At 39.2% G+C, this 115,343-nt stretch carries 117 protein-coding genes and 3 pseudogenes (1 of these 120 running past the window's edge); 22 read left to right on the top strand and 98 right to left on the bottom strand.

Annotated elements, in window-relative coordinates; genetic code table 11:
* Window positions 1–120 precede the first annotated feature (120 nt).
* Window positions 121–2,346 (bottom strand): penicillin-binding protein PBP2A, encoded by a 2,226-nt coding sequence (pbp2a, locus tag O3633_RS05930; RefSeq protein WP_371620727.1) that lies wholly within the window; start codon window positions 2,344–2,346, stop codon window positions 121–123.
* Between the two features lie 88 nt (window positions 2,347–2,434).
* Between pbp2a and O3633_RS05935 the strand changes: the two genes are divergently transcribed.
* Window positions 2,435–3,310, top strand: coding sequence for an RluA family pseudouridine synthase (locus tag O3633_RS05935; protein ID WP_371620728.1), 876 nt, complete (start codon window positions 2,435–2,437; stop codon window positions 3,308–3,310).
* 68 nt (window positions 3,311–3,378) lie between these two features.
* Here the strand turns inward: O3633_RS05935 and gap are convergent, their stop codons facing one another.
* The 57 genes from gap to O3633_RS06220 form a co-directional block, all read right to left on the bottom strand.
* Window positions 3,379–4,389, bottom strand: coding sequence for a type I glyceraldehyde-3-phosphate dehydrogenase (gene gap / locus O3633_RS05940; RefSeq protein WP_000260673.1), 1,011 nt, complete (start codon window positions 4,387–4,389; stop codon window positions 3,379–3,381).
* 164 nt (window positions 4,390–4,553) lie between these two features.
* Window positions 4,554–5,855, bottom strand: a complete 1,302-nt coding sequence (locus O3633_RS05945; RefSeq protein WP_371620729.1) for an ABC transporter permease — start codon at window positions 5,853–5,855, stop codon at window positions 4,554–4,556.
* Complete coding sequence (locus O3633_RS05950) at window positions 5,824–6,507, bottom strand: ABC transporter ATP-binding protein (protein WP_371620730.1); 684 nt, start codon at window positions 6,505–6,507, stop codon at window positions 5,824–5,826. Before O3633_RS05950 ends, O3633_RS05945 begins: the two co-directional genes overlap by 32 nt.
* 161 nt (window positions 6,508–6,668) lie before the next feature.
* Window positions 6,669–7,589 carry a helix-turn-helix domain-containing protein gene (locus O3633_RS05955; protein ID WP_371620731.1) on the bottom strand — a complete coding sequence of 307 codons (921 nt, stop codon included), beginning with the start codon at window positions 7,587–7,589 and terminating at the stop codon, window positions 6,669–6,671.
* A 124-nt stretch (window positions 7,590–7,713) separates the two neighbouring features.
* Window positions 7,714–10,365 (bottom strand): bifunctional acetaldehyde-CoA/alcohol dehydrogenase, encoded by a 2,652-nt coding sequence (gene adhE, locus O3633_RS05960; protein ID WP_371620732.1) that lies wholly within the window; start codon window positions 10,363–10,365, stop codon window positions 7,714–7,716.
* A 289-nt stretch (window positions 10,366–10,654) separates the two neighbouring features.
* Entirely contained in the window at window positions 10,655–11,068 is a 414-nt protein-coding gene (locus tag O3633_RS05965; protein ID WP_049530281.1) for an MORN repeat-containing protein, read from the bottom strand.
* The gene (locus tag O3633_RS05970) at window positions 11,061–11,498 is read right to left on the bottom strand and encodes a low molecular weight protein-tyrosine-phosphatase (RefSeq protein ID WP_049530283.1); all 438 of its coding nucleotides are present in this window, start codon (window positions 11,496–11,498) and stop codon (window positions 11,061–11,063) included. Before O3633_RS05970 ends, O3633_RS05965 begins: the two co-directional genes overlap by 8 nt.
* 48 nt (window positions 11,499–11,546) lie before the next feature.
* Window positions 11,547–11,867, bottom strand: a complete 321-nt coding sequence (gene yajC / locus O3633_RS05975; protein WP_049530284.1) for a preprotein translocase subunit YajC — start codon at window positions 11,865–11,867, stop codon at window positions 11,547–11,549.
* A gap of 116 nt (window positions 11,868–11,983) precedes the next feature.
* A complete protein-coding gene (gene tkt, locus O3633_RS05980; RefSeq protein WP_049530286.1) occupies window positions 11,984–13,960 on the bottom strand; it encodes a transketolase in 1,977 nt (658 codons plus the stop codon).
* A 118-nt stretch (window positions 13,961–14,078) separates the two neighbouring features.
* Window positions 14,079–14,702: a hypothetical protein gene (locus O3633_RS05985; RefSeq protein WP_049530287.1), complete on the bottom strand. Its 624-nt coding sequence runs from the start codon at window positions 14,700–14,702 to the stop codon at window positions 14,079–14,081.
* A gap of 53 nt (window positions 14,703–14,755) precedes the next feature.
* Window positions 14,756–15,712: an RNA-binding cell elongation regulator Jag/EloR gene (gene jag / locus O3633_RS05990; RefSeq protein ID WP_049504883.1), complete on the bottom strand. Its 957-nt coding sequence runs from the start codon at window positions 15,710–15,712 to the stop codon at window positions 14,756–14,758.
* 14 nt (window positions 15,713–15,726) lie between these two features.
* Window positions 15,727–16,554 carry a membrane protein insertase YidC gene (locus tag O3633_RS05995; RefSeq protein ID WP_162837480.1) on the bottom strand — a complete coding sequence of 276 codons (828 nt, stop codon included), beginning with the start codon at window positions 16,552–16,554 and terminating at the stop codon, window positions 15,727–15,729.
* Window positions 16,529–16,900 carry a ribonuclease P protein component gene (gene rnpA, locus O3633_RS06000; protein ID WP_000745628.1) on the bottom strand — a complete coding sequence of 124 codons (372 nt, stop codon included), beginning with the start codon at window positions 16,898–16,900 and terminating at the stop codon, window positions 16,529–16,531. The genes O3633_RS05995 and rnpA overlap by 26 nt, the downstream gene beginning before the upstream one ends.
* Window positions 16,901–17,220: 320 nt before the next feature.
* The gene (locus O3633_RS06005) at window positions 17,221–18,558 is read right to left on the bottom strand and encodes a PFL family protein (RefSeq protein WP_049530288.1); all 1,338 of its coding nucleotides are present in this window, start codon (window positions 18,556–18,558) and stop codon (window positions 17,221–17,223) included.
* A gap of 9 nt (window positions 18,559–18,567) precedes the next feature.
* Window positions 18,568–18,834, bottom strand: coding sequence for an ACT domain-containing protein (locus tag O3633_RS06010; protein ID WP_000644115.1), 267 nt, complete (start codon window positions 18,832–18,834; stop codon window positions 18,568–18,570).
* Window positions 18,835–19,295: 461 nt separating this feature from the next.
* Window positions 19,296–19,682 carry a 50S ribosomal protein L17 gene (rplQ, locus tag O3633_RS06015; RefSeq protein WP_000331493.1) on the bottom strand — a complete coding sequence of 129 codons (387 nt, stop codon included), beginning with the start codon at window positions 19,680–19,682 and terminating at the stop codon, window positions 19,296–19,298.
* Between the two features lie 11 nt (window positions 19,683–19,693).
* Window positions 19,694–20,629, bottom strand: coding sequence for a DNA-directed RNA polymerase subunit alpha (locus O3633_RS06020; protein WP_000568996.1), 936 nt, complete (start codon window positions 20,627–20,629; stop codon window positions 19,694–19,696).
* Window positions 20,630–20,671: 42 nt separating this feature from the next.
* Window positions 20,672–21,055 (bottom strand): 30S ribosomal protein S11, encoded by a 384-nt coding sequence (rpsK, locus tag O3633_RS06025; RefSeq protein ID WP_001118385.1) that lies wholly within the window; start codon window positions 21,053–21,055, stop codon window positions 20,672–20,674.
* Between the two features lie 17 nt (window positions 21,056–21,072).
* A complete protein-coding gene (rpsM, locus tag O3633_RS06030) occupies window positions 21,073–21,438 on the bottom strand; it encodes a 30S ribosomal protein S13 (RefSeq protein ID WP_000090783.1) in 366 nt (121 codons plus the stop codon).
* Between the two features lie 17 nt (window positions 21,439–21,455).
* Window positions 21,456–21,572: a 50S ribosomal protein L36 gene (rpmJ, locus tag O3633_RS06035; RefSeq protein WP_001808836.1), complete on the bottom strand. Its 117-nt coding sequence runs from the start codon at window positions 21,570–21,572 to the stop codon at window positions 21,456–21,458.
* Window positions 21,573–21,596: 24 nt separating this feature from the next.
* Window positions 21,597–21,815, bottom strand: a complete 219-nt coding sequence (gene infA, locus O3633_RS06040; protein ID WP_001029883.1) for a translation initiation factor IF-1 — start codon at window positions 21,813–21,815, stop codon at window positions 21,597–21,599.
* Window positions 21,816–21,932: 117 nt separating this feature from the next.
* A complete protein-coding gene (locus O3633_RS06045) occupies window positions 21,933–22,571 on the bottom strand; it encodes an adenylate kinase (protein ID WP_371620733.1) in 639 nt (212 codons plus the stop codon).
* A 155-nt stretch (window positions 22,572–22,726) separates the two neighbouring features.
* Window positions 22,727–24,037 (bottom strand): preprotein translocase subunit SecY, encoded by a 1,311-nt coding sequence (secY, locus tag O3633_RS06050; RefSeq protein ID WP_000465405.1) that lies wholly within the window; start codon window positions 24,035–24,037, stop codon window positions 22,727–22,729.
* A gap of 12 nt (window positions 24,038–24,049) precedes the next feature.
* Window positions 24,050–24,490, bottom strand: coding sequence for a 50S ribosomal protein L15 (rplO, locus tag O3633_RS06055; RefSeq protein WP_000766078.1), 441 nt, complete (start codon window positions 24,488–24,490; stop codon window positions 24,050–24,052).
* A gap of 146 nt (window positions 24,491–24,636) precedes the next feature.
* Window positions 24,637–24,819 (bottom strand): 50S ribosomal protein L30, encoded by a 183-nt coding sequence (gene rpmD, locus O3633_RS06060; protein WP_000057243.1) that lies wholly within the window; start codon window positions 24,817–24,819, stop codon window positions 24,637–24,639.
* A 13-nt stretch (window positions 24,820–24,832) separates the two neighbouring features.
* Entirely contained in the window at window positions 24,833–25,327 is a 495-nt protein-coding gene (rpsE, locus tag O3633_RS06065) for a 30S ribosomal protein S5 (protein ID WP_000874203.1), read from the bottom strand.
* A gap of 17 nt (window positions 25,328–25,344) precedes the next feature.
* Window positions 25,345–25,701, bottom strand: coding sequence for a 50S ribosomal protein L18 (gene rplR / locus O3633_RS06070; protein WP_000624044.1), 357 nt, complete (start codon window positions 25,699–25,701; stop codon window positions 25,345–25,347).
* An 83-nt stretch (window positions 25,702–25,784) separates the two neighbouring features.
* Complete coding sequence (gene rplF, locus O3633_RS06075) at window positions 25,785–26,321, bottom strand: 50S ribosomal protein L6 (RefSeq protein ID WP_000086627.1); 537 nt, start codon at window positions 26,319–26,321, stop codon at window positions 25,785–25,787.
* A gap of 320 nt (window positions 26,322–26,641) precedes the next feature.
* On the bottom strand, window positions 26,642–27,040 hold the full coding sequence (gene rpsH / locus O3633_RS06080; RefSeq protein WP_000245504.1) for a 30S ribosomal protein S8: 399 nt from the start codon (window positions 27,038–27,040) through the stop codon (window positions 26,642–26,644).
* A gap of 211 nt (window positions 27,041–27,251) precedes the next feature.
* Complete coding sequence (locus O3633_RS06085) at window positions 27,252–27,437, bottom strand: type Z 30S ribosomal protein S14 (protein ID WP_001085699.1); 186 nt, start codon at window positions 27,435–27,437, stop codon at window positions 27,252–27,254.
* A gap of 17 nt (window positions 27,438–27,454) precedes the next feature.
* A complete protein-coding gene (gene rplE, locus O3633_RS06090) occupies window positions 27,455–27,997 on the bottom strand; it encodes a 50S ribosomal protein L5 (RefSeq protein WP_000013542.1) in 543 nt (180 codons plus the stop codon).
* Window positions 27,998–28,020: 23 nt separating this feature from the next.
* Window positions 28,021–28,326, bottom strand: coding sequence for a 50S ribosomal protein L24 (rplX, locus tag O3633_RS06095; RefSeq protein ID WP_000497691.1), 306 nt, complete (start codon window positions 28,324–28,326; stop codon window positions 28,021–28,023).
* Window positions 28,327–28,503: 177 nt separating this feature from the next.
* Window positions 28,504–28,872, bottom strand: coding sequence for a 50S ribosomal protein L14 (rplN, locus tag O3633_RS06100; protein WP_000616548.1), 369 nt, complete (start codon window positions 28,870–28,872; stop codon window positions 28,504–28,506).
* Window positions 28,873–28,897: 25 nt separating this feature from the next.
* Window positions 28,898–29,158 carry a 30S ribosomal protein S17 gene (gene rpsQ / locus O3633_RS06105; RefSeq protein ID WP_000440801.1) on the bottom strand — a complete coding sequence of 87 codons (261 nt, stop codon included), beginning with the start codon at window positions 29,156–29,158 and terminating at the stop codon, window positions 28,898–28,900.
* Window positions 29,159–29,182: 24 nt separating this feature from the next.
* Complete coding sequence (rpmC, locus tag O3633_RS06110; RefSeq protein ID WP_000772918.1) at window positions 29,183–29,389, bottom strand: 50S ribosomal protein L29; 207 nt, start codon at window positions 29,387–29,389, stop codon at window positions 29,183–29,185.
* Window positions 29,390–29,398: 9 nt separating this feature from the next.
* The gene (rplP, locus tag O3633_RS06115) at window positions 29,399–29,812 is read right to left on the bottom strand and encodes a 50S ribosomal protein L16 (protein WP_000960948.1); all 414 of its coding nucleotides are present in this window, start codon (window positions 29,810–29,812) and stop codon (window positions 29,399–29,401) included.
* Between the two features lie 3 nt (window positions 29,813–29,815).
* Window positions 29,816–30,469, bottom strand: a complete 654-nt coding sequence (gene rpsC / locus O3633_RS06120; protein WP_000529936.1) for a 30S ribosomal protein S3 — start codon at window positions 30,467–30,469, stop codon at window positions 29,816–29,818.
* A gap of 12 nt (window positions 30,470–30,481) precedes the next feature.
* Entirely contained in the window at window positions 30,482–30,826 is a 345-nt protein-coding gene (gene rplV / locus O3633_RS06125) for a 50S ribosomal protein L22 (protein ID WP_000818137.1), read from the bottom strand.
* 11 nt (window positions 30,827–30,837) lie between these two features.
* On the bottom strand, window positions 30,838–31,119 hold the full coding sequence (rpsS, locus tag O3633_RS06130; RefSeq protein ID WP_000533766.1) for a 30S ribosomal protein S19: 282 nt from the start codon (window positions 31,117–31,119) through the stop codon (window positions 30,838–30,840).
* Window positions 31,120–31,222: 103 nt separating this feature from the next.
* Window positions 31,223–32,056 (bottom strand): 50S ribosomal protein L2, encoded by an 834-nt coding sequence (gene rplB / locus O3633_RS06135; RefSeq protein WP_000512914.1) that lies wholly within the window; start codon window positions 32,054–32,056, stop codon window positions 31,223–31,225.
* Between the two features lie 17 nt (window positions 32,057–32,073).
* Complete coding sequence (locus O3633_RS06140) at window positions 32,074–32,370, bottom strand: 50S ribosomal protein L23 (RefSeq protein WP_001055347.1); 297 nt, start codon at window positions 32,368–32,370, stop codon at window positions 32,074–32,076.
* On the bottom strand, window positions 32,370–32,993 hold the full coding sequence (gene rplD, locus O3633_RS06145; RefSeq protein WP_000024549.1) for a 50S ribosomal protein L4: 624 nt from the start codon (window positions 32,991–32,993) through the stop codon (window positions 32,370–32,372). Before rplD ends, O3633_RS06140 begins: the two co-directional genes overlap by 1 nt.
* A 24-nt stretch (window positions 32,994–33,017) precedes the next feature.
* On the bottom strand, window positions 33,018–33,644 hold the full coding sequence (rplC, locus tag O3633_RS06150; protein WP_000160197.1) for a 50S ribosomal protein L3: 627 nt from the start codon (window positions 33,642–33,644) through the stop codon (window positions 33,018–33,020).
* An 82-nt stretch (window positions 33,645–33,726) separates the two neighbouring features.
* On the bottom strand, window positions 33,727–34,035 hold the full coding sequence (gene rpsJ, locus O3633_RS06155) for a 30S ribosomal protein S10 (protein ID WP_001284513.1): 309 nt from the start codon (window positions 34,033–34,035) through the stop codon (window positions 33,727–33,729).
* 264 nt (window positions 34,036–34,299) lie between these two features.
* Window positions 34,300–34,929 (bottom strand): uridine kinase family protein, encoded by a 630-nt coding sequence (locus tag O3633_RS06160; RefSeq protein ID WP_371620734.1) that lies wholly within the window; start codon window positions 34,927–34,929, stop codon window positions 34,300–34,302.
* Window positions 34,926–35,522 (bottom strand): anaerobic ribonucleoside-triphosphate reductase activating protein, encoded by a 597-nt coding sequence (gene nrdG / locus O3633_RS06165; RefSeq protein ID WP_371620735.1) that lies wholly within the window; start codon window positions 35,520–35,522, stop codon window positions 34,926–34,928. The genes O3633_RS06160 and nrdG overlap by 4 nt, the downstream gene beginning before the upstream one ends.
* Before the next feature lie 4 nt (window positions 35,523–35,526).
* Window positions 35,527–36,027, bottom strand: a complete 501-nt coding sequence (locus O3633_RS06170; protein ID WP_371620736.1) for a GNAT family N-acetyltransferase — start codon at window positions 36,025–36,027, stop codon at window positions 35,527–35,529.
* Window positions 36,028–36,064: 37 nt separating this feature from the next.
* Window positions 36,065–36,205 carry a hypothetical protein gene (locus O3633_RS06175; RefSeq protein WP_000521611.1) on the bottom strand — a complete coding sequence of 47 codons (141 nt, stop codon included), beginning with the start codon at window positions 36,203–36,205 and terminating at the stop codon, window positions 36,065–36,067.
* Between the two features lie 11 nt (window positions 36,206–36,216).
* Entirely contained in the window at window positions 36,217–38,424 is a 2,208-nt protein-coding gene (gene nrdD, locus O3633_RS06180) for an anaerobic ribonucleoside-triphosphate reductase (RefSeq protein ID WP_371620737.1), read from the bottom strand.
* Between the two features lie 118 nt (window positions 38,425–38,542).
* Window positions 38,543–40,096, bottom strand: a complete 1,554-nt coding sequence (locus tag O3633_RS06185) for a damage-inducible protein CinA (RefSeq protein WP_371620738.1) — start codon at window positions 40,094–40,096, stop codon at window positions 38,543–38,545.
* Window positions 40,097–40,140: 44 nt separating this feature from the next.
* Window positions 40,141–40,275, bottom strand: coding sequence for a hypothetical protein (locus O3633_RS06190; RefSeq protein WP_257721053.1), 135 nt, complete (start codon window positions 40,273–40,275; stop codon window positions 40,141–40,143).
* A gap of 89 nt (window positions 40,276–40,364) precedes the next feature.
* Window positions 40,365–42,281 carry a tRNA uridine-5-carboxymethylaminomethyl(34) synthesis enzyme MnmG gene (gene mnmG / locus O3633_RS06195; protein ID WP_371620739.1) on the bottom strand — a complete coding sequence of 639 codons (1,917 nt, stop codon included), beginning with the start codon at window positions 42,279–42,281 and terminating at the stop codon, window positions 40,365–40,367.
* A complete protein-coding gene (locus O3633_RS06200; RefSeq protein WP_371620740.1) occupies window positions 42,271–42,702 on the bottom strand; it encodes an NUDIX hydrolase in 432 nt (143 codons plus the stop codon). Before O3633_RS06200 ends, mnmG begins: the two co-directional genes overlap by 11 nt.
* An 8-nt stretch (window positions 42,703–42,710) precedes the next feature.
* The gene (locus O3633_RS06205; protein ID WP_049530299.1) at window positions 42,711–43,166 is read right to left on the bottom strand and encodes an NUDIX hydrolase; all 456 of its coding nucleotides are present in this window, start codon (window positions 43,164–43,166) and stop codon (window positions 42,711–42,713) included.
* 148 nt (window positions 43,167–43,314) lie between these two features.
* Window positions 43,315–43,746 (bottom strand): SseB family protein, encoded by a 432-nt coding sequence (locus O3633_RS06210; protein WP_049530300.1) that lies wholly within the window; start codon window positions 43,744–43,746, stop codon window positions 43,315–43,317.
* A 21-nt stretch (window positions 43,747–43,767) separates the two neighbouring features.
* A complete protein-coding gene (mnmA, locus tag O3633_RS06215) occupies window positions 43,768–44,889 on the bottom strand; it encodes a tRNA 2-thiouridine(34) synthase MnmA (RefSeq protein ID WP_049530301.1) in 1,122 nt (373 codons plus the stop codon).
* A gap of 164 nt (window positions 44,890–45,053) precedes the next feature.
* Entirely contained in the window at window positions 45,054–45,260 is a 207-nt protein-coding gene (locus tag O3633_RS06220; RefSeq protein ID WP_080982627.1) for a hypothetical protein, read from the bottom strand.
* An 846-nt stretch (window positions 45,261–46,106) separates the two neighbouring features.
* On the opposite strand from O3633_RS06220, the gene O3633_RS06225 reads away from it, so the two are divergent.
* Complete coding sequence (locus O3633_RS06225; protein WP_371620741.1) at window positions 46,107–46,970, top strand: helix-turn-helix domain-containing protein; 864 nt, start codon at window positions 46,107–46,109, stop codon at window positions 46,968–46,970.
* Between the two features lie 51 nt (window positions 46,971–47,021).
* Here O3633_RS06225 and apf read toward each other — a convergent pair whose 3' ends face one another.
* Complete coding sequence (gene apf / locus O3633_RS06230) at window positions 47,022–47,648, bottom strand: aggregation-promoting factor (protein ID WP_371620742.1); 627 nt, start codon at window positions 47,646–47,648, stop codon at window positions 47,022–47,024.
* A 241-nt stretch (window positions 47,649–47,889) separates the two neighbouring features.
* On the opposite strand from apf, the gene sdaAB reads away from it, so the two are divergent.
* Genes sdaAB through O3633_RS06245 form a run of 3 tightly spaced genes read left to right on the top strand, consistent with a single transcriptional unit; the run spans window position 47,890 to window position 50,107 of the window.
* Window positions 47,890–48,561 (top strand): L-serine ammonia-lyase, iron-sulfur-dependent subunit beta, encoded by a 672-nt coding sequence (gene sdaAB / locus O3633_RS06235; protein ID WP_001191178.1) that lies wholly within the window; start codon window positions 47,890–47,892, stop codon window positions 48,559–48,561.
* Window positions 48,562–48,569: 8 nt separating this feature from the next.
* Window positions 48,570–49,442, top strand: a complete 873-nt coding sequence (gene sdaAA, locus O3633_RS06240; protein ID WP_371620743.1) for an L-serine ammonia-lyase, iron-sulfur-dependent, subunit alpha — start codon at window positions 48,570–48,572, stop codon at window positions 49,440–49,442.
* A gap of 23 nt (window positions 49,443–49,465) precedes the next feature.
* Entirely contained in the window at window positions 49,466–50,107 is a 642-nt protein-coding gene (locus O3633_RS06245) for an HAD hydrolase-like protein (protein ID WP_371620744.1), read from the top strand.
* 86 nt (window positions 50,108–50,193) lie between these two features.
* On the opposite strand, the pseudogene O3633_RS06250 reads toward O3633_RS06245, so the two are convergent.
* The 4 genes and pseudogenes from O3633_RS06250 to O3633_RS06265 all read right to left on the bottom strand — a co-directional run bounded on the left by O3633_RS06250 (window position 50,194) and on the right by O3633_RS06265 (window position 54,167).
* Window positions 50,194–50,609, bottom strand: a pseudogene (locus O3633_RS06250) (DUF805 domain-containing protein).
* Between the two features lie 151 nt (window positions 50,610–50,760).
* Window positions 50,761–51,186 carry a DUF805 domain-containing protein gene (locus tag O3633_RS06255; protein ID WP_049530308.1) on the bottom strand — a complete coding sequence of 142 codons (426 nt, stop codon included), beginning with the start codon at window positions 51,184–51,186 and terminating at the stop codon, window positions 50,761–50,763.
* Window positions 51,187–51,446: 260 nt separating this feature from the next.
* The gene (locus tag O3633_RS06260; protein ID WP_049530309.1) at window positions 51,447–53,297 is read right to left on the bottom strand and encodes a nucleoside-diphosphate sugar epimerase/dehydratase; all 1,851 of its coding nucleotides are present in this window, start codon (window positions 53,295–53,297) and stop codon (window positions 51,447–51,449) included.
* A gap of 69 nt (window positions 53,298–53,366) precedes the next feature.
* Window positions 53,367–54,167, bottom strand: coding sequence for a glycosyltransferase (locus tag O3633_RS06265; protein ID WP_371620745.1), 801 nt, complete (start codon window positions 54,165–54,167; stop codon window positions 53,367–53,369).
* Between the two features lie 249 nt (window positions 54,168–54,416).
* On the opposite strand from O3633_RS06265, the gene O3633_RS06270 reads away from it, so the two are divergent.
* From O3633_RS06270 to O3633_RS06300, 7 genes are all read left to right on the top strand, one after another.
* Window positions 54,417–55,583 carry a CynX/NimT family MFS transporter gene (locus tag O3633_RS06270; protein ID WP_049530311.1) on the top strand — a complete coding sequence of 389 codons (1,167 nt, stop codon included), beginning with the start codon at window positions 54,417–54,419 and terminating at the stop codon, window positions 55,581–55,583.
* Window positions 55,584–55,933: 350 nt separating this feature from the next.
* A complete protein-coding gene (locus O3633_RS06275) occupies window positions 55,934–57,430 on the top strand; it encodes a gliding motility protein (protein ID WP_371620746.1) in 1,497 nt (498 codons plus the stop codon).
* A gap of 41 nt (window positions 57,431–57,471) precedes the next feature.
* The gene (locus O3633_RS06280; RefSeq protein WP_371620747.1) at window positions 57,472–57,897 is read left to right on the top strand and encodes a hypothetical protein; all 426 of its coding nucleotides are present in this window, start codon (window positions 57,472–57,474) and stop codon (window positions 57,895–57,897) included.
* 172 nt (window positions 57,898–58,069) lie between these two features.
* On the top strand, window positions 58,070–58,396 hold the full coding sequence (locus tag O3633_RS06285; protein WP_006149048.1) for a PadR family transcriptional regulator: 327 nt from the start codon (window positions 58,070–58,072) through the stop codon (window positions 58,394–58,396).
* Window positions 58,383–58,976, top strand: coding sequence for a DUF1700 domain-containing protein (locus tag O3633_RS06290; protein ID WP_371620748.1), 594 nt, complete (start codon window positions 58,383–58,385; stop codon window positions 58,974–58,976). The genes O3633_RS06285 and O3633_RS06290 overlap by 14 nt, the downstream gene beginning before the upstream one ends.
* Window positions 58,969–59,877 (top strand): DUF4097 family beta strand repeat-containing protein, encoded by a 909-nt coding sequence (locus O3633_RS06295; RefSeq protein WP_371620749.1) that lies wholly within the window; start codon window positions 58,969–58,971, stop codon window positions 59,875–59,877. Before O3633_RS06290 ends, O3633_RS06295 begins: the two co-directional genes overlap by 8 nt.
* Window positions 59,878–59,965: 88 nt before the next feature.
* Window positions 59,966–60,937, top strand: a complete 972-nt coding sequence (locus O3633_RS06300) for a DUF6574 domain-containing protein (RefSeq protein ID WP_371620750.1) — start codon at window positions 59,966–59,968, stop codon at window positions 60,935–60,937.
* Window positions 60,938–61,093: 156 nt separating this feature from the next.
* Here O3633_RS06300 and O3633_RS06305 read toward each other — a convergent pair whose 3' ends face one another.
* From O3633_RS06305 to O3633_RS06350, 10 genes are all read right to left on the bottom strand, one after another.
* Window positions 61,094–61,951 (bottom strand): DUF4299 family protein, encoded by an 858-nt coding sequence (locus O3633_RS06305; protein WP_371620751.1) that lies wholly within the window; start codon window positions 61,949–61,951, stop codon window positions 61,094–61,096.
* A gap of 124 nt (window positions 61,952–62,075) precedes the next feature.
* Window positions 62,076–63,062, bottom strand: a complete 987-nt coding sequence (trhO, locus tag O3633_RS06310) for an oxygen-dependent tRNA uridine(34) hydroxylase TrhO (protein ID WP_371620752.1) — start codon at window positions 63,060–63,062, stop codon at window positions 62,076–62,078.
* Window positions 63,063–63,195: 133 nt separating this feature from the next.
* Window positions 63,196–63,885, bottom strand: a complete 690-nt coding sequence (locus O3633_RS06315) for a CPBP family intramembrane glutamic endopeptidase (protein WP_371620753.1) — start codon at window positions 63,883–63,885, stop codon at window positions 63,196–63,198.
* Window positions 63,886–64,047: 162 nt separating this feature from the next.
* Entirely contained in the window at window positions 64,048–65,526 is a 1,479-nt protein-coding gene (locus tag O3633_RS06320) for an ABC transporter substrate-binding protein (RefSeq protein WP_371620754.1), read from the bottom strand.
* Between the two features lie 109 nt (window positions 65,527–65,635).
* The gene (locus tag O3633_RS06325; RefSeq protein WP_371620755.1) at window positions 65,636–66,556 is read right to left on the bottom strand and encodes a carbohydrate ABC transporter permease; all 921 of its coding nucleotides are present in this window, start codon (window positions 66,554–66,556) and stop codon (window positions 65,636–65,638) included.
* Between the two features lie 13 nt (window positions 66,557–66,569).
* On the bottom strand, window positions 66,570–67,499 hold the full coding sequence (locus tag O3633_RS06330; RefSeq protein ID WP_001032155.1) for an ABC transporter permease: 930 nt from the start codon (window positions 67,497–67,499) through the stop codon (window positions 66,570–66,572).
* Between the two features lie 203 nt (window positions 67,500–67,702).
* On the bottom strand, window positions 67,703–69,583 hold the full coding sequence (locus tag O3633_RS06335; RefSeq protein WP_371620756.1) for a beta-N-acetylhexosaminidase: 1,881 nt from the start codon (window positions 69,581–69,583) through the stop codon (window positions 67,703–67,705).
* Complete coding sequence (locus tag O3633_RS06340) at window positions 69,577–70,446, bottom strand: ROK family protein (protein WP_371620757.1); 870 nt, start codon at window positions 70,444–70,446, stop codon at window positions 69,577–69,579. The genes O3633_RS06335 and O3633_RS06340 overlap by 7 nt, the downstream gene beginning before the upstream one ends.
* Before the next feature lie 85 nt (window positions 70,447–70,531).
* Window positions 70,532–73,177, bottom strand: coding sequence for an alpha-mannosidase (locus O3633_RS06345; protein ID WP_371620758.1), 2,646 nt, complete (start codon window positions 73,175–73,177; stop codon window positions 70,532–70,534).
* Window positions 73,178–73,253: 76 nt separating this feature from the next.
* Complete coding sequence (locus O3633_RS06350; protein WP_371620759.1) at window positions 73,254–74,534, bottom strand: glycoside hydrolase family 125 protein; 1,281 nt, start codon at window positions 74,532–74,534, stop codon at window positions 73,254–73,256.
* Between the two features lie 172 nt (window positions 74,535–74,706).
* Here O3633_RS06350 and O3633_RS06355 point away from each other — a divergent pair, with 172 nt between their 5' ends.
* The 3 genes and pseudogenes from O3633_RS06355 to O3633_RS06365 all read left to right on the top strand — a co-directional run bounded on the left by O3633_RS06355 (window position 74,707) and on the right by O3633_RS06365 (window position 79,767).
* Entirely contained in the window at window positions 74,707–76,791 is a 2,085-nt protein-coding gene (locus O3633_RS06355; RefSeq protein ID WP_049530352.1) for a GH92 family glycosyl hydrolase, read from the top strand.
* A 465-nt stretch (window positions 76,792–77,256) separates the two neighbouring features.
* Window positions 77,257–78,312, top strand: a pseudogene (locus O3633_RS06360) (amino acid permease); the annotation flags it as partial.
* Between the two features lie 148 nt (window positions 78,313–78,460).
* A pseudogene (locus O3633_RS06365) lies at window positions 78,461–79,767 on the top strand (transposase).
* Window positions 79,768–79,893: 126 nt separating this feature from the next.
* On the opposite strand, the gene polA reads toward O3633_RS06365, so the two are convergent.
* From polA to O3633_RS06410, 9 genes are all read right to left on the bottom strand, one after another.
* A complete protein-coding gene (polA, locus tag O3633_RS06370) occupies window positions 79,894–82,527 on the bottom strand; it encodes a DNA polymerase I (protein WP_371620760.1) in 2,634 nt (877 codons plus the stop codon).
* Between the two features lie 64 nt (window positions 82,528–82,591).
* Entirely contained in the window at window positions 82,592–83,725 is a 1,134-nt protein-coding gene (locus O3633_RS06375) for an N-acetylmuramoyl-L-alanine amidase family protein (protein ID WP_371620761.1), read from the bottom strand.
* Window positions 83,726–83,825: 100 nt separating this feature from the next.
* On the bottom strand, window positions 83,826–84,092 hold the full coding sequence (locus tag O3633_RS06380) for a Veg family protein (RefSeq protein WP_371620762.1): 267 nt from the start codon (window positions 84,090–84,092) through the stop codon (window positions 83,826–83,828).
* Window positions 84,089–85,447 carry a replicative DNA helicase gene (dnaB, locus tag O3633_RS06385; protein WP_000852500.1) on the bottom strand — a complete coding sequence of 453 codons (1,359 nt, stop codon included), beginning with the start codon at window positions 85,445–85,447 and terminating at the stop codon, window positions 84,089–84,091. The genes O3633_RS06380 and dnaB overlap by 4 nt, the downstream gene beginning before the upstream one ends.
* 42 nt (window positions 85,448–85,489) lie before the next feature.
* Window positions 85,490–85,942, bottom strand: coding sequence for a 50S ribosomal protein L9 (rplI, locus tag O3633_RS06390; protein WP_000864204.1), 453 nt, complete (start codon window positions 85,940–85,942; stop codon window positions 85,490–85,492).
* Window positions 85,939–87,912, bottom strand: coding sequence for a GGDEF domain-containing protein (locus O3633_RS06395; RefSeq protein ID WP_371620763.1), 1,974 nt, complete (start codon window positions 87,910–87,912; stop codon window positions 85,939–85,941). Before O3633_RS06395 ends, rplI begins: the two co-directional genes overlap by 4 nt.
* 148 nt (window positions 87,913–88,060) lie before the next feature.
* Window positions 88,061–88,603, bottom strand: a complete 543-nt coding sequence (gene hpf, locus O3633_RS06400) for a ribosome hibernation-promoting factor, HPF/YfiA family (RefSeq protein ID WP_371620764.1) — start codon at window positions 88,601–88,603, stop codon at window positions 88,061–88,063.
* Between the two features lie 79 nt (window positions 88,604–88,682).
* Window positions 88,683–89,345, bottom strand: coding sequence for a ComF family protein (locus O3633_RS06405; RefSeq protein WP_371620765.1), 663 nt, complete (start codon window positions 89,343–89,345; stop codon window positions 88,683–88,685).
* Entirely contained in the window at window positions 89,342–90,640 is a 1,299-nt protein-coding gene (locus tag O3633_RS06410) for an ATP-dependent helicase ComFA (protein ID WP_371620766.1), read from the bottom strand. The genes O3633_RS06405 and O3633_RS06410 overlap by 4 nt, the downstream gene beginning before the upstream one ends.
* A gap of 55 nt (window positions 90,641–90,695) precedes the next feature.
* On the opposite strand from O3633_RS06410, the gene O3633_RS06415 reads away from it, so the two are divergent.
* The 3 genes from O3633_RS06415 to cysK all read left to right on the top strand — a co-directional run bounded on the left by O3633_RS06415 (window position 90,696) and on the right by cysK (window position 92,814).
* Window positions 90,696–91,331 carry a YigZ family protein gene (locus tag O3633_RS06415; protein WP_371620767.1) on the top strand — a complete coding sequence of 212 codons (636 nt, stop codon included), beginning with the start codon at window positions 90,696–90,698 and terminating at the stop codon, window positions 91,329–91,331.
* 16 nt (window positions 91,332–91,347) lie between these two features.
* Window positions 91,348–91,791, top strand: coding sequence for a PH domain-containing protein (locus tag O3633_RS06420; protein WP_371620768.1), 444 nt, complete (start codon window positions 91,348–91,350; stop codon window positions 91,789–91,791).
* Between the two features lie 96 nt (window positions 91,792–91,887).
* Entirely contained in the window at window positions 91,888–92,814 is a 927-nt protein-coding gene (gene cysK / locus O3633_RS06425) for a cysteine synthase A (RefSeq protein WP_371620769.1), read from the top strand.
* 101 nt (window positions 92,815–92,915) lie between these two features.
* On the opposite strand, the gene tsf is transcribed toward cysK, so the two are convergent.
* From tsf to yfmF, 13 genes are all read right to left on the bottom strand, one after another.
* Window positions 92,916–93,956: a translation elongation factor Ts gene (gene tsf, locus O3633_RS06430; protein WP_371620770.1), complete on the bottom strand. Its 1,041-nt coding sequence runs from the start codon at window positions 93,954–93,956 to the stop codon at window positions 92,916–92,918.
* Window positions 93,957–94,034: 78 nt separating this feature from the next.
* Window positions 94,035–94,817, bottom strand: a complete 783-nt coding sequence (gene rpsB / locus O3633_RS06435; protein ID WP_000268462.1) for a 30S ribosomal protein S2 — start codon at window positions 94,815–94,817, stop codon at window positions 94,035–94,037.
* A gap of 433 nt (window positions 94,818–95,250) precedes the next feature.
* Window positions 95,251–96,465: an aminoacyltransferase gene (locus O3633_RS06440; RefSeq protein WP_371620794.1), complete on the bottom strand. Its 1,215-nt coding sequence runs from the start codon at window positions 96,463–96,465 to the stop codon at window positions 95,251–95,253.
* 206 nt (window positions 96,466–96,671) lie between these two features.
* Entirely contained in the window at window positions 96,672–97,889 is a 1,218-nt protein-coding gene (pcsB, locus tag O3633_RS06445; protein WP_049530367.1) for a peptidoglycan hydrolase PcsB, read from the bottom strand.
* A gap of 91 nt (window positions 97,890–97,980) precedes the next feature.
* Complete coding sequence (mreD, locus tag O3633_RS06450; protein WP_371620771.1) at window positions 97,981–98,475, bottom strand: rod shape-determining protein MreD; 495 nt, start codon at window positions 98,473–98,475, stop codon at window positions 97,981–97,983.
* Window positions 98,472–99,293 (bottom strand): rod shape-determining protein MreC, encoded by an 822-nt coding sequence (gene mreC, locus O3633_RS06455; RefSeq protein WP_371620772.1) that lies wholly within the window; start codon window positions 99,291–99,293, stop codon window positions 98,472–98,474. Before mreC ends, mreD begins: the two co-directional genes overlap by 4 nt.
* A gap of 21 nt (window positions 99,294–99,314) precedes the next feature.
* Entirely contained in the window at window positions 99,315–100,109 is a 795-nt protein-coding gene (locus tag O3633_RS06460) for an energy-coupling factor transporter transmembrane component T family protein (RefSeq protein ID WP_371620773.1), read from the bottom strand.
* A complete protein-coding gene (locus O3633_RS06465; RefSeq protein ID WP_371620774.1) occupies window positions 100,102–100,941 on the bottom strand; it encodes an energy-coupling factor transporter ATPase in 840 nt (279 codons plus the stop codon). The genes O3633_RS06460 and O3633_RS06465 overlap by 8 nt, the downstream gene beginning before the upstream one ends.
* Complete coding sequence (locus O3633_RS06470) at window positions 100,926–101,753, bottom strand: energy-coupling factor ABC transporter ATP-binding protein (RefSeq protein ID WP_371620775.1); 828 nt, start codon at window positions 101,751–101,753, stop codon at window positions 100,926–100,928. Before O3633_RS06470 ends, O3633_RS06465 begins: the two co-directional genes overlap by 16 nt.
* Before the next feature lie 2 nt (window positions 101,754–101,755).
* A complete protein-coding gene (pgsA, locus tag O3633_RS06475; protein ID WP_371620776.1) occupies window positions 101,756–102,295 on the bottom strand; it encodes a CDP-diacylglycerol--glycerol-3-phosphate 3-phosphatidyltransferase in 540 nt (179 codons plus the stop codon).
* Between the two features lie 12 nt (window positions 102,296–102,307).
* A complete protein-coding gene (gene rodZ, locus O3633_RS06480; protein ID WP_371620777.1) occupies window positions 102,308–103,132 on the bottom strand; it encodes a cytoskeleton protein RodZ in 825 nt (274 codons plus the stop codon).
* A 37-nt stretch (window positions 103,133–103,169) separates the two neighbouring features.
* Entirely contained in the window at window positions 103,170–104,453 is a 1,284-nt protein-coding gene (gene yfmH, locus O3633_RS06485) for an EF-P 5-aminopentanol modification-associated protein YfmH (protein ID WP_371620778.1), read from the bottom strand.
* Window positions 104,450–105,700: an EF-P 5-aminopentanol modification-associated protein YfmF gene (gene yfmF, locus O3633_RS06490; protein WP_371620779.1), complete on the bottom strand. Its 1,251-nt coding sequence runs from the start codon at window positions 105,698–105,700 to the stop codon at window positions 104,450–104,452. Before yfmF ends, yfmH begins: the two co-directional genes overlap by 4 nt.
* A gap of 161 nt (window positions 105,701–105,861) precedes the next feature.
* On the opposite strand from yfmF, the gene yaaA reads away from it, so the two are divergent.
* Window positions 105,862–106,230 carry a S4 domain-containing protein YaaA gene (gene yaaA / locus O3633_RS06495; RefSeq protein ID WP_371620780.1) on the top strand — a complete coding sequence of 123 codons (369 nt, stop codon included), beginning with the start codon at window positions 105,862–105,864 and terminating at the stop codon, window positions 106,228–106,230.
* A 2-nt stretch (window positions 106,231–106,232) separates the two neighbouring features.
* On the top strand, window positions 106,233–107,336 hold the full coding sequence (gene recF, locus O3633_RS06500) for a DNA replication/repair protein RecF (protein WP_371620781.1): 1,104 nt from the start codon (window positions 106,233–106,235) through the stop codon (window positions 107,334–107,336).
* A gap of 42 nt (window positions 107,337–107,378) precedes the next feature.
* On the opposite strand, the gene guaB is transcribed toward recF, so the two are convergent.
* A complete protein-coding gene (guaB, locus tag O3633_RS06505) occupies window positions 107,379–108,857 on the bottom strand; it encodes an IMP dehydrogenase (protein WP_045762410.1) in 1,479 nt (492 codons plus the stop codon).
* Between the two features lie 162 nt (window positions 108,858–109,019).
* Complete coding sequence (gene trpS / locus O3633_RS06510) at window positions 109,020–110,045, bottom strand: tryptophan--tRNA ligase (protein WP_371620782.1); 1,026 nt, start codon at window positions 110,043–110,045, stop codon at window positions 109,020–109,022.
* Window positions 110,046–110,251: 206 nt separating this feature from the next.
* Between trpS and O3633_RS06515 the strand changes: the two genes are divergently transcribed.
* A complete protein-coding gene (locus tag O3633_RS06515) occupies window positions 110,252–111,874 on the top strand; it encodes an ATP-binding cassette domain-containing protein (RefSeq protein WP_045762408.1) in 1,623 nt (540 codons plus the stop codon).
* Between the two features lie 61 nt (window positions 111,875–111,935).
* Window positions 111,936–114,485 (top strand): YfhO family protein, encoded by a 2,550-nt coding sequence (locus tag O3633_RS06520; protein WP_371620783.1) that lies wholly within the window; start codon window positions 111,936–111,938, stop codon window positions 114,483–114,485.
* Between the two features lie 31 nt (window positions 114,486–114,516).
* Here O3633_RS06520 and O3633_RS06525 read toward each other — a convergent pair whose 3' ends face one another.
* A protein-coding gene (locus O3633_RS06525; protein ID WP_371620784.1) for a YhgE/Pip family protein crosses the window boundary here: on the bottom strand, window positions 114,517–115,343 show its 3' end. Its footprint extends 1,837 nt past the window's final position; the window shows 827 of its 2,664 coding nt (coding positions 1,838–2,664); the start codon falls outside the window, past its right edge; it ends in the stop codon at window positions 114,517–114,519.

Below are 115,343 nucleotides of genomic sequence, written 5' to 3' on the forward strand. Positions count from 1 at the left end.
GGGGTTTGGTTTCTGTCTTGTGCTGTTTTTACTCTCTAATGTTATGGCAGTTGTGAATACTGACAAGTGAGGGTAAAAAAGACAAAGATTTGAATCCTTGCCTTTTACCTTTTAAACAATTTAGCGAAACAGATCTACAATGGTATCCCAAACTGTCTGAGCTTTTTCTTTAATCTTAGCATCTGAAATAGCTTTTCCTGCTTCATCGACCAGATTTTGTGCTCGTCCACGAATATCTGCTAATATATCATCCGACTGCGTACTAGTATCACTTGTAGTTTGTTTAGGTGTATTTTCTGGTGCAATACCATTCATTTTATAAGCATTTTCAACTGTAAAGGTGCTACCTGGCGTATATGGTAGGATTGTTTCCGCCATACTTCTAAAAATGTGAGCAGCACCATTCGAAGTCGAACCTGCTAAATAGTGATTTTCATCAGTAGTCGGGAAACCAAGCCAGTGGCTAATCACTAAATCAGGGGTATACCCAATCACCCATTGATCACTGGTATATTCTGGGTTAAAGGCTGCCTCTGTTGTTCCTGTTTTTCCTGCCATTACATAATCATCTGGAGACGAACTGACTCCTGTACCATTTGTAAAAGTACCTAACATCATACTGGTCATTTTATCAGCTACCGATTTGTCAACCACTCGTTTTTGAGTATTTTTATGAGTAGCAATCACTTGACCACTAGCATTTTCAATACGGGTGATAAAGTGAGCATCCGGCATGAGTCCTTCATTTGCAAACACTGCGTAGGCTTGGGCCATCTGAAGAGGGTTCGTTTCTACGCCACCACCTAAAGCTACTCCAAGCACATGATCTACATCGCTCATGTTGAGACCAAACTTTTCACCCGCTTCAAAGGCTTTATCAATTCCAAGTTCTTTAACAGTAGCTACTGCAGGTAAATTTAGAGATTTTGCCAAAGCTTGATACATGGGTACTTCTCGTGATGTCTTGATTCCTGCGTAGTTGTCTACTTTATAATCACCATATTGCATGGTATGATTATCCAACTCCTTATTAAGAGACCAACCCGCTTCAACCGCTGGTGTGTACACTATCAAGGGTTTAATAGTCGACCCTGGACTTCTTTTTGATTGGGTTGCATAGTTAAAATTCCTGAAACCTGTCTTATCATCCCCTGCCACTCGACCAACAACTCCTCGAACTCCACCCGTTTTTGGCTCCAAAGCGACACTACCAGACTCTGCATGTGTCCCATCTTCAGCTGTCGGAAAGAGCGAAGTGTTTTGATAGATAACCTGCATATTTGCTTGGTAATTTTGATCTAGCTCCGTATAAATTCGATAACCGTTATTAACGATTTCTTCCTCTGTTAGATTATACTTTTCAATAGCTTCATTAACAACTGCATCAAAATAAGAAGGATAACGGTAGTCTGATATTTTCCCTTCATAACTATCTTTCAATTGAGAAGCCATATCAACACTTGCTGCTTCTGCTTCCTTATTTTTATCAAGGTAGCCGGCAGCCACCATATTTTGTAAGACAGTATCTCTTCGATTAGTTGAATGCTCAATGGAATTCAGAGGATTGTACAATTCTGGGCCTTTAAGCATACCTGCTAAAGTGGCGGCTTCATCAAGAGTTAATTCCGATGCCGAAACTCCAAAGTACTTTTTACTAGCATCCTCAACACCCCAAACTCCATTACCGAAGTAGGCATTGTTCAAATACATGGTTAGAATTTCTTTTTTACTGTATTTTTTGGTTAATTCTAAAGCAAGAAAGAATTCTTTAGCCTTTCTCTGAACAGTTTGGTCTTGTGAAAGATAAGCATTTTTCGCTAACTGTTGGGTAATTGTAGAACCACCACCCGAGCGACCAGCTGTTAGGATAGCTAGGAAAAAGCGACTATAGTTAATTCCGCTATTTTTATAGAAGCTTCTATCTTCTGTCGCAATAACAGCATTCTGCAAATCTTCACTAATTTCCGAAAGTTCAACATAGGTCCCTTTTTGGCCTGACAAGGCACCAGCCTCATTCTCTTCTCTGTCAAAAATCACCGTTCGTGTTTTCAAAGCATTCTGCAAGTCTGTAACATTTGTCGATTTAGCCAAGGCAAATAGATAGACCCCAACAAACAAGCTTGCACTTAGTCCAAGAATTAGAAAGATTTTGGTCAAATGATAGCGACGCCAAAATTTTCGAATAGGTCCGACTTGCCCAACTTTCTTTCGCCCACCTCTTGACCGTCTTAAATTAGTCGAGGTATTTTCTTCATTATTAGCTTCGTCGATTTCTATTTCTTCCATTTCAGCTTCTTCTTTTTTAAATAAAGAAAGAAACTTTTCAAATAATGTATCTAATTTCATGCGTTTATTTTATCATCTTCCCCATAGGAAGACAAGAATTTAGCTAGTTTCTCTATCCAAATAATCTATTTTTTGTTACAATATCTGTATGAAATTTACCTTTGTTATCCCTGACTCTCTTCCTGAAATGACTGTCAAAGTCTTCTTGGAAGATCAACTACTCATTCCAAGAAAAATACGGCATTTCTTGAGAATTAAAAAGCACATTCTCATCAATCAAGAAGAAGTCCATTGGCATCAAACTGTCAAAGCCGGAGATGAATGTCAACTGATTTTCGATGAGGAAGATTATCCTACAAAAGAAATTGTTTGGGGGAATCCTAATCTTGTCCAAGAAGTTTATCAGGACCAACATTTAATCATCGTCAACAAACCCGAGGGTATGAAAACACATGGAAATCAGCCTGATGAGATTGCTCTTCTCAATCATGTCAGCGCCTATGTAGGTCAAACTTGCTATGTCGTTCATAGACTAGACAAAGAAACAAGTGGACTCGTACTATTTGCTAAAAATCCATTTATACTGCCCATCCTAAATCGATTATTGGAGAAAAAAGAAATCTCCCGCGAATACTGGGCTCTGGTTGAGGGGAACATAGGAACTAAAGAGCTTGTCTTTCGAGACAAAATCGGTCGTGATCGTCACGATCGTAGAAAACGGGTGGTGGATTTCAAAAATGGTCAATATGCTGAAACTCATGTAACTCGATTGAAGCAATTTCAACACAAAACCAGTCTTCTTCGTTGTCGATTAAAAACAGGACGTACTCATCAGATTCGAGTTCATCTATCTCACCACGGTCATCCAATTCTTGGAGACCCTCTCTACAATCCACATTCCAAAACTAGCAGACTGATGCTTCACGCATTTAATCTATCCTTTATCCACCCTCTAACTTTAAAAAAATTAAGCTTTACTGCGCTATCAGATACATTTGAAAGAGAATTAAAACAAAATGGATGATTTCATCATCCATTTTTATTATAAGCAAAAAGCAAGGCCAGTCGGCCTTGCTTTGATTGACTCAGGAATTATTTAGCGATTTTAGCGAAGTATTCAAGAGTACGAACAAGTTGTGAAGTGTAAGACATTTCGTTGTCATACCATGAAACAACTTTAACCAATTGTTTACCGTCAACATCAAGAACTTTAGTTTGAGTTGCATCAAACAATGAACCGAATGACATACCTACGATATCAGAAGATACGATTGGATCTTCAGTGTATCCGTATGATTCGTTAGAAGCTGCTTTCATAGCTGCGTTTACTTCATCAACAGTAACGTTCTTGTCAAGAACTGCTACCAATTCAGTTACTGAACCAGTTGGTACAGGAACACGTTGAGCAGCTCCGTCCAATTTACCATTCAATTCAGGGATAACCAAACCGATTGCTTTAGCAGCACCAGTTGAGTTAGGAACAATGTTAGCTGCAGCAGCACGAGCACGGCGAAGGTCACCTTTACGGTGTGGTCCGTCAAGAACCATTTGGTCACCAGTGTAACCGTGGATAGTAGTCATCAAACCTTCAACGATACCGAAGTTGTCATGAAGAGCTTTAGCCATTGGAGCCAAACAGTTTGTAGTACATGAAGCACCTGAGATAACTGTTTCAGTACCATCAAGAATATCGTGGTTAGTGTTAAATACGACTGTTTTAACATCTGATCCACCAGGAGCAGTGATAACAACTTTCTTAGCACCACCAGCATGCAAGTGTTTTTCAGCAGCTGCTTTAGTAGCAAAGAAACCAGTTGCTTCAAGAACGATTTCTACACCGTCGTTAGCCCAGTCGATTTGTTCTGGATCGCGTTCAGCAGAAACTTTAACGAATTTACCGTTAACTTCGAATCCACCTTCTTTAACTTCCACAGTACCATCGAAACGACCTTGAGTTGTATCGTATTTCAACAAGTGTGCAAGCATAACTGGGTCTGTAAGGTCGTTGATGCGAGTAACTTCAACACCTTCTACGTTTTGGATACGACGGAAAGCAAGACGACCGATACGTCCGAAACCGTTAATACCAACTTTAACTACCATTAGTGATTTCCTCCTTATGAAAATCATGAAAATTTTATTGTGAAAAGAGTAACTTGAATCACTACAAATCACCTTTCAACGTTCTTATTATATAACTATTTAAGCTAAATTGCAAGTGCTGGCCTTGATTTTCAAACTACTTTCTTTTTAATACCGTGCTCCCCCTATTCATAGCGTAAAGATTCCACTGGATCCATTTTGCTAATCTTACGTGCTGGGAAGAAGGCTGAACCATAGCCAAGAAACAAAGCAAAAACAAGAGTTCCTGAAACGGAGAGAAGATTTAATTCAAAAACTTTAGAGATAGACGGATAGAAATGGTGGACAATAATATTCGCTAGACTTCCCAGCCCTTGTGCAATGATAAAGGCTATTAGTAAGGCGATCCCTACAATCCAAAGAGCTTCGTAGATAAAGATTCCTTTCACATCTCTATTTTGATAGCCAACGGCCTTCATGACACCGATTTCCTTAGAACGTTGCATGATATTGATATAAATGATGATGCCTATCATAACTGCTGCCACCACAATCGCTTGTGAAGAAAGCACAATCAGTAATCCCTGGATGACACGAATAAAGGTAATCACAATATCAAGAACAGCCTGTTGAGAAAGAACTGTATACTTCTTATTTTTCTGCAATTCTTCTGTTACTGTTTTCGTACGAGATGGGTCTTTAAGTTCTAAAATAAAATAAGATACGGCCTTTGTGAATTCAGCTTCTTTTAAAATCGTTTCCATCTGCTTGGAAGCCATAAAACTATTACTATCTTCTGCATCATCTTCGTCATTGATGACACGCACAATATGAGTTTGAAAACCTGCCAACTTGCTACCTTCAGCAGCATTTTCTACAATGGTTGCCGATACTGGTTTGTCAATAACATCACTAGCTGTCAGATTGTTCCCTGTTTGTTCATTCCAATTTTTGAGCAAACTCATCGGAATCGTTAATCCCTGTTCGTTAACATCCGTATAAAGAGAGCCTGCTAGCACTTTTTCTTTTTCATTGCTAGTAACAGAAATACTTGTATCTTCATACAAACTCACGACCTGAGCATAAGAAGGCAGGGCTTGGCTAAAATCCACTTCGTGTCCGTCTATGCTCATCTTTGACATGGTCATACCAAAAGGACTCTCTAGATATTTAATATTTTCTTTCCCAATTGTATCTGTGATATAGTTCTTATCTTCTTGGTTTAGAAAACCTCTTCCAGCAACGCTTGAATTCAGTGCAATCTGAACTTGGGAAGGGAGCTTACCTCCGTTGGTATTTTCATCAATCATCGAAATCAAGGCATTCCCTAGACCAAAAGAAATCAACACGCCTACAAAACCGATCGAGGTTGCTACTGCAATCAACAAGTTTCGCCACTTTCTTTCCATAAAGTTACTCAAAGAAAGTTTGAATTTATTTTTAAAAGATAATCCTTTATTTTTTGACTTCTTCAACGACTTCACCATCCTTCATTTTGATAATTACATCTGCATATTCAGCTACTTCTGGGTTATGAGTAACAATCAGTACTGTTTTCCCAGATTTGGCCAAACTTTTAAATACTTCTAATACCATTTCTTGAGATTGAGAATCCAGCGATCCTGTTGGTTCATCAGCTACAATCATATCCGGTCGATTGACCAGAGCACGCGCAATGGCTACACGTTGCTTTTGACCTCCAGAAAGTTGCTTGACATTTTTAGCCATAAAAGGTTCCATTCCTAAACTGACTAGTTGCTCTTGAGCTATCCTTGTCATTTCTTTATCGGATAAATCTTTGACATAGAGAGGCAACTTAACATTGTCCAAAACAGACTGGTGAGGAATGAGATTGAAGTTTTGAAATACAAATCCAATATTATCTTTACGGAATTGAGTTAATTCAATCTCTGATAAATCCCTGAGAGGTTCTCCTTTAAAAGCTAAAATTCCCTCATACTCTCTATCTAGGCCACTGATGATATTCAGTAGACTAGTTTTTCCACAGCCTGACGGACCATAAATCGCAGTAATTTTCCCTTCTTCAATCTGCAGGTTTATATTCTTTAAAGCCTGTTCTTGATTATTACCATCCAAGGCGTAAAATTTTGAAATATTTTTAATGGATAAAATCGACATGGCATCTCCTTTAATCACTTGTGATATCGTATAACGATACAAACTATATTTATCAATCAGATTCAAAAGGAATCAAAAAATTCCTTTCTCTTTTTTACGAATTCATTGTAACAAAAAAATGACATTTCCCCAATGACAGAAATGTCACTCCTATAAACCATTTAACGATATCTTTCTAGGTCCTCGGTCCATTCATTATCTAAACTAATTAGTAACTGTTCATTACCAAATATCCTTGCCATCATTTTTGCTTCTTCATACTTTTGTTTGGCTGTATCATAATCCGTCTGAATATAATATTTCCACTCCACCATCAAGACAATCGGTTGTTTTTGAAAATCTCGTGTTTTTTGCCCTATTTTATTTAACGTTTCAACTGCCCTCTTAAAATAATGAAACAGTCCCATAATTTCTATACAAGCTAAAGAAGCTAACAAGGAATCTCTAAGCAAGTCCAAACAATCGAACTCTATCTTATCAACCTGAGAACTTAGTTTGTCATGAAAACAAAGAATGGTTTCATGCTCAGATTCTTTTATCTCACCCACATTTAAACCATCCATTAACTGACAGTTGAAATACAGTCTCAATTTCAAAAGGTCCTCAACTTTATATACATCTCTGGATAGTAAGTCTTGAAGACCGCCCTCAATCACACTGCTTCCGTATAAGGAATTACTAGTCGCTCTCACTTCATCTATAGCTTGAAGACAATCCACTAGTACTTTCTCATCACGTGGCAAATCATCATAAAAACATTCAAAAATCTCATCAAAATATTCTTCCTTCTGTTCCTGTAACTCTTTGTCTCCATAGTCAGGATGATGAAGAAGAAAGTATTTTAATTCTTGGTAACGCTTGGGTAATTCCTTATAGTCTGGCATCAAGACATAAGATGGAATGCCTAGCCTATCCGCAATGTATTCTAGTGTTTTTATCGTAGGACGAAATTCTCCTTTTTCGATGCGGACCAACTGACGAACTGACAGTTCTGACTCATCTCCACAAAAAACTGGACGACTAAGTCCTTTCTCTTCTCTAAGTAGCCGTACCTTATCTCCTAATTCATTCACTGCTCGCACTTACCCTCGCATCATTATAAAAACTTTGAAATTCAAATCAACTTACATGCTCATTCTAACATTTTTCAATTAATTTTACAAAAAATAGAGACAGGATTTCTCCTGTCTCTAGGCTGATAAACGATTATTTACGACGTCCTGGACGTTCTGCATAACCATAGTAAGCATCTGCCATGATTTCTTCCATGTCAGCTACCATTGGTAAGCGTGGGTTTGCAGGTGAACATTGGTCTTCATATGCAAGCAAAGCAATTTCATGCAAGCTATCTTTCCAAGCTTTTTCATCAATTCCTTGATCCTTGAAGTTCATCTTGATACCTACTGCAACACCAAGATCGTAAACCGCTTTGGCATAAGCTTCAACTGCTTCTTCTGGAGTTGAGTGAGGCAAGCCAAGCATTCTAGCAATATCTTGGAATTTTTCGTCAGCTTTCCAGTAGTTGTATTTAGGCCATGTAGTAGTTTTTGATGGGCGAGTACCGTTGTAACGGATAACGTATGGAAGCAAAATTGCGTTTGTACGTCCGTGAACAGTATGGTGAACACCACCAATCTTGTGGGCCATTGAGTGGCTCATACCAAGGAAGGCGTTGGCGAAGGCCATACCAGCCATTGTAGATGCATTATGCATTTTTTCACGTGCTTCTGGGTCAGCTGTCTTAACAGATTTTTCCAACCATTCAAAGACAAGTTTGATTGTTTGAAGGGCGATACCGTCTGTGTAGTCGTTAGCAAAGTTTGAAGTGTAGGCTTCAGTAGCGTGAGTCAAGACGTCCATACCTGTATCAGCAGCGATGAAGTCTGGAACTGACTCAACCAAAGCAGGGTCAACAATGGCAATAGTTGGTGTCAATGAGTAGTCAGCTAATGGGTATTTGCGGTTGTTTTTCTTATCAGAGATAACGGCAAATGGTGTTACTTCTGAACCTGTACCTGAAGTTGTTGGAATACCGATGTACTTCGCTTTCTTACCAAGTGATGGGAAGCGGAAGGCACGTTTACGGATGTCCATGAATTTTTGAACCAAGTCACGGAAGTCGATTTCTGGTTGTTCGTAGAAGAGCCACATTACTTTAGCAGCATCCATTGGAGAACCACCACCAAGAGCGATAATTGTATCTGGTTCAAATGCTTTCATCACTTCAGCACCACGTTCTACAGTTGTGATGTCTGGATCTGGTTCAACATCTGAGAAGACTTGGATAGTTACACGGTTGCTACGTTTGTTCAATTGATCAATAACACGTTGAACAAAGCCTAGTTTTTCGATAGATTTGTCTGTAACAATCATAACGCGTTCAATATCTTCACATGTTTGAAGGTATTGGATAGAATTGCGTTCGAAGTAAATTTTTGAAGGAACTTTAAACCATTGCATATTATTTCTACGTTTCCCTACTTTCTTGATGTTTAGAAGGTTGATCGCACTCACGTTATCACCAACTGAGTTGTGTCCATATGAGCCACATCCAAGTGTCAATGATGGAATGAAGGCATTGTATACGTCACCGATACCACCGAAAGTAGATGGAGAGTTCCAGATAATACGCATTGCTTTGATTTCTGTACCAAAGCGTTTAGCAAGAGCTTCGTCTTTTGTATGGATAGCTGCTGAGTGACCAAGTCCGTTAAACTCAACCATTTGACGAGCTTTTTTAAGACCGTCTTCTGTATCTTCAGCTTTTAGGACAGCGATGACTGGTGACAATTTTTCACGAGTCAATGGTTCTTTCGGTCCTACTTCTGCACATTCTGCAGCCAAGATGTTTGTTCCTTCTGGAACGCTAAATCCTGCTTGTTCAGCAATCCATGCTGCTGGTTTACCAACGATGTTTGCGTTTAGTTTAGCACCTGCACAGTTTTTGCTGTTTGCTTTCACGCCGAAACAGAATTCTTCAAGAAGCGCTTTTTCTTTCTTGTTTACAAAGTAAGTATGGTATGATTTGAATTCTTCTACAAATTCGTCATACACTTCTTTATCAATGATAACCGCTTGTTCTGATGCACAGACCATCCCATTATCAAATGATTTAGACATAACGATGTCATGAGCAGCTTGACGAAGGTCAGCTGATTTTTCAACATAGGCAGGAACGTTTCCGGCACCTACCCCAAGAGCTGGTTTACCACATGAGTATGCAGCTTTAACCATGGCATTCCCACCAGTTGCGAGGATAGTCGCAACACCTTCGTGGTTCATAAGCGCTCCAGTTGCTTCCATAGATGGCTCTGTAATCCATTGAACACAGTTTTCAGGTGCGCCAGCTGCGATGGCTGCATCACGAACGATTTGTGCAGCATGAGCAGAAGATTCTTGAGCTGATGGGTGGAAGGCGAAAACGATTGGGTTGCGTGTCTTCAAAGCAATCAAGGATTTGAAAATTGCTGTTGAAGTTGGGTTTGTTGTTGGAGTGATACCACAAATAACTCCAACTGGCTCCGCAATCTTCGTCAAACCTGTAATTGGATCATCTTCGATAACTCCAGCTGTTTTAACTCCACGCATATTGTTCACTACGTGTTCGCAGGCAAATAGATTTTTTGTCGCCTTATCTTCAAATACTCCACGACCAGTTTCTTCAACTGCATGTTGTGCAAGGATACCGTGCGCGTCAAGTGCGGCAACAGACGCTTTTGCCACGATATAGTCAACTTGCTCTTGATTCAATTTGCGCATTTCTTCAAGCGCAACCAAAGCTTTTTGTACTAATCCATCTACATGCTTTTCTGCAGCAAGTTTCTTTTCTTCAGGTGTCACATTTTTTTTATCAGCCATATTTTCCTCCATAGCCTTTAAGGATATTATCCTTTGTTAAATTTTTCACAAGTTTATTATAACTCTTTTTTTATACTTTGTAAACAGTTTCATAGATATTTCACAAAGAATTTTCAATTTATTGTGAAATTTTTTATCAAACTATTGTTTTTATGCACTCTTTTATCAATCTTTGTGAAAATAATATTGAAATTATTTTATTTCACAAACTTTTTTTATGATATTTTTAACGCAAAACCCAAGGAAGCGCTTTCTTATCATTTTGATAAAAGACCTCCTTGTTAGGAGGTTATTGTGCTTGTTGGAAGAGCCCTTGTTTAAAGTCGCCTTCATAGACAACTTCTTGCTCAGTAGTTAGTTTTCCTTTTCCTTCAGCTTGGCCGTTAACAAAATCACCTTCATAAACCCAGCCATCCTTTGCTTGGTAGGTACCTTTGCCATTGAATGTCCCATTTTTAAATTGTCCAGTGTAGGTGTCGCCATTTGAGAAGGTCATTGTTCCTTGACCGTTCATCTTTCCACGAACGATGCTCCCATCGTAGACAATTGAGTCACCATCCAGTTTTAAAACCCCTTGCTTTGGCATATTCCCTACAAATACAAAAATTGCACAAAGGACTATGACTACTACCGTCGCAATTTCTAAACGAGGGCGTGTTATATAAACACTGTATTTATCATAGAATTTCTTTAAATTATCCATTTTTTGCCTCATTTTCTAAACGTGTTAGCCATGCTTGGCAACCAGCTAAAACTCGATCATAAGTTTCGTCAAAGTCACCTGTATACCATGGATCTGGAACACTTTCAGAAGCGAACGCCTCTATCTTATGCTGTTGTTCTTGAGGACACATACGAGTCAAGTCAAGAAGATTGGACTCATCCATTCCGATAATATAGTCAAAATATTCAAAATCATCCTTAGAGATTTGTTGCGACGTTTTTGATGAATCATAAGGAATACCGTGAGTTTTAAAGATTTTCTGAGTCCCTTTGTGAATTGGATTGCCGTGTTCCCAAGATGAAGTTGCTCGACTTTCAATCTCACAATTATCGGTTAAAGATTTCATAACAAATTCTGCCATAGGACTTCGGCAAATATTACCAAGGCAAACAAAAACAACCTTTTTCATCATTACTCCTCATTATCATAGAAAAACGGGAATGAAATCCACCCCGTTTTATTCTTCAATCGCGCTTTCACCATCAACAACCGCACCTTCAGGTGTGACAGCTTCTTTAACTGGCAAAACTGTTCTAATTGCACCTAATTCGAAAGTCAAGTATACTCCGTCTACATCAAGTACAATCGTTTTGTTTTCAGTATCAACTTCGTCGACTGTACCGTAGAGACCACCGATAGTGATTACTTCGTAGCCTTTTTGAAGTTTGTTGAGGCTCTCCATACGTTTTTCAGCTTGTTTCTTTTGAGAACGTTGCATGAAGAACATCAAGCCAAACATCAAAACAAGCATAATCAAGAATGTTAAATTCCCACCCATTATTTTTTCTCCTTTGTAATTCAGATAAAACTACTATATCAAATTTCACTTGTTTTTACAAGATTGCACCTTGATTTTAGGTCAATAAAAAACCAAAGCAAACGCCCTGATTTTTCTTATTTCAAATTGTTTACAAGTTCTACTAAGTTTTCAACTGTAAAGCCATATTCTGCCAATACTTTTGGTGCTGGGGCAGATGCTCCAAAGGTATCAATACCGAGAACTGCTCCATCAAGCCCAACATATTTATACCAGTTTTGGCTAGCACCCATCTCAATTGCTACGCGACGACGAACTGCATTTGGTAGGATTTCTTCTTTATAAGCTGCATCTTGAACATCAAAAACATCCGTTGAAGGCATACTTACCACGCGCACCTTACCACCTTGACTTGCCAATTCTTTAGCAGCTGAAACAGCTAGGTTCACTTCTGAACCTGTTGCAATCAAAATCGTGTCAAAGTCTGCTGCATTTTCATAGACAACATAAGCACCTTTCGCAACCTTATTAAAGTCAGTTCCTTCCTCAACAGTCAAGTTTTGACGAGTCAAGACAAGAGCAGTTGGTGTTTTCTCACTCTTCACTGCAAGGTACCAAGCTGCTTGAGTTTCACGCGCATCTGCTGGACGGAAAACGTTGAGATTTGGAATCGCACGAAGTCCTGCCAAGTGCTCAATTGGTTCATGAGTTGGTCCATCTTCACCAACTGCGATTGAATCGTGAGTAAAGACATAGGTCACAGGAAGACCTTGTAGAGCTGACAAACGAACTGCTGCTTTAAGGTAGTCTGAGAATACGAAGAAAGTTCCACCGTAAACTCGAAGTCCACCGTGAAGAGTCATCCCGTTCAAAACAGTTCCCATTGCAAATTCACGAACACCAAATTGGATATTACGGTTCAAACGATTTGCATCGTCCTGAAGTCCGTCAGTTTTGATGTAAGTCATATTTGAATGAGCAAGGTCAGCTGATCCACCAAGGAAGGTTGGCAATTTAGCAGCCACTACATTTAAAGCATCTTGGCTTGAGTTACGAGTTGCTTGAGAGAAGCCATTTTCTAAAGCTGGGAAGTCTTCTGGAGTCAATTCAACTGGATCGCGTCCGTCGATGATTGCTTCCACTTCTGCAGCAAGCTCTGGGTAAGCTCCTTTATAATCTGCAACTAGTTTTGTCCATGCTTCATATGCTGATGCACCTCGGTCCGCAACATTTTCTTTGAAATCAGCATAAACTTCTGCTGGGATTTCAAATGGTTCGTAGTCCCAACCAAGGGCTTGACGAGTTGCAGCAGTTTCGTCTGCACCAAGAGGAGCACCGTGTACGGCATTAGTTCCTTGTTTGTTTGGCGAACCATAACCAATAACAGTTTTCACTTCAATCAAAGATGGTTTTCCTGAAGCCTTAGCTTCTTCAATAGCTGCTTGAATAGCTTCTAAGTCTGTCCCATCTTCTACCAAGGCTGTATGCCAACCGTAGGCATTATAACGATCGCGAACACTCTCTGTGAATGAATCTTTTGTCTCACCGTCCAAGTTGATATCATTTGAATCATAGAGAACAACCAATTTGTCAAGTTTCTGCAAACCTGCATAAGAAGCAGCTTCACTTGATACACCTTCCATCAAGTCACCATCTCCACAGATAACATATGTGTAGTGATCAAAGATGTTATAACCTTCGCGGTTATACTTGGCTGCAAGGAAACGTTCTGCTTGTGCAAAACCTGTCGCAGTCGCAATCCCTTGTCCTAGAGGACCTGTTGTTGCATCAACCCCTGCTGTATGACCAAATTCTGGGTGACCTGGAGTTTTAGAACCCCATTGACGGAAGCTCTTTACTTCATCCATGCTCACATCTTCAAATCCAGAAAGGTGAAGAAGGGCATAGAGAAGCATTGACCCGTGACCCGCTGAAAGAATAAAACGGTCGCGGTTAATCCAGTTTGGTTGAGCTGGATTGATACGAAGTTCTTTAGTGAATAGGCTGTATGCCATCGGTGCAGCTCCCATAACCACCCCTGGGTGACCTGAGTTCGCTTTATTGATAGCGTCAATACCCAAGAAACGAATAGCATTAACAGATAGATTTGACATAGAATTTCCTTTCTATTTAAGGTGATAAGTTTATCACATATCCTATTCTACTATTATATGAAAAAACAGATAGAATAGCAATAAAACAATTTACTATAAAATGACTCAGCCGATTATACTAATCTCTAGTCACTTGATAGTAAGGTGATAGTTTTTCAAAACCTCTATCAAGTTTTTCTAGAACTTTATCTATAGTATCTTCATCAGCTACTGGAATATCAACTTTTACTAAAACCTTACGAATCTCCTGATTGGATAATTGTTGTCTTAAAAGTTGTCTATTCTCCTCAGTAGCTTGTACTCTATAGCTTTCATCGTTTTTCTGAACCCAATAATAGATTCCATCAACCACCGGGATATCCAATATTTTAGCTTGTTTTGACAAGGTAGTCTCATCTTTCTTTCTCTCTACAAAGCTGACTTCTATAGAGATTCCCCAATTATTCTGATTTCCATACAAACGAAGAGCCATCATTGGCTCTGTCACTTTCCCCTCACGCTGTAGATAAACCCAAAAATGTGGTCGCAAGCGCTGCGCTTGGTTCATCCACTGGCTAGTCTGTTGGAGTTGCCATTCTGGATGGCTTGCTTGAAAAGCTTTAGCCAGTTCTGTAAAAGCCTTTCTAGCTTCCTGTCCCTTACTCCTCAAATATAGCATTTTCTCAGCATCTTGTCCTGCCTTCTCTGGTTTTTGATACTGTAAGCCAGAGTATGCAAGGTAGTCTCTCATTGTATTCAACATAGGATTAACCTCCCTTAGCTAGCAAAAAATCAGGGAAGCCCTGATTTTCTATTTTATTCTGTATCAACAACAACGTAACGATTTGGCTCATCACCTTCTGAATAACTAGTGACACCTTCCATACGTGAGATGATACGATGGATAATTTTACGTTCGCTACTAGACATTGGATCAGTCACCTGGCTTCGCCCCTCTTCTAGGACACGTGTAGCTAACTTCTGTGCATAGCTTTGCAAGACTTCTGCACGGTGCTCTACATAGTCATTAACATTGATGGTAATATAGAAGGTTCTTGAATAGCGGTTATAAAGATAATTTTGCGCTAAGAGCTGAAGAGATTTCAAGACCTTACCATGGTAACCGATAATACGACCCGGTTCATTGGTATCAATTTGCATATTGATAGAACGGCGATTTGAGGTACTTGAAATTGCTCCCTCAACATCCATATCATCAATAATACCTTGAACATAATTGGTTACTTCTTCGACCACCTGGTCAATATCATAGGTCGGTTCAATCTTCAAACCTAGATTTTCTAAATCATCATTCTGCTCGACTTCTTCCTGCTCTTTAGATTCTTCTGGCAGTAAATCTTTTAGAATGGCAATATGACCAGTCTCCTCTAAAATTGTACTAGCTTCTTTCTCATTTTTAAGAATTTCGGCCTTAACTTCTTCAGAGATCCCTTGTCCTTCTTCCTCGATTTTCTTAATTGCTTCAACAACATGGCCTAAGTCTACTGTTGCTTCACTAACAGTCTTAACGGGTTCGTTCTTAGCATTAACTTCCTTTGGAACTCCCTTCACTGCTTGCTGATTTGCCTTCACAACAGTTGTCTCACTAATTGCTTCGATATCAACTTGCGCTGGTTTCTTCCCAAAAAGGCCAAAGAAACCTTTTTTCTCCCTTGAGACAACCTTGATATGCGCCTTCATTCTAGGAATCCCCAATTCCTTCAATCCCGTTTGGATCGCTTCCTCAACAGTTGAACCTGTAAATAATACCATTACAAGATTCCTCCTTACTTTTTCTTTTTCTGTGCTTTCTTGAGAGCTTTTCTCTTCTTGATTTCTAAATCCTTCTTAGCCTGTACTCCTGCCTCACGCTCTGCAATAATCTTAAATGGATTGTTGAGCAGATAGGTTTGGAGCACCTGATAAGCATTGGATACCGCCCAGTATAAGGCAACCCCACTTGGTGAATACATGGCAAAGAAGAAAATCATGACTGGCATTGCATACATCATTCCTGTCATAGCACCATTTTTCTCAACCATGGCCTTATTGGATAACCAGGTGCTAAGGAAAGTAAAGATAGCTGCCAGAATAGGCAAAACAAAAGTCGTATCAACACCACCAAGGTTAATCCATAAGAAATGACCCGTTTTTAGAAATTCTACCCTACTCAAAGCTTGGAACAAGGCCAACAAGACTGGCATTTGGATTAAGATTGGCCAAAGAGAAGCTGACTGCTTCACACCATGTTGCTTGAACAACTGACGCATTTCTTGATCCAGCTTGGTACGGCTCTCCATATCCCGTCCCGGATAACGTTCTCGCAACTCCTTAACAAGTGGTTGTACTTCTTGCATCTTTCTAGATGCCACCATTTGTATCTGAAAGACTGGTAAAAGAATGGTTCTGATTAAAAGGGTAAATAAAATAATCCCCAGACCAATACTTGTATCAAATGATAAAAAGCGAATAGTTTCAGCAAAAAAATAAACAAATTTACTCCAAAAATCTGTTGATTCAGCTGTAATCTCACTCGTCGTACCACTAGCCGTGCAGGCGCTCATCACAAATAAAGCAAGCACCATTAAGCTAGTCAACTGTAATTTCTTTTTCACTCCCATTTCCTTCCTGGTAAATCTTTGATAACTTTAATACGTGAAGTAGATTTTTTTCCATTTCCGCGTAGTCCAAGATTTCAACACCTTTTCGAGCAATCACAACAAAATCTACGTTTTCAACCAGCTGATTTTTATGTTCAATCAGAATATGTCGAATTCTTCTTTTGATCTGATTTCTCATGACAGCGTTTCCCAATTTTTTGCTGACAGACAGACCAACTCGAAAATGCTGTTCATTATTTTCTAATCGATAAATAACAAATTTACGATTAGCAAAACTCTCCCCTTTTTTAAATATTGCACTAAAATCTTTCTCTTTTTTTACACGAAAGCGTTTTTTCAAAATTCAACTCCATCTATTAAAACTACTACTATTATACCATAATTTTTCAAAAAGCCAATCATAGCAAGGTTTTAGCCCATTTTACAGAATGAAAAAACTAGTTTTATCCTTTAAATCATCTTATTTTTGAACAAATTTACAAATTTGAACATGCTACTTTCTCTTGAGATAAAACAAAAGTCACCCTTTGGAGTGACTTTTGTAGGAGATTATTATGAAAAAGTTAGGATTTTAATTAAATAAAGTTAGGAGGTCTTTATTTAATAATAGTAGTATACAGGTCTATCCTTAAATTCAACTTAAACAGATTCCACTTCTTTTTAATTTTTAAAACTATGGATTGGAGCCGGGATTTGTCCTCCACGTGCAATAAAATCAACAGATGATGCACCGTTGACCTTCATGACTGGAGCTGTTCCTAAAAGGCCACCAAATTCAATCATATCGCCTTCTTTTCCTTTTGGAATAATACGTACAGCAGTTGTTTTCATATTGATGACTCCGATAGCAGCTTCATCCGCAATCATTGCCGCAATCGTTTCTGCAGGTGTATCCTCAGGAATGGCAATCATATCCAAACCAACTGAACAGATAGCTGTCATAGCTTCTAATTTTTCCAAATTAAGGGAGCCGTTTTGCACTGCAGCAATCATCCCCTCGTCCTCAGAAACTGGGATAAAAGCACCTGACAAACCACCAACTTGGTTGCAAGCCATAACTCCGCCCTTTTTAACTTGATCGTTCAAGAGAGCCAATGCAGCAGTCGTTCCATGAGTCCCAACTGTCTCTAGCCCCATTTCTTCAAGAACACGAGCTACAGAATCACCCACTGCTGGAGTTGGAGCTAAACTCAAATCGACAATCCCAAAATCAACTCCGAGGCGCTCACTAGCCATTTGACCAACCAATTGACCAATACGGGTAATCTTGAAAGCTGTTTTTTTAACAGTTTCAGCAACAACATCAAAGCTCTGACCTCGAACTTTTTCCAAGGCACGTTTGACAACACCCGGTCCTGAAACACCTACATTGATGATGACATCTGCTTCACCTACACCATGAAAAGCGCCTGCCATAAAAGGATTGTCCTCTACCGCGTTGGCAAATACAACCAATTTAGCCGCCCCCATATCAGATAAAGAAGCTGTTTCCTTAATAATGCGCCCCATATCCGCTACTGCAGTCATATTGATGCCCGATTTGGTAGAACCGATATTTACTGATGAACAAACCTTATCCGTTTCTGCCAATGCACGAGGAATGGAGTTGATAAGGATTTCATCACCTTTTTGATAACCCTTTTGTACCAAGGCTGAAAAACCACCAATGAAGTCAACACCAATTTCTTTCGCAGCTTCATCCAGTGCTTTAGCTAAGACTACATAATCCGTCGCATCGGTAGCAGCACCAATCAAGGAAATTGGAGTAACTGATACCCGTTTATTTACGATGGGAATTCCCAGCTCAGCCGCAATTTCATCCCCAACAGCCACTAAATTAGCTGCTTTTGTAGTAATCTTTTCATATATTTTATCCGCAGCACGATTGATATCTGGATCGATACAGTCCAAAAGGGAAATCCCCATGGTAATGGTTCTAATGTCAAAGTTTTGCTCCTCAATCATAGCGATTGTTTCGGTAACTTGTCTAATATCCATAAATACCTCCTAGATATTGTACATAGCATCAAAAATAGCCGCACTTTGAATATTGATTTTGACATTCAAAGTCTGACCAAAAACCTCAAATTCGTTTCTAAGATGAGTAAAATCTTGTTTTTCATCACTAGATACCACAGCCATCATTGTAAAGAATTCATCCAAGACTGTTTGTGAGATATCATCAATATTTAAGCCTAATTCAGCAATTTTTGTCGCAACACCTGCAACAATTCCAGATTTATCTTTACCAACAACAGTAATAATAGCTTTCATGATTAAACTCCGTTTCTAACACAGAACAATATCCATTTCGGACAAAAATAAAATGAAAAAGGGAGATAGAGTAACTAAATCACTTAATAGTGAACAATTATCCAAGTTGAAATCCTAAAAAATCTCTTAGTTGATCTTGTACCAGACTAGTATTTTTTTACCAAGTCGCTAGTTTAGAACTTGAAACTGATAGTCTATTGGCTCATAACCTCTTTATAGAATATTTTTGAAAAAATGAACATTGTTGATCTTTTTCCATAGTATAGCATATTTCTTAATAAAATACTCAAAAACGCCTGCTTACGAAATTGTTCTTTAGTAAAAAACAATTTCGTAAACAAGCGTCTACCTTATCATCTTATGATGAGTGTTCCCGCTAGGACATAAGTCCTAGCGGTAGACCAGAGCTAGACTAAGAGCACAAGACCCCATCATCATAACACTCAACAAAATTGATGATTTTATACTAATTCGATGATCGCCATTGGCGCTGCATCACCACGACGTGGTTCAGTTTTAAGGATACGAGTGTATCCACCGTTACGCTCAGCATAACGAGGTGCGATTTCTGAGAACAATTTTTGAAGTGCTGTAGTAGAAGTGTACTTATCAGTTGCTTCATCATAGTTTTCAGATGCGATTTCATTACGTACGAAAGCAGCTGCTTGACGACGTGCATGCAAATCACCACGTTTACCTAGAGTAATCATTTTTTCAACAGTTTTACGGATTTCTTTAGCACGAGCTTCAGTTGTCACGATTGATTCGTTGATCAAAAGGTCAGTTGTCAAATCGCGAAGCATTGCTTTACGTTGTGAGCTAGTGCGTCCTAGTTTACGGTAAGCCATTTATTCCTCCTTTATTTATCTTTTAATCCAAGACCCAAATCAATGAGTTTGACTTTCACTTCTTCCAAACTCTTGCGTCCAAGATTTCTTACTTTCATCATCTCTGCTTCAGATTTTTCTGTCAAATCATGCACAGTGTTGATACCGGCACGTTTCAAACAGTTGTATGAACGCACAGACAAGTCAAGTTCCTCAATCGTACGTTCCAAGATACGGTCGTCCGATTCAGTATCAGCTTCTTTCATCACTTCTGCTGACTTAGCAATCTCTGTAAGATTTGTAAACAAATCAAGGTGCTCAGTCAAGATACGCGCTGAAAGCCCTAAAGCATCTTCTGGAATAATTGTTCCATTAGTCAAGATTTCAAGGGTTAATTTGTCGAAACCATCATTGCTACCTACACGAGCAGGTTCAACTTGATAGTTGACTTTTGTAACTGGTGTATAAATAGAATCTACAGCAAGTGTTCCAACTGGTGCATTATCTTTTTTATTTTCATCAGCAGGTACATATCCACGACCACTGTTAACAGTCATTGTCGCTTTTAGAGAAGAACCTTCACCGATTGTAAAGAGATAATGATCTGGATTTACAATTTCAATGTCGCTATCTGTCAAGATATCTCCAGCTGTAATTTCAGCAGGACCTTGCACATCTAGTTCAATGATCTTTTCGTCTTTAACGTAAGATTTTACTGCAATACCTTTGATGTTCAGAATGATTTGCATCACGTCTTCGCGAACACCCGGAACTGTATCAAATTCATGCAATACACCTTCGATATTGATAGATGTTACAGCAGCCCCTGGAAGAGAAGCTAGAAGTACACGACGAAGAGAGTTACCAAGTGTTGTACCGTAACCACGTTCAAGCGGTTCGATTACAAACTTGCCATAATCTTTATTTTCATCAATTTTTGTTATATTTGGTTTTTCAAACTCGATCATTTAGTTACTCCCTCTTAAACGAAAAGCAGTGTAAGGTTATGATTATACACGGCGACGTTTTGGAGGACGAGCACCATTGTGTGGCACTGGAGTCACATCACGAATTGCTGTTACTTCAAGACCAGCGGCAGCAAGAGCACGAATAGCTGACTCACGACCAGAACCTGGACCCTTAACAGTAACTTCAACTGACTTAAGACCGTGTTCTTGTGCAGATTTAGCAGCAGCTTCAGAAGCCATTTGAGCAGCAAATGGTGTAGATTTACGAGAACCTTTAAAACCAAGAGCACCAGCTGATGACCAAGCAATTGCATTACCATGCACATCAGTAATCATAACAATAGTGTTATTAAATGTAGCGTGAATATGAGCAATACCAGATTCGATATTCTTTTTCACACGACGTTTACGTGTTGGTTTAGCCAAGACTTTTACCTCCTATATTATTTTTTCTTACCAGCAATCGCAACAGCTTTACCTTTACGAGTGCGAGCGTTGTTTTTAGTGTTTTGTCCACGGACAGGAAGTCCACGACGGTGACGGATACCACGGTATGAACCGATTTCCATCAAACGTTTGATGTTCAAGTTTACTTCACGACGAAGGTCACCTTCAACTTTGATTGCATCCACTTCACGACGGATAGCATCTTCTTGATCTGGTGTAAGATCGCGAACACGTACATCTTCTGAAATTCCAGCAGCTGCCAAGATTTTCTTAGATGTTGGAAGTCCGATACCGTATACATAAGTCAATGAAATTACTACGCGTTTGTCATTTGGAATGTCAACTCCAGCAATACGAGCCATGTTTTCTCCTTTCTATCTTATCCTTGACGTTGTTTGTGTTTTGGATTTGCTGGGCAAATTACCATAACACGACCATTACGACGAATAACTTTACAGTATTCGCAAATTGGTTTGACCGATGGTCTTACTTTCATTTCTTATCCCTCCAAGTTTTTCGATTATTTAAAGCGGTAAGTGATACGTCCACGTGTCAAGTCATATGGACTCATTTCGACAGTAACACGATCTCCCGCTAAAATACGAATATAGTTTTTACGAATTTTACCAGAAACTGTTGCTAAAATCTGATGTCCATTTTCAAGTTCAACCGTAAACATTGCATTCGGCATAGTATCAACTACTTTACCTTCAACTTCAATCACATCGTCTTTTGCCACGCAAAAGTACCTCCATAAATTTCGATTTGATGCCTCTAGGCACAGAGACAACAATTATAAGTCAGACTAATTCAGTATAACATTTGTAGAAACATTTTGCAAGCATGAAAAACGCTTTTATTTCAAATTTGTCAATACTTTTTCGATATCTGCAAATACATCATTGATATCTTGATTACCTTCGATATCATGTACCAAACCTTTAGCGCGATAGTGGGCAATAATCGGTTCACCTTGGGCAATATTGACATCCAAACGACGTTTTACTGTTTCAGGTTTGTCATCTTCACGTTGGTAATAGTCTTCTTCTTTGTAGTCAACTGGTGGGTTGAAAACTTTGTGGAAAGTTTCGCCAGTTTCACGATGAATGATACGACCACTCAAACGTTCGAGTAGACATGATGGATCTACTTCAATATTGATTACACCCTCAAGTTCAAGACCAAGCTCTACCAAAATTTGATCCAAAGCGTGTGCTTGTTCAATGGTACGAGGGAAACCGTCTAAGAGGAATCCTTTATCCTTAATGTCATCTTGAGCCAAACGTTCTTTAACGATACCGTTTGTAACTTCATCTGGAACCAACTCGCCTTGGTCGATATAAGACTTAGCTAAGACACCCATTTCAGTTTGGTTAGCCATTGCCGCACGGAACATATCACCTGTTGAGATATGAGCAACATGGAATTGTTCAACAATTTTTGCTGCTTGTGTACCCTTACCTGCACCAGGTAAGCCCATAATCAAAAGATTCATGATTCAAACTCCTTTTTTATTTTTAAATAGAAGCAAAAATTCATTTCAACTCCTATTTAAAAACAAAATAGAAGAGAGGAGATAAAAATCTGACAAGGTCTTTGATTTTTAAACTCCACTCTCTGAGCAATAGTGAATTTTCTTTTCTATTACAATTATTCTGTTGTATTCATGAAACCAACATACTTACGTTTCAATAAATAACCTTCCAATTGTTTAATTCCTTCAATACCTGTTGAGATAATGATCAAAAGACTTGTTCCCCCAAAAGCAACGACTTCTGAAAGACCGAATAAATCCTTAGCTACAATAGGTAAAATAGAAATAACACCTAAGAAGAGGGAACCGACTGTTGCGAGACGACGAAGAAGTTTTGACATATACTCTTCTGTCCCTTTACCAGGACGGACACCGTGGATATAAGCACCGCTCTTTTGCAAATTTTCTGCTGCCTTCTCTGGATTAATCTGTACAAATGTATAGAAGAATGTAAAGAGGATAATCAACAGAGCGTACAAAGCGATACCTGTAGGAGCTGTTGTAGATAGTAACTCCTGAGCACTACGTACCCAGGCCCAATCAAGACCAGATGCACTTACAAATTGTAAAATTGCCGCTGGTGCTGCTGTAATTGAGCTAGCAAAGATAACTGGAATAACTCCAGCAGGGTTAATCTTCAATGGAAGATAGGAACTTGACGGTGCTCCTTGTGCTACCTTAGTATACTGAATTGGTATCTTATATTCAGCTTGTTGAACATAAGTTGTAAAGTAAACAATCAATAAGACTGCTACGATTAAGATAGCAACAAAAATGAGGGATGAAGTCAAGCGGTCGCTTGGTACGTTGACAAAATAATCAACATAGATACCCTTAATCATATCAGGAATTGAAGCAACAATCCCCGCAAAGATAATCATGGAAACACCATTCCCATAACCCTTATCAGTAATTTGCTCTCCCAACCAAGTTACAATCATACTACCCGCTGTTAGGATTGCTCCAATCACAAGGAAAACTTGTGGTGTTAGAGGAACAGTCAACAGTTTGGCTCCAGATAAAGCATTAAAACCAGCTGTAATTCCGATAGATTGCACGAATGCAAGAACAAGGGCAATATATCGAGTTGCCTGGTTCAACTTTCTACGACCAACTTCCCCTTGTTTGCCCCACTCTACAAACTTTGGTAATAAATCCATTTGTAAGAGTTGGACAACGATAGAAGCAGTAATGTATGGACTAACACCAAGTGCAAAAACTGAAAAGTTTTTCATGGCATTACCAGACACCAAACTTAACATATTTAGAAAAGATAGACCACTCAAAGCATTCAAGCTATTGGCATTCACCCATGGAACTGTAATACTAGTCCCGATACGGAAGACCAAAACGATAAAAATTGTAAAAAGAATTTTTGATCGAACTTGCTTGACCTTGAGAGCTTCTCTCAATAATTTAAAAAACATAGGTCACCTCTCTTAGATGACTTCTACTGAACCACCTTTAGCAGTGATAGCTTCTTCAGCTGATTTAGAGAATTTAGCTGCTTTCACAGATAATTTCTTAGTCAACTCACCGTTACCAAGGATTTTGATACCTGATTTTTCAGCTTTAACAATTCCTGCTTCGATAAGAACAACTGGAGTTACTTCTGCACCATCTTCAAAGACGTTCAATTGGTCAAGGTTAACAATTGCGTATTCTTTAGCGTTGATGTTAGTAAATCCACGTTTTGGAAGACGACGGAACAATGGAGTTTGTCCACCCTCAAATCCAAGGCGAACTCCGCCACCGCTACGAGCTTTTTGACCTTTTTGACCACGTCCAGATGTTTTACCGTTACCTGATGAAGTACCACGACCAACACGGTTACGAGTTTTACGAGAACCTTCTGCAGGTTTCAATTCATGAAGTTTCATTATATATTTTCTCCTCTTTTGTAAAATGCTAGCGCCGATAAGAGAAAAAAGGTTGTCTCTCCTATCAACTCGCCTATACCTTTGTCATCAAAGATGACTATATCTAGTTTTAGGGGATGGTATACTGCACATCCCCTAAAATTTCATTAGTTTACTTCTTCAACTGTTACCAAGTGAGATACTGCAGTGATCATACCACGTACTGCTGGGTTATCTTCTTTAATAACAGAGCTGTTCAATTTGCCAAGTCCAAGTGCTACAACAGTTTTACGTTGTGATGGAATGCGTCCGATTGGAGACTTAGTCAAAGTAATTTTAATTTGAGCCATTTTATCCCCTTTCTTATGCCAAATCAGAAACTGAAATACCACGAAGGGCAGCAACTTCTTCAGCGCGTTTCAATTGTTTCAAACCTTCAACAGTTGCGCGAACAATGTTGATTGGAGTATTTGAGCCAAGAGATTTAGATGTAACATCAGCTACACCTGCCAACTCGATAACGGCACGAACAGCACCACCAGCGGCAACTCCAGAACCTTCTACAGCTGGTTTCAACAATACTTTAGCTCCACCGAATTCTGAAATAACTTCGTGTGGGATTGTTGTTCCAACCATAGGAACTTCGATCAAGTTTTTCTTAGCATCTTCTACTGCTTTGCGGATTGCTTCTGGAACTTCTTGAGCTTTACCAGTACCAAATCCTACGCGACCGTTGTGGTCACCAACGACTACAAGAGCTGCAAAACGAAGACGACGTCCACCTTTAACAACTTTAGTAACACGGTTAACAGCAACTACGCGTTCTTCTAATTCAACTGCATTGTCTTTAAATGCCATTTTCTAGTGTCCTCCTATTAGAATTTCAATCCGTTTTCACGAGCTGCATCAGCCAAAGCTTTCACACGTCCGTGATATAGATATCCACCGCGGTCGAACACCACTTCTGAAATACCTTTAGCGTTTGCACGTTCTGCAACGAGTTTACCGACAGCAACGGCTTGTTCAGTTTTTGTTCCTTTTGAAACTTCTTTGTCAAGAGTTGAAGCACTTGCGAGCGTTACACCCGCTACGTCATCAATAACTTGAGCGTAGATGCCTGTATTAGAACGGAATACGTTCAAACGTGGGCGATCAGCAGTTCCAGAGAGTTTTCCGCGAACGCGACGGTGGCGTTTTTGGCGGAGTTTGTTTTTATCTGGTTTAGAAATCACAGTTTTCACCTCTTTAGTTTTAAATCGTGTGCTATGCACAAAGTTGGAAAATATGCTGGTGGTTGAAGATCAACCACTCAACATTATTTACCTGTTTTACCTTCTTTAAGACGAACGTATTCGCCAACGTAACGGATACCTTTACCTTTATAAGGTTCTGGTGAGCGAAGGCTACGTACGTAAGCAGCTGTTTGACCAACTACTTCTTTTGAAATTCCGCTGATAACAATGTTTGTTGGGTTTGGAAGTTCAAAAGTAATTCCTTCTGGAGCTTCAACTTCGTCTGGATGAGATTTACCAACAGCCAAGACAAGTTTGTTTCCTTGAAGTTGTGCACGGTAACCAACCCCACGCATTTCAAGTTGTTTCTTGAATCCTTCTGATACTCCAACAACCATATTGTTCAAAAGGGCACGAGTAGTTCCGTGGATAGTTTTCATTTCTTTTGAATCGTTTGGACGGTGAAGAGTTACTTCAGTTCCTTCCACACGGATTTCAATATCTTTTGAGAACTCACGAGTAAGTTCTCCTTTAGGTCCTTTTACAGTTACAACGTTGTCATTGTTAGTGATTTCAACACCAGCAGGCAACACGATAACTTTATTACCAATACGTGACATGTTTTTATTCTCCTGTTAAATTGTCAGGCCATGACGGCCAGTTTTCACGGGGAACTAAGATACAGAGGGCGTTATAAAGTCAAAGTGAAAATAGAAAACTTGAAGAAGAAACTGAAGTTTCTAGGAAAGTTTATCTTTTTCACACAGACTTTAGCCCATGTTCAATTAGTTCATTAATTAAACCAGATACCAAATTCGTTCATTAGCTGAACTGAACACGCTCTAAGAACTGTGCAAAATAGATAAGTTGGCTTGTTTGTAAACAAACTGCTCCAACTTCCTAATTTTGCTTTGTTCTTTACGAGCTTTGTATCTTGATTTTACCAAACGTAAGCGATAACCTCACCACCAACGTTCTTTTGGCGTGCTTCTTTATCAGTAAGCAAACCTTCAGAAGTTGAAAGGATAGCAATTCCAAGTCCGTTAAGTACTTTTGGAAGGTCTTCACGTTTTTTGTAGACACGAAGTCCTGGTTTAGAAACACGTTTCAAGTTTGTGATAACTTTTTCACCGTTTGGTCCGTATTTAAGGAATACACGGATGATTCCTTGTTTGTCATCTTCGATGATTTCTACGTTCTTAACAAAACCTTCGCGTTTAAGGATTTCTGCAATCCCTTTTTTGATGTTTGATGCAGGTACTTCAAGTACTTCGTGTTTTGCTTGGTTAGCGTTACGAATACGAGTTAGGAAGTCTGCGATTGGGTCAGTCATAACCATTTTATTTTCTCCTCTTACTAGTAGTTTGCAAGTTGCACTTGCTAGTTAATGATTGAGCTGGGCTCAGATTGTATTGACACATTCAAACAAGATAATCTCATTTGAACACGAGCTACAACCTGGGCAAAAAAGATAGATTTGTCTTGGAGCATCGCTCCTGCACCAAATCTCCTATTTTTGCTGGGGTTGTTACGCTCTTTGTATCATGATATTACCAAGATGCTTTTGTTACACCAGGGATTTGTCCTTTATATGCCAATTCACGGAAGCAAACACGGCAAAGTTTAAACTTGCGGTAAACTGAGTGTGGACGTCCACAACGTTCACAGCGAGTGTATGCTTGAGTAGAGAACTTCGCTGGGCGTTTGTTCTTAGCAATCATAGATTTTTTAGCCATTAGTTATACCTCCTATATTATTTTGCAAAAGGCATTCCAAGGCCTGTAAGCAATGCACGTGACTCTTCGTCAGTGTTAGCAGTTGTTACGATAACGATGTCAAGACCACGAGTTTTGTCAACGTCATCAAAGTTGATTTCTGGGAAAATCAATTGTTCTTTCACACCAAGAGTGTAGTTTCCGCGTCCATCAAATGATTTTGTTGGAACACCGTGGAAGTCACGCACACGTGGAAGTGAAACTGAAACCAATTTATCCAAGAATTCGTACATACGTTCACCACGAAGGGTAACTTTTGCACCGATCGCTACACCTTCACGAAGACGGAAGCCGGCGATTGATTTTTTAGCTTTAGTGATAAGTGGTTTTTGACCTGAGATAAGCGCCAATTCTTCAGCAGCTTTTTCAAGACTTTTAGCGTTTGATACAGCTTCACCAACACCCATGTTCAAAACGATCTTATCTACTTTAGGCACAGCCATCACTGATGAGTAGTTGAATTGTTCTGTCAAAGCAGGAACTACTTCATTAAGATATTTTTCTTTTAAACGATTTGCCATTATACTTCTCCTTTCCTTCGTGATTAATCAAGCACTTCGCCTGATTTTTTGTTGTAGCGAACTTTTTTACCGTCTACAAATTTGTAACCAACACGACCAGCTACACCATTTTTGTCCAAAACTTGAACGTTTGATACGTGGATAGCTGCTTCTTTCTCGATGATACCACCTTGAGGAAGCTCGTTAGTTGGACGTTGGTGTTTCTTAACGATGTTAACACCTTCAACGATAACTTTGTTTACTTTTGGAAGGGCAGTAAGGACAACAGCTTCTGTTCCCTTATCTTTACCAGCGATTACGCGAACTTTGTCGCCTTTTTTTACAAACATTTTTTTCTCCTTTTATTCTTACGCCCAATGGGCACCCTGGCTATGTCAGGGGACTGTGTTTGTTTGTTTTTGCTCTGTGAAAATTAAAGCAAACCTTCGTCAGTTTCAACTCACCTAACTTAAGTTATGCTTTCGTCTTACTTCCTAGACTTGTTTTAATTTTCTTTGAGCAATCAATTAAAGTACTTCTGGAGCAAGTGACACGATCTTCATGAAGCCACCTTCACGCAATTCACGTGCAACTGGGCCAAAGATACGTGTTCCGCGAGGAGTTTTATCTTCACGGATGATAACTGCTGCATTTTCGTCAAATTTGATGTATGAACCATCAGCACGACGAGCACCTGATTTAGTACGAACGATAACTGCTTTAACAACGTCACCTTTTTTAACCGCACCACCAGGAGTAGCTTGTTTTACAGATGCCACAATAACATCACCGATGTTCGCAAATTTACGTTTAGAACCACCAAGAACTTTGATAGTCAAGATTTCGCGTGCACCGCTGTTGTCTGCGACTTTCAAACGAGTTTCTGTTTGAATCATTTCAGTTTTCTCCTTTCAGGTTTGATTAGATGATAACCGCTTCTTCAACGACTTCTACAAGACGGAAACGTTTTGTAGCTGAAAGCGGACGAGTTTCCATGATACGTACGATATCGCCTTCTTTGGCAACATTGTTTTCATCATGTGCTTTGTATTTTTTAGAGTAGTTAATACGTTTACCATAGACTGGGTGGTTACGTTTTGTTTCAACTACAACTGTGATTGTCTTGTCCATTTTGTCAGATACAACACGTCCAACAAGAACTTTACGATTATTGCGTTCCATTGAAATTTCTCCTTCCCTAGTCTATTATTTCGCTTCAGATTGAACTGTTTTGATACGAGCGATTTGTTTTTTAACTTCTTTCAAGCGAGCTGTTTGTTCTAATTGACCAGTAGCAGCTTGGAAACGAAGTTCAAACAATTCTTTTTTCAATTCGTTTTCGCGCTTCGCGAGTTCTTCTTGAGAAAGACCACGAAGTTCTTTAACAAATTCTTTTACTTCATTAAGTTTCATGCCTTCTCCTTATTCTGCTTCACGTTTTACGAATTTACATTTAACTGGCAATTTGTGGCTTGCAAGACGAAGCGCTTCGCGAGCGATCTCTTCAGATACACCTGCAACTTCAAACATTACTTTACCACGTTTAACTGGTGCTACCCAACCTTCAGGTGCCCCTTTACCAGATCCCATACGAACCCCGATAGCCTTAGCTGTGTATGATTTGTGTGGGAAGATTTTAATCCAAACTTTACCACCACGTTTCATGTAACGAGTCATGGCGATACGAGCAGCTTCGATTTGGCGATTAGTGATCCAATGGCTAGTTGTAGCTTGAAGACCGTATTCACCGAATGCTACTTCTTTTCCACCTTTAGCTTCACCGCGCATTTTACCACGGAATTCACGACGGTGTTTAACACGTTTAGGTACTAACATTGGTTATTTACCTCCTTTAGTGTTTTTACGAGCTGGAAGAACTTCACCACGGTAGATCCATACTTTAACACCAAGTTTACCATATGTAGTGTCTGCTTCTTCCCAAGCATAATCGATATCTGCACGAAGTGTGTGAAGTGGAACAGTTCCCTCAGAGTATCCTTCAGCACGGGCGATATCTGCACCGTTCAAACGACCTGATACTTGAGTTTTGATTCCTTTAGCTCCAGCACGCATTGCACGTTGGATTGCTTGTTTTTGTGCACGACGGAAAGCAACACGTTGCTCCAATTGACGAGCAATTCCTTCACCAACAAGGTGAGCATCCAAATCAGGTTGTTTGATTTCGATGATGTTGATGTGTACTTGTTTTCCAGTCAATTTGTTAAGTTTAGCACGAAGTGCATCAACGTTAGCACCACCTTTACCGATAACCATACCTGGTTTAGCAGTGTGAAGTGAAACGTTAACTTTGTTTACTGCGCGTTCGATTTCAATAGTTGAAACAGCTGCGTCAGCAAGTTCTTTTTGAACGAATTTACGGATTGCAAGATCTTCATGAAGGTAATCCGCGTATTCTTTTTCAGCATACCATTTGGCATCCCAATCACGGATGATGCCGACACGCATACCAATTGGATGTACTTTTTGACCCACGATTTTACCTCCTTATTTTTCTGCAACAGCTACAGTGATGTGAGCTGTACGTTTGTTGATTGGTGAAGCTGAACCTTTCGCACGTGGACGGAAACGTTTCATAGTTGGTCCTTCGTTTGCGAATGCTTCAGATACTACCAAGTTAGCTTTATCCAAACCAAAGTTGTTTTCAGCGTTAGCTACAGCTGAGTTCAAAACTTTCAAGATGATTTCAGCAGCTTTGTTTGGAGTGAATGTCAAAATTGCGATTGCATCGGCTACGCTTTTACCACGGATGTTGTCAAGAACAAGACGTGATTTACGAGGTGAAACACGTACTGTGCGAGCCATTGCTTTAGCTGAAGTAATTTCTGCCATTTATGTTCTCCTTATTTTCTACGTGTCTTCTTGTCGTCTGCGGCGTGACCTTTGTAAGTACGAGTTGGTGCGAATTCACCAAGCTTGTGACCTACCATGTCTTCTTGGATGTAAACAGGTACGTGTTTACGTCCATCATAAACTGCGATAGTGTAACCAATGAAACTTGGGAAGATCGTTGAACGACGTGACCAAGTTTTGATAACTTTTTTCTTTTCGTCGTTAGCTTGAGCTTCAACTTTTTTCATCAAATGCTCATCGACGAAAGGTCCTTTTTTAAGACTGCGTCCCATTTTTATATTTTCTCCTTTAAATTTTGTACCACAGCGGCTTGCGCTCACAAGGAGCGCTACCGAGCTGGCGGAATTTCTAGTTGCTTAAGCGACTAGTTTTAAATTATTTCTCGTTGCGACGACGAACGATAAGTTTGTCAGATTTCGCTTTCTTGTTACGAGTTTTAAGACCAAGAGCAGGTTTGCCCCATGGAGTAGATGGTGCTTTACGACCAACTGGTGCTTTACCTTCACCACCACCGTGTGGGTGGTCGTTAGGGTTCATTACAGAACCACGAACTGTTGGGCGGATACCTTTCCAACGGCTACGACCTGCTTTACCAAGGTTTACAAGTCCATGTTGTTCGTTTCCGACAACACCAACTGTAGCACGACAAGTTCCAAGAATCATACGAACTTCGCCTGATTGAAGACGAACAAGAACGTATTTACCTTCTTGTCCCAATACTTGAGCAGAAGCTCCAGCAGCACGAACCAATTCACCACCACGACCTGGTTTCAACTCAATGTTGTGAACCAAAGTACCAACTGGGATGTTAGCAAGTGGAAGAGCGTTACCTACTTTGATATCTGCTTCAGGACCTGAAACGATACGTTGACCAACTTCAAGACCTTTTGGAGCGATGATGTATGCTTTCACACCGTCAGTGTAGTGTACAAGAGCGATGTTTGCAGAACGGTTTGGATCGTACTCGATAGTTTTAACAACTGCTTCAACGTTATCTTTGTTACGTTTAAAGTCAACCAAACGGTAGAAACGTTTGTGTCCACCACCTTGGTGACGAACTGTGATACGACCGTTGTTGTTACGACCAGCCTTGTTCTTCAAAGCAACAAGCAAAGTTTTTTCAGGTGTGCTTGTTGTGATTTCAGCGAAATCCAAAGAAGTCATATTACGGCGACCGTTTGTTGTTGGTTTATAAACACGAATTCCCACGATATTTCCTCCTTAGATTATTCAGCTTCAGCAGCAAACAACTCGATTGCTTTTGAATCAGCTGTAAGAGTGATAATAGCTTTTTTAGTTTTGTTAGTAAAACCAGTGTAACGTCCAACACGTTTAGCTTTAGGTTTTACGTTGATTGTGTTAACATTTGCAACTTTAACACCTTCGAAAGCAGCTTCAACAGCTTGCTTGATCAAAAGTTTGTGAGCACGAGTGTCAACTTCAAATACATATTTTCCTGCTTCAAGTTGAGCCATTGAGCTTTCAGTGATAACAGGTTTTTTGATAACATCATACAAATTCATTATGCAAGAACCTCCTCGATTTTAGAGATAGCTGCTTGAGTAACAAGAAGTTTGTCACTATTTGCGATGTCAAGAACACTTGCAGTTGTAGCAGTCGCAACTTTCACGTTTGGAAGGTTACGAGCTGAAAGAGCTGCGAATTCGTTTCCTTCTTCAAGAATAACAAGGACTTTAGAATCGATGCTCAAAGCTGCAAGAACTTTTGCAAATTCAGCAGTTTTTGGAGCTGTAAATTCAAGAGAATCAACGGCTACAAATTTGTTTTCAGCAACTTTTTCTGAGTAAACAGATTTTAGTGCAAGGCGACGAACTTTTTGAGGAAGTTTGTACGCATAGCTACGTGGAGTTGGTCCGAAGACGATTCCACCACCACGCCATTGTGGAGAGCGGATAGAACCTTGACGAGCACGTCCAGTTCCTTTTTGACGCCATGGTTTGCGTCCACCACCTGAAACGGCTGAACGGTTTTTAACAGCGTGAGTTCCTTGACGAAGGCTAGCACGTTGGCTGATGATGACATCAAACACAACAGATTGGTTTGGTTCGATACCAAAGATTGCATCGTTAAGAACAACTTCGCCCGCTTGTTTACCAGTTTGGTCGAATAATGTTACATTTGCCATTTTGACTGTATTCCCCTTTCCTTATTATTTACCAGCTTTAACTGCTGATTTGATAGTGATAAGAGATTTCTTAGCACCTGGTACGTTACCTTTGATAAGGATAACGTTCTTTTCTGGAACAACTTGTACAACTTCAAGGTTTTGAATTGTTACACGGTCACCACCCATACGTCCTGCAAGGTTTTTACCTTTGAATACGCGGTTAGGTGCAACAGGTCCCATAGAACCTGGACGACGGTGGTAACGAGAACCGTGAGCCATAGGTCCACGTGATTGTCCGTGGCGTTTGATAACACCTTGGAAACCTTTACCTTTAGAAGTACCAGTTACGTCAACAACATCTCCAGCTGCGAAAGTTTCAACTGTGATTTCAGCACCAACTTCCAAGCCTTCAACGTTTTTGAATTCACGAATGAAGCGCTTAGGAGCCGTGTTAGCTTTTGCTACATGTCCTTTAGCAGGTTTGTTGCTCAATACTTCGCGTTTGTCATCGAAACCAACTTGGATAGCGTTGTATCCGTCTGTTTCAACAGTTTTAACTTGAAGAACAACGTTTGGAGTTGCTTCAATAACTGTTACAGGGATCAATTCGCCAGCTTCAGTGAAGATTTGAGTCATTCCCACTTTTTTCCCTAAGATTCCTTTTGTCATGAGAAAATAGTTCCTTTTCTATATTTTTTATTCAAAAAGTTTTTAACGAGCGTTTTTTATGCTCAAGTTATCAAGCTTTAAATTAAAGTTTGATTTCTACGTTTACACCACTTGGAAGATCCAATTTCATCAAAGCGTCAACTGTTTTTTGAGTTGGGTTAACGATATCGATCAAACGTTTGTGTGTACGCATTTCAAATTGTTCGCGAGAGTCTTTGTATTTGTGAGTCGCACGAATGATTGTGTAGAGGCTACGCTCAGTTGGAAGTGGGATTGGACCCGCAACTTGTGCACCTGTACGAGTAGCTGATTCTACGATTTTTGCAGCCGCTGTGTCAAGCGTACGGTGTTCGTAAGCTTTCAAACGGATACGGATTTTTTTGTTTGCCATCTTTTTCTCCTTTTCGTCTATTTAAGATAATAGGCTAGCTCCACAAGAAAACCGACGCGCGTTGCGTGGCAATGCAACCGAGCGTGTCGCAACCTCTTGCATCAAAGCTAAAGCTGTAATTTACAGCACCATAATAGAATAACACAAAGCCCCTGCGATTGCAAGGGATTTGACAGGTTTTTTTAAATTTTTTAAATGAAACTGTTTTCTTGTTCCATTTTAATGAATTTGCATATTTAAGTGCTGGATTTTCTGACTTTTCTTCTACATAATGATAATGTTAGTTTTAATTTGAAATTTATCATCTGATTGATCTACCAAGATATCAGCTCTTGACTCGGTTTCTTTATAGTATTGTAGATACTGCTCTCGTCTCATCTGCTGACTAGCCAATATAATGGATGCATCGCCATTTCTCACAGTCGTATCTCGAGCTAGACGTCTCTTTAATTCGGTCTCTTCATCCGTGTAGAAACAAACAGTTTTATCAAAGAGTTCCTTGGGTAGAAAACCCACAGACATCCCTTCGACTATCAGAATTGGTTTTGCTCCAGATAAGATCTCGCTAGCCTTCCAGGGTTCCTCAATTGTTAAGATGTCCATACCCGCCTGCAGAGCAAGAATATCTCTTTGTAAACTTGCCAGCTCATGCGCTACTGGTAAACATGCTGTCACCTTTTGGTCCGGTTTTTCTTTAGGCACTACCAAATGTCGTCCTGAAGTAATATAGGGATCTGTTTCTAGTAAATTTACCTTTTCAGCATCCAATGCTTGGTATAATTCTTGGGCAAAAGTTGATTTCCCTGAAGCTCCGTGACCGTAGATACCCAGCGTTTTTACTTTTCCCGACTCTATTTCAGATACTAGTCTTTTTATTAACTCTTTTTTCTTCATTCTCTCTTCACCTGTTCATAGCTTTCTTTTCCATCGTTAAGCTTGTCCCAAATGACTACCTTTCCACTTTGGAGAGACTTTTGCACATCGATAATCCGTTGGTTGGAAGAGCCACGGAACTGAAGCATGAGATTACGCTTGCTTTTATCATAGCGTCCATCGACCATGATATCAATCAGCGACAAGAGTTCCAGTTTGTCTGGAGTCTCCAGCATCATTTCTTCCCATGTGTATCCCGTCCATGACCAGATATCTTTTTCTGGCAATTCTTTCCGTATACGTTTCACGAGAGGCAAGAGGATTCCTGTATTGAGGAAAGGCTCTCCTCCTAATAAAGTCAATCCTTGAACATAGGGTTGGGCCAGATCTGTCATGATTTGTTCTTCTAACTCTGGCGTATATGGGATACCAGCATTGAAAGACCAGGTCGCAACATTATAACAGCCCTCACAGTGAAACATACAACCTGCTACATAGAGAGAATTGCGCACACCTTCTCCATCAACAAAGTTAAAAGCCTTGTAGTCAATGATGCGCCCTTGACTGAGTTCTTCACTCTTCCACTCGCCTGGCTTTGGTGTATTCCATGTCATCCTTCTACTCCAACTCTATCCAATAGCGCTCCGTTCCATTTCGAACATCCTCCAACTCTCCACCATTAGCTAAGATAACAGCTCTGCTGGCAAGATTTTCTGTGCTACAAGTCACCAGAGCACGATGGATGTTCTTTTCCTTGGCAATTTGCAAGCCCTGACGGAGAGCTTCCTTAGCATAACCTTTACCTCTTTCAGATGGGCGAATAGAATATCCTATATTCCCTGCATAATTCAGCAGTCCCTCATTCAGTCTCAATCGTAAATTTAAAAAACCTAAAGCATGGCCTGATTCATCAAACAATACGAACTGAATTGATGGGACGCGATTTTCAGGCAAGTTTATTCCCATTTCTTTATTAAGGTTAGTTTCTAGCCAATTCTCATAATCAAAGTTCTCAGCATCCCAAAAACCGCCGTCGTGGGCTGATTGAGTCTGCTCAAACTCTGACATCATCTCTAAAATTGTTTCTTTATCTGCCAATCTTGGTCTGCGTAATATCATCTTTACCTCCAACTAAGAGAAAAGCGAGAGCGGACTCTCACTTTTTCTTATTCTTATTTAAAAATTGCTCTCTAAGGCTAGCCACTCGGTCTTTTTTATTAACTCCACCCTTTGAATGCTTTTCGTGGAATCGTTGTACCAAGGCCTTGCCCTTATCATCTAATTGATATTTTCCCATTCTATCTCTTTCTAATTTCTTACTTCATGTCCTGCTGCTTTGATAGTAGAACCGTTCATGTGTTTCACACGCGCAGCAATTTCCTTGTGACGTCCGTTAACCATTGGACGAGCTTGTGGATTCCCAAGATAGCCACAGGTCCGTTTAACAACGTCTACTGTTTTTGGATCACTATTGCCGCAGTTAGGACACGCAAATCCTCTCTCAGTTGGATCAAAGTCTCCTTCGAAATCACACTTGTAGCAACGATCAATCGGAGTATTAGTTCCTAGATAACCTACACGATCATAAGCATAATCCCAAACAGCTTCCAAGGCCTTTGGATTTTGTTGAAGAACTGGGTACTCACAGTAGTGGATAAAGCCACCTGATGCACCCGCTTCTGGATAAACCTTCTCAAAATCCAATTTTTCAAAAGGAGTTGGATTTTTGCGGACATCATAATGGAAGGAATTTGTGTAATACTCTTTATCTGTGATGTCTGGAATAGAACCGAATTTCTCTGTATCCAGGCGACAGAAGCGGTCTGTTAAACTTTCAGATGGTGTTGAATAAATAGAGAAGTGATAACCATATTGGTCTGACCACTCTTCTACTCGATGTTTCATGTCTCGAATGATATCAAGGGTAAATTCTTTAGCTTCTGGATTGGTTTCCCAATTGTTACCAAAGAATACTGTCGCTACTTCATAAAGTCCAATGTAGCCAAGCGAAACAGTAGCACGGCGATTCTTAAAGAGCTCGTCAACACTTTCTTCTTTACCAAGACGACGGCCAAAAGCTCCGTATTGATAAAGGATAGGAGCATTAGCTGGAGTTGCTTCCTTGGTTCTCTCTACACGATAGACCAGTGCATCTTCAGCGATATTCATACGCTCATTGAAAATTTCCCAGAACTTATTCATGTCGCCTTCAGACTCGAGAGCGATACGAGGAAGATTGACCGTCACAACACCTAGGTTCATACGGCCAGAGTTAACTTCAACTCCATTTTCATCCTTCCAGCCTTGAAGAAATGATCGGCAACCCATCGGAACTTTGAAAGAACCTGTCAATTCGATAATCTTATCGTAAGACAAAACATCTGGATACATGCGTTTAGTTGCACACTCAAGGGCCAACTGCTTGATATCGTAGTTAGGTGAACTTTCCTCCAAGTTAAGTCCTCTTTTAAGAGTAAAGATAAGTTTCGGGAAGATAGCTGTGCGGTGTTCTGAACCAAGCCCCTTGATACGAATGTTCAAGATTGCCTTTTGAATTTCGCGTTCAAAACGATTGGTTCCTAGACCGAAACCAAGGGAAGTAAAGGGTGTTTGCCCATTTGAAGTGAAGAGGGTATTGATTTCATACTCCAATGATTGCATAGCATCATAGATGTCTTTTTGGGTTTTCTTCCAGGCATATTCTTCGCGCTTGTCAGGCAGTACCCATTCCTCTGCATCTTTGAGGTGTTTTTGGTAATTTTTTTCTGCATAAGGAGCCAAGACTTCATCAATACGGTCTGCTGAACAGCCTCCATACTGACTTGATGCAACGTTAGCGATGATTTGCGATATCTGAGCAGTCGCAGTCTGAATAGACTTAGGACTCTCTACCTCAGCATTCCCAATCTTAAAACCATTTTCCAACATGCCCTTGAAATCAATCAGACAGCAGTTGGTCATCGGAGTGTAAGGGCTATAGTCCAAATCGTGATAGTGGATATCTCCTTTTTGGTGGGCATTAGCCACATGCTTAGGAAGCATTTGAAGACCGATTGATTTCCCAACAATCCCCGCCGTCAAATCACGCTGGGTATTAAAAACATCACTATCTTTATTAGCATTCTCATTGACAACTGCCTGGTCTTTGTTGAGAAGTTTATGGATACTGAAGTTGATATCTGTTGCTTTTGAGCGCTCAAAATCCCTTTGAGTTCGATAAGTGATATATTCCTCTGCCAAGGCATATTCTTTAGCTTCCAATAACTCATGTTCTACGATATTTTGGATTTCATAGATTTTTACACCTTGAGGAAAGCGACTATGAATCTCCTCTACAATACGTTCAATTAGAGTATTAAGACGCTTTTCTACCAAGGGGGTTACATCCATGACTTTTTCTGCAGCCTTGTGTAAGGCTTTATCAATCTTATCTACATCAAAAATGACGCGTCTACCGTCGCGCTTTTCAACAAATAAGGTTGGATCAGGGTTTGTTTTTTCTTCCAATACAATCATATCCAGGCTCTTTTCTTAAATATTCTTTCTTAAAGTATTATATCACTATAAAAATAAAAATCAATATCTAGTATTAAAATTCCTATTTTCATAAAATTTACACTAGATATTGATTATTTTATTTTAATTTGTAAAGTTTAAAGTCTTTGAATTCACTTTGAACTGGTTGGTAGCTTTCTGCTAGAAGCTGTTCCACTTCCGTCCAGAGAGCTGTTTTGGTATTGACCACAATCACTTTAGGCTGATTATCACGTAAATCATTGACAAGTTTGCTACGATTTGCATCAAGACCAGTATATAATTTTGGTGATAGCAACTGACTAGCTGCTAAACGTTCACTAGTCTTATAACCATTAGTAAGATCATCCCATATATAAATACGATCGGTTGCCTGTGTTTGTCCTTTAACCGTAGTTTCCATACGAGCACGTTCTTGATATTGTTCTGAGTGAAGAACATAACGGGCCACCAGAGGAGCCAAAAATAGGTAGACCAAAGCTAAAACTGGCAAATAGACATTACCCTGAAGAAATACTGCCCATATTGAGGGTACTTCTCGATGTTTTCTACGGCGATTAGCTCCTTCTAATTTCCCAGTTCGAATATGAGTCAATAAAAGAATGGACAAGAAAGGAAGAAGCTCAGCTATACGACTACCGTGAATCGGTTCTGTAGAGTAAATTTTCAAGCCTAGTAACAATAGGATCGCTACTGAAGTAAAAATAGATAAGACGTATTGCTTGCTTGGTTTAGACTGGAAAAGCCCTGTAAATACGAGCCTTAATCCTCCAAGACCAATTGTTAACAATCCATAAAAAAGGAGGTTGTCCAGTAAGGCTGGATTGGACATAAATTTCAAACTATCTACTGGATAGAGGATCTGACTGATAGCGTTCCCAAAACTCCCATTATAAGCCGTATAGTAACCAATTGGATAAAAGAAGAGCGAGAATCCAAGACCAGCTGCAAAGAATTGATAGAGCCCATGAACCAAGCGACCACGCCCAATATTAAAGGCTAACAAAGCAAAGAATAAGACTAGAGCATATAAAGTTGTGACGAGAGGGGCAAAGAAGAAGGCAAGCGCCAAACTCATCCCGATACGTACGAAACCTTTGTCATGATTATACTCTACCAAATACCTAGTTACTAAACTGAGAGCGTAAAACAGGAATGGAAGGGCCAAAATAGTGGCATAGCCACCGCCAAAGCTAAGTCCTCCAGCAAGAAGATAAAAGATGGTCAACACTTGTTGCGACTGCTTGTTCTCCTCCGTCAAGGTATAAGTTGAACGGAAAAGAAAAATCCCAGCACCCACTAGAGCAAGCCAAGTAAAGGCGGCAAACAAAATACTACCCTTGCTTAGATACTGTAAAAAGTAATAGAGAAGACCACTCGTTCCAAAATAGTCTGTGTAGATATCTCCCCCCTGGTGCATAGCCCATCCAATATAAAAATCCTGAGACTGCTCTGGGCTAGTTAGTCCTAGCAAGAAAGGAAGAACTACAGATACAAGTACAACTAGAGTGCTCCAGATTAGGATCTTAAATAATGGTAAGGGAGCAAATGAACTTGGTTCATCCTCGAAGCGCTCCTCTCTCCCAACTAAATCATCCTGAATTCCCGTCCAAGATGGAGTTGGTTCCTCTTCTAATCTGCCATATACGTTCATTCATTCTCTCCTATGTTTTAATTTGTTCTAGTATATCAAAAAGTCTAAATCTTGTCAGCCTGTGGTGGCCATTTGTCTAACTTTTGACAGAGACTAGCAAAGCGTTCAATCTCATAAAAACGATGATAGGAAGTATTTTTATAGTGGTCTAAAAAATTTTTTTCTTCTACCGTCAGCATGGTCATTCCTCCTTTTCTCTTTATTCGAAAATGGAGGACGATTCTATCAAAAAAGCTGAATTCCCAAAAGAGAATTCAGCACTTTGTCTTTAGTCAGCCTTTTTTTCTAAATTTTTTGAAATGCTTCGATTTTTACCTTCCAGATACACCATAAGAATGGAGATATCTGCTGGGTTAACCCCAGAAATACGGCTAGCTTGACCGATGGTTTCTGGATTAATGAGTTTGAACTTCTGGCGAGCCTCAGTCGCGATAGAGTCAATGTCATCCCAGTCGATGTTGGCTGGAATACGTTTTTCTTCCATGCGTTTCATCTTGGCAACCTGATCCATGGCTTTTGAGATGTAGCCTTCGTACTTGATTTCTGTTTCAATCAATTCGATAATCTTGTCATCTAACTCTTCAGCAGCTGGTCCGATGAAGGCCACCACATCTTGGTAAGAAACTTCTGGACGACGAAGGAACTCCTTGGCAGTGACTGCATCTGTCAATGGTTTGAAGCCCATTGCTTCAACCTTAGCATTGGTTTCCTTGACTGGCTTGAGTTTGATGCTATCCAAACGCTTCATCTCATTGTCAAATTGGTTTTTCTTAATCTCAAATCGAGCCCAACGTTCATCATCCACAAGACCAATCTCGCGTCCCATCTCAGTCAAGCGCATATCGGCATTATCATGACGGAGAATGAGGCGATATTCAGCACGACTGGTCAAGAGACGGTAAGGTTCAATGGTTCCCTTGGTCACCAAGTCATCAATCATAACCCCGATATAACCGTCACTGCGCTTCAAAATTAACTCAGGCTTACCTTGGATTTTCAGAGCAGCATTGATACCTGCGATAATCCCTTGGCCCGCAGCCTCTTCGTAACCAGACGTACCATTTGTTTGACCAGCTGTGAAAAGTCCTGAGATTTTCTTGGTTTCCAGAGTCGCACGCAACTGGTGTGGTAAGACCATATCATACTCAATGGCATAACCAGTTCGCATCATTTCTGCATTTTCTAAACCTTTGATAGAATGCACCAGCTCACGCTGGACATCCTCAGGCAGACTGGTTGAGAGGCCTTGCACATAGACTTCCTCTGTATTGCGCCCTTCTGGCTCAAGGAAGAGTTGGTGACGTTCCTTGTCTGCAAAGCGAACAATCTTGTCCTCAATCGACGGACAGTAACGAGGACCTACTCCCTTGACTACACCTGTGAACATAGGTGCACGATGGAGGTTATTTTGGATAATCTCATGACTGGTACCATTGGTGTAGGTCAACCAGCATGGCACTTGATCCTTAACATAGTCCTCATCACGTGAAGTGTATGAGAAGTGATTAGGCGCTTCGTCTCCTGGCTGAATCTCTGTCACATCATAGTTGATAGAGGAAGCCTTGACACGTGGAGGGGTTCCTGTCTTGAAACGACCAATTTCGAGACCAAGTTCCTTGAGATTGTCAGCAAGGTTAATAGAAGCTAGGCTGTGGTTTGGACCTGATGAGTACTTGAGGTCTCCGATGATGATTTCCCCACGGAGGGCTGTCCCTGTGGTCACAATTACAGCCTTAGCAGCATACTCTTGATGAGTTGCCGTACGCACACCGACAACCTTGCCATCTTCCACCAAAATCTCATCAATCATGGTTTGACGAAGAGTGAGATTCTCTTGATTTTCAACTGTCTTGCGCATTTCCTTAGAGTAGAGTTCCTTGTCAGCTTGCGCACGAAGGGCACGAACAGCTGGACCTTTCCCAGTGTTAAGCATCTTCATCTGGATGTAAGTCTTGTCAATGGTCTTGGCCATTTCCCCACCGAGAGCGTCGACTTCGCGCACGACAATCCCCTTGGCAGAACCACCAATAGACGGATTACATGGCATGAAAGCCAACATCTCAATGTTAATGGTCGCAAGCAAGACCTTGCAACCCATACGGCTCGCAGCTAGGGAAGCTTCGACCCCCGCGTGTCCCGCACCGATAACTATAATATCGTAATCTTCTATAAAATTATAAGTCATTTCTTAACCTTTCAAAAATTTCTCGTAAATAAGGAACTAACTTCTCCTCCTCTAGAGCTTGAGCCATAGTAACCCATTTAAAGTGCGTATGCTCTTCAGGATCTAATCTGATAATTGGCTTCTCCCCAACCCACTCTGCTTTATAAACTAAGCGAGTAAAGACAGTATCCTTAGAGATATCCAGTTGACTATCTTCGTGAAGAAGTTTGAGCGAACCGCTGTCTAGCCTAACTCCCGCTTCTTCAAAACATTCTCTAAGAGCTCCATCTCGTGGAAGTTCACCCTTTTCAACCCCACCACCAGGAATATCCCAGTAAGTTGGATAAACGTTGGGTTGTCCTCTTTTAATTTTCGAACGCTGAATGAGCAAATAATCACCACCACTATGAACAAGAACATGGGCAATGAGCTTAACCATCATTTTCTCTCCTATTCGTTAAGATGGATGTGTTGTAATTGTCCGTCCCAATTTGGTAAGGTAGTTTTTAAAAATGCCGGCTTAAGATTAATAGTATGTAGGTCATTTAAAGCAAGCCACCGGCAAGGTAATGGCTTCGCATCTTCTTGCATGGTTAACGGTGCATCTTCCAGCAAGTCCACTAAATAATGGAATTCGATATTATGATAGTGGACCCCAGCTTGTTCAAAGCGGTTTTCAACAATGAAAGCTAACTGAACAGCTTTAGATGCGACACCAAGTTCTTCCTTTACTTCTCGAACCACAGCATCTTCAGTAGCTTCATCCACTTGAATGGCACCTCCAATTGTATAAAAAACATCCTCATCTTCTACGACTAACAAGCGATTGTCTTTTACAATCAAGGCTGTCGCCCGAACACCAAAAACAGTATTTCCCACTTTTGTCCGAAAATCTTGTTGAATCATTTTTATCCTTTCCTTAAACGACACAAAAACAGTCAAAACTCGTAAGAAGTGCAGGACAAAAAAGCCTGCAACATCCATGAGCTTTGACCATCATTTCTATTGCTTTTATTATTGTAGCAAATTGAGAAAATTTGTCAATCTATATGTACTATGATTGGCGAATTGCTTCAAAAGCTCCTTTGTCAATCTCAACTGGGTCAGAGAAGGCATCTAGAACAATCCCTCTCACAGGAAAACTCTCCATCCCTTCCGCAGCAAACAAACAGTCCGTAAGAGGCAATTGCAACCAAGAAAATCGGGCATAATAGTCCTTGGGGATGTCCTGAATTTCTAAGAAGCAAGGATAAAAGTAGTCATCTCCCTTTTGCAGAATATCCGGTTTTAGGCGAGCGCCTTCTTGTTCGTCACTCTCATCCATCAGATAAGGATTGAAGGGAACCCAGACTTTAGCTTGCTTCAATTCCTTAAACAAGGCCTCTATCGATTCTGTCGTTTTCTCCCTCAGATACTCTTTCTTATAGTCAGAAAGAGTCATTGACTTCTCTTTTTTAGCCGTTTTTTTCTTAAAAAACTGAAACATTCTCATTCCTCTTAGAAGCTCTTAAATGTACTGACAAACCTTGCCATCACGGTAGGCATTGTCAATCAACCCACCACCGAGACACTCTTCACCGTCGTAAAAGACAACTGCCTGTCCTGGTGTGATGGCGCGCTGTGGCTCCGCAAAGATGACCTCTGCCTTATCCCCTTTGACATGTACAGTCACTTTAGAGTCAGGCTGACGATAGCGGAATTTAGCCGTGCATTCTAACGTAAATTCCTCTGGCATCTCACGAGTAAAGTGGACTTGACTAGCCTCTAAGCTTGTTGACATGAGCGAATCATGGTAGAATCCTTGGCCTACATAGAGGTTGTTTTGGCTCAAATCCTTTCCAACAACAAACCAAGGTGCATTGTCACCGCCGTGTTGTCCACCGATACCGAGTCCGCCACGCTGACCAATTGTATAATACATAAGGCCTGCATGTTCGCCCATATCGCGACCATCCACAGTCATCATGCGGCCAGGCTGAGCTGGTAAGTAGTTGCTGAGAAATTCTTTAAAGTTCTTTTCTCCGATAAAGCAAATCCCTGTTGAGTCTTTCTTCTTAGCAGTTGCAAGGCCTGCTTCTTCTGCTAGTCTGCGAACTTCAGGTTTTTCCAAATGTCCCAAAGGGAACATGGTCTTTTGGAGTTGTTCTTGTGAAAGTTGGCTGAGGAAATAGGTCTGATCCTTGCCATTGTCCACGCCACGAAGCATGTGAACGATGCCATCCTCATCACGCGACACACGGGCATAGTGCCCAGTTGCCACATAGTCTGCACCCAAGGTCATAGCATAGTCCAAAAAGGCCTTAAACTTGATTTCCTTGTTACACATAACGTCTGGATTGGGCGTGCGTCCTGCACGGTATTCCGCTAGGAAATACTCGAAAACGCGGTCCCAGTACTCTTTTTCAAAATTGACAGAGTAGTAAGGAATGCCAATCTGGTCTGCCACCGCAGCCACATCCTTGTAATCTTCGGTCGCCGTACAGACGCCGTTTTCATCTGTGTCATCCCAGTTCTTCATGAAGATACCGATCACATCGTAACCCTGCTCTTTGAGCAAAAGAGCCGTCACCGACGAATCAACACCACCACTCATCCCCACGACAACACGTGTTTTAGAGTTATCACTCATGGTAGTTCTCCCATCTATTCGTTTATTCACGATTGAAGGTCGTGTGTGCTTCACGATTGAAGGTCGTTTGAGCAGTTTTCATTATAACATGCTTGGTTGGAGAAGACAAGAAAGAGGCTGACAAATCTGGCAACCTCTTGCATAAGACACTTATTCATTCCAAACTATTCTTTATAGAAAAAAGTCCTATAAATTCGAGCAATAGTTAAAATACAAACAAATATAATTCCCAAAATAGGTAATACTATTTTCACAAAACTCATTTCCGAACCTATGACATATATATGAAAAAGAGGGGCTAGTCCTACACACATATACAATAGATAATTTATAAAGTTTATTTCACCAATTCCAGCAAAAAAATGTTTCATTTTAAATATCCCAATTTTACCTTTCGTCTTAATAATCCATTAACAACTCTATTGACTTCTCTTTTTTTTGAAAAATCTTGATAGCAAATTTACTCCACTTAAAGCCACTAAGATTTCAATCGTCAGAATTTCTCCAAGAAAAAATGCAAACTGACAAAATTCCTGCTAAAATACTATCCTCCCAGCAAATAGAGTGTCAGCAAAAATAAAACAACCGAAATTGGCAGAAAAGCAGCACGATTTGTTTTACAAAAAATGGCATAAAAAAGACTACCTATCGAAAACGTCATAATAACTTCAATAGTTATCTTTAGAGCAGGGTAATATATATTTTTAATAAAAAGAATTAAAAGGATAAACAATACCAATGAACAAAGAACGGATTTGATATAAAATTTTAAATGAGTCATAATTTTTTTTTAGATTCTACCTACTATAGATAAAATCACCTTTCTTATTTTCTTCTCATGATATCCACTTTACTTTCTTGACTAGAATTTCTATGAATATAAATATGGTAAATGAAAAATCGGACTTCTAACTAAAAGAAATTGATGAAACATGTAAAGATTTGAGATCCTAATGAATCTACTCAATGCAGATTTTATTTTGACAGTAGTTCTATAACAACTCTAAATAACACTGGGGTTGCTAGAATCAACATAACCCCTACCACAAAGACAATGATTACCCGAAATATATCTCTATTTTTACGCATTGAAACAACCTCCAATCTTTATTTTCTAGCTACATGATACCCCATATTTAATTTCTATATTCTTATGATACAATATTTTTAATAGGATTTTATTATTTGTTAACTTTTTTCACGAAAAGGAGAAAATCATGCGCTATGATTTCGGGAAAGTATATAAAGAAATACGTGAGTCAAAAGGATTGACACAAGAAGAGGTCTGTGGAAATGTCCTTTCAAGAACCAGCCTTTCCAAGTTTGAAAGTGGCAAGGCAACTCCCAAATATGAAAACATGGAGTTTCTTCTCCGTCAAATCAATATGAGTTTTGAAGAGTTTGAATACATCTGCCATCTCTATAGACCGAGCCAGCGAACAGAAATCATGCAAACCTATCTCAATACAAGTTCCATCTTTGGTACCAGTAGTCTAGTCAATTTATTTGAAACATGCCAAGACTATCTTAAGATTCATCACGATATCCCTATAGAGGAAATCAGAGATATGCTGGAAATTGTCATTTATATCCGTCAACATGGAACAAGGCAACTTTCAATCCAAGTGAAACAAACGGTCAAAAAGCTTTGGGAAAAAATTGAAAAACAAGATACATGGTATGAAAGTGACCTAAAAATCCTCAATACCATCCTTTTCAGCTTTCCCATTGAACACCTCCATCTGATCACTGAACAAATCTTGCAGCGCTTGGAAGAATATAAAAACTATCGACATTTATATGAATTACGAATGGCAATCCTACTCAATCTGTCCACCATTTACTTGTACAATCAAGATAAAAATACCTGTCAACAAATCTGCTACACCTTACTAGAGGATGCTAAGAAAAAGAAAAGATACGATATTTTAGCTATCGCCTATGTTCGAATAGGTATTTGTACTAGTAATGATCATCTTATTCAAAAGGGCTTCTCCCTTCTGGAGTTAACCGATGAAACCTCAATGCTATCTCACCTCAAAAAGGAAGTAGAGACCTGTTATCAAGTAAAGGAAATATAAAAAAGTCGAGGAAATCCCTCGACTTTTGCATCTTATTCTGCTAGTTAGTTCTTAGTACCAACCGTTGTTAAGCCAGAAGTTCTTAGCAGCTGTCCATGAACCGTAACGTCCTGCTACATAAGCGTCTGCTACACGTTCTTGGTTTTCTGCTGAGTAGTCACCGTTCAAGTATGAATCTGTCAATTGGTAACGTCCGATGTAACGTCCGTTTGTAGCTGTGTAGCTACCGCCTGATTCTTTTTGAGCGATCCATTCTTTAGCTTCTGCTTCAGATCCGCTGACGGTTGAAGTTGATGCTGAAGTTTCTGTTGTAGCAACGGTTTCTTCTGCAACAGTTATGCTTGCTGCTGGTGCTTCATAAGTTGTTGCTTCAGAAGCTGCAGGTGCTGCTACTGGAGCTTCTGCTGTCGCAGCTGAATTAGTTGGAGTTGCTGGTGCTTCACCATCAATAACCAATACTTGGTCTACATAGATCAAATGAATATCTTTAATCTTATTTTTTTCTGCCAATTTTTCAACAGTTGTATTGTATTTTTCAGCGATTCCTGATAGAGTGTCACCTGATTTTACTGTGTAAGTTGTTGTTTCTTGTGCAAAAGTAAGTGATGGTGCAAGGAAAGCAAGCGCTGCTACTACTCCTACAAGTCCTGTTTTAATTTTGTTAGTTGTTGATTTCATATTAAAAGATTCTCCTTCTTTCTTATATTTCCATCATACCCTACTATTATTACTGTTTCTTGACGGTTTTATGTAGAAATGTTACAAGACGATGTTTTATTTCACTTAAATAGCCTCTTTTTGTTACAAAAGGCTTGATTTTAGAGGCTTTATGGGGATTTTAGATATTTGATCATGGAATTGAGCGCTTGCATCTAATCTTTGATATAATAGAGTTAAGAATCTTTTTAAGGGGAAACAGATGCAATCACTTCGTTTTCAATCTGTCTTTGATATCATTGGACCAGTCATGATTGGCCCATCTAGTAGTCACACGGCAGGAGCTGTTCGTATCGGTAAAATCGTCTCTTCTATCTTTGACGATACTCCAACCGAGGTTGAGTTCCAGCTTTTTAATTCTTTTGCAAAAACCTATCGCGGGCATGGAACTGACCTAGCCCTTGTCGCTGGAATCTTGGGAATGGACACAGATGATCCAGAAATTCCAAATAGTTTAGAAATCGCCCACAAGCGTGGCATCAAAATAGTCTGGACTATCCAGAAAGACAGTAACGCCCCTCACCCAAACACTACGAAAATCACTGTTAAGAATGAGCACAAGACCATCAGTGTAACAGGAATTTCAATCGGGGGTGGTAATATCCAAGTGACAGAGCTCAATGGTTTTGCGGTATCCCTCAACATGAACACTCCTACCATCATCATCGTTCATCAGGATGTTCCAGGTATGATTGCTCACGTAACAGAGGCCCTCTCTCGCTTTGACATCAATATCGCTCAGATGAATGTAACTCGCGAAAAAGCTGGCGAGAAAGCCATTATGATTATCGAAGTTGATAGTCGCAACTGTGATGAATCTATCGAAGAGATTCGTAAAATTCCTCATCTGCACAATGTCAATTTCTTTCAATAGGAGAAAATATGTTTTACTCTATCAAAGAATTAGTCAAACAAGCCGAACTTGATTTTCAAGGCAATGTTGCTGAACTCATGATTAGGACTGAGTTTGAGCTAACCGGTCGTGAACGTGAAGAAGTTCTCCTCCTCATGGAGCGCAACCTTGAAGTCATGAAAGCTTCAGTTGAGCTTGGTCTTAGTGAAAAAAAATCTCGTAGTGGCTTAACAGGTGGAGATGCTGCCAAGCTCGACCACTACATCAAAAAAGGAAATACCCTATCAGACTTCACTGTCTTGTCTGCCGCCCGTAACGCTATCGCCGTTAATGAGCACAATGCCAAGATGGGTCTTGTTTGTGCGACACCGACCGCAGGTAGCGCAGGTTGTCTTCCCGCAGTTCTCACATCTGCTATTGAAAAGTTGGATTTAACTCATGAACAACAACTAGACTTCTTATTCGCTGCAGGTGCTTTTGGACTCGTGATTGCTAACAACGCTTCTATCTCGGGAGCCGAAGGTGGCTGCCAGGCCGAAGTCGGTTCAGCTTCAGCCATGAGTGCCGCTGCCCTAACTCTAGCTGCAGGTGGAACACCTTATCAAGCGAGCCAGGCTATCGCCTTCGTTATCAAAAACATGCTCGGTCTTATCTGTGACCCCGTTGCAGGTTTGGTTGAAGTTCCTTGTGTCAAGCGGAATGCCATGGGAGCAAGTTTTGCCTTCATCGCAGCCGACATGGCTTTAGCTGGTATTGAATCAAAAATCCCAGTTGATGAGGTCATTGATGCCATGTACCAAGTGGGCTCTAGTCTTCCAACCGCCTTTCGTGAAACTGCCGAGGGAGGCCTTGCTGCCACACCGACAGGTCGTCGCCTTCAAAAAGAAATCTTCGGTGAATAATTTCAAAATTACTAGGAGAATCAATGTCATCTCTATCAGCCATCTTTTTTGATTTAGACGGAACCCTTGTAGATAGCTCAGTCGGTATTCACAATGGGTTCACCTATACTTTTGAACAACTGGGAGTCCCTAGTCCAGATGCAAAAACCATCCGTGGTTTTATGGGACCTCCTTTGGAAACTAGTTTCGCTAGTTGTCTCCCTACAGATCAAATTGAGACAGCTATCCAGCTTTATCGTTTCTACTATAAAGAAAAGGGAGTTTACGAAGCCCAGCTCTTTCCACAAATCAAAGACCTGCTAACTGAACTAGCTCAACAATACCCACTCTATATCACTACTACGAAGAATACACCAACTGCAATTGATATGACAAGCAACTTTGAGATCAATCAATTCTTTGATGGTATCTATGGTTCTAACCCTCAAGCACTGCACAAGGCAGATGTTATTCGTCAAGCTTTAACAACACATGATTTAGCTCCAGAAAAAGTGGTTATTGTTGGAGATACCAAGTTTGATATGATTGGCGCCCAAGAAACTGGCATTAAAAAACTAGCAGTGACTTGGGGATTCGGTGACGAGAAAGAACTCCTAACCTATCAACCTGACTGGGTTGCTCACCACCCGGCAGACATTTTACAGCATCTACAATTAAAACGTTAAACAAAAGACTCCCAGCCTAAAAGTTAGGTTTGGGAGCTTTTTGTCTGATCTTAATGAGGAGAATGACACTCCCCGTATTCGTCCAATTATTCAAAGGGGGTAGCTTCTTCGTTTTCAACTTCTTTAGGTCTATTGATTGTTACTATTTCTACTTCCTTACTTGGTATCGCTAGCAGAACTAATAGAGCAAAACGTCCGACCATTGGAACAAAGTGAAGGAAGATAAAGGCCCAGTGGAAACCTCCATCACGCAAACGTCGAATCTTTAACGCTAAAGTAGCAACAAAAAGAGTAGAGCCAAAATGGCATAAATACTAACAACCAATATAACTAAAGTAAAGTTCAGAGAAGGACCTTGGTTTATCTCTTTATTGAAGATAAGGATATACAGGGGTAGGAACAAGATATGATTCATCAGCCAAACCCACCAATACTCTGGACGTGTTGAGCGTCCTACAAACTCTACATAACCTTTCAAAAGATTTATATAAGCCCTAAACAAGATATTTCTCCTTTTTAACAACTGTATACTATAAAGCAGCCTCATTGTTCTAAAACACTCCCAAATCTATTTTAGATATGGGAGTGTTAGATATTTGCCTAACAATATAAAGAAAACTCTAAAACAGTTTCACTTGCAAAACCTAAACTTCTTAGTTTTTGTCTGATTCTTCGAATGGTGAAACTTCTACAACTTCTTCAGTTTCATTGATGGTCACTACTTCTACTTGTTTCGTTGGCATAGCTAACAAAACTAAAAGAGCAAGAGGTCCAACCATGGGAATAAAAATGATAAAGATTAGAGCCCAGTGGAAACCAGCATCACGTAGTCGACGAACTGTCAATGCAAGTCCAGGTAAGAAAAGTGCTATACCGAAAATCATATAGATAATAGCAATTCCACCCAAAGCCACTAGAGCACTCTCATTTCGTGGATTAGCTATAGCATTTCCGTATGTGAAGAAGAAAGGAATATAAAGAATCATATTTCCTAGCCAAATCCACCAATATTCTGAGCGTGTTGAACGGCCTGTAAAATCTACATAACCTTTAAAGAAATTCTTATATGCGTTAATCATAAGTTACTCCCAAATTTTTTAATTCATACTCCATGAAAATTGAAAAACAAATCAGAAAGTCAGTTATAAACCATATCTAAGTACAGTAAAACAACACAGACCTTATTTACTTTGATTTTCAAATAGTATAAATTTAGTTTACCATAAATGTTCAACAATAACAAGTTCGTATAAAAATCGGTAAAGGACCATTCGTTATCATAAAAGGTATGATTCCACTTGCTTTTAACATGAAGCTAGGAATCATACCTTTTTCTTTTTTAATGAGTGTGAGTTGTTTCATTTGCAAAACCAATAATGGCTTGCTTCAACTCTGAACCTTGCAAGATACGGAATTCTTCAATCTTTTGATCTATAACTTCAAGTGGCATGACATTAACTTTACCAACAAAAATCTTATCCATGACTTGATTATCAACCAATTCAGTAGATACCAACAACTCCTCATAGAGTTTCTCACCTGGACGGATTCCCACTTCTACAATTGGAATTTCATTTTCAGTACGTCCACTGAGAAGAACCATTTTCTTGGCCAAATCATAAATCTTAACTGGTTTGCCCATATCAAGGATAAAAACTTCTCCATCTTTAGCATAAGCTCCTGCATGGATCACCAAACGGCTAGCTTCTGGAATGGTCATAAAGTAACGAGTCATACGGAAGTCTGTCACAGTCACTGGACCACCCTCTGCAATCTGACGCTCAAAGACTGGAATCACACTACCACGGCTACCAAGAACATTCCCAAAACGAACCGCACAATAGGTAGACTGGCTACGTTGGTTAAATCCTGTAACAATCAACTCTGCCACACGTTTGGTAGCTCCCATAACATTTGGTGGATTAACAGCCTTATCTGTCGAAATCATGACCATCTTCGGTACCTTAGCGGCGTCAACTGCCTTGGCAACATTGTAAGTTCCGAGGATATTATTCTTAAAGGCTTCTTTTGGATTACGTTCCATCATTGGCACGTGCTTATGGGCAGCAGCATGGTAAACAATGGCTGGTTGGTACTGCTCAAATACTTGAAGCAAGCGATCGTAGTCTTGGATGTCTGCAATCACAGGAACATAGTCAATTCCTTGGAAGCTACGAATCAATTCATGATAGATCAGATAAATGGAGTTTTCCCCATGCCCCAAGAGAACCACGCGCTCTGGATTAAAGCGACTAACCTGACGGCAAATCTCAGACCCGATAGAACCTCCTGCACCTGTCACTAAGATGGTTTTTCCAGTAATTTCTGAGCCTAGGCGTGACTCATCTAGTTGAATTTCTTTACGTCCCAAAAGGTCCGTAATATCGATTTTTTGGAAACCACCTACCTGAGGATGCAATCCTTGTACAACCGACTCAATCTTGGGCATCTTATAACACTTCAAGCCAAGTTGGTTACACATTTTTAGGATACGCTCATACTCGGATGGATCAAGAGAAGGAATCGCAACGATAACTTTTTCAATCTGATGACGTTTTGAGAGTTCTGGTAACTGTTCATAAGATCCTAAGACTGGGATTCCTCCTAGTTTTTGACCTTTTTTCTTTTCATCATTGTCCAAAATACCCACTAACTCAAGATCACTCGTAGGATGCTGGTAGCTGTTCATAAAGAGAGCTCCACCGTCTCCCGCACCAATCAAGAAGGTACGACGATGTTCCCCTTCTCCATCACTCTTTTTACGTCTAGAATAGATCAACTGCCAAGTGATACGAGGGAAGAGAATCAAGAAGGTTGTCAACAAGATAAAGAGGACAATAAAGCGCACAGAGAAAAGTGGCAAGAAGGCATAACAAAGAAGATAAGACAAGACACTACTGACACTTACTCCGATGAATATCTTCATAAAGTCTGTGATTTTGCTATAGCGACTAATACTAGCATTGAGCCCCCAGAATCCAATCATGATTTGATAGAAAAGGAAGGTCAAACTTGTATAGATGACATAGTCCACAGGAGCTGGATTGATCAATCCATAAAACAAGATATAAGAAACAATGATTGAGGAAATCATGCTGGCAGCATCAAAAATCCCCCAAAAGACTTGTTTTTGTTGTTTATTTAACACTTCAACCAGATCAATTACATAATCTGTCATTTTTTTATTCATGTGAATGGTATCCTCCTACACAAAGTCACATTTTCTAGTAATTACAAGATGTTTTTTTAAACTGATGAGCTATTTGCTTTTTCTCAATAGTTTTAAAAATATAAACTGTCGCAAAAAGCCTGGACATAGGGCAACGACAACTTGGATTAAAACACTTTTCAGATATTCACCATAAGAAATCTGTCCACGCGCATGCATTCTTTGACGTGCTTGGCGATAGAGTTTGAGATAACGAAGACCACCACGGCGTTCAAACATCCCCGCTCCCACGCGCACCTTACAAAGAATCTGATCCACATTTCCAGTTCGAGCACCAGCGCTAATCATATTGAGCCAAAGGAGATCATCTTCCATATAAAGGCCATCTTCATAGTTGCCTGCTTTTAAAACCATCTCTTTTTTGAACATGACCGTCATGTGATTGAAGGCACTTCTCATGCGTTGGTAGGCGATAATCTCTTCGTGCTTGATAGGAACGCGACGATAGGACACTATTTCATCAGGTTGGTCAATAAATTCTGCGATATGACCTCCCAGCAAGTCCAAGTTTTCCTTTTCCATCAAGTCAAACTGTTGTTCGAAACGGTCTTCAACTGCAATATCATCTGTATCCATACGAGCAATGACGTCATATTGGCACTGTAAGACACCGTACTGAAGCGCCAAACCTAAGCCGCGATTTTGCTCAAGCGGACAACGTTTGATTGGAATACTTGACTGTGCTGCCAACTTTTCCAACACTTGATATAGTTCAGGTGTCAGTGGACCGTCTTCAACGATAGCCACTTCACTAGGTTTGAGCGTTTGATGTAAGATACTTTTTACAGCCTCTTCCAAAAAGACAGGATTTTCTTTGATGTAGACTGACATTAAGACGCTAAATTTCCTATTTTCAGACACAGTTTTTCTCCAATTTATATATTTTCTTTCACTATTTTATCACAAATTTCCTGACTTTCCTATTTTTATTTGAATCCCAGAAAAAAACTAGTAAACAACTCGTCCTTCTTTACTTTTATTTAGTTTAAGTAAAACACCGAATCTCCCTGCTCTAGCTTGACATCTCTTAGAAAAAAACTTAAAATAAGCTGTTATCAAAATCAGTTTATTGAGGTTCACATGAAAAAACGATCACTCTTTTTTATTCTAGGAATTATCTTAATAGGAGCGGTCTTAAGAGCTCCTTTTACGGCCTTACCGACTATTTTAGGAGATATTGCTCAAGGTTTAGGAGTTGAGGTCAGCTCACTTGGAGTTTTGACCAGCCTTCCTCTCTTAATGTTTGCTCTTTTCTCCTCTTTTGCGACCCGTTTGGCTCAAAAGATTGGACTTGAGCACCTTTTTACCTATAGTCTCCTTGTCTTGACAATCGGTTCAGTGATTCGCATCTTCAATCTTCCTCTACTCTATCTGGGAACTTTACTCATCGGAGCAAGTATCGCTATTTTTAACGTACTCCTTCCTAGCGCCATTCAGGCCAACTATCCACAAAAGATTAGTCTCCTAACGACGGTTTATGTGACTTCCATGGGAATCGCAACAGCTCTTGCTTCCTATCTCTCTGTTCCCATTACTCAGGCGACATCTTGGAAAGGCTTGATCCTCTGCCTATCCTTTGTCTGCCTACTCACTTTAGCTGTCTGGTTCCCCAATCATCGTCACAATCATTTTCTAGAAGGACATGAGAAAAAACAAAAGAAAGAGAACATTCTAAAAGACAAGAACGTTTGGGCTATTATTGTATTCGGTGGACTCCAATCCCTACTCTTTTATACCAGTATGACCTGGTTACCAACCATGGCCATCAGTGCTGGACTATCTCATACGGACGCTGGTCTTCTGGCTTCTATCTTTTCACTGATTAGTATTCCCTTCTCGATGACCATTCCAAGTTTAACAACTCGTTTGTCCAATCGTCACCGTCAAATCATGCTGACAGTCATCTCTCTCGCTGGAATGCTTGGAATTGCTATGCTTCTATACCCGAGCAATAACTTCCTCTACTGGCTGGTAATCCACCTCTTAATTGGTACAGCCTGTAGTGCTCTCTTTCCTTATCTCATGGTTTGCTTCTCTATTAAAACAAGCTCTCCTGAAAAAACGGCCCAATTATCTGGACTTGCCCAGACCGGTGGTTACATCCTAGCAGCATTTGGACCAACTCTGTTTGGCTATAGTTTTGACATATTTCAATCCTGGGTCCCAGCTGTAATGGCTCTCCTCATCATTGATATCATCATGACAATCTCCCTCTTTATGGTAGATAAAACTAAGAAAATCCTCTAAAAAGGTTTTAGAATTTACCACAGATAAACATACTTTTCAAGCCAGACTGAGTCTGGTTTTTTTGGATCTTCACAACATTTTAAAAAGTATAGATTTACCAAGCATACTGCTGTTCCTACGCGCAAAAATGGTATAATAAAGCTAGGAAAGCTCCGGTTACAATTTATTAGGAGTAACACTATTTGAGTACATAAAAGATTATTACTTTGGGAATTGATAGTTGATGCGATGCTAAAGTAGAAATTATAAACGTCTGCATTTATGATTGTTTTAATGCCATTAAGTAATTTTGATTGGATAAAAAATCTCGATTAACCAAAGACCATTGAATCATGTAAGGAGAAATTTGTATGCCAGCAAAAGCAGGGGACGTCTATTGTGTTTACAATTTCCATCTAAAAAAATACACAGCTTGTCAGATAACCAAGATAGAAGAGGGGGAGAAAAAGCCGCAGGCTGTCCTACTGTCTTTAGACTGGTCAGGAAAACAACCTCTTAGAGAAGAAGAACTATCTTCTTTGAAGCCACTCTATATAGATTTTATGTACTGGGAAAGAAACTTACATCTTAGTAATGTTGATATTCATGTACCGTCACATTATATTTTTATTGGTAATACAACACCATTAACAACTGAAAGCACCAATACTTATGCTATGTTTTGGGGAAATGGTTACGATATTTATAGGCAACTGAAATGGCAAGAAATACCAAAAGAAAAAAGAGATTTATTTAAGAAAGCAGATAAAAGCCAGGAAAGAGTTTCATTTGCAGGAAATGAGTGTCGTATCTCTAAACACAATATCAATGACGAGTGGACGCCTTTTGAAGACGCATTAGAATTAAAGGTCTTTCCTTGTTTATCTAAGTTGGCATTAACGAGATGGCACAAAAATTTATATAAGTATTTGCAGTCAACTCCTTTTATTACAGAACTAGTTCTTGAAAATCATGGACAAACAAAACTGGATTTTTCTAAGACATCCATACATCGGCTTTCCATTGATTTGACAGGCGTAGAGGAACTTAGACTGAACGATGATTTGGAGGAGCTAGTCTTATTAGGAGACATGAGCGACAATTGTCAGATACTTGTAAAAGACCATGGAGCCAGCTTACGATTACACCTTGACAACTCTCTACCCAAGGTGCTGGGATTAAAAGATTTAGGAGCTATCCATTGTTCAAACATCCTTGAAATAGACTTTGCTCAAATCTTGAATAACTATCCAAGGCTTAGGGAATTAAGATTGTGGGGGAAACCTGGTCATATTCTTAATTTCCATAAATTATCAGAGTTAAAAGAGTTAGTCATATTTTCCACTGTGGATTTGTTTGGCTTTACTGCAAAAGATATTCCCAAACCAGAAGATTTACCTCGATTAAGCATGTTTTGGATGAGCAGCTTACCAGAAGAGGCCGCTAAAGTAGCCAAAAAATATTATAAAAAACAGCAAGACAAGGGACTGAATCTTTGGATAACAAAACCAAGAAAAGCTGAATGGCTAGCCCAAAACCTAGACAATCCATTTCGCTCATGGGATGGACAAGAGAATATTTCAACAGCAAACGCAAAAAAAGCAGCCTCTCTATATAGAAAGACTAGAGCAAGTGTTAGAAAGCTTCTAGAAAACCCCAACGAGGACACTATAAAACACATAGAAGCCCTCATAAGAGAGTATACTCAAGGTTTCAATAAAATGGACAAGCGTAACTGTTTTATTGAAACAATCGAGAGAGAGGATATCTATGATGCCTTGGTCGAGATCTTAGATTTACTACCTGAAGATTTAGGGATGGACAAAGAAAAATTTATAGAAATCTTTGATGAGCTAAAAGATTTTTAAATGAGAAGCCTTTCTAATTCATTCTTGAAACGGAGATTATCATGACTAACTTTATACAGACTATCACAGTCGAAAATCGGCAGGTCGACAAAGAAAATTACTTTACAATTGGCTACTCTCCTGAGATAGAAAAATCTTTACTGTGTGTTTATATTTCTTGGATTGCTGCTTATGACCGCTATTACGAGTTAGATGACGGAGATTTGGCTCTCTTTGAAAGCAAACGAGAAGCATTTCTCAAAAAATATGAAAAAGAAATCAAGGCTTATCGGACTGAAAGATTGATTGGTTCTGGGGCTCTGAGGGATTACAATTTCAGATCTTTGCCTAAGAATATCCTAGAAAACTTGGATAGCTATCCTCCATTTAACGGATATGTCTATCAAAACGGCATCCTCTGTGCTAGAATCAAGATTGAAGACAAGTATTTTTATCTTCCGCCCATTTATGATAAGGATTACAGATAAGCATTGCCTCAAAGTAACGCAAAACAGCCTCCAATCTTCTAGTTTTTACTAGGAGATTTTTATATATAAAAATTTTACACATATTACTTGACAGGGCTTACAAATAGATGTATGATGTATGTATAGAATAATTATATATAAAATTTTTACATACTAAAAAAGGAGGTGCCCCATGTATTTTCCAACATCAGCGGCCTTGATTGAATTTCTCATCTTGGCCATCCTAGAACAAGGGGATTCCTATGGTTATGAGATTAGCCAAACCATTAAACTCATTGCCAAAATCAAGGAATCTACCCTCTACCCCATCTTGAAAAAACTGGATACCAACCGCTATCTGACCACATACTCTCGCGAATACCAAGGTCGGATGCGGAAGTACTACTCCTTGACAGAGATTGGGGAGGAGCAACTATTTGTACTCAGAGAAGAATGGACACTCTACACTGACACGATCAATGGCATCATAGAAGGGAGCATTCGCCATGACAAGAACTGAATATTTGAATCAGCTTGAAGCCTATCTGATGAAGCTTCCTCAATCTGATCGCATTGAAGCCATGGATTACTTCAAAGAACTCTTTGATGATGCGGGTCCAGAAGGTGAGGAGGAGCTTATCGCTAGCCTGGGAAGTCCAAAAGAAGCTGCCCATGATGTCCTGACTACACTTCTTGATAAGAAAATCAACGAAGAAAATTCCAGTAAGAACGACCGCCATATTTTACGCATCGCTCTACTAGCCCTTCTTGCAGCTCCTATCGGAATTCCGGTCGGAATTGGTCTTCTCATGTCTATCATCGGCATTTTTATCGCCGCTGTCAGCGTACTTATAGCCTTCTTTGCTGTATCAGTAGCTGGACTAATCCTAGGAGGCGTTCTCCTATTTGAAAGCTTCTACGTTCTGGCTGAATCGACATCTGCTTTTGTACTGATTTTTGGTGGAGGTTTACTAGCGATCGGAGCTTCGTCTCTAGTCTTACTAGCGACTTCCTATGTAGCACGTTTCTTTGGATTACTAGTCCTTCGACTTATCCAATGGATTCTTAATAGAGGAAAGAGAGGTGAAAGACATGCGTAAATGGACAAAAGGATTTCTTATCTTTGGTGTTGTTACCAGTATCATCGGTTTTTCCATGATGATCATCGGCATCCAAACAGACGGAGTCAGAAGCCTCCTTGCAATGTCTCAAAATCCAGTATTTGAAAGTCGAATGGAAGAACTCGTTTTTGATCAAGATATCGAAAACCTTAACATCTCACTGAAAGAACATTCGCTCGTCATTACGGAGTCAAACGATGATAAGATTCACCTTCAGTATCACCCGACCATCTCTGAAAAAGAAAATCTTCAACACTCTATTAAAGAGAAAAGTCTTGAAATAACTGATACCAAATCAACTACACGTCGCTCTATAGGTTCTAGTATCGAAGGTATCCTCTTTATCGCAAGCGGAATTTCTAGCCGCAATGATGAAGTTGTTCTCTCATTACCAAGAGGAAAAGACTTAAAAAATCTAACTGCCCAGGTAAACCATCGTATCCTTTCAATTGCTAATGCAAAACTCAGCAATGCCAAGATTCTGTCAAATGGCTATCTTCTTCGTATCACTGATAGCGAGATTAAAAATAGCCAACTGATCACAACTGGCATTGTCAATGTATTTGAAACCAGTCTAACAGATAGTCGTATCCAAGCAGACCATCAACATATCAAGGCAGACGATATCCAAGTGCATGGTCGAGTGGAATTCGAGGCAAGAAAAGATATCTCACTCGAGTTATCTCAAAAGGAACTTGAGCGAATCAATGTTGAGTTTTCTGCTGAACATGGTGATATCTATCGTTGGCATCGAGACAGACGTGACATACCTACGGGAGGTAGTAAAGGTGAAGCATTAGCGAACCCTTACAAAACAGAAAAAAAAGATACGCAAGATCTCCTCGTCGCAAAATCGAATCAAAGTATCTATTTCCCATAATAAGATCGCTTGCTTTCTTATAGAAATCATGAATAAAGACAACTAGTAGTTACTACTCAAAAATTAATCAAAAAAAGGGAGGTCTATTATGACTCAAGAATGGTTTGAAAGTGCTGATTTCGAGAAAACAGCCAACAATGATAAAAAAGATAGCCCATCCGACTCAGTTCTCCTTGAAGAAGATGCAGAGACAAGAGAAGAGGCGCCGGTAGTTGAGGAAAATCCTCAAGCCAACCCAGAAGATAAGGAAACTAGTGAGGAAACTGTAGAGACTGAAGAACTCGCTGAAAAATTAGAAAAGATAGACGAGTCAGAAGAACCTGTTAAAGAAGCTTCTCAGAAAAGTCAATCTTTGACTAGCAAGTCTTTGGAAAGCCCATTTTTACCAGATTCTGCATCTACAAAAACAGCAGTATTTGCAGTTTTCAAAGAAGAACTGGCTGATCTTTGGGTTTGGCTACAAGGAGCCCTTAAAGAACCGACAGCAAGCATTGATACAGATAAAAAACATAGTTATAATGCCTTTACCCTGCTGACTATCTTTTCTGCTCTTAGTTTCTTCTGTGCGATTTATCATATCAAGCATGACTACTACGGCCATATGGCGGCTATCAACTCTCATGCCGTCGAGCAGTTCCCTTCACTGAATCTCTTTTCTATCTTCTCCATCTTGGTAGCGACAAGCTTATTCTTCTTTTCTATCCTTATGGGTGGATTCGTGGTTAAACGTTTTGTCAATCAGGACAATGACTGGACACTGGAAAAAGCCTTGCAAGAGTACAGCAGACTCTTCGCCCTTCCTCTCCTGCTCACGGGTATTGCGAGTTTCTTTGCCTTCTTTAATAGTCTACGCTTTGCGGCTCTTCTCTGCCTCATTAGCATTGGTCTGGTACTTCTTGCCAACCTCTATACCATCTCAAGACCAAGTAAAGATAGCCAAACTGACTCCTTCTATCGCCTTCTCTTAGCATTTCTAGTTAACGGTGGTATCCTATTTCTCTTCTTCCTAGCAGAAATGACTCTGGTTTTTGAATATCTACGAATCCTAGCTTTTATGTAAAATAAAGGTAGCGAGATAGAAAGATATTAGCTTTAGAGTATCATTACTATAAAATTTTAAAAACAAAAAAAGCGAACAAGACAGAATTCTGATAATCAGAAAACTAATCTTGTCCGCTTTTTAACTTTATAGAAACTTTTGTCACAGATTCCTTATTTATCTATTTGCTAAAGCTTCAAAATCCTCTCCTGAAACTGGTCCTACCTCTACTTGGTTGGCATCCAAATCCTGACAAAGTTCCTTTGGAAGAACTTCTAAAAAGGCTTGGTAATCCAGTCTAGCTACTACTTCATAGTCTTCAGGCTTAGAACCATCTCCAGATATTTTCACCAGGTCAATCTCCCAGACAAGATCCTTACCAGCCAACTGCTCAACATAAGGCACAGGAACAACAGGCCCTTTGGGCAAAATGGTCTTAACCCCCTGAGCCAGGTGGTAGATTCCATGAACCTTACCCTCACTATCTGGGTAGAATTTAGCACTTGCAGGATAAGCATCTGACCCTTGAACCCTCTTAACTAGCTCTTCAAAACGTGCCAAGCCATCTTCTTCTAGGAAGCTTTCTAAGTCCTTCTTATCAAAGTAAATAGTTGATAGAATTCCTTGGCAGAAGGCCAAACGAGCATCCTTATCAGCTAGATAGTTTTTAACAGTTTCTTGGAAATAGTCTTCCAAATCAAAGTCTGACAAACCTTCAACAGATTCACCAACCTTGCTAGACAAGGCTTGCAAGAGAGCTTCTACAATCACCCAGTCAGCTCTTGTAATCAAGTCAGGAATGATTACTTGATAGCCTTTTTGAGCATCTAGATATCGAACTTTAAAGAGAAATTGAGACTTACCTACGATTCCACACTCGATATACTCAAGGCGATTGAGAGGTTGACGGAGGTAGACAGCATCATAACTATGTGACTCTAAGCCATCTACTAGGGCCAAGACTGACTTAGCTGTTAGAATCTCCTGTTGTCCTAAAATACTTTGTTTATTTGGAATAAAAAATGTTTTCACCATAAATGGTCTCCTTTGAAATCGTTTACATATAGTATACACCATTTTCCTGAAAGATGCAGAAACAAATTTAAGATTTTTTGGTCAAAAGCATAGAAAAACAGCCCGTCAGGACTGTTAATATTTATTATACAACTTCAGAATGATCTAGGTTCTCACCAATCGCTGCTAGACGCTCGATGACTTGGTCTTGTGTCAATTCATATTCTAAAACATAGCGATTACGTGGGTGAACACGGCACTCGTGTGAGCAACCACGGAGATATTTATCTTCGTTGTCTTCTGATGCCAAGATACGACGGTTACAGAATGGATTTCCACAGTTGACATAGCGTTCACATGGTGTTCCATCAAACCAATCTTTCCCTACAATGGTTGGATTGACATGGTTGACATCGACTGCAATACGTTCATCAAAAACGTACATTTTCCCATCCCAAAGTTCCCCTTGAACTTCTGGGTCTTTACCGTAAGTTGCGATTCCTCCGTGCAATTGGCCAACATCTTTGTAGCCTTCACGGACCATCCAGCCTGAGAATTTCTCACAGCGAACGCCACCTGTACAGTAAACCACGACGCGCTTGTCCATGAATTTTTCCTTGTTGTCACGAACCCATTGTGGCAACTCACGGAAGTTGCGGATATCTGGACGAATAGCCCCACGGAAGTGACCAAGATCGTACTCGTAGTCATTCCGAGTATCAAGGACAACTGTATCTTCGTCTAGAAGAGCTTCTTTGAATTCTTTTGGAGACAAGTAAGCGCCTGTCGTTTCAAGTGGGTCGATGTCGTTGTCAAAGTTATCATCCTCTAAACCAAGGTGAACGATTTCCTTTTTGTAGCGAACAAACATCTTCTTGAAGGCTTGCTCACTTTCCTCGTCAATCTTGAACCAGAGGTCTTCCATACCTGGAAGGCTGTGAACATAGTCCATGTATTTTTGCGTGATCTCATAGTCACCAGAAACAGTTCCATTGATCCCTTCGTCAGCGACTAGGATACGACCTTTGAGGCCGATTGACTTACAGAAAGCCAAGTGGTCTGCAGCAAATTGTTCCGCGTTTTCGATGGGAACATATTTATAGTAAAGTAAAACTCGAATATCTTTTGTCATAAGATTGATTCTCTTTTCTAAGATTAAATTATCAGAATTTTTCATTCAACTATACTAGTATACTCTCCCAAGAAAGCGAATGCAATTTATTTGACCGAAAAATGAAAAACAAGACCCATTTTCAGATCTTGTTTCAACTAAATATTCGATGAAGAAAAGTTAACAAAAATGGCAAGGTTGCTACAATATTATTAATCACATGGACTGCATAGCTAGGATAGATACTCTTGGTATAACGAGTTAATCCAGCACAACATACTCCAAATGTCGAAAAAACAAGAATATCTAAAAAATTTGGAAAGCTAGAAAAGTGAGGAAGAGCAAATAAAACCGAAGGAAGAATCAGGTCAAGTCCAAGCTTCGAATCTTTAAAGAAGGCGTGTTGGAACAAACCCCTATAAATCAATTCTTCCATCAGAGGCCCTAGGAAAAATAAGGTCAGGTAGAGACCCAACTCGGCAAAATTTGTCCCACTATAGCCGATTAGTACAGCCCAACCCTCAGAAGTTGACTGTACATGTCTTGCCGTTTGAAAATTAAAAGATATGCAAAGTACAGTTACGAAAACCGTCAAAACTGTATACCATAGCCATTTTTTCTTTGGAATAACAAAAAGGTAGCCATGTCCTGCCTTGACTAGTATCCAAATCATGAGGCCAATAAAGACAAGACTGATAAGATTTTTAATCCAGAAAAAATTGCCAATCTGAGAAGAAAATTGCCAGTAATTTTGAACCACCAGTGTTAGCTGAGAGAGTCCATATACGAAAAATAAGTAGGATAAGATTGCACTAGTTTTGAAAATAAGATGGTATTTTTTCATATGTCTATAACCAATGTTAAATGTTAGAGCAAAACTCTGAACAAAATGCAGATAATTATATGTAAATACTAAAAAAAGAATCACCACCTCATCTGGAAAAACCAGATAAGGCAGTGATCGCTCTTTTTAGGAATGAATACACGAAATCAATTGTTCTTGCGATTATTTGCTTTTCAAGAATTCGTCGTATTGTTTTTGCATTTCATCCAATACTTTTTGGTAAGCACCTTCAGATTTAAGTTTTTCCATCAATTCTGGAATAGCTTTTTCTGGGTCTACAGTACCAGTGTTGATAGCTGTATCGAATTGTTGCATAGTGTTAGTGATAGCTGAGATTTCAGATTTCACGTTGTCAGTGTTGAAGATGAATCCAAGCGCTGGAGATTCTTTTGCAGTTTCCAAATCTTTCTTAGATTGTGCAATTTGTTCATCTGTAACGTTTTCGTTGATGTAAAGGATCCAGTTGTTACCAGTGTTCCATCCTGACATGTGAGTGTTTCCTTTGTATCCATCAAGGACTTTAACACGGTTTTCTTTACCTGCAACTTTTTCCCAGTTCTTGCCTTCTGGACCGTAAACAAGACCGTTCAAGAGTTCTGGGTTAGTGTTCAAGAGGTTCAACACTTCCATTGCTTTTTCTTTGTTCTTAGAGTTGTTTGAGATTACAAAGTTAGCAACTTGAGTTGTTTGGTTTTTCTTGATGAAGTTAGTAAATGGTTTGATTTGGATGTCTCTGTTAGCAACACGAGAAAGCAAGCTGCTACCGTAGTCAGCAGGTCCTACTGTCTCTTCGCGAACAAACCAAGTATCTTGAGTAAGGTCATATGAAGTATCGCTAGTTGCTACGTCTTTTGGAATGTATCCTGCTTCATAGAATTTGTGAAGAGTCTTCAAGTGTTCTACGAAACGAGGAACTTCGTAACGGTTAACGATCTTAGTAGTATCGCCTTCAAGGTCGATGACGAATGGAAGTCCGTTTGCAACTGGGTAGTCAAAGTTTTCTGATGGGATAAAGTTTTTACCAACAGCGAATGGCATTACATCTGGAGCTTTTTCTTTGATTTGTTTCAATACTGGTTCAAGTGTTTCGTATGAAGTTACACCTGAGATATCAATTCCATATTTTTCAAGAAGTGGGCCGTTGAAAGCAAAGTTTTGTGAAGATGCAACGTTGGCTGCAACTGGAACTGCATAGATCTTACCGTTTACAGTGTTACCTTTGATGTAAGCTGGGTCAAGAGCTTTGTAAAGGTCAGCTCCTTCTTTCTTGTACAATTCTGTCAAGTCAGCATAAGCACCTTTTTGAGCGTTTACGACGTAGTTATCTGCAAATGCGATATCATAGTTTTCACCTGATGAAGTGATAACTGACATTTTCTTACCGTAGTCACCCCAACCAAGGTATTGGATATCCAATTTAGCACCAACTTTTTCTCCGATGATTTTGTTTGCATTTTCTAGCAATTCATCCAAGTTATCTGGTTTGTCACCGATTTGGTACATTTTGATAACAGGTTTGTCACCTGATGCTGAATCAGCAGCTTTTTGGCTGTTTCCTTTAAGGTTTCCACAAGCAGCAAGGCTGGCAGCTAAAGCTACAAGGCTAGCAGATGCAAAAGCATATTTTTTCCAGTTTTTCATTATAAAAACTCCTTTTTTTATTTTTAAAGTTATTAACAAATTGAGATTGTTGATTTTTCTTAACTAGAAAAATCAGAGTTAGAAAAGAAACATTGTTTCTTAAATATCCTTACTCTTTAACACCACCGATGGTCAAACCTTTTACAAAGTAGCGTTGGAAGAATGGGTAGAGGATCGCAATCGGAACAGTCGCAACAACGACCATGGCCATACGACCTGTTTCTTTTGGTAGAGCAACCGCAAGTTGTCCTGACATACCAACTGACTTAGCAATGTAATCCATGTTGTTTTGAATTTGCATAAGCAAATATTGCAATGGATACAAGTTGTCACTCTTGATGTAAAGAAGAGCGTTAAACCAGTCATTCCAGAAGCCAAGCGCTGTCAATAGTGTGATCGTTGCGATACCTGGTAATGACAGTGGCAAACAGATTTGGAAGAAGATACGAGCTTCACTAGCTCCATCGATACGAGCTGATTCGAGGATTGCTTCTGGGATGGTTTTCTTGAAGAAGGAACGCATCAACATGATGTTGAATGGTGATAGAAGCATTGGAACAATCAAGGCCCAAATAGTATCACCAAGGTGAAGCAATTGAGTCACTACGATATAGCCTGGTACCAAACCAGCGTTGAACAACATACTAAGAAGGGCAAAGATTGTAAAGAATTTACGATACTTAAATGTTGAACGTGAGATGGCATAGGCGTAAGTTGTCGTGATAAAGACGTTTGTCAATGTACCGACAACTGTCACAAATACTGAGATAAAGAGTGCTTGTAAAATCTTATCTTTGAACTGAGCCAAAAACTCAAAACCATCTAATCCAAACTGTGATGGGAAGAAGCTATATCCATATTGAACGATACTCTTCTCATCTGTAATTGAGATAATGATGACAAAGATGAAAGGCAAGATACAAGAGAAGGCCAGCAAACCAGAAATGATACTAAAGAAGATATCTGCTTTCTTGCTGAAGGAGTGTATGCCAACATTATCAATTTTTGCTTTTTGAACTTTTTTTGCCATATGCTCCTCCTTTCTAGAATAGGGCTGAGTTAGGATCTACACGTCGTGCTAGTAAGTTTGATAGGATAACCAGAATCAAACCAACGACTGACTGGTAGAGACCTGCTGCTGAAGCCATACCGATATCTGCTGTCTGAGTCAAACCGTTAAAGACATAGACGTCCAATACGTTTGTTACACTATAGAGCTGACCAGCATTGTGAGGGATTTGGTAGAAGAGACCGAAGTCAGCACGGAAAATGTTTCCGACTGCAAGGATGGTCAATACTGTCACAAGTGGTGTTAACTGAGGGATGGTTACGTTGCGGATACGTTGCCATTTGCTAGCACCGTCCACTGTTGCTGCTTCGTAGTAGGTTGGATCAATACCCATGATTGTTGCATAGTACATAACACTACTGTATCCAAAGCCTTTCCAAATACCTAGGAAAAGGAGAAGATAAGGCCAGATACTGATGTCAGCGTAGAAGTTAATTCCCTTCATGCCAAGAGCTTCCAAGGCGTGGTTGATAACCCCTTTATCGATGTTTAGGAAAGCATCTGTAAAGAAACTGATGATAACCCAAGATAAGAAGTAAGGGAACAACATAGATGTTTGGTAGATTTTAACCATTTGCTTAGAGCGAAGTTCACTAAGGATAATAGCGATACCAACTGACACAATCAAACCGATAAAGATAAATCCAAGGTTGTAAAGGACAGTGTTTCGAGTGATGACAAAGGCATCTTTGGAACTAAACAAGAATTTAAAGTTATCTAGTCCGACCCATTTACTATTTATAATACTGTGAACGAATCCTTCACCAGTCATATGGTAGTCTTTGAAGGCAACCACATTTCCAAATACTGGGATGTAGAAGAATAAAATCAACCATAATGTCCCTGGTAAAACCATTAAGAGAAAAATCCAATTATCTCTCAAAGTTTTTGAAAACTTGTTCATAATTTCCTCCCTTTTTATTTTTCTAAAACTTGATAATCTCACAATTTTTAGATTTGATAACGTTTACAAAAATAGTATACTCTTATTTTAAGGATAGTTTAAACTACTAATTATAGAAAAAACTCCACAAATTATTTTATGTGGAGAACTTTTTTATATAAGAATAGGTTTCACGAGAAACTTTCTTCCTGAATAGAGTTTTTCTAGGTTGTATAAATGGTCGAAGCTGTCGCGATGGTATGCCACTGGTTGGCTGTTGTTGCTGCGAAGTCCTTGTCTGCGTAGAAGTCAGTAAATGGAAGAATCTCTACTTCTAGTTCGTCAATACGAGAGATTTCGCCTGCTAGGTAGTTTGCAATGCGACTTTCTGCTCGCTTGATCCGCTGCAAGAGTCCACCCATACGGATATCTACTGTATCCAAACCAAAGACCTTGTTTTCTTTCAACCATTGTTGACTAAAGAGAGCATGGAAGATTTCAATCTGGCTTCTGAGTTTTGGCAATTCTCCTCTAGCGATTTGTTGCAAGCTCTCTTTATCACCTGCTTGATAGGCTTGACGAATGCGTCGGCCTACATCCACTTTGCTACTTAAAATGGCATTCAACTGAGCCTGGGTTTCAAAGAGATAGGCGTAGATGCCTGCTTTTTCTTTGATAGCAGTAAGAGTCTCAGCTGCTTGGGCAAAGTGTGGCTTGTCCTGTTCAGGTGTCATGTGCTTGTCAAGAATTGGGCAGAGAACATCCTGATAAAAGACATAGCGGTTGGGGTTGATACCACTGAGATTGTCAGGCAAGTCAGGCAAGAGGTTGGCCAAGTCAAGTTGCATAAAGTCCTCCACTGATAGACCTGTATTGGTCTTGAAGTGGGCAGATAGACGTTCTAAATCATTGCGGTAGCTGAGCTCTGACCAGATTTGCAAGCTTGGCAAGATAGAGAACTGGGCTGTTTCCCCACCATTGTCCCCCCAACCCGTCACGATGACTTCCTTGATCTGGTTGGCACGGCAAGCTTTATTGGCTTCTACTGCAATGAGACGGCTGAAATGGTTGTGGGGCGTAAAACCAATCCACTTCCAAGCTCCACCTGCAAAGGCGATATCTTGACTAATCTTATGGTGATTACGGAAGTTTCGGTTGTATTTTTCCTCGCTATCTTGATAATAATCCCAGTAAACCAAGGTAACACGGTCTTTGAGACGGTCAAGGTAAACACGAGTTTCTTCTGGAATTTCTACATCACGGTCGTACTGGCCATCTGCAGACATGAGCTTGAAGAACATATCGCTCCACATCTGGCAGTGGAAACCGTACTTTTCTGCAATATCCAGCACGCGCTCCAAGTGTTGACACATGAGTAGACTACGGTCCACAATACCGTTCAAGATAAGGTAACGACCCAAACCGACCAAGTGAGCTTCATCCATCCCAATATTGACCTTGCGAGTTTGTAGTTTAGATAGTGTCGCAAACATACCATCAATCAGGTCGTAGACTTTTTCTTCACCGATGAGGAGAATGTCTTCTACATCGCGGAGTTGCTGCACTTCCTTGACACCCCATTTGACAAAGGCTGATAAGTGGGCCAAGGTCTGGATGCATGGGACAAAGGTCATGTCAAACTGTTGGGCGTATGCTTCGATTTCCTGTAATTCTTCAGCTGAATAAGCCCCACGGAAATAACCAAAGTAAGGCTGTCCCTCAATCTGATAGGTGTCCTCCATATAGAGCTCAAAGGTTGAGTAGCCCATGAGAGCTAAGACCTCAATCATCTGTTTGGCCGATGCGACATTAAGCACGGCATTGCGCGAACAGTCCGCCATATAGGCTAAATCTTCATAGGCCGCCTGCTCTTCAATCTCTACCTTGTCCCCTTCTGCTAAAGCTGTTGCTAGCACAGATAAAGCACGGTAGAGTTGATGAGGTTTACGGTAGATCAGTTGATACTGCCCCTTCTCACCCTTGATAGAGATAGAAGCTTGGTCAGACTGAGCGACTGTCACCTCTACATCTGGTAGAGAAATGTGATTTTTTAATACTTCGATAGATTGGGCTTGTTTGGGACTAAGTCCTGTAAAACTTACCATTGGTTTTCCTCCTGTAACCAGTTGACAAGGGCACCGTAGAGATTGGCATCTGCGTGATAGGTGCAAGCTTGGATGACTGGAGCGATTGTATATTCTTCATATTTTTCCACAAAGGTATCTACTGCTTTTTGCACACCTTTGATAAAATCTGGGTTTTGGCTGATAGAGCCACCTAGGCTAATCACATCTGGATCAATGAGATACTGGATATTGAGCAGCCCTTGAGCAAGATTACGATTCATACGCTCAATGGCTTCCTGGCAAAGAGCATTGCCGGCTGCCGCTTCTTGGTAAACCTTGCGTCCGTCCCAATCAGACCGACCTGATTTTTCAATCACATAACGAACCATGTTTCCTGTAGAAGCTAGTAGTGACCAGTTGTTGAGTTTTTCTGCAGGCTCGATAGTTGTCATATAGCCAAACTCACCGCCCAAACCATGACGTCCACGGTGAAGCTTCCCATTGATAATCATAGCCCCACCGATTCCTGTACCAATCACGACACAGGCTGCATTTTCAATCTCAGGATGAGCTAGCAATTCACTCAGTCCAACACAGTTGGCATCATTTTCTAGATGGATAGGTAACTGGTGATGAGCAAGGGCCTCATACCATGAAAAACCATGGATGTATGGAATCGCACTAATCCCCTCAATCACCCCGGTTTCTTGATTAACGGCTCCTGGCACACTCATGGCAATCCCACGGTAGTCACGTTCTGACAATCGCTGGTCCAACCAAGCTAGCAACTCTTCCAGAGTCTCTGGCGTTGCGGTGCTGGCCTTATCTAAAATCTTTCCATCAGGAGTGAGACTAGCAAACTTAATCCCAGTCCCTCCGATATCAATCGTTGCAATGGTCATTGCTTTTACCTGTAAAAAGGAGCGAGTCAGCAGTCGGTTCTTACTCTTTTCGCTCCTCCTTTCTTTTTATGTTATCTTTTTGAAATTAAATTTCTTCTTTTTGAATGAGTTCTGTACGAATTTCTTGTGGTGCCAATAATCCTGAATGAACTGGATATGGGCGTTCCAACAAGTCAAGAATGGTTTGTTGTTTTTCAGACACACGGATATTTTCTTGACTCATGTTGTAGTAACGAAGGACATAACCTTCTTCATTCTCAGCCACCTTAAAGGCTGTTGGGCAGACTTGTGGCAAACTGAGTGCCGGATGGTTAAAGAGGCTACCCGTTGCTGCAACGCTACCCTCTTGTTTTGCAACTTGAAGAGCTGTAAATGGCACCTGAAAGGCTTTGGCACGACGGAAAGCTGAGAAGCGTTCCCCTGCTTGGTGACATTCTACTGCAAATTCAACTTCGATATCACGCAAGCACTGGGCTTCTGGCGTTGGGAAGTAACCCCAGTCACCAAGTTCGCCTGAAGCACGAAGAAGGGTTACAGCCATGGTGTCATCTCCAAGGATTTCATACTCGTGCAATCCTTTATTAGATACTGTCACTCCTTTTACATCATCATACAAGCTGACAAAAGCTTGTTGGTGTTGTGGATTTTCAGGATTTTCCCAAGAAGCTGCTGGTTTATTTGGTCTTGTCACAACTTCATAGATGCTTTCAGAAGCATTGCTTGGACGAGTATTATGAGTTTTCACCAAGAGACGGATGCGGTGATCCTTGGCTGTGTTAGTAAAGCGAGTCTTGAAGCGAATCTGTGGATTGTCCACAAAGACAGTCATCTCCGTTTCAAGAGGAATGGTTGTCAACTCTTCTGAACGACCTGCATCTCGTTTCATGAACTCGATGATACCTCTTTGTTCTGCATCCAATTTTTCATCTGCGCTAACTGGGATGGTCAAGTCATGTTTGAGCAATACCTTAGCATAGCGAGCATTATTTTCTAGGACATCGTATCCCTTCAATTGAGCATAGATTGGATCAGTTCCTTTTGGTTGGAAGTAAATGTACTCGTTACCAATATCTCCACGGTCTTCGAATTGGATGAAATCTTCGTAGGCTTCGTTTGTAGTCTTGTCGTAGAGTGTAATTCCTTGGTCTACACTCACTGTTACGAATGGTGTATCAATGACTCCATTTTGGTAAATACCATCTCGGTATTCTACTTGGCCTTCAACCAATTGGAAGCTTGCCCAAGAAAGCGGTGCAAGGTGGACTGGGATTGTCACGCGCACTTGGCGTGCAATATAGGGTTGGCGGAATTTATCCTTAGGCAAGGTATAACCAAAACTTGCTCCCAAGTCTTCGATTTTAGCCTCAAGGACATGACCATCCAAATCTTCAACATGGTAGGTTGGTAAGGTCACGGCTGCCATCTTCTTGTAACCTTCAGTCGGATGTAATTCTTTAAAATCACAAGTCACAACATCCACTACAACACTGACTGTATCAACCTTGTCATGTAAAGCTGTGTTGACAACGGTAAAGAGGTGATCACTTTGCGCATTTTGAGTAGCTAATTTACCCTTCCATTCGTTAAGAAGATTAGTCTTAACAAAATTCCCGACTTGATTAACCTTGGCAAAACGAGTTTCCATTTCACGGTGAACTTCGTCAATACTACAACCACAGATACTATCGTGCGGTGCATTTTGCAGAAGTACTTTCCAAGCATAGGTCAATTGATCCTTGTAGTTATGTCCACCAGTGATAATGGTTAATGGTTCCACAACCTGCTCTAACAAGTTGCTATTTTCTTGGAAGGCTTGTTTGAGGTAAATACGTGAAGAAGAGGTGTTGGCAAGAGTGTACCAACCATCTGTTTCCTGGCTGGTCAACTCACCTGTGACCGTTGATAGGTGTTCAGGAAGTGCACTTTCCACTGCTTGGACATATTCGTCAAAGGAGCTATGAATAAAGGTCACGTCTGGGAAGAGTTCGTTTGCCACACGAATCGCTTCGCTAATATTTCTCTGTACAGGCTGGTGGTCACAGCCGTTCATCATCAACCATTGGTTAGTCGATGCATAGTCACGAACGTCTGCTAATTTTTGCTTCCAGAAAGTCAAGGCTTCGTCTTTATCCACTGGAATTTCATTCCCGTTACTGTACCAGTTAGCAAAAAGAATGCCGAGTACACGGCTACCATCAGCCCCTTGCCAGTACATCTCAGAAAATTGAGAGGTAAACTGCTCATCTTCGAGGACTTGGTTGTCAAATCCGATTGGCTTGACACCGCGACCAAAGGCTGCGACGTGAATACCTGATTTTTGAAGGATTTGAGGAGCCTGCCCCATATTTCCAAAGGTGTCTGGGAAGTAACCAATTTGAGTAGATTTGCCCCATTTGGCACATTCCGCTTGTCCAATCAAAGTATTGCGGACGTTAGCTTCACTGGAAATCAAGTAATCATCCTGCAAGATATAGAAAGGCCCAATCTTCAATTTGCCTTCGTCGATATAACGCTGCACCTTGTCACGGTTTTCAGGGCGAATTTCTAAATAGTCATCGAGGACAATGGTTTGTCCATCCAAGTGGAATCTCTTGAACTCAGGATCATTTTCAAAAAGATCAAACAGATTGTCAAAAAGTTCCACCAATTGCATACGGTGACTTTCAAAAGGTAGATACCACTCACGATCCCAGTGACTGTGAGAGATGATATGTACAACAACATTTTCCATGAGTAAAACCTCATTCTAACTTAAATTTAAAAATATATTTGTGATTCTTTGCAAGAACCTATTGAGCTAAGGATCATTAGCGAATATCTAGGTAGTCCAAGACCAACTCACAGAACATCATGTTGGCCCATGAGAACCATTCGCGTGAGTAGAGTGTCGGATCGTCTACGTGGAAGCTTTCGTGCATAACGCCTGTTCCACCATCACAAGCGACGAGCTGATCTAGCAAGAATTTTTTCTCAGCTTTATCGGTAGCTGTCAAGCCTTGGATAGATAGGGCAATCGGCCAGATATAACGATAGAAGGTATGAGAACTTCCGAGACCGCTAGCGTATTCTCCTTGGTAGAAGTAAGGATTTTCAAGGCTCAGAATGGTGCGACGAGTGGCTTGATAGACTTCATCATTCACATCGCAGTAACCAAGATATGGAGCTGCTAACAAACTTGGTACGTTAGGGTCATCCATGATGCTAGCATTTCCTAGACCGTCTACTTCAAAGGCATAGATCTTCTCGCCCTTGCTGTTAGTCGTGTAGGCGTAATTTTCGATCCCTTCTTGAATCTCAGCTTGGAGACGTTTGGCATCAGCAATAATGCTCTTGCTATCAGCTAGATTCAATTCTGCAAATATTTCTTGGACATAACCTAAGACAACGACTGCAAACATATTTGATGGAATCAAGTAGCTATATTGACAGCAGTCATCACTCGGACGAAAGGCTGACCAGGTCATCCCTGTCACCGCAAAATCAGGTCCAAAACCATCATTAACCAAGGTATCTTCCTTACGATCGGTATCCCGAACGAAACGGTATGGTGAGTTCTTGTGGTCTTGTTCAACCGTCCAGAGATGGAGAATTTCCTTGGTCGCTGTAACAAAAGTTTCATCAAATTGGCTCGTCTCACCAGTTTCTTTCCAAAGGAGGTAAGCCAACTGCAATGGGTAGCAAAGCGAATCCACTTCATACTTGCGCTCCCAAATCCAGCCATTCAAGTCTGTATGGTCTGTCTCATGGTGGCCTTTCCAGTTCTCCTCAATATTGAAAGAGTTGGCATAGGGATCTTTGAGAATCAAAGTCATCTGACGTTTAACCAAACCAGCAATGGTCTGACGCAAACGAGGATCTCTTTTTGCCACATGGAGGTAAGGTCTCAGCTGAGCAGTTGAGTCACGAAGCCACATAGCTGGGATATCTCCAGTCAGTACAAAAGTTGAGCCGTCTTCTAAGATCTCAACTGTATTGTCTAAAGTGTCTGTGTAACAACGTTCAAAGATATCTACCCATTCAGGGTGATCTTTAGCACGCTCCGCTACCTCATCTAGCCACTCTCTGACAATTTCTTTTGAATAAACCATAAACTATTTTGCCTCTTTCAAACAAATTTTCATTTTCAGTATATAGCTTTTAGCCCAGAAAATATATACACAAATGTTAGTCATTATTCTACAAAATTGTTATATTTTGAAGTCATTTTCTAAAAGTATCCTTTTTCTGATATAATGTAGAAAACTACTGAAGGAAACCACTATGAAACCGATACTTGAAACCATTGATACCCGATTTGGCACCGCGAGCAAGCATGCCTTTTCTCGGGGAAATACCCTACCATACACTGGAGTGCCTTTTGGGATGAATTACTTTGTTCCACAAACGAGTGATCAAGAAGGATCATGGTTTTTTGATCCTCACCTTCCCATATTTCAGGGTGTTCGACTAACCCATCAGCCTAGCCCTTGGATTGGTGATTATTCTTGGTTACTACTGACTCCTGTTACAGGAGAAATCAGTGGCGACACCCTCTTCCATCGTCAGTCTTCTTATAACCTTGATCGTGCTATTTTCAATCCCCATTATCTCAGAATTTTTTCTGAGCGTTATCAGATTGAAACCCAACTCACACCTACTTGCTATGGGGCTTCTATTCAACTAAGACAGATACAAGGCAAGAAGCTCTCACTCTATCTGCATGCAGCTGATGATCTATCATTAGAGCAAGTAAATGAACGTACTGTCAGCCTTGGTCAACGCGGATTAACCGAAACCAACAAAAGTCCCCTCGTCATGTTTACTGCTCTCGCATTCTCTACGGATATTCTATCTATCAATCAAGTGGGGCAAGACTGGCGTATCGACTTGGCTGGAGCAGAAGCTCTAGTTCAACTAGCTACTTCTTTTATTTCTAAAGAACAGGCCCTCTTTAATCTGCCTAGAAAAGACTTTGAAGAAACGAAATCAGAGGCTAAAGCAAGTTGGGAAGACCTTCTAGGCCGTTTTGATGTCGTGGAAACTGGCTCTGTAGACCGAACATTTTTTGATCACTGTCTTTATAGACTCTTTCTTTTCCCACAAACCTTCTATGAGGTAAATGAGCAAGGCGAGACTATTCATATAGACCTTGCTTCAGGAACGATCAAGCCTGGTCTACTCTATACCAACAATGGTTTTTGGGATACCTTCCGCACTTCATTCCCACTCTTTGCCTTGATTATTCCAGAGCACTATCGTCAGTTTCTTGAAGGTTTCCTCAATAGCTATAGAGATACTGGGTATCTCCCTAAGTGGCTGGCTCCTGACGAAAGAGGAATGATGCCTGGGACTTTGATTGATGGCCTTCTTGCAGATAGTGCCTGCAAGGATATGGCACCTGAGTTTGAAGAAGAATTTCTCAAAGCCATGATTGAAACTGCTACTAAGGCAGATCCAAAAGCTATCAACGGGCGACATGGCCTAAGCCAATACCAAGAACTGGGCTATTTATCCACAGACTACCACGAAAGTGTCAGTCATACGCTAAATTATACCTACAGCGATTTTTGTATCTCTACTTGTGCAGAAAAATTAGGTCAAGAAAATCTGGCTCAAACCTATGCTCAATATTCTAAAAACTATCAGAATCTATTTGACTCTGAGACGGGTTACATGAGGGCGCGTGATGTAGATGGCAACTTCCGTCCTGACTTTTCTCCCTATAGTTGGGGTCGTGACTACGCTGAGTGTTCAGCTTTTCAAGCCAGTCTCGGTGTCTTACACGATATTTCTGGACTTAGCCAACTAATGGGTGGAAAAGAAGCCTTTAGCAACTATCTTTTGAAAGCTTGTCAAAGTCTCCCACTCTTTGAAACGACGGGCTATGGATATGAAATTCATGAGATGAGCGAGATGGCAACAGCGCCATTTGGTCAACTAGCCATTTCCAACCAACCAAGTTTCCACATCCCTTATCTGTTCCGCTACAGTAGTTATCCCCAATATACCAGTCTCTTGGTCAAGACTCTCCGTCAAAAAGCCTTTCAAGCTGGCTGGGATGCTTATCCAGGAGATGAGGATAATGGTAGTCTATCGGCTTGGTATGTATGGTCTGCTCTCGGGCTTTACCCAACCTGCCCAGGAAAAGCAAGTTATGACCTTGGAATTCCACTCTTTGATCACCTTCGTGTCTATCTGGCAGAAAAAAATCAGTGGTTGGATGTTCGTACTCAACAAAATCATGAGCACTTCCACTTTGTCAAAGACTGTCAACTGGACGGAAAAGAGAAACAAAGCATCAGCCATCAGGAATTGCTCAATGCTAAGACTCTTGACTTTACCCTCAGCTGGTTGCCAAAGCATTAATAACCTAACCCCTTTGTCAGACGCAAAGGGATCTTCTTATCCATAAAAAGTTATCCACAAGCTGTGAATAACCTTCAACCTTTCTTCGGAAAAGATTTTCAAGTTTTTCCAAAATATCTTTCCAATTCCATTCTCTATGCTTTAGACTAGAAAGCATCCAACAAAGCTTGTTATATCAAGATTTATACTAGTTTATCATCTCTTATAATTCCTAAATTTCTTGCTGCCTTCTAAACCATTGCTATAAAAATATTTTTGATAGGATGGTGTCAAGTTATCCACAGGATGTGGATAATCTTTTTCTAAACCAACAAGCCCTATTCCCTATCTGTTAGCTAGCTTTTACTTTTTTTATAGTAAATTTCAAAGTTTGTTAGGCGCTTTCAAAAAATCATGATATACTGAAATTATCTGAAAAGGAGACATTATAAAAAAAGATCAACACCCTTAATTAGCTGATGGTTTCTCTGCTTGCTAATCTTTGGACTTTTCCTCTACCTTTCTACAAAAGGATTGGCAACTCTAAAAGTCATCGGTAGCTTGGCAGGAAGTGCCATGTTGATTATGTCTTTACTCTTTGTGCTTTTGGCTGTCGGTCTGCCTTTCATCAAACCAGACATCCAGTTTGCGACACCGCACATGGATCAACTGAGTACCTACATTCCAAACTTTGATTTTTCTTATTTCACAACGATCTCATTACTGGTCTTTGCAGTTGGTGGTTGCGAAAAAATTTCCCCTTATGTGAATCAAACTCGCAATCCTGCAAAAGAATTTCCAAAAGGTATGATTGTCATGGCCATCATGGTAGGACTCTCTGCTATCCTTGGTTCAGTTGCCATGGGAATGCTATTTGATGGTAATAACATCCCTGAAGACCTCATGCGTAATGGTGCTTATCAAGTCTTCCAAATGTTAGGAAATTCTTGGGGAGTTGGAAACCTCTTTGTCGTAATCTACGCTCTTACAAACATGGTCGGACAAATTGCGGCACTTGCCTTCTCTATTGATGCACCATTACAAATCCTACTCAATAACGCTGACGAAAACTACATCCCAAGCTGGCTTCGTAAACGTACTGAAAAAGGTGTCCTCATTAACGGCTACCTCCTTACAGGCGTCCTCGTTAGTCTTATCATCATCCTTCCAATTTTTGGTATCCAAGAAATTGATGGACTTGTAAAATGGATGACCAACCTCAATTCTATCGTAATGCCAATGCGTTATCTCTGGGTATTCCTTGCCTATATGATGCTCAATCGTGCTTGGAAAACATACAAAAATGCGGAATACAAGTTTGTGAACAATCCTAAGCTTGGCTTTGTGATCGGTACTTGGTGCTTCCTCTTCACTGCCTTTGCTTGTATCCTAGGTATGGTTCCAAAAATTAGCTATGCTGAGAATCCAACTGCTTGGCAATTCTCTCTTCTTACAAACATCTTGATCCCAATTATTCTGATTGGTTTAGGTGTTATTCTACCAATCCTTGCAAAAAAAGAACAAAAGAAACAAATCAAATAAATCCTACTATTAGCTAGATAGTTTGGCTCTATAATATTTGTAGTGGGTAAATCCCCTATAGATATTATGGAGCCTATTTCGTTGTAGAAAAAAAGTCCCATATGACCTATAATGAAAAGCGATCAAACAACTCATTAGAAAGAATCATATGGAACCATTACATTTTATCACAAAACTACTCGATATCAAAGACCCTAATATCCAGATTGTAGACATCATCAATAGGGATACTCACAAAGAAATCATCGCTAAACTGGACTATGACGCCCCGTCTTGCCCTGATTGTGGAAATCAAATGAAGAAATATGATTTTCAAAAGACTTCTAAGATTCCTTACCTTGAAACAACTGGTATGCCTACTAGAATTCTCCTTAAAAAACGCCGTTTTAAGTGCTATCATTGCTCTAAATTGATGGTCGCTGAGACTTCTATCGTCAAAAAGAATCATCAAATTCCTCGCATCATCAATCAAAAGATTGATCAAAAGTTGGTTGAAAAGACTTCTATGACCGATATTGCCCATCAGCTGGCCATTTCAACTTCAACTGTCATTCGTAAGCTCAATGACTTTCATTTTAAGCATGACTTTAGCCGACTTCCTGAGATTATGTCCTGGGACGAGTATGCCTTCACTAAGGGAAAGATGAGTTTTATTGCTCAAGATTTTGACAAACTCAATATCATCACCCTTCTTGAAGGTAGAACACAAACTACCATCCAAAATCACTTTCTGCGCTACAATCGAGCCGTTCGTTGTCAGGTGAAAATCATTACTATGGATATGTTTAGCCCTTACTATACCTTAGCTAGACAGCTTCGCTTTCGGATTTCTAGGCTCAGGCTGAAACAGTCTCCCAGACTGTTTCACTCCCATGTGCTAAAATTGTTCTAGATCGTTTCCATATTGTCCAACACTTGAGCCGTGCTATGAGTCGTGTGCGTGTCCAAATTATGAATCAATTTGAACGAAATTCTCATGAATACAAGGCTATCAAACGCTACTGGAAGCTCATTCAACAGGATAGTCGTAAACTCAGCGATAAACGTTTTTATCGCCCTACTTTTCGTATGCACTTGACGAATAAAGAGATTCTAGACAAGCTTTTAAGCTATTCCGAAGACTTAAAATCTCACTATGAACTCTATCAACTATTGCTTTTTCACTTTCAGAATAAAGAGCCCGAGAAATTTTTCGGACTCATTGAGGACAATCTAAAACAGGTCCATCCTCTTTTTCAGACTGTCTTTAAGACATTTCTCAAGAATAAAGACAAGATTAACAACGCCCTTCAATTACCTTATTCCAACGCCAAATTGGAAGCTACTAATAATCTCATCAAACTTATTAAACGAAATGCCTTTGACTTCCGGAACTTTGATAACTTTAAGAAACGAATTTTCATCGCTCTGAATATAAAAATGGAGAGGTCAACAATTGTCCTCTCCAGATGTTAGCCGCTTTTATTCAACCCACTACAGTTGACAAAGAGCCGATAGTTTCACTTTTGTCTTTTCCTGAAAGAAAAATCCCCTTTGAACCATAATGTTCAAGGGGATTCTTTTTGTCTAATAGTCTATTTTTTATTTGGCCTCATACCAAGTCACGCCTTCATTTTCATCAGCAATCAGGGGCACACTGAGTTGAATGGCTTCTTCCATAGTTTGTTTGACAAGTTTTTTAATGGCTGCCAATTCTGACTTAGGCACTTCAAGAACAATTTCATCGTGTACTTGTAACAGCATCTTAGTTTGATAACCACCTGCTACCAAGGCCTTATCTAGCTGAATCATGGCGATTTTGAGAATATCTGCAGCCGATCCTTGGATAGGGGAGTTGATTGCTGTACGCTCTGCAAAACCACGAATATTAAAGTTACGCGAATTAATATCTGGCAACTCACGACGACGTTTGAAAAGAGTCTCTACATAACCCTTATCACGCGCCTCACGAACGACTTCATCCATGTAATTTTTGATACCAGGGAAGCGTTCAAAGTAAGTGTCGATGTATGCTTTAGCCTCTTTACGGCTGATACCTAGGTTATTGGATAAACCAAAGTCTGAAATTCCGTAAACCACTCCAAAGTTGACAGCCTTGGCATTGCGACGGTCGTTTGGAGTCACATCTTCAGGACGTTCAATTCCAAAGACACGCATGGCTGTCGAGGTATGGATATCCGCTCCTTCTTGGAAGGCCTTGATTAAGTGCTCATCTTTAGAGATATGCGCCAAAACGCGCAATTCAATCTGTGAGTAGTCAGAGCTGAGAAGGACACTATCCTCCCACTCTGGCACGAAAGCCTTACGAATGAGGCGACCTTGTTCCAAGCGAACAGGAATATTTTGCAAGTTTGGATCCACACTAGACAGACGCCCTGTCTGAGTCAAATCTTGAACATAGCGCGTGTGAATCTTGCCATCCGCTAAAATCCAATCCTGCAAACCAATCACATAAGTCGATTGAATCTTAGCAATCTGACGATAATCTAAAATTTTCTTGACGATTGGGGCAATAGGAGCTAGGCGCTCTAACACATCCACTGCTGTTGAGTAACCTGTTTTGGTTTTCTTGGTGTATTCTACAGGGAGACCTAGCTTTTCAAAAAGTAGTTCCCCCAACTGCTTAGGCGAGTTGATGTTAAACTCCTCACCAGCCAATTCATAAATCTCTTGAGTCAGTTTCTCAATGACAAGCTCATTTTCAACTTGCATCTCGAGTAGAGTTTCTTTTTTAACCTTAATCCCAGCTATTTCCATCTTAGCAAGAACAAAGGCCAGAGGTTGCTCCATGTCATAGAGAAGGTCTAATTGTCCGTTTTCACTTAACTTTTCAAGCAATACAGGTTCTGTCTCAATCAGCACAGCAACCTTACGAGCCAAGTGCTCCAAGAATTTCTCTCTCTCAGGGATAGCTTTCTTGACACCTTTACCATAGAAGGTTTCATCATCGACTAGGTAAGTTTGACCATAGAGACTAGCGATGGTTGAAATTTCATTATTCTCTACAGTAGAGAGAAGGTATTTGGCCAAGCGACTGTCAAAAGCAGGAGCCTGCAAGTCCAAGCCAAAACGATTTAAGAGAACTTTAGCTTTCTTAAAGTCATATACTTTCAGAGGTGTTTTTTCTAGAAAATCCTTAAGAATCGGATCCTGCAAAAGTTCCAACTTATCTGTAGCGTATAGCTTGTCCCCACAAGACCAAGCAAAACCAACCAAATCATCTGTATGGTAATTTTCACCAAAAAGTTCAAAGTGGAAGATAGAGTCGGCACTCAGCATATCTTCAGTCACTTTGTCAACCATGGTAAAATTCAAAGTCTCAGCTTGGTTAGTCTGAGAAGCATTCAAAGCCTGCTTGAGTTGTTTAAAGCCCATCTCATCGTAGAATTTCCCAAGGTTTTCCACATTTGGTCCACTATAGACCAAATCATCTAGACCTATCTCGATTGGCGCTTTCGTGTCGATGGTAGCTAGTGTTTTAGACAGAAAGGCTTGTTCCTTGTCATTGGCAAGATTTTCCTTCATCTTTGAAGCCTTCATGCTGTCAATATTTTCATAAATACCTTCAAGCGAGCCATGTTCTAACAAGAGCTTAATACCAGTCTTTTCACCAATCTTGGTTACACCAGGGATATTATCTGACTTATCCCCCATGAGTGCCTTAAGATCAATAAACTGAGCTGGTGTGATGCCCATCTTTTCCATGAGATATTCTGGTGTAAAGGCCTCAAACTCAGCCACACCTTTCTTAGAAATCTCAACCACTGTATGTTCATCCGTCAGCTGAATCAAGTCCTTGTCTCCACTAACGATCGTCACATCAAAAGAATCCTTTTCAGCCAAACGACCCAGAGTCCCGATGATATCATCTGCTTCATACTGAGCTAACTCATAATGACGAATCCCAAGATGGTCTAGCAACTCACGAATAAAAGGAAATTGCTCACGAAACTCATCCGGAGTCTTGGCACGACCACCCTTATAGTCTGCATACATCTCTGTACGGAAAGTCGTCTTCCCCGCATCAAAAGCAACCAAGATATGACTCGGTTGAACACGCTCCAGTAGGTGATTTAGCATTAGGTGAAAACCGTAGATTGCATTGGTATGTAGTCCATTGTCATTTTTAAAACGATCCAGTTGCTGGTAAAGTGCAAAAAATGCTCGGAAAGCAACTGAAGAACCGTCAATCAATAATAATTTTTTCTTGTCCATACACCCATTATAAAGGAAAGCAGGGAAAAATACCATTAGGAAGAGCCCAAATGCTGAGTAACACTTATGAGGCTGGATTTTCTACTCGCGCACCACTGCTATCAACTTGGAAACCATCGATAGTCGTATTGACTGCTAAAGCTCCCGATGAATTTACATAGTAATATTTCCCTGAAACCTGAAACCACTGGCTAGCCTTCATAGCACCTGAGCTTTCAAGATAGTACCATGTTCCATTATCCTTTAACCAGCCTGTCTGCATTTCGCCAGACGATTTCAAATAATACCACATAGAACCAGCTTTTAACCAGCCTGTCGTCATTCTACCATCAGCTTGCAAATGATACCAATTCCCATTTATCTTCTTCCAACCGACTGCTTTTTGACCATTTTCATAGTAGTACCAGCTTGTTCCCTCTTTTGCCCAACCATTTTTAGAGCTACTTGTTTTAGTTAAGGGGATATAACGTCTGTTTCCACTTCGTGAAATGTAACTAATCCATTTATAGCCATCCTTTTCAAGAGTTTGATCATAATGAACACTCATTCCAGCTTCGTAGTAATCGATAACAGTAGATGTCAATGATGGCTGATCCATAATAGCAGATTTTTCTGTGAAGTGATGAGTACCACTGAAGGATAGTAGAGACTGATGAGACCCTACACTAGCATTCCCAACATCTTTAAAGTGAATGAAACCAGTCATAGAACTCGCCTTTACAATTCTACGATGATACGTTTCTGTATAATCGTAATTGTACTCCTCGATTTCAATCATGTCTCCAATCACGTTAGATACCCAAGCTACGTGACCATATTGCCCTCTTGTACTCCAAGCAATCGCACCAATTGCTGGTTGCTGGTCCACACGATAGCCTTCTTTTTGGGCTCGATAACCCCATTGATTGGCATTCCCATAAGCAGCTGGTAACTCAAAACCATTGACACTACTTAAACGAAAAGCAGCAAAAGAGGTACACTGTCCTGAGTACATGCGCCACTTATCAATTTTTTGACTTCCATTTTTATAATAATAGGGATAATCATCTCCTCGTGCCAGTGATCCATTGTTTGCCTGGTTGGCATGAACAGTTCCTCCACCAAACAAAAAAGCTCCTGCTAGTAATAGTGAAGCTGATCCTACAGCTGTCTTTCTGAGAAAAGTTCCCTTTTTATGTCCTGCTTTAGTAAATGTCATTCATTCTCCTTCAAATAATTAGATTCTTGAGGTTGACCTCATCTATATCATTCGAAAGAAAAAGAAAAAAGTGAGAAACTTCCCACTTTCATGATTATCCTTAATCTAAATAATGAATTAAGTTCTTTTCTGTTAAAATATCTGAATAGGTAAAAGATTCAACATAGACATTTGCCTGTTTGTCTCCTTCAACATTTCCAAACTCAACGATGAAGAGCGATGGATAAACCTCAATTAGTTTTCCCAAACGATTTTTTTGGCGTTTACGACCATTTTCTAAGGTCATTTCTACCACTTCTCCCTCATGCGCCTTAATTTCTTCTTTGATTTTTTTCATTTTAGCCACATCTGTAAATGCGTCTGTCATCTTGGTTCCTCCATCTTCGAAATACTTGAAAATTTATTATATTCTTTTTGGAAAATCAATTCTACCGTTCCGCGAGCACCGCTACGGTTTTTCTCGATAATCACTTCTACTTTATTATTTGGAATGCCTTCCTCCTCTTCACCACCGCGCTCATAATAGTCATCACGATAGAGAAAGGCTACGATATCAGCATCTTGCTCGATAGATCCAGATTCACGAATATCAGACAAAACTGGTCTCTTATCTTGACGTTGCTCTACACCACGAGAAAGCTGACTAAGAGCTATAACTGGAACTTTGAGTTCTTTTGCTAAGATTTTCAACTGACGGGAAATCTCAGATACTTCTTGTTGACGATTTTCTCGACCAGTTCCAGTGATAAGCTGAAGATAGTCAATCAAAATCAAACCTAAATTCCCTGTTTCTTGAGCCAGTTTACGGGAACGGGAGCGAATTTCTGTGATCCGAATCCCAGGTGTATCATCAATATAGATACTTGCATTGGCTAAATTTCCCTGAGCAATCGTATACTTACGCCATTCTTCCTCGGTCAATTGACCCGTACGGATAGAATGTGACTCTACCAAGCCTTCCGCAGCCAACATACGATCGACCAAACTTTCAGCACCCATTTCCAGAGAGAAAATAGCAACTGTCTTGTCTAGTTTGGTTCCGATATTTTGCGCAATATTCAAAGCAAAGGCTGTCTTACCAACCGCAGGACGAGCTGCCAAAATAATCAATTCTTCCTCATGCAGACCTGTCGTCATGTGATCTAAATCTCGATAACCTGTCGCAATACCCGTGATATCTGAAGTCTGTTGCGAACGAGCTTCTAGGTTTCCAAAGTTAATATTCAATACATCGCGAATATTTTTAAAACCATTTCGATTGGCATTCTCACTGACATCAATCAAGCCTTTTTCTGCACGAGCGATAATTTCGTCAGCAGGTTGAGAAGCTTCATAGGCTAGGTTTACAGACTCTGTCAACTTAGCAATCAGACGTCGAAGCATAGCCTTTTCTGCTACAATTTTAGCATAGTATTCCGCATTAGCAGAGGTTGGCACTGAATTGACAATCTCAACCAGATAAGACAAGCCTCCGATAGTTTGTAAATCACCTTGGCTATCTAGTATCGTCCGAACTGTGGTTGCATCAATAGCATCTCCACGATCAGACAAATCAACCATAGCCTGAAAAATCAAACGGTGAGCATACTTAAAGAAGTCCTGTGAATCGATATATTCTCGGACAAAGACGAGTTTAGTCTCATCAATAAAAATGGCTCCCAACACAGATTGTTCTGCCAGAATATCTTGAGGCTGAACACGCAGTTCTTCAACTTCTGCCATCAGACTTTCCTTCCTTTTACAATGCTGTCAACCAATCGTAAATTAAGCTTCCTTGACACGAAGATTGATTACACTTGTCACATCTTGATAAATCTTCACCGGAACATCAATCAAACCAACTGCTCGGATTGGTGATTGAACTTGAATGTGGCGTTTATCAATTTTAATACCAAATTGTTTTTGCAATTCTTCTGCAATTTTCTTGTTGGTAATAGATCCAAATGTACGTCCATCTGGACCAACTTTTTCAACAAACTCAACGATGGTTTCCTCTGCTTCCAGTTTCGCTTTAATTTCCTTAGCTTCTGCAAGCATCTCTGCATGTGCTTTTTCTTCTGATTTTTGCTTACCACGCAACTCACCAATGGCTTGAGCTGTAGCTTCCTTAGCAAGGTTTTTCTTAATTAAAAAGTTTTGTGCATATCCAGTTGGCACTTCTTTAATTTCACCTTTTTTTCCTTTACCTTTAACATCTGCTAAAAAGATTACTTTCATTCTTCTGACTCCTTTTCTTTTGTTTCATTAAAAATAACTGTTTTCAGTTTATCTCCTGCTTCTTGCAGGCTCATATCTGTCAAACGTGCCGCAGCTAAGTTAAAGTGACCACCGCCACCTAACTCTTCCATAATTCGTTGGACATTGATCTTACTTCTGCTTCGCGCAGAAATGGAGATTGCTCCTTGACTATTCTTAGCAAGTACAAAGCTGGCCTCTATACCAGACATAGCAAGCATAGCGTCAGCAGCCTTACTAATAACAACCGTATCGTACTCTTTATCCTCCAAAGCTTGAGCAACCAGGATTGATGGCTGCACCATTTGCCCTTGTAAAATTAACTCATTTACTAATCGATATTCTTCAAAATCCGTGGCCGAAATTTCCTGAATGACAATGCTATCACTCCCTCTCGTTCTGAGATAACTTGCAACATCAAAAGTTCGACTAGTTACCCGAGAGGTGAAATTTTTAGTATCCAACATCATTCCCCCCATAAGAACACTAGCCTGTATGCGACTCAAACGTTTCTTCTTAGAGTTTTGAAATTGAATCAACTCAGTTACAAGTTCACTAGCACTGCTTGCTCCACTCTCAATATAGGTAATAACCGCATTATCTGGAAAATCTTGGTCGCGACGGTGATGGTCAATGACAATCGTCTGTGTAAACAAGTCATAAAACTCTTTGGATAAGGTTAAAGCTGTCTTAGAATGGTCAACCATCACAAGCAAGGAACGTTTGGTAACCATTGTCATAGCCTGGCCTAAAGGAAGAAGTTTTGAAACACCCTCCTCTTCCAAATAGTTAACCGCTCGAGCAATATCTGGAGACATCTGTGTAGGATCATAAATCACATAACTATCTTCCAGTACATTACTCGAAAACAACTGCATTCCAACTGCTGAACCAAGAGCATCCATGTCAAGATTCTTGTGACCAACCACAAAAACTCGATCGACACTTTTAAGTTTATCTGAGATAGCTGTCATCATAGCACGAGTTCGTGTCCGAGTTCGTTTAACAGATGCTGCTGAACCGCCTCCAAAGTAGATTGGATTTTTGGTTTCATCATTCTCTTTTACAACTACTTGGTCACCACCGCGAACTTCGGCTAAGTTGAGATTGAGGAGAGCAACCTTCCCAATCTGGTCATGATTACCATCACCATAGGAAACTCCTATACTCATCGTTAGCGGTAAATTCCGTTGCTTAGCTTCCTCACGAAAGGTATCAATCACAGAAAACTTATCCTGCATCAAGTGACCAAGTACAGTGTAGTCAGTAAATAGATAAAACCGATCCATACTCACTCTACGAGAAAACATGGCATGTTTCCCAGCAAATTCTGAAACAAAATTTGCAACAAAACTATTGATATGACTAATGTCTGATTCAGACGTTTCATTTTCCAAATCATCATAGTTATCAACTGAGATAATCCCGATTACCGGTCTACTTGTCACAAGCTCAACAGTCGCCTCATACTCACCAGAAACATCAAAAAAGTATAAGACACCTGAATTTCTATCTAAATGCACTGCATATCGTTTCTCCCCAACAATGGCATAAGACCCTGGAGTAGAAATCGAACTCTTTAAAATCTTTTGAAATTGAGGAAAATCAATTTCTCCATCCTCAGTTGTCAAAATTAATTCCGCATAGGGATTGAACCATTCAATCTCACTGCTGTCCATATTTAATTTAACAACCCCGACAGGCATTTGCTCTAGGAGAGCACTCAAACTATCCGTAGCCTGATGATTGACATACTGGATTTGCTCGATATCTGTTTTTTTGTAATATTTTTTCTGGAAATTAAATAGCAGAACATAGAATACGATAAATAAAAATAGACTTGCTATAGTGATAAGATTATCCTTTACTAACACAATCAAAATGGTCATAATCGTAAAGGTTACCATAGCAATCAGATACATAAAAAAGGGATTTATTTCATTTTTTTTCATTACAAACCTCTTGTGCATTATTATACCATAAATGTAGCCAAAATGCGACTTCTAAAGAGGGAACACTATATTCAAATAATAGTAAAACATCCAAACTAAAAAGTGGTTTACACTAGTGTAAACCACTTTCAAAGACTAATTTTTTTGATTATTTAACTTCTAGAAGACCAATATCTCCATCTTCACGACGATAAATAACATTTGTTGTTTCATCTTCAACATCTACATAGATAAAGAAGTCATGTCCCAATAAATCCATCTGTAAGATAGCTTCTTCCAAATCCATTGGTTTCAAATCAATTTGTTTTGAACGAACAACTTTTGGTTGTGCTACATCTAAGTCCTCAACTAGAGCATCTGTAAAGAGTTGACTTGTCGCAACTTTATTTTTATTCTTACGTTCGATTTTAGTCTTATTTTTACGAATCTGACGTTCAATTTTATCTGTTACAAGATCGATAGAACCATACATATCTTGAGAAACATCTTCTGCACGAAGAGTAATAGATCCAAGTGGAATTGTTACTTCAACCTTTGCTGTTTTCTCACGGTAAACTTTCAAATTCACACGTGCATCCAACTCTTGCTCTGGTTGGAAATACTTTTCGATCTTTTCGAGTTTAGAAACTACATAATCACGAATTGCTTCTGTTACTTCTAGGTTTTCACCACGGATACTATATTTAATCATATAAGTACCTTCTTTCTAAACATTTTTGTTTTTCTAATTATATTATAACGCTTTCATATTTTTTTTGCAAACTTTTTCCTCATCTTGCGAGGGAAAAAGTTTTAATATTCTGACATCCAGCCTCTAAAAACATACTTTTAAGACGATTCAAGGTAGTTCCAGTCGTGTAAATATCATCAAATAGTAAGATATTTTCTGGAAGCTTCACTCCATCTTTCAATAAAAAGGGAAATTCTGCAAGTAAGCGATCCGATCGATTTTTTGAAGAACTAGCCTCCACTTCTTTTTTAACCAAAATATCCAGATATGTTAACCCTGTCTCCATTATCAAACCTTCAACTTGATTAAAGCCTCTGCTTTTAAAACGCTGGTCACTCAGAGGGACAATCACAATCTGATAGTCCTTATACTTCTTTAACTCTTTTTGCAATATCTCAGAAAATACCTTTCTAAGAAGATAATCACCATCAAATTTATAGCGACTAAAATATTCTTTCATTGCCTGATTATAGGAATAAAGAGCCACATGATCAACCTTTACACCTTTTTTACACCAAAATTGACAATCTTGACAGATAATTGACACCCCTTTTTTAAAACAACTAGGACAATGATTACCAGCAATACTCTCGAAAGACGAAATACAGGATTCACATACTAGTTCCTCCTCCTTTTTAAAACAGAGCAGGTTAGTAAAAGTTATCTCTGTTTGCAAGCTTTTACCACACAATAAACACTTCATACTCCTGCCTCCTGATTCATTTGTTTAATCTCCTTTATGGCTTTCTTAATGGACTGATTGAGTCCATCATGGAAAAATATAAGTTCTCCAGTAGGACGATCCATGCTTCTTCCAACCCGCCCACCAATTTGTACTAAACTTGACTTAGTAAAGAGTTGATGATTGGCTTCCACCACAAAAACATCTACACGGGGGAAGGTAACTCCACGCTCTAATATAGTTGTGCTTATTAATATCGTCAACTCGCCATCTCGAAAGGCCTGTACCTGCTCTAATCGGTCTTCTGTGATTGAAGATACAAAGCCTATTTTCTCATTTGGAAATTTCTCCTGCAAAATTCCTTTTAGCTTTTCTCCCTTTTTTATTTCAGATGCGAAGATTAGTAAGGGATAGGCAGTCTTTCTCTGTTTCTCAATGTAAAGTTTTAATTTTGGAGGTAAGCCATTTTTTTCTAAATATTTATTAAAATGCGATAACCAGATTGGCTTGGGAACAATGAGAGGATTTCCATGAAAGCGACGTGGTAAACTGAGACGCTTTAACTCCCCTTGTTTAACTTTTCTGTCTAACTCATCTGTTGACGTTGCTGTTAAAAATATTCTCAATCCATTTTCCTTTACACAATTATTGACAGCATGGTAAAGCACTGGATTATCAACATAAGGAAAGGCATCCACTTCATCCACAATCAATAAATCAAAAGCTTGATAAAATTTTAATAGTTGGTGAGTGGTTGATACAACTAAAGGTGTACGAAAATACGGATCCGACTCCCCATGTAGTAGTGCAATCTCACATGCAAAATCATTTTGTAATCGTTTATGGAGCTCTAGACAAACATCAATTCGTGGACTGGCCAGACAAACAGCTCCACCCTGATTTATCACCTTAGCGACAACTTGGTAGATCATCTCTGTCTTACCAGCTCCTGTGACTGCATGTACCAAGGTGGCCTCCTTCTTATCTACCGCCTGAAGAAGTCCTTGTGATACCTGCTCTTGAAATGGAGTCAGTTGACCTGACCATTTGAGTACATCTTGCTTGGGAAAACATTCTTGCGGAAAGTAATAGAGTTTTTGATCACTTCTTATTCGCTTCATAATCAAGCATTCTCGACAATAAAAAGCACCAACAGGCAAACGCCATGCTTCTTGTATCTGACTACCACAACGCTGACAATATTGTTGGCCCTTCTCTTTTTTTATGGATGGAATTTGTTTTGCTAGTTGTCTCTCCTCAAGACTTAATTCTTGTTCCGTAAAAAGGCGACCGAGGTAATTTGGATTGACTTTCATATTTCTTTATTCGTAAAATGTAGAACTTTACGCTATTTTTTAGTACAATAAAAATATGGAATATAGAACTATAAAAGAGGACGGTCAAGTCCAAGAAGAAATTAAAAAATCACGCTTTATCTGTCATGCCAAGCGTGTCTATAGTGAAGAAGAGGCTCGTGATTTTATCACAGCTATCAAAAAAGAACACTATAAAGCAACCCACAACTGCTCTGCCTTTATTGTCGGTGAACGTAGTGAAATCAAGCGAACCAGTGATGACGGAGAGCCTAGTGGAACTGCTGGTGTTCCTATGCTAGGAGTTCTGGAGAATCACAACCTTACTAATGTCTGTGTGGTAGTTACTCGTTATTTTGGTGGTATTAAACTAGGGGCTGGTGGTTTGATACGCGCTTATGCTGGTAGTGTTGCCCTAGCAGTTAAAGAAATTGGCATTATTGAAATCAAAGAGCAGGCAGGGATACAGATTCACATGACCTATGCCCAGTATCAAGAATATGGAAATTTTCTTAAAGAGCATAATCTCATAGAATTAGAGACAAACTTTACAGATCAAGTTGACACTATGATTTTCATTAATAAAGAAAAGAAAGACAGTATCAAGGCTGATCTCATTGAATTTTTCAATGGAAAAGTTATTCTAACTGACAAAGGTTTACGTGAAGTTGAAGCACCTGTAAACCTATCGTAAAGAAAGGAAATATCATATGGTTTTTGGAAGATTAATTCAGGGACTCGCTGGAAACTTCAGTGAGCAAAGTAAAGAAGCTCTTACCAAGGAGTTTGGACAATATTTATTAGAAAATGAAGAAATTCAAAGCGGATATAAACTCATTCGTGACTCAATTATCTTTACAAATATCCGAATCATCTTTACAGATAAACAAGGGGCAACCGGACGGAAGATGTCTATCAAATCAATTTTCCTCATGAACATCGTTAATGTTGAGATGGAAACTGCTGGACTTGGGATTGATGATAGCGAGATTACGATTACTTATTTAGAAAATGCCTTTTTAAAATCTCACAATGAACTTTTTAATTCTCACAAATTTGAATTTCCAAAGAAAACAGATATCATACCTCTATACACTTATCTGTTTGAATTAGCTTATCACAATCGTTTGAATATTAACGGTTTGAATCACTGATATAAAGAAATCCTATCACTCCGATAGGATTTCTATATTTTACAAAAGTTAAAGTTAGCGTTATACTAGTAGCATCTTATATAAAGAGGTGCTTATATGGCTATTTATAACAACATCACAGAACTCATCGGTAGAACACCGATTGTTAAATTAAACAACATTGTACCCGAAGGTGCAGCAGATGTTTATGTAAAACTTGAAGCTTTTAACCCAGGATCATCCGTTAAAGACCGCATCGCCCTAAGTATGATTGAAAAAGCAGAACAAGAAGGTAAACTTAAACCAGGTTCTACTATTGTGGAAGCAACAAGTGGAAATACTGGTATCGGACTTTCATGGGTTGGTGCTGCTAAAGGCTATAAAGTTGTTATCGTTATGCCTGAAACCATGAGTGTTGAACGTCGTAAAATTATCCAAGCTTATGGAGCTGAACTAGTCCTCACTCCTGGTAGCGAAGGAATGAAAGGTGCGATTGCAAAAGCGCAGGAAATTGCTGCTGAGCGTGATGGTTTCCTACCATTACAGTTTAATAACCAAGCTAACCCAGAAGTTCACGAAAGAACAACAGGAGCTGAAATTCTAGCTGATTTCGGAGCTGATGGTTTAGACGCCTTTGTTGCTGGTGTTGGTACTGGAGGAACTATTTCAGGTGTCTCTCACGCTCTTAAATCGGCTAATTCAAACATTCAAGTTTTTGCAGTTGAGGCAGATGAATCAGCAATCTTATCAGGTGAAAAACCAGGACCTCACAAAATTCAAGGTATCTCTGCTGGATTCATCCCAGAAACACTTGATACAGAAGCTTATGATGGTATCGTTCGCGTAACCTCAGACAATGCTCTCGCACTTGGTCGTGAGATTGGCGGAAAAGAAGGCTTCTTGGTAGGTATTTCTTCTGCAGCAGCTATCTATGCAGCAATTGAAGTTGCTAAAAAACTTGGAGCAGGAAAAAAAGTCCTTGCTCTCGCACCAGATAACGGTGAGCGTTACCTATCTACAGCTCTCTATGAGTTTGAAGTATAACTAAGCCCTTGTATAGGGCTTTTTGTTTACCTTTTAAAATAAACCTCTGAATCCCCCTCCAACAAAAGAAAAGGAAGCTGATTTGCTTCCTTACTTTTTTATTAGTTATTCAAGGCTGCTGCCATTGTAGCTGCAACTTCTGCTTCAAAGTCGTTTGCAGCTTTTTCGATACCTTCACCAACTTCAAAGCGAGCGAACTCAACTACTGAAGCGTTAACTGATTCAAGGTAAGCTTCAACTGTCTTGCTGTCATCCATGATGTAAACTTGTGCAAGAAGTGTGTATGCTTGGTCAACTTTAGTGTTGTCAAGCATGAAGCGATCCATTTTACCTGGGATGATTTTGTCCCAGATTTTTTCTGGTTTACCTTCAGCTGCCAATTCAGCTTTGATATCTTCTTCAGCTTGAGCGATGACTTCATCAGTCAATTGAGCTTTAGAACCATATTTAAGGTGTGGAAGAGCTGGTTTACCAACCATTGCACGGCTTTCGTTATCTTGGTCGATAACGTGGTTCAATTGTGCCAACTCATCTTTAACAAATTGCTCATCCAATTCTTTGTATGAAAGAACTGTTGGTTTCATAGCAGCGATGTGCATTGAAATTTGTTTAGCAAGTGCTTCGTCTCCACCTTCGATTACAGAGATAACACCGATACGTCCACCGTTGTGTTGGTATGCTCCGAAGTGTTGTGCATCTGTTTTTTCAATCAAAGCAAAGCGACGGAATGAGATTTTTTCTCCGATAGTCGCTGTTGCAGACACATAAGCTGCTTCAAGAGTTTCACCTGAAGGCATTGTCAAAGCAAGAGCTTCTTCGTTGTTAGCTGGTTTTCCTTCAGCGATTGCTTTAGCTGTTGCGTTTACCAACTCAACAAATTGAGCGTTTTTCGCAACGAAGTCAGTTTCAGCATTTACTTCAACAACTGCTGCAACGTTACCGTCAACATAAACACCAGTCAAACCTTCTGCAGCAACACGGTCAGCTTTCTTAGCTGCTTTTGCCATACCTTTTTCGCGAAGCAATTCAATCGCTTTTTCGATATCGCCTTCCACTTCAACCAATGCTTTTTTAGCATCCATAACACCAGCACCAGATTTTTCACGCAACTCTTTAACAAGTTTAGCTGTAATTTCTGCCATTTTGATTCTCCTATATTTTTAAAAATAGGAGAGCTGGGCTAAGCCCCGCCCTCCTAGGTAATTACTATTTATTATGAATTAAGCGTTGTCGCCTTCTACAACTTCAACGATTTCTTCGATTGAGTCTGCTTGAGCTTCTGAAGCTGCAAATTCTGCTTCAACTGCTGCAACAGCATCTTCACCTTGGCGACCTTCGATGATAGCGTCTGCCAATTTAGCTGTAATCAACTTAACTGCGCGGATAGCGTCATCGTTAGCTGGGATGATTACATCGATATCGTCTGGATCAGTGTTTGTGTCAACCATCGCTACAACTGGGATTCCCAATTTTTTAGCTTCTTTAACAGCGATTTGCTCTTTATGTGGGTCAACTACGTACATTACATCTGGGATACGAGGCATATCTTCGATACCACCCAAGAATTTTTCAAGACGTGCACGTTGTTTGTTAAGAAGTGCAACTTCTTTCTTAGGAAGAACTTCAAAAGTTCCATCTTCTTCCATACGTTTGATTTCTTTCAAACGAGCGATACGTTTTTGGATTGTTCCCCAGTTTGTAAGAGTTCCACCCAACCAACGGTGGTTGATGAAGTATTGACCTGAACGTACTGCTTCTTCAGCAACTGCGTCAGCTGCTTGTTTCTTAGTACCAACAAACAATACAACTGCATCGTTAGCTGCAGCATCACGCATGAAGTCGTATGCTTGGTCAGCGTATTTTACAGTTTGTTGCAAGTCGATAACGTGGATTCCGTTACGCTCAGTGAAGATGTACTTAGCCATCTTAGGGTTCCAGCGACGAGTTTGGTGACCAAAGTGCACACCAGCCTCAAGAAGTTGTTTCATTGAAATTACTGCCATGAGTATTTCTCCTTTTTGTTTTTTCCTCTTCTTGATTTCAGCTTGCAAAACGACCCGAAGGCAACAGCTTCACAATTCATCAAGAATGAGTATTATCGTTTACACGACAAGTTACATTATAACATAGTTGAACCTTTTTTTCAAGTAATTGTGCTAGTTTTTCCTTCATAACGTAACTTCCCAACTGAAATTTTTAAAAAATATATTAACTTCAAATATAAAACATCCCAACATAAATTGTTACTGCTAAATGTACAATAACCGCTTATGTTGAGACTCAGATAAATACAAAATATTTCGAGTTGATAACTTAAATGTTTTGATATGAAAGAATCTACTTTATATTTTTTATAGCAAGTATCATATCTTCATACTCTATGTTATCAAAAAAACAATTACTAAAGATTAAACTTGCCAATAAGTCTTTGACTTTCTACTTGCTACTTCGAAGTTTCTTACGGATTTTATAGGCTATATTAAACAAGAAATACAATGAGCTAGTTGGGTAATTAAACTCACCAGCAAATTCCTCGATAGTGGGATTAAACTTAGATTTAAAATTAAATAACCCACCCTCTAAGTTGTTTTCAATTCCACCCATATTATGAGTCTCTGCCCCGCGTTCAAATGAATGTTGAGCAGTCTCAAACCATGTTGGAATAGCAGGTTGATAATGTCTAAATTCCTCATTCATTCCAGCATATAAGTTCTCAGAAGTTTTCCCAAATTCGATGGTTAAAGTTCCAGACAATGGAACGACACTGTCCCCTCTATCAATATGGCTCTTAAGAAAAGAAATTTCTTCCTCTAATCGTTTTCTCTCTTGCTGATTCTCTTTTATTTTGCCTTCTTTCGTTTTATCAGTAAATTTCTGCGCTATTTTAAGATTCTTTTCCAGTTGCTGCTCAACTTCTTTCAGTCTATTAGGTAAATCTAAGTAGCTCAGTGTGATAAAAGAGTGATCAGGATAAGTAGTCAGTAACTTCTGATAATAATCTTTGCCTCGTAAACTGATATTCTTACGAGACTCTGTTTTCTTCATTAAAAATGAAAATTCATCTAATAAATCAAGTCCACCGAATTTCACTTCCAATCCTTTATTTCTTGCAGTTCGGATTGCCTGTCGAGTAGATTTGGACAGTTGATCCAGCGAGAAGTTTTCTTTATGAATATTAGCTTGAAAACGAGGTTGTATGTTTTCTGCCATATCCTTTGTCAATCCTGTCCAATGAACTTTATTTTTTTGCAATTCCTCAACAATTTCAAAAGTTTTAGAATTTTGAATAGTTTTTTGGTCGATCAGACTTCGACTGATAAAAAGGCTTGGATCAAATTTAACCATTATTGCATTGCTTTTTTTAGCCATTTTTTTCAATGTTAAAAGCACAAATTTCAGAAGTTCTTTATCTTCATAATTAATAACTGGGCCTCTTGGAATATAGAACATGGAAAATCCTAATGGAAGAGGCTGAATTAAGATGTTCGCTACTCCAACTAGTTGATTCTCTTTATAAAATCCAACTCTCTCATTCCCCCAAGTATCCTTTATCTTGGCCCAATCACTACTCTGCAATAAATTCCCTTGAGGATGATTTTCTAAAAATAAATCCCACTCTTGAACATCAACATTCTTTTTATAAGTAAACATAATTCCAACACCGACTCCCTTAGAAACCATTTTTTTATCAACATGCTACACTCATACTAAATCCCTAAGTTTCATTTTACTTTAACTAAAAAATTATAAAAATAGAAAATAAGTTCAAGTAATTATATAATGAAATTTATTTTTCAGCACTATACAAAGGGTGAGATTAATAAAACCTCACCCTAAATTTAATAATAATTAATATGTTAGTTTGGATAAATGTATCTTACTGTACCACGTGATGCAGTAGGATTAAACCATCCACGATAATTTCCGATTGGTTGAGTTCCGCTACCATCATAGTTACATTCTGAAACTTGAATACGCGTTGTTGACTCAACAGCAGTAACAACTGCTACATGTCCGTATCCTCCATCATCCCATGAAGCAATTGCTCCAACTTGTGGTGTAGAACCTGTACGGAAACCTGCAGCCGCTGCACTTGCAGCCCATTGACCACCATTTCCCCAGTAATCACCAGCCCATGGAGCCAAAGTCTTAGCACCCCATGTACATTGACCTACAGGGTAACTTGAAGCATTTGAACTATAAGTTGGTCGTTGACTTACAGTAGTTGCTGCAGGTGTGTAGCTTGATTCTTCATCTGATGATGAAGATGATGAAGAACTTGAAGTTGCTTGTACTTGGGCAGCAAAGGTTGTGTTAGCCGAAGCTACAAGTGATTGTTGTTGACTTGCTTGTTTAGCTTTATAAGCTGCTTCTGCCTCCGCTGCTGCTTTGGCTTCTGCCTCTGCTGCTGCTTTTTTCTCTAGCAAGCTAGCTTTTTCATTTTCTGCTGTAGCTTTTTCAGCTGCAAGATTTAACTCAGCCACTTTCAATTCTGCTTGTCTTGTTGTCAAAGCTTGAGCATCGTCAGCAAGCGTTTGTTGGTTAGCAATGACTGTGTTGATTGCTTCGTTGTTTGCAACTTGTTTTTCAGAGATAGCTTTCTTATCTTCTTTTTGTTGCTGCAACATTTTATTGTTTGCTGATACGATTTCACTCATGGCTGCTACACGAGAAATAGCTTCTGTGATTGAGTCAGAGTTAATAATCGTATTGATGTAACTTGTAGCAGTTCCGTTTGTTTGTGCACTACGAGCTTGGTTTTCAAGCGATTCATTACGTGCTACGATGTTTTTTGAAAGCTCTGCGATTTCACCTTCAAGTTTTTTTGATTCTTCTTGAAGTTTTTCGTTTTCAGATTGTAATTTTTCTTGCTCTGATTGAATAGCTGAAACTTTAGTTTGAATTTCGTCTACTTGTTTTTGAGCTTCTTTCTGTTGAGCTGTCAAGTTACTAATTTTACTATCTTGAGCAGCAATCTTTTCATCTGTTGTATTTGCTTTAACACTTGAAAGAACAGCTCCTTGTGAGACTAATACTGTACTTAACAAAAGTGATGCTAGGATTTTTTTCTTCATAAGTGTAAATACTCCTTCTTTTAAGACAATACTAGTATATCAAAAAAAGGCCTAATAAATATTACGCCTTTATTACAGTTTTGTTTCTTTCTTATAGATATATTTTTTCAAAAATAAACTGGAAAACTAACATCCAGAGACAGTTTAATATCATTGATGGAACTAGACCATAGACGATAAAGATTGTTATACTTTCAGCAGTTAATCCAATCATTTGCGCTAGAAGAAAACTACCAAATTCAAAAGAGAAAGTCATCATTAAAATAGCTAATAGTCTAGTCCATCTATTTGAGAAAATGATCGCATTATTTTTATAAATGATTGCACCAATAATCACAAAAAGAAGACTAGCAATCCCTACTAAATGGAAAAAATAAATATCGTATATAAGACCAATAAATAAGCAATAAACTAAAAATAGATACTCCGATACTTCAATAGTTTCAAACAACAAGAAGATGAAGATAAAGTGGCTCACAATTTGAAAATGTGGAAAAAAACTATTTACAAATTGCCCTAAATGACTATCTATTAAGATTATTAAGGGCAAGAGCAAAAACATTCCTATCTGCTTCAACAGTCTCATGATGGGTTCCCCACTAACTCTACGACTTTTAGATTCATTGGATCAGCATGGAGTTTGACCATAACTTCTCTTGTTAGATAGTCACTACTATGGGTAACTGATACAACCTCCCCTACTGGAATATCTGTTGTTTTAAAGTTGCCCAGACCTCCTGTTACTACCTTGTCTCCTTGACTGATATCACTACTACTATTTAACTGGCTTATTTTAAGCAAGTCTTTTTCTTTGTCGTACCCAATGATAATGCCATATATACTAGTAGAACCGTGTTGGATTTTAACGGATATTTTCTCCGTATTTTCCGCATTGGTCAATAAGTTGACCACAGTAGAGTTTTCTTCAACCTTTCCCACGCTTCCAATCAGTCCCCCACCAGCTATAACAAGCATATTACTTGTCACGCCTTGTTGAGAACCTGCATCAATTGTCAACTCTTGTTTCCAAGTTGCAGGAGTTCTCATGATGACATCAGAAACAACCAACTTGGTTGCATTCAATTTTGACTTCATATCCAATAACTGACGTAGTTGCTCATTTTCTTCCTTCAAACTGTCTGCTTCATTCGTTTCCTTCTTCATCTGATAGAGTTCTTTTTTGAGAGTTTCATTCTCGTTATAGGTTCTGGTCAAACGACCTAAATCAGATTTTACGGAAGAAAGCCATTGAAAAGGCTTTTGCACTATTCTATCGACTAATGAAATTCCATCTCCAACTTTTGTTACAACTGCACTTGATTGTGTTGTCACTAAAAAAACAGAAACTACTAGTATAACTACAAATAGAACAATGATATATTTTGATTTTTTAAAACGATTCATACCTCTACCTTATATTACATTCTAAGATTTTAGCAAAAATAGAATTGCACCCAATATACAAACAAATAATAGCGCTATACTGTCTCTGTTCATCCAATTTAACTGTCGATACTGACTGCGTCCATTTCCACCTTGATAGCCTCTAGCTTCCATGGCTGTAGCAAGAGAATCCGCTCGTTTCAAACTTGTAGCGAACAAAGGAATCAAAATAGGAATCATAGCCTTAACTTTTTGAATTACATTTCCTTCTCCAAAATCAACACCACGCGCCTTTTGAGCATTCATAATGCGAATCGTATCATCCATCAAGGTTGGTACAAATCGCAAACTCATAGACAACATGAGCCCAATTTCATGAACAGGCACTTTAAATCTTTTTAAAGGTCCAAGCAAGGACTCAACTGCTATTGCTAGGCTTAGTGGCATGGTGGTCAGAGTAAGCAAGGTTGAGAAAAAGATAATCAACACAAAGCGGCAAAAAATGATTCCAGCCTGCTCAATACCATGACTTGTAATTTTTATAAACCCAATCTCAAGCAAGACATCACCGCCAGAGATAAAGAACAGTTGAAAAAGGGTTGTAAAAGCAATCAGAAAAAACATAGATCGCAAACCTTTTATAAAAAAAGATAAGGGAACTTCTGATAAAACGACAAATATGCCTGTTGCAATGAAGAGTATGAGATTTGTAATTGGATTATTGGCCCAAAAGGCGATGATGATTAATAAAATCATTGCTACTAACTTACTACGAGGATCTAGACGATGAATAATCGAATTTCCTGGTATGTATCGACCTAAAATCATATTATCCATTGATAAACTCCTTAAACTCCTCTATCGTTATCGGCAATTGTTCGAAAGAAATTCCTCTGTCAACTAGCCTTTGAGCAAATCGTGTGATTTTAGGAACACCCAATTGGATTTTTTCCATAAATTCGACATTTTGAAAGACAAGACTTGGTTTCCCACCCTTAACTAGTTTCCCTTTTTCCATCACATAAACTTGGTCAGCAAATTCGGCCACATCATCCATAAGGTGAGTTACTAAAACAATTGTTATGCCATCTTGATGAAGCTTTTTAAACAAGGTCATCAACTCTTTTCGACCAATTGGGTCCAAACCAGCTGTTGGCTCATCTAAGACCAAAATTCTTGGCTCTATTGCCAAAATTCCAGCAATAGCAACCCGTCTCATTTGTCCACCTGAGAGTTCAAATGGACTTCGTTCAAAGAGTGATTCATCGATTCCTACTAAAGCTAGTTTTTCACGCGCAATAGCTTCTGCCTCTTCTACAGAAACTCCAAAATTTTGAGGGCCAAAAGCCACATCTTTTAGGACAGTTTCCTCAAAAATTTGATTCTCTGCAAACTGAAACACCAACCCAACTTGTTTACGAATTTGACGAATTTGCTTATTAACAGATGTTGATGTAATCAATGTATCAAAGACACGAACACTTCCCTCTGTGGGAACTAGCAAACCATTTAAAAGCTGCAAAATTGTGGATTTCCCACTTCCTGTATGCCCAATAATAGCAGTATAGGAACCATCTTCTATGGTCAAACTGACATCTGACAAGGCAGCTGAGGCAAAGGGCGTTCCTTCCTGATAAGTATAACTAACATTGTCTAGAATAATTCCCATAAAGCCTCCTCGAGCTCCTCTTCGGACAGATAGTGCTCTGATAATTTCAAGCCACTGGTACGTAGTGATTCTTTTAATCGGTTGACAAAGGGTTGATCTAAGCCAATTTGATCTAAATCTGATCTAGAAAATAACTCTCTAGGAGTGCTAGTTGACTCGATTTCTCCTTTTTTCATCACCAAAACTCTGTCACTCATGGACACCTCATCCAAATCATGCGTAATGGAGATGACTGTCATCTGATGGTCTTTGCGAATCTTCTGGACTATCTTAATCAACTCTAATCGTCCCTCAGGGTCCAACATACTTGTAGCCTCATCCAAGATTAAAATATCTGGTCGCAGAGCAACAACACCTGCAATAGCTACTCTCTGTTTCTGACCTCCTGACAAGCGAGCTGGTTCCTTTTTAGCAAATTCAGCCATCCCAACTAATGATAAAGCTTCAGAAACGCGTTTTTTCATCTCTTCAAGTGGGATTCCTTGATTTTCCAGTCCAAAAGCAACGTCGTCTTCAACAGTTGCTCCTACGAATTGGTTATCAGGATTTTGAAAGACCATACCAATCTTACGTCTTTTTTCCCAGACATTTTCTGGAGTTAGGCAATCACCGTCTATCCAAATTTCTCCAGATTCAGCCTCTAGCAAACCATCAATCAAGCGAACTGTCGTTGATTTTCCACTACCATTATGACCAACGATTGACAACCATTCTCCACGTTTCACGTGAAACGAAATGTTATGAACATCATAATGTTTTTGATCTGCCTGATAGCGAAAAGACAGGTCTTTTATCTCAATAATCGATTCCATATCTAACGAAAGGTTCCTTTAAACAAATATGCGCTTCCCTTGAAATAATCATAGCCAGAATAAACTGTGAAGAACAAGGCAATATAAAGAGTTATCTGACCAAGCACATTCCAGTGAAGTAGCAAGAATATTATCGCAAACATCTGACTAAATGTCTTGATTTTTCCAGGCATAGCAGCAGCTAGAACGGTACCCCCTGTTTCAACTAAGAGCAAGCGCAAACCAGTGACTGCAAGTTCACGGCAGATAATAACTGCTACCACCCAAGCTGGTACCATCTTTAGACCGACCAACATGATAAAGGCTGACATGACCAATAATTTATCAGCCATTGGATCTGCAAACTTTCCGAAATTACTAACCACTTGCCATTTTCTAGCTAAATAACCATCTAGATAATCAGTGATACTGGCAATAGCAAAAATAACTGCTGCTATTTTATGTAACACTGGAGATGGTCCAACTGATAGAAGGAGAATAAAAATCGGAATAAATAAAATTCTACCAAGCGTAAGCATATTAGGAATATTCTCTTTTTTCATGTTATCCTTCCTTTAGTTTGAACTTAATGTTAGAGTAATCCAACCAGTTTGACCAGTTAATTTTGAAGTGTCAATTTCCTTATTATCAATTTTCACTGACACTCCTTTAACAACACCCAATGTTATGGTTACTGGAGATCCTTTAGAAATGGTTGTTTTAGCTATTTTATTATTAGGTTCAAGAGTCACTCCTCCTGCTAAATCAGTATCCGAAACACTAATCCAGCTTGTTGCATCTGTAACAGATAATTGAAGCTCCGCAGAATCTTTAGATGTCTTATATTCCACTGATAAAGCATCTCCCTGACCTGAAACAGTCAAAGTAGTTGCCTCGCTCGAACTTGATGAACTAGTAGCTTGACTACTACTTGATGCTACACTACTAGAGCTACTTGTTGAACTCACAACACTATAAGTTGCTGCAGAAGACGCAGTTGGTTGGGTTTGAATATAATTCCACACATAGTAGGTTACAAAAATTAAAATTGATAAAGAAAAAAGAACAAAGTAAAATAGCGGGAGAAATGAATTTTTCTTTCGATTAGACCGTCTACGTCCTGAAAGTTCAATCTCATCTACATCAACTTCTTCATAAGTAATCATACTTCCCGAATCATAGGCATCTAGAACGATATTTTCATCTAATTCAACAGCCCAAGCATACTTTCTCAAAAATGAACGAGCATAAAAAGCACTCGGTAGTTTGTCAAAATCATCTGACTCCATTGCCTCCAACAAATCCAGCTGAATATCTGTCTTTCTGTGCAATTCTTCTAAGCTCAGTCCTTGGTTAATTCTTGCAAGACGTAAGACCTCACCAATTGTTTTTTTTCTCATACTTAACATCCCTTCTTTCTAGTGTATTTTCTAGCGATTATATCGGGAAAATTGTACAATCAACCATATCGCTATTATCTATCAAATCATGTCCTGCTTCTAGAACATCTTCTAAAGTAATTTCCTGCAAAAGTTTAGGAAGGTCAAACAGGGTCGAGCCTGTCTCAGTTGGATGATACTGAGTAGCAATATATTCTAAGGAATCCATACTATGAAGAAATTCCCCATACATCTCAGTTTTTACAATATCCAAATGATCTTCTGTTACATCCTCATCTTTCATAAAATTGCGAATAGCTTTACGAAATTGATGAGAAAGTGCCACAGGTTCCTTTGTATCCATTGTCAACATCGCAAAGTGGAAACGAGGATCCACTTCTATTTCTAGAGATAAAGAAGCATCCAGTTTTCCACACTCATATAATCTTTGAAATCTTTGTGAAGTCCAACCAAACATCATTGTAAACAACAATTTCAATAAAAGATGATAACGATATTGATCTCGATTTCCGATTTCTTTATTTCCTCTAATACCAATCGCTAATTTTGGAGAAGCCACGTCCATCCGTATACTTTCAGTAGTCTTTACAGGATGTAAAGGTATTTGTTCTCTTTTAAACTCATGTTTTTTCTCTTGAAGATAAGATTTCTTAGTAAAATAATCTTCAAGCAGTTCAAAATCAAAATTCCCCACTAAAAAGATATTACTATTGACAGGTCTGTAAAACTCTTTAAAGTTCTCTTTCAAATCCTCCAGGCAAATTGCATCAATGGAGTTTTCACTGCCAACAATATCTGAAGCTAATGGACTTTCTGGATAGAGATTTGCCAAAGTCTTGAAAAATAGACAAGAATCCGGATCATCCTGATACATCTCTCTTTCCTGCTGAATGATATCCTTTTCGCTCTCCACAGATTCTTCAGTCATATTGAAAGTAGTGACAAGTTCTTCAAGCAAATCTAAGCACTCTAGAACATTTTCAGAGGTCGAGAAAAGATAGCTAGTATTTGTAAAGCTCGTAAAGGCATTACTTTCAGCCCCTAGCTCTGTAAAAGCTGCCATAACATCTCCAGAATCTTCTCTTTCAAAAAGCTTATGTTCTAAGAAATGAGCGATCCCTTGAGGATATTGTTGCAAGCCCTTACCATCTACTGTAAACCTTGTGTCAACAGAACCGACTTGGACACTCACAACTCCATAAACCTCGTTAAAATCCTTTTTAGGTAGTAAAGTAACTGTCAAACCATTTTCTAATCTAGTTTGATACAAAGTTTCTTTTACAGCAGGATAATATTTCTTTTGAAAAATAGGTCTGGTCATTCTGCTCCTTCCATAAAATAAATAGCCTGCAACTTAAAACTATTTGCTGCTTCACAAATCGCTTCTCTATCAATTTGTTCAAGCTTATCGATTAAAGTTTTTGTATCAAGATTCGCTTTCCCAAAAAAAGTTGACAGATAATATTTATCGACAATAGAATCTTGATTATCCTGAGCTAGTAGTAAGGATCGACGAATCATTTGTTTGGTCTGATCAATTTCCTTATCTGTAAACTTGCCATTTTTTATGTCAAGCAACTGATGATTCATCAATTTTCTTACTTTATTTCGATTTTGCCGATCGATTCCAGCAAACAATCGTAAAAATCCACTAAAAAGATCCAAATGACTCGATACAGTATAGGCCAGACCTTCCTTTTCTCGCACTTGGGTAAACAGTTTCGAATGAGGAAAGGCTCCTAAAAGACCATTGACAAGAAGCACTGCCATCTGTGCTTCATCACCATATGCCACTGAACTATGGTAACCCATCTCTAAAACAGACTGTCCTAATCTCTTTCTAACAATACCTTCTCTAAGAATATTAGAATAGGGTTGCTGATATTGAATGTTTACAGCTGATTTACGACCTGTTAAAGGAAATTTATGTAAAAACTCTAAAACTTCAATTTCATTAAAGTCACCCAAGAAGAAAATATCTATTTGGTCTTCTTTTAGCATTTTATGATAGCTTGAAAAACATGTTTCTGGAGTCTCTTCTGAAATTCTAGAAATCAAATCTTTAGGAACTAGCTGCATTGATTCTTCTTGGAAAAACAATTGATCTAACTCTTTATGGGCAAAGAAGAATGGGTCTTCCAATTCTGATTCTAGCCTTGATAAGATCTGTTTTTTCTCGATGTCAAAAGCATTTTTCTCAAATCCATCCTCATCCGACAATGGTGTAAACAGAACCTGGTACAGTAATTCTAAAATTTGAGAAGTTAATACGTTTTTCTTACTTAAAAATTCATCACGCACATAGGAAATACTCAAATCCACAAGATGACTTTGTCCTCTTCGATAGGCGTGCGCTGACAAATCAGTTCCATACAAGGTTGCTAAACGTTTTCTAAACAGTTGAGCAGTTGGATAACTTTGGTTAGCAGTTTCAAGCATACTGGCACTTAACATGCGGCTTGAAATTGAATCCAAAGACAACGGAGCTGTAAAACGCACAGTAATTTTATTAGTTTTAAATTTTTTTGATTGGATAAAATGCACTGCAATTCCAGGTACTAACTCCATCGCTTACCTCCTTCTACATAGAATTCTATTATACCATGAAAAGAGAAATTTTTCTTGTTCTCTTTACCCCTTTTAGAATTAAAATCGCTTTCATTTCTAACGAATTTACCTCTGCCATTTCAAGGTAAAATATGGTATAATACCAAAGATTGAGGTGAACTATGGAATACAAATTATTTGAAGAATTTATCACTCTCCAAGCTCTCTTGAAAGAACTTGGTATTATACACAGTGGCGGAGCTATTAAATCCTTTTTAGCTGAACATCTTGTCTATTTTAATGAGGAATTAGAAAATCGTCGTGGGAAAAAAGTAAGAATCGGAGACTCTATCGACATTCCTGACATGAAAATCCAAATCATTCTGACGCAACCGAGCTTAGAAGAACAGGAAGAATATCTCCAAGAAAAACTTGAGAAAGAACGTGTGGCTAAACTTGTCAAAGAAATGAATAAGACGGTCAAAAAAAAGCCAACAAAAAAGACCCAGAAAGCTGAAACAAAAACTGCACCACGTTTCCCAGGTAGATAAGTATGTGGCTAAAAAACTTATCCATCAAGCAATTTAGAAACTATCAGGATACTGAGATTGAGTTTAATCCTAAATTGAATGTATTTGTTGGTCGAAATGCACAAGGCAAAACCAATCTTCTGGAAAGTATTTACTTTTTAGCTTTAACTAGAAGTCATCGAACAAAGACGGACAAAAATTTAATTCAATTTGAAGAACAACAACTTCAAGTTTCTGGAATTCTTCAAAAACGAACGACTACTGTTCCACTTGAGATTGACTTAACCCCAAAAGGTCGGATTACTAAAGTCAATCACTTAAAGCAAGCTCGGCTATCTGACTATATTGGACACATGAATGTTGTTCTATTTGCACCCGAAGATTTACAACTTGTCAAAGGAGCACCAGCTATCCGACGTAAGTTTATAGATATGGAGTTAGGGCAAATCAAACCCATATACTTGTCAGACTTGTCAAGCTACAACCATGTGCTCAAACAAAGAAATACCTACTTAAAGTCAGCGAATCAGATTGACGAAACCTTTTTATCTGTTCTGGATGACCAGCTAGTAGACTATGGTTGTCGAGTGATGGTCCACAGAAAAGAATTTATCAAAAAAATGGAGTCTTTTGGTCGTGAAAAACACTTTGATATTTCGAACCAATTAGAAGAGTTGTCAATTTTTTATCAACCATCTGTAAACTTTACTGACAAGGAACACCTATCAGAATCTTTTTATGTAGCACTTCAAAAAAGTAGATCAAGAGATTTATTTAAAAAGAATACTGGAGTTGGTCCTCATCGGGATGATATGATTTTCTTAATCAATGGAATGGACGCAAGCTTTGGAAGTCAAGGACAACATCGTAGTCTCGTTTTATCTATAAAACTTGCAGAAATAGAATTAATGGAGAGCATTACAAAAGAATCGCCTATACTTTTACTTGACGATGTTATGAGTGAACTTGACAATACTCGTCAACTTAAATTATTAGAAACTATATCTCAAAATATTCAAACCTTTATTACAACAACTAGTTTAGAGCATCTTCAAAACTTACCTGATAATCTCAGTATATTCACTGTAAAGAATGGTCAATTATCTGTAAACCGATATTTACATTAGCGTAAATAATAAAAAATCTCCTGTTTTACAGGAGATTTTTTATTACATTGAGTAGTTTGGTGCTTCATTTGTGATTTGCACATCGTGTGGATGGCTTTCTTTTAGACCGGCACCTGACATTTCGATAAATTGAGCATTATCATGCAATTCTTTAAGGTTAGCTGCACCACAATACCCCATACCAGATCGGATACCACCAATCATTTGGAATACGATATCAGCTGCTGCTCCTTTGTAAGCAACACGACCTTCAATTCCTTCTGGAACGAGTTTATTTGCTTCATTGACAGAGCCTTGGAAGTAACGGTCGCTTGAACCTTTCTTCATTGCAGCGATTGAACCCATACCACGGTATGTCTTGAACTTACGTCCTTGGAAGATTTCAGTTTCTCCTGGAGCTTCATCTGTTCCTGCAAACATTGATCCAAGCATTACTGCATTTCCACCAGCAGCAAGGGCTTTTACAATATCTCCAGAATACTTGATTCCACCATCAGCAATGATTGTTTTGCCATATTCACGTGCAACTGCTGCTGCATCATAGATAGCTGTAACTTGTGGAACTCCTACACCTGCGATAACACGAGTTGTACAGATTGAACCTGGCCCAATACCAACTTTAACAACGTCAACTCCTGCATCATAAAGGGCACGCGCACCTTCAGCAGTAGCGATGTTCCCAGCAATCAGTGTACGGTCTGGGAAATGGGCACGGATTTCAGCGATTTTACGAAGAACCCCTGCAGAGTGTCCGTGTGCTGTATCGATGACAATTGCATCTGCTCCTGCTTCAAAGAGGGCTTCAGCACGTTCAAAAGTATCAGAAGTTACACCTACCGCACCTGCAACTAGAAGACGACCGAACTCATCTTTTGCAGCATTTGGAAATTCGATTACTTTTTCAATGTCTTTAATCGTAATCAAGCCAGAAAGTCGACCTTCTTCATCAACCAAAGGAAGTTTTTCAATACGGTGTTCTTGAAGAATGCTCTCAGCTGTTTCAAGATCTGTTCCAACAGGAGCAGTAACAAGATTCTCGCTGGTCATATGATTTGAGATTGGTTGATTGTAATCTGAAATAAAACGAAGGTCTCGGTTTGTTAAAATACCAACCAATTTACGATTTTCAAGAGTTTCAACCACTGGAACACCACTGATACGGTAACGTCCCATGAGTTCATCTGCTTCTGCAATTGTATGCTCTGGAGTCAAGAAGAATGGATCAATGATAACACCATTTTCAGAACGTTTTACCTTACGAACTTCATCTGCCTGCTGTTCAATAGACATATTTTTATGGATAACACCAAGACCACCTGCACGCGCAATAGCAATAGCCATTTGGCTTTCTGTTACAGTATCCATGGCTGCTGTAATAATTGGGATATTTAAAGTCAAATTATCTGCCAATTTTGTTGTTAAATCCGCATCATTAGGCAATACATGACTCTCTGCTGGAATAAGCAATACATCATCAAAGGTAAAACCTTTTTTCAAAAATTTAGTGTCCCAATTAGACATTGAAGTTTCCTCTTTTCTTTCTTTTTGAGCTTGACGCTTTTTGTATTGTATCTATCATACCATTCTATGAAAATTTGTCAATTATATTGATAACAGATAATGTAAAAAAACTATCCCTTTAACTTTAAAGAAGAGATAGTTTTAGAGTTCGTATTTTATCTATTAATGAAAGTAATTTAGACCCATTGCTGATTTTACTTCTGATAGCGTTTGGCCAGCAACTTCTCGAGCTTTTTCACTACCTTTTTCAAGCATATTATACACTTCACCCATATCTTTGGCATATTCAAGGCGGCGTTCACGGATTGGACCAAGTTCACGTTCTAGGATTTCCAGTAGATAACGTTTAGTCTTTACATCACCTAAACCTCCACGTTGATAATACTCTTTCATGTCAGCAATTTCTTGAGCATCTTCAGGACGTCCGAAAACATCTAAATAATGGAATACCATATTTCCTTCAATCTTACCTGGATCCTCGACACGAATGTGATCTGGATCTGTATACATACTCATTACTTTCTTACGCAAAGTATCTGCATCATCTGACAAGTAGATACCATTATTAAGCGATTTAGACATTTTGGCATTTCCATCAAGACCAGGTAAGCGACCTGCTCCTTCATTTTCTGGATAAATTCCTTCTGGTTCTACTAAAACATCACAATTATAGGCATGGTTGAATGAACGCACAATTTCACGAGTTTGTTCAATCATCGGTTTTTGGTCTGTACCTACAGGAACATAGTTAGCCTTAAAAGCTGTGATATCTGCTGCTTGAGCAATTGGATAAACTAAAAATCCAGTTGGAATACTTTCTCCAAATCCTTTCTGAGCAATTTCTGTCTTTACAGTAGGATTACGCTCCAAACGAGCCAAAGACACCAGATTCATGTAATACATAGACAACTCTGCCAATTCTGGAATTTGACTTTGAATGAAAATCGTTGATTTATTAGGATCTAATCCCACTGCAAGATAGTCCAAGGCAACATTCCCAATAGACTCTACAATAGTTTGTGGATCTTTTGCATGGTCAGTTAAAGCTTGCTGGTCAGCCAAAAAAACAAACATGTCATATTTATCTTCTTGCTGTAATAAGACACGATTTTTTAAACTACCAACGTAGTGCCCAATATGTAATTTACCCGTTGGACGATCTCCTGTTAAAATAATGGGTTTATTCATCTTATTCTCCTTTGATATGGTCCTTTCAATTATAGCATTTTTTTGATAAAAAGACAGATAAATTTTTTTATCAAATAATTACGATTTCAACTACTCAACTGTAAACTATTTGTAAACATCCTTTACAAATAATTGACAGATAAAAATTTGAATATTTGCTGATTTTCTAGTAGAATTAGAGTATTACATATAATAGGAGAAAAAAATTGCTAACAGTATCTGATGTTTCACTACGTTTTAGTGATCGCAAACTTTTTGATGAGGTCAACATTAAATTTACAGAAGGAAACACCTATGGTTTAATTGGTGCTAACGGTGCAGGTAAATCAACATTTTTAAAAATCTTAGCTGGTGATATCGAACCTACAACTGGTCATGTTTCTCTTGGACCTGATGAACGTCTTTCTGTGCTTCGTCAAAATCACTTTGACTATGAGGATGAACGTGTTATTGATGTTGTTATCATGGGTAATGAAAAACTATACAACATCATGAAAGAAAAAGATGCTATCTATATGAAAGCAGACTTTACTGATGAAGATGGAGTTCGTGCAGCTGAGCTTGAAGGAGAATTTGCTGAACTAGGTGGTTGGGAAGCTGAGAGTGAAGCTTCACAACTCTTGCAAAACTTGAATATCCCTGAAGATCTTCATTACCAAAATATGAGTGAACTAGCAAATGGAGATAAAGTGAAAGTTCTCCTTGCTAAAGCCTTGTTTGGTAAACCAGATGTTCTTCTTCTAGACGAGCCAACCAACGGTCTTGATATCCAATCTATTACTTGGTTAGAAGATTTCTTGATTGACTTTGATAACACCGTTATTGTCGTATCCCATGACCGTCACTTCTTAAACAAAGTATGTACTCATATGGCCGACCTTGACTTTGGAAAAATCAAACTCTATGTCGGAAACTACGATTTCTGGAAAGAATCTTCTGAGCTTGCTGCTAAATTGCTAGCAGACCGTAATGCAAAAGCAGAAGAAAAAATTAAGCAACTCCAAGAATTCGTTGCTCGATTCTCTGCTAATGCTTCTAAATCAAGACAAGCAACATCACGTAAGAAAATGCTTGATAAGATTGAACTTGAAGAAATTGTACCATCTAGTCGTAAATATCCATTTATCAACTTTAAAGCTGAACGAGAAATCGGTAACGACCTCTTGACAGTAGAAAATCTATCTGTCAAGATTGATGGCGAAACTATTCTTGACAACATCAGCTTTATCTTGCGTCCAGGTGACAAGACAGCTCTTATCGGACAAAACGATATCCAAACAACTGCTCTCATCCGTGCTATTATGGGTGATATCGACTATGAAGGAACTGTCAAGTGGGGAGTTACAACTAGTCGTTCTTACTTACCAAAAGACAATTCAGCTGATTTTGCTGGGGGTGAATCTATTCTTGACTGGTTGCGCCAATTTGCAAGTAAAGAAGAAGATGACAATACCTTCTTGCGTGGTTTCCTTGGTCGTATGCTCTTCTCTGGAGATGAGGTTAACAAACCTGTAAATGTCTTGTCAGGAGGAGAAAAAGTGCGCGTGATGCTATCGAAACTCATGCTTTTAAAATCAAATGTTCTAGTACTTGACGATCCTACTAATCACCTAGATTTGGAATCTATTTCAAGTTTGAACGATGGATTGAAAAACTTCAAAGAATCTATCATCTTCGCCAGCCATGACCATGAATTCATTCAAACATTGGCTAACCACATTATTGTCCTATCTAAAAACGGTGTAATCGACCGTATCGATGAAACCTATGATGAATTTTTAGAAAATGCTGAAGTACAAGCAAAAGTCAAAGAACTTTGGAAAGACTAAATAATACTTTAAAACTCAGTTGGATTAACCAACTGAGTTTTCTAACATTCTATGAGGTAACATGAAAACATTTTTCAGAAACTATTGGACCTATCTTATTTCTTTCATCATTCCCCTAGTGATTATGTTCGGAGTCTATCTTTCTCAAGGTATCTACTGGAATAGTGATACTTCACCTTTATTAGGGGATGGATTTCATCAATATGTTATTTTTGATCTTAATCTTCGTAATATTTTACATGGGAGTGATAGTCTATTTTATACTTTTACCAGCGGTCTAGGTCTCAATTTTTATGCCTTGTCCAGTTATTACCTTGGTAGTTTTCTATCTCCTCTTGTTTATTTTTTTGATGTATCAAGCATGCCAGATGCAGTTTATCTTTCAACCTTGTTGAAATTTGGCTTGATAGGTCTGTCAACCTTTTTTAGCTTGAGTAAACTATTTAAAAATATACCAGCCTCACTTCGATTAGCTTTATCTACCTCATATGCTTTAATGAGCTTTACAGTTAGTCAACTTGAGATTAAAACCTGGTTAGATATTTTTATTTTAATTCCCTTAATTTTAACTGGTTTACATCTACTCATAACGAAAAAAAAACGTATTCTATACTTTACAAGTTTGTCAATATTATTTATCCAAAACTACTATTTTGGTTATATGACTGCCCTGTTTTTAGTAGTTTGGTATTTTTGCCAACTTTCCTGGGATTTTAAAAGTCGCAAGTATTCTTTTCTTGATTTTTTCCTAACATCCTTACTCGCTGGTTTAACAAGTTTCATCATGACACTCCCAACCTTGTTTGATTTAAGAACTCATGGTGAAAAACTAACCGCTATTACAAAAATAAAAACAGATACCAGTTGGTATCTAGATCTATTCGCTAAACAATTCATTGGTGCTTTCGATACAACTAAGTATGGTTCCATCCCAATGATTTTTGTTGGCCTCCTTCCTTTTATCTTAACAATTGTATTCTTTACATTAAAATCAATTAAGTTTCACGTGAAACTATGCTATGCAACTCTACTCATTATCATCATTGCTAGTTTTTATCTAGAAGCCTTAGATTTATTTTGGCAAGGAATGCACGCGCCAAATATGTTTCTTCATCGCTATGCGTGGATTTTCTCTACTCTTTTAATTTATATATCAGCAGAAGTTTTTAATAGAGTTAAAGATATAAAATTGTGGAACGTTTTATTCTCAATAACTTTACTTTTATCTGGCTATCTGGCAACCATTTATTTTAAAAATCATTATTCGTTTTTAACTAAATTAAATATACTCTTAACGCTTGAATTCTTAGTGGTATACTTACTGTTATTATTGGCACTTATTAAAAAACTGATTTCTCCAAAAATCTTTTCAATTCTTATTTTGATATTTACAATAAGTGAAATTAGTTTTAATACTTCATCTCAACTAAATGGAATTACGAAAGAATGGGGATTTGCTTCTCGTAGTACCTATGATAAAGATATTCCAAGTATGGAAGCTATTTTGAAGTATACCAAACAGCAACCAGATACATTTACACGAACTGAAAAGTTACAAACTCAAACTGGAAACGATAGCATGAAATTTAACTACAATGGCATCTCACAATTTTCATCTGTTCGTAATCGTTCTGCAAGTACAACGTTAGATAAGTTGGGTTTTAAATCTTCAGGTACCAACCTTAATCTTCGTTATGCAAATAATACTATCATTGCAGATAGTTTATTTGGAATCAGCTACAATATTTCTGAAGCCTATCCAGATAAATATGGTTTTCATCCAAGCTATCAAAAAGATAATCTAACCCTTTATAAAAATCAATTCGCTCTCCCAATTGCTTTTGCTACACAGTCTCTTTACAAAGATGTAACTTTTAATGACCATACTCTTGATAACCAAACTCAATTTTTAAATCAAATTGCTGGCTTAAATGAAGAGTACTTTTATCTGATAAATCATCATACAGACTCTGGTGACAGCGTGGTCAATCTAAACGGAACTGATACTGAAGATGCAACTATCAGCTACAGCATTGAAGTACCTGATAATAGTCAGGTTTACCTTTCCATGACCAAGCTAAATTTTTCAAATGATAAGAAAAAGCAAGTTGACATCATTGTCAATGGTGAAAAAAAATCCTTTACCACAGATAATGCTTTTACATTTTTCAATCTTGGATATACAGAACATAAACAAACTTTTGATATCCAAGTTAAGTTTCCAGGAAATGCTCAAGTATCATTTGAATCTCCAACTTTCTATCGCTTAGATACTAAGAAATATACGGAGGCTATACGCAAAATAAAAGAAAATCCAGTAGAGGTGAGCTCTTATAAAAATAAAGTCACTGTAAATTATAAGGTAAAGAATGAGACATCGATCTTTTTCACAATTCCATACGATCAAGGATGGTCTGCTTATCAAAATGGTAAAAAATTACAAATTCAACAGGCACAAACTGGATTTATGAAAATTGATGTTCCTGAAGGTGAAGGAACTATTACCCTTTCCTTTATACCAAAAGGATTTGTTGCTGGAGCAAGTTGTTCTCTTATAGCCATTATTGTCTTTATTTTTTATGATATTCAAAGAAAAAAATATTCTAGATAAAAAAACTATCGACCGAATTGGTCGATAGTTTTTAATCTTCTTCAACTTTTTTAGGTTGGTAAGCAAGCATTCCTAAAGCAACAAAAATCATTACTGTAAAGATAAGGAAAATAATCTGACTATGAATATTACCTGTCATAGAAATGGTTTGTCGTAAACCTGAAACTGAATAACTCATTGGTAACCATGGGTTAATAGTTTTAAAGAATTGATTCGTCAAAGCTAAAGGATAAGTTCCTGCACTTGATGCTAATTGAAGGAGTAATAAAATTAAGGAGAAGAAGGCGCCTAGGCGAGAATTCCAGGTTGTCAATGCTGTTACCATCGCCATGAAAGCAAGACTGGTTAAAATAATCAAAGCAAAGGTCTTGAATTCGTGAACTGCAGTCAGTCCGATTAAATGTACTCCACCATAAACTAATACTCCTGCCAAACCAGCAATGATACCGTTAATTTCAAAGCGAGACTTAAACCAGGCCCAGCGACTTTCTGGATGGCGCCCAGAAGGCAATTTAGCAAAAATCATATTAGTTGAAATAGCAGCAACAAAAAGAGCAACTGATATCATATATGGAGCCATGGCAATTCCATTAACTGCTACTTGATCCTTATCAGTTTTTGAAAGACTTAGAGGATCAGCTAGTAAATCTGCATTTGTTGGTTCAGTTGAAGCCTGTTTCAATTGCCCCTCAGCCTCTGTCAAACCTTGATTTAATTGACTTGAACCATCACTTAATTTTCCAAGTCCTGATTGTAGAATTTCTGATCCTTGAGCAAGTTGATCTGCTCCACTAGCTATTTTTTCAGAACCATTAGATAGTTGATTTGCACCAGAAACTAGCTGGTCTGATTTATCAG

Origin of the sequence: Streptococcus sp. 27098_8_22 (assembly GCF_041432415.1) — a bacterium.
GTDB lineage: Bacteria > Bacillota > Bacilli > Lactobacillales > Streptococcaceae > Streptococcus > Streptococcus pseudopneumoniae_M.

Coding starts and splice junctions, on each gene's coding strand:
- pbp2a (WP_371620727.1), bottom strand. CDS start 2,346: ATGAAATTAGATACATTATTTGAAAAGTTTCTTTCTTTATTTAAAAAA.
- O3633_RS05935 (WP_371620728.1), top strand. CDS start 2,435: ATGAAATTTACCTTTGTTATCCCTGACTCTCTTCCTGAAATGACTGTC.
- gap (WP_000260673.1), bottom strand. CDS start 4,389: ATGGTAGTTAAAGTTGGTATTAACGGTTTCGGACGTATCGGTCGTCTT.
- O3633_RS05945 (WP_371620729.1), bottom strand. CDS start 5,855: ATGGTGAAGTCGTTGAAGAAGTCAAAAAATAAAGGATTATCTTTTAAA.
- O3633_RS05950 (WP_371620730.1), bottom strand. CDS start 6,507: ATGTCGATTTTATCCATTAAAAATATTTCAAAATTTTACGCCTTGGAT.
- adhE (WP_371620732.1), bottom strand. CDS start 10,365: ATGGCTGATAAAAAAAATGTGACACCTGAAGAAAAGAAACTTGCTGCA.
- O3633_RS05965 (WP_049530281.1), bottom strand. CDS start 11,068: ATGGATAATTTAAAGAAATTCTATGATAAATACAGTGTTTATATAACA.
- O3633_RS05970 (WP_049530283.1), bottom strand. CDS start 11,498: ATGAAAAAGGTTGTTTTTGTTTGCCTTGGTAATATTTGCCGAAGTCCT.
- yajC (WP_049530284.1), bottom strand. CDS start 11,867: ATGGGTGGGAATTTAACATTCTTGATTATGCTTGTTTTGATGTTTGGC.
- tkt (WP_049530286.1), bottom strand. CDS start 13,960: ATGTCAAATCTATCTGTTAATGCTATTCGTTTCTTGGGTATTGACGCT.
- O3633_RS05985 (WP_049530287.1), bottom strand. CDS start 14,702: ATGTTGAATACAATGAGAGACTACCTTGCATACTCTGGCTTACAGTAT.
- jag (WP_049504883.1), bottom strand. CDS start 15,712: ATGGTATTATTTACAGGTTCAACTGTTGAGGAAGCGATCCAAACGGGA.
- O3633_RS06005 (WP_049530288.1), bottom strand. CDS start 18,558: ATGGATATTAGACAAGTTACCGAAACAATCGCTATGATTGAGGAGCAA.
- O3633_RS06010 (WP_000644115.1), bottom strand. CDS start 18,834: ATGAAAGCTATTATTACTGTTGTTGGTAAAGATAAATCTGGAATTGTT.
- rplQ (WP_000331493.1), bottom strand. CDS start 19,682: ATGGCTTACCGTAAACTAGGACGCACTAGCTCACAACGTAAAGCAATG.
- O3633_RS06020 (WP_000568996.1), bottom strand. CDS start 20,629: ATGATCGAGTTTGAAAAACCAAATATAACAAAAATTGATGAAAATAAA.
- rpsM (WP_000090783.1), bottom strand. CDS start 21,438: ATGGCTCGTATTGCTGGAGTTGACATTCCAAATGACAAACGCGTAGTA.
- rpmJ (WP_001808836.1), bottom strand. CDS start 21,572: ATGAAAGTAAGACCATCGGTCAAACCAATTTGCGAATACTGTAAAGTT.
- O3633_RS06045 (WP_371620733.1), bottom strand. CDS start 22,571: ATGAATCTTTTGATTATGGGCTTACCTGGTGCAGGTAAGGGTACACAA.
- secY (WP_000465405.1), bottom strand. CDS start 24,037: ATGTTTTTTAAATTATTGAGAGAAGCTCTCAAGGTCAAGCAAGTTCGA.
- rplO (WP_000766078.1), bottom strand. CDS start 24,490: ATGAAACTTCATGAATTGAAACCTGCAGAAGGTTCTCGTAAAACTCGT.
- rpmD (WP_000057243.1), bottom strand. CDS start 24,819: ATGGCTCAAATTAAAATTACTTTGACTAAGTCTCCAATCGGACGCATT.
- rpsE (WP_000874203.1), bottom strand. CDS start 25,327: ATGGCATTTAAAGACAATGCAGTTGAATTAGAAGAACGCGTAGTTGCT.
- rplF (WP_000086627.1), bottom strand. CDS start 26,321: ATGTCACGTATTGGTAATAAAGTTATCGTGTTGCCTGCTGGTGTTGAA.
- rpsH (WP_000245504.1), bottom strand. CDS start 27,040: ATGGTTATGACTGACCCAATCGCAGACTTCCTAACTCGTATTCGTAAC.
- O3633_RS06085 (WP_001085699.1), bottom strand. CDS start 27,437: ATGGCTAAAAAATCTATGATTGCTAAGAACAAACGCCCAGCGAAGTTC.
- rplE (WP_000013542.1), bottom strand. CDS start 27,997: ATGGCAAATCGTTTAAAAGAAAAATATCTTAATGAAGTAGTTCCTGCT.
- rplX (WP_000497691.1), bottom strand. CDS start 28,326: ATGTTTGTAAAAAAAGGCGACAAAGTTCGCGTAATCGCTGGTAAAGAT.
- rplN (WP_000616548.1), bottom strand. CDS start 28,872: ATGATTCAAACAGAAACTCGTTTGAAAGTCGCAGACAACAGCGGTGCA.
- rpsQ (WP_000440801.1), bottom strand. CDS start 29,158: ATGGAACGCAATAATCGTAAAGTTCTTGTTGGACGTGTTGTATCTGAC.
- rpmC (WP_000772918.1), bottom strand. CDS start 29,389: ATGAAACTTAATGAAGTAAAAGAATTTGTTAAAGAACTTCGTGGTCTT.
- rplP (WP_000960948.1), bottom strand. CDS start 29,812: ATGTTAGTACCTAAACGTGTTAAACACCGTCGTGAATTCCGTGGTAAA.
- rplV (WP_000818137.1), bottom strand. CDS start 30,826: ATGGCAGAAATTACTTCAGCTAAAGCAATGGCTCGCACAGTACGTGTT.
- rpsS (WP_000533766.1), bottom strand. CDS start 31,119: ATGGGACGCAGTCTTAAAAAAGGACCTTTCGTCGATGAGCATTTGATG.
- O3633_RS06140 (WP_001055347.1), bottom strand. CDS start 32,370: ATGAATTTGTATGATGTTATCAAAAAACCTGTTATCACTGAAAGCTCA.
- rplD (WP_000024549.1), bottom strand. CDS start 32,993: ATGGCAAATGTAACATTATTCGACCAAACTGGTAAACAAGCGGGCGAA.
- rplC (WP_000160197.1), bottom strand. CDS start 33,644: ATGACAAAAGGAATCTTAGGGAAAAAAGTGGGAATGACTCAAATCTTC.
- rpsJ (WP_001284513.1), bottom strand. CDS start 34,035: ATGGCAAACAAAAAAATCCGTATCCGTTTGAAAGCTTACGAACACCGT.
- O3633_RS06160 (WP_371620734.1), bottom strand. CDS start 34,929: ATGAAGAAAAAAGAGTTAATAAAAAGACTAGTATCTGAAATAGAGTCG.
- nrdG (WP_371620735.1), bottom strand. CDS start 35,522: ATGACATGGAATACACCAAAGCCAGGCGAGTGGAAGAGTGAAGAACTC.
- O3633_RS06170 (WP_371620736.1), bottom strand. CDS start 36,027: ATGATATTACGCAGACCAAGATTGGCAGATAAAGAAACAATTTTAGAG.
- O3633_RS06175 (WP_000521611.1), bottom strand. CDS start 36,205: ATGGGAAAATATCAATTAGATGATAAGGGCAAGGCCTTGGTACAACGA.
- nrdD (WP_371620737.1), bottom strand. CDS start 38,424: ATGATTGTATTGGAAGAAAAAACAAACCCTGATCCAACCTTATTTGTT.
- O3633_RS06185 (WP_371620738.1), bottom strand. CDS start 40,096: ATGAACGTATATGGCAGATTAGAAGAGGAACCAACTCCATCTTGGACG.
- O3633_RS06190 (WP_257721053.1), bottom strand. CDS start 40,275: ATGCTGACGGTAGAAGAAAAAAATTTTTTAGACCACTATAAAAATACT.
- mnmG (WP_371620739.1), bottom strand. CDS start 42,281: ATGACTTATAATTTTATAGAAGATTACGATATTATAGTTATCGGTGCG.
- O3633_RS06200 (WP_371620740.1), bottom strand. CDS start 42,702: ATGATGGTTAAGCTCATTGCCCATGTTCTTGTTCATAGTGGTGGTGAT.
- O3633_RS06205 (WP_049530299.1), bottom strand. CDS start 43,166: ATGATTCAACAAGATTTTCGGACAAAAGTGGGAAATACTGTTTTTGGT.
- O3633_RS06210 (WP_049530300.1), bottom strand. CDS start 43,746: ATGTTTCAGTTTTTTAAGAAAAAAACGGCTAAAAAAGAGAAGTCAATG.
- mnmA (WP_049530301.1), bottom strand. CDS start 44,889: ATGAGTGATAACTCTAAAACACGTGTTGTCGTGGGGATGAGTGGTGGT.
- O3633_RS06220 (WP_080982627.1), bottom strand. CDS start 45,260: ATGAAACATTTTTTTGCTGGAATTGGTGAAATAAACTTTATAAATTAT.
- O3633_RS06225 (WP_371620741.1), top strand. CDS start 46,107: ATGCGCTATGATTTCGGGAAAGTATATAAAGAAATACGTGAGTCAAAA.
- apf (WP_371620742.1), bottom strand. CDS start 47,648: ATGAAATCAACAACTAACAAAATTAAAACAGGACTTGTAGGAGTAGTA.
- sdaAB (WP_001191178.1), top strand. CDS start 47,890: ATGCAATCACTTCGTTTTCAATCTGTCTTTGATATCATTGGACCAGTC.
- sdaAA (WP_371620743.1), top strand. CDS start 48,570: ATGTTTTACTCTATCAAAGAATTAGTCAAACAAGCCGAACTTGATTTT.
- O3633_RS06245 (WP_371620744.1), top strand. CDS start 49,466: ATGTCATCTCTATCAGCCATCTTTTTTGATTTAGACGGAACCCTTGTA.
- O3633_RS06255 (WP_049530308.1), bottom strand. CDS start 51,186: ATGATTAACGCATATAAGAATTTCTTTAAAGGTTATGTAGATTTTACA.
- O3633_RS06260 (WP_049530309.1), bottom strand. CDS start 53,297: ATGAATAAAAAAATGACAGATTATGTAATTGATCTGGTTGAAGTGTTA.
- O3633_RS06265 (WP_371620745.1), bottom strand. CDS start 54,167: ATGTCAGTCTACATCAAAGAAAATCCTGTCTTTTTGGAAGAGGCTGTA.
- O3633_RS06270 (WP_049530311.1), top strand. CDS start 54,417: ATGAAAAAACGATCACTCTTTTTTATTCTAGGAATTATCTTAATAGGA.
- O3633_RS06275 (WP_371620746.1), top strand. CDS start 55,934: ATGCCAGCAAAAGCAGGGGACGTCTATTGTGTTTACAATTTCCATCTA.
- O3633_RS06280 (WP_371620747.1), top strand. CDS start 57,472: ATGACTAACTTTATACAGACTATCACAGTCGAAAATCGGCAGGTCGAC.
- O3633_RS06285 (WP_006149048.1), top strand. CDS start 58,070: ATGTATTTTCCAACATCAGCGGCCTTGATTGAATTTCTCATCTTGGCC.
- O3633_RS06290 (WP_371620748.1), top strand. CDS start 58,383: ATGACAAGAACTGAATATTTGAATCAGCTTGAAGCCTATCTGATGAAG.
- O3633_RS06295 (WP_371620749.1), top strand. CDS start 58,969: ATGCGTAAATGGACAAAAGGATTTCTTATCTTTGGTGTTGTTACCAGT.
- O3633_RS06300 (WP_371620750.1), top strand. CDS start 59,966: ATGACTCAAGAATGGTTTGAAAGTGCTGATTTCGAGAAAACAGCCAAC.
- O3633_RS06305 (WP_371620751.1), bottom strand. CDS start 61,951: ATGGTGAAAACATTTTTTATTCCAAATAAACAAAGTATTTTAGGACAA.
- trhO (WP_371620752.1), bottom strand. CDS start 63,062: ATGACAAAAGATATTCGAGTTTTACTTTACTATAAATATGTTCCCATC.
- O3633_RS06315 (WP_371620753.1), bottom strand. CDS start 63,885: ATGAAAAAATACCATCTTATTTTCAAAACTAGTGCAATCTTATCCTAC.
- O3633_RS06320 (WP_371620754.1), bottom strand. CDS start 65,526: ATGAAAAACTGGAAAAAATATGCTTTTGCATCTGCTAGCCTTGTAGCT.
- O3633_RS06325 (WP_371620755.1), bottom strand. CDS start 66,556: ATGGCAAAAAAAGTTCAAAAAGCAAAAATTGATAATGTTGGCATACAC.
- O3633_RS06330 (WP_001032155.1), bottom strand. CDS start 67,499: ATGAACAAGTTTTCAAAAACTTTGAGAGATAATTGGATTTTTCTCTTA.
- O3633_RS06335 (WP_371620756.1), bottom strand. CDS start 69,583: ATGGTAAGTTTTACAGGACTTAGTCCCAAACAAGCCCAATCTATCGAA.
- O3633_RS06340 (WP_371620757.1), bottom strand. CDS start 70,446: ATGACCATTGCAACGATTGATATCGGAGGGACTGGGATTAAGTTTGCT.
- O3633_RS06345 (WP_371620758.1), bottom strand. CDS start 73,177: ATGGAAAATGTTGTTGTACATATCATCTCTCACAGTCACTGGGATCGT.
- O3633_RS06350 (WP_371620759.1), bottom strand. CDS start 74,534: ATGGTTTATTCAAAAGAAATTGTCAGAGAGTGGCTAGATGAGGTAGCG.
- O3633_RS06355 (WP_049530352.1), top strand. CDS start 74,707: ATGAAACCGATACTTGAAACCATTGATACCCGATTTGGCACCGCGAGC.
- polA (WP_371620760.1), bottom strand. CDS start 82,527: ATGGACAAGAAAAAATTATTATTGATTGACGGTTCTTCAGTTGCTTTC.
- O3633_RS06375 (WP_371620761.1), bottom strand. CDS start 83,725: ATGACATTTACTAAAGCAGGACATAAAAAGGGAACTTTTCTCAGAAAG.
- O3633_RS06380 (WP_371620762.1), bottom strand. CDS start 84,092: ATGACAGACGCATTTACAGATGTGGCTAAAATGAAAAAAATCAAAGAA.
- dnaB (WP_000852500.1), bottom strand. CDS start 85,447: ATGGCAGAAGTTGAAGAACTGCGTGTTCAGCCTCAAGATATTCTGGCA.
- rplI (WP_000864204.1), bottom strand. CDS start 85,942: ATGAAAGTAATCTTTTTAGCAGATGTTAAAGGTAAAGGAAAAAAAGGT.
- O3633_RS06395 (WP_371620763.1), bottom strand. CDS start 87,912: ATGAAAAAAAATGAAATAAATCCCTTTTTTATGTATCTGATTGCTATG.
- hpf (WP_371620764.1), bottom strand. CDS start 88,603: ATGATTAAATATAGTATCCGTGGTGAAAACCTAGAAGTAACAGAAGCA.
- O3633_RS06405 (WP_371620765.1), bottom strand. CDS start 89,345: ATGAAGTGTTTATTGTGTGGTAAAAGCTTGCAAACAGAGATAACTTTT.
- O3633_RS06410 (WP_371620766.1), bottom strand. CDS start 90,640: ATGAAAGTCAATCCAAATTACCTCGGTCGCCTTTTTACGGAACAAGAA.
- O3633_RS06415 (WP_371620767.1), top strand. CDS start 90,696: ATGGAATATAGAACTATAAAAGAGGACGGTCAAGTCCAAGAAGAAATT.
- O3633_RS06420 (WP_371620768.1), top strand. CDS start 91,348: ATGGTTTTTGGAAGATTAATTCAGGGACTCGCTGGAAACTTCAGTGAG.
- cysK (WP_371620769.1), top strand. CDS start 91,888: ATGGCTATTTATAACAACATCACAGAACTCATCGGTAGAACACCGATT.
- tsf (WP_371620770.1), bottom strand. CDS start 93,956: ATGGCAGAAATTACAGCTAAACTTGTTAAAGAGTTGCGTGAAAAATCT.
- rpsB (WP_000268462.1), bottom strand. CDS start 94,817: ATGGCAGTAATTTCAATGAAACAACTTCTTGAGGCTGGTGTGCACTTT.
- O3633_RS06440 (WP_371620794.1), bottom strand. CDS start 96,465: ATGTTTACTTATAAAAAGAATGTTGATGTTCAAGAGTGGGATTTATTT.
- pcsB (WP_049530367.1), bottom strand. CDS start 97,889: ATGAAGAAAAAAATCCTAGCATCACTTTTGTTAAGTACAGTATTAGTC.
- mreD (WP_371620771.1), bottom strand. CDS start 98,475: ATGAGACTGTTGAAGCAGATAGGAATGTTTTTGCTCTTGCCCTTAATA.
- mreC (WP_371620772.1), bottom strand. CDS start 99,293: ATGAATCGTTTTAAAAAATCAAAATATATCATTGTTCTATTTGTAGTT.
- O3633_RS06460 (WP_371620773.1), bottom strand. CDS start 100,109: ATGGATAATATGATTTTAGGTCGATACATACCAGGAAATTCGATTATT.
- O3633_RS06465 (WP_371620774.1), bottom strand. CDS start 100,941: ATGGGAATTATTCTAGACAATGTTAGTTATACTTATCAGGAAGGAACG.
- O3633_RS06470 (WP_371620775.1), bottom strand. CDS start 101,753: ATGGAATCGATTATTGAGATAAAAGACCTGTCTTTTCGCTATCAGGCA.
- pgsA (WP_371620776.1), bottom strand. CDS start 102,295: ATGAAAAAAGAGAATATTCCTAATATGCTTACGCTTGGTAGAATTTTA.
- rodZ (WP_371620777.1), bottom strand. CDS start 103,132: ATGAGAAAAAAAACAATTGGTGAGGTCTTACGTCTTGCAAGAATTAAC.
- yfmH (WP_371620778.1), bottom strand. CDS start 104,453: ATGACCAGACCTATTTTTCAAAAGAAATATTATCCTGCTGTAAAAGAA.
- yfmF (WP_371620779.1), bottom strand. CDS start 105,700: ATGGAGTTAGTACCTGGAATTGCAGTGCATTTTATCCAATCAAAAAAA.
- yaaA (WP_371620780.1), top strand. CDS start 105,862: ATGGAATACAAATTATTTGAAGAATTTATCACTCTCCAAGCTCTCTTG.
- recF (WP_371620781.1), top strand. CDS start 106,233: ATGTGGCTAAAAAACTTATCCATCAAGCAATTTAGAAACTATCAGGAT.
- guaB (WP_045762410.1), bottom strand. CDS start 108,857: ATGTCTAATTGGGACACTAAATTTTTGAAAAAAGGTTTTACCTTTGAT.
- trpS (WP_371620782.1), bottom strand. CDS start 110,045: ATGAATAAACCCATTATTTTAACAGGAGATCGTCCAACGGGTAAATTA.
- O3633_RS06520 (WP_371620783.1), top strand. CDS start 111,936: ATGAAAACATTTTTCAGAAACTATTGGACCTATCTTATTTCTTTCATC.